Source organism: Achromobacter pestifer (assembly GCF_013267355.1).
In the GTDB taxonomy this organism is placed as follows: domain Bacteria; phylum Pseudomonadota; class Gammaproteobacteria; order Burkholderiales; family Burkholderiaceae_B; genus Achromobacter; species Achromobacter pestifer_A.
The window spans coordinates 1635855-1750864 of sequence record NZ_CP053985.1 but is presented as its reverse complement, the minus strand read 5'-3'; the positions used below and the strand labels follow the sequence as shown (position 1 = coordinate 1750864).

Below are 115010 nucleotides of genomic sequence, written 5' to 3'. Positions count from 1 at the left end.
TTGACGGGGACCCGCACAAGCGGTGGATGATGTGGATTAATTCGATGCAACGCGAAAAACCTTACCTACCCTTGACATGTCTGGAATTCCGAAGAGATTTGGAAGTGCTCGCAAGAGAACCGGAACACAGGTGCTGCATGGCTGTCGTCAGCTCGTGTCGTGAGATGTTGGGTTAAGTCCCGCAACGAGCGCAACCCTTGTCATTAGTTGCTACGAAAGGGCACTCTAATGAGACTGCCGGTGACAAACCGGAGGAAGGTGGGGATGACGTCAAGTCCTCATGGCCCTTATGGGTAGGGCTTCACACGTCATACAATGGTCGGGACAGAGGGTCGCCAACCCGCGAGGGGGAGCCAATCCCAGAAACCCGATCGTAGTCCGGATCGCAGTCTGCAACTCGACTGCGTGAAGTCGGAATCGCTAGTAATCGCGGATCAGCATGTCGCGGTGAATACGTTCCCGGGTCTTGTACACACCGCCCGTCACACCATGGGAGTGGGTTTTACCAGAAGTAGTTAGCCTAACCGTAAGGGGGGCGATTACCACGGTAGGATTCATGACTGGGGTGAAGTCGTAACAAGGTAGCCGTATCGGAAGGTGCGGCTGGATCACCTCCTTTCAGAGCTTAAGTGCTCGTGTTAAGCGTCCACTCTTATCGGTTGTTTGATATAGCTGGGATCAGTTGTAGGCTTGGGTCGAGGGAATCTTCCCTGGGTCTCCAACTACCTGACTACTGATCCGAGAAGGTTTTGGGTCTGTAGCTCAGTCGGTTAGAGCACCGTCTTGATAAGGCGGGGGTCGTTGGTTCGAATCCAACCAGACCCACCAAGTATTCTGCGCATGCGGGATATGGGGGTGTAGCTCAGCTGGGAGAGCGCCTGCTTTGCAAGCAGGATGTCATCGGTTCGATCCCGTTCACCTCCACCATTGATTCTCAAAACTCACCTGGTGGTGATGTAGAGGCTAACTCATAGTGTCGTGCAAACGATGCTATGAGTTAGGTTTTACCTGACAGCTATATTCGTTCTTTAACAATCTGGAAGAAGCACAACGAAATGTACTTATCAAGTACTCGGCGCAAGTCGATGAAGATAAGTACGGGTTGTGATTGCATTAATTTTGTTCCAAGTTCTCAAGACTGGGGTGAATAACCTCAGACTGCTTTGAAACTTATGAACGGCACAAACGCTAATACTCAGGTCCTATAGCCTACAGCGTTATAGGATCAAGCGACTAAGTGCATATGGTGGATGCCTTGGCGATCACAGGCGATGAAGGACGTAGTAGCCTGCGAAAAGCTACGGGGAGCTGGCAAACAAGCTTTGATCCGTAGATGTCCGAATGGGGAAACCCACTGCAGCAATGCAGTATCCCTGGCTGAATACATAGGCCAGTGGAAGCGAACCGGGTGAACTGAAACATCTCAGTAGCTCGAGGAAAAGAAATCAACCGAGATTCCGAAAGTAGTGGCGAGCGAAATCGGAAGAGCCTTTACGTTTTAGCACGCAAGATAGTCGAACGGAATGGAAAGTCCGGCCGTAGCAGGTGATAGCCCTGTAGGCGAAATCTTGTGTGTGGAACTAAGCGTAAGACAAGTAGGGCGGGACACGTGAAATCCTGTTTGAAGATGGGGGGACCATCCTCCAAGGCTAAATACTCGTGATCGACCGATAGTGAACCAGTACCGTGAGGGAAAGGCGAAAAGAACCCCGGAAGGGGAGTGAAATAGATCCTGAAACCGTATGCATACAAACAGTAGGAGCCTCCTTGTGGGGTGACTGCGTACCTTTTGTATAATGGGTCAGCGACTTACATTCAGTGGCAAGGTTAACCGAATAGGGAAGCCGTAGCGAAAGCGAGTCCGAATAGGGCGATTCAGTCGCTGGGTGTAGACCCGAAACCAGATGATCTATCCATGGCCAGGTTGAAGGCACGGTAACACGTGCTGGAGGACCGAACCCACTAATGTTGAAAAATTAGGGGATGAGCTGTGGATAGGGGTGAAAGGCTAAACAAATCTGGAAATAGCTGGTTCTCTCCGAAAACTATTTAGGTAGTGCCTCAAGTATTACTGCGGGGGGTAGAGCACTGTTATAGCTAGGGGGTCATGGCGACTTACCAAACTATGGCAAACTCCGAATACCCGCAAGTACAGCTTGGGAGACAGAGCACCGGGTGCTAACGTCCGGACTCAAGAGGGAAACAACCCAGACCGCCAGCTAAGGTCCCGAATTATCGCTAAGTGGGAAACGAAGTGGGAAGGCATAGACAGTCAGGAGGTTGGCTTAGAAGCAGCCATCCTTTAAAGAAAGCGTAATAGCTCACTGATCGAGTCGTCCTGCGCGGAAGATGTAACGGGGCTAAGCGATAAACCGAAGCTGCGGGTGTGCACTTTTAGTGCACGCGGTAGGAGAGCGTTCTGTAAGCCTGCGAAGGTGGCTTGTAAAGGCTGCTGGAGGTATCAGAAGTGCGAATGCTGACATGAGTAGCGATAAAGGGGGTGAAAAGCCCCCTCGCCGTAAGTCCAAGGTTTCCTGCGCAACGTTCATCGGCGCAGGGTGAGTCGGCCCCTAAGGCGAGGCAGAGATGCGTAGCTGATGGGAAACTGGTTAATATTCCAGTACCGTCGTACAGTGCGATGGGGGGACGGATCGCGGAAGATCATCAGGGTGTTGGATGTCCCTGTTGCTGCATCGAAGATGGCGCTTAGGCAAATCCGGGCGCGTAAATCAAGGGTGTGGCACGAGTGAGCATTGCTCGCGAAGTGATTGGAAGTGGTTCCAAGAAAAGCCTCTAAGCTTCAGCTGTACGAGACCGTACCGCAAACCGACACAGGTGGACGGGATGAATATTCCAAGGCGCTTGAGAGAACTCAGGAGAAGGAACTCGGCAAATTGATACCGTAACTTCGGGAGAAGGTATACCCCGGTAGTGTGAAGCGCCTGCGCGCTTAGCATGATGGGGTCGCAGAGAATCGGTGGCTGCGACTGTTTATTAAAAACACAGCACTCTGCAAAGACGAAAGTCGACGTATAGGGTGTGACGCCTGCCCGGTGCCGGAAGGTTAAGTGATGGGGTGCAAGCTCTTGATCGAAGCCCCGGTAAACGGCGGCCGTAACTATAACGGTCCTAAGGTAGCGAAATTCCTTGTCGGGTAAGTTCCGACCTGCACGAATGGCGTAACGATGGCCACACTGTCTCCTCCTGAGACTCAGCGAAGTTGAAGTGTTTGTGATGATGCAATCTACCCGCGGCTAGACGGAAAGACCCCATGAACCTTTACTGTAGCTTTGCATTGATCTGTGAACCGGCCTGTGTAGGATAGGTGGGAGGCTTTGAAGCGTGGTCGCTAGATCACGTGGAGCCATCCTTGAAATACCACCCTGGTTTGTTTGCGGTTCTAACCTTGGTCCGTTATCCGGATCGGGGACAGTGCATGGTGGGCAGTTTGACTGGGGCGGTCTCCTCCCAAAGTGTAACGGAGGAGTTCGAAGGTACGCTAGGTACGGTCGGAAATCGTGCTGATAGTGCAATGGCATAAGCGTGCTTGACTGTGAGACTGACAAGTCGAACAGGTGCGAAAGCAGGACATAGTGATCCGGTGGTTCTGAATGGAAGGGCCATCGCTCAACGGATAAAAGGTACTCTGGGGATAACAGGCTGATACCGCCCAAGAGTTCATATCGACGGCGGTGTTTGGCACCTCGATGTCGGCTCATCTCATCCTGGGGCTGTAGCCGGTCCCAAGGGTATGGCTGTTCGCCATTTAAAGAGGTACGTGAGCTGGGTTTAAAACGTCGTGAGACAGTTTGGTCCCTATCTGCCGTGGGCGTTGGATACTTGACGGAGCCTGCTCCTAGTACGAGAGGACCGGAGTGGACGTACCTCTGGTGTACCGGTTGTCATGCCAATGGCATTGCCGGGTAGCTAAGTACGGAAGAGATAACCGCTGAAGGCATCTAAGCGGGAAACTCGTCTGAAGATTAGGTATCCCGGGGACTTGATCCCCCTAAAGAGTCGTTCAAGACCAGGACGTTGATAGGTCGGGTGTGGAAGCGCAGTAATGCGTTAAGCTAACCGATACTAATTGCTCGTGAGGCTTGATCCTATAACACTGATGGTTATGACCTGGTGATGTAGCGTTCCAAGTGTCGTTCAATACAAAATCTGGCTGCACCGTCGGCAGCCAGCCAACACCAATTACACCCCCCCGTGCGTGATCATCGAGTCTGACTCTGATCACCACGCGTTGTGTTTCTTCCAAGATTGGAGCCGTTGCCTAACCGCAGCCGCTCAACCAGTTACGCTTGACGACCATAGCGAGTTGGTCCCACTCCTTCCCATCCCGAACAGGACAGTGAAACGACTTTGCGCCGATGATAGTGGACGGACGTCTGTGAAAGTAGGTCATCGTCAAGCTTTTATTCCGCAGAACCCCACAGCTAACCGCTGTGGGGTTTTGTCTTTGTGAGAGCCCATGGCGGGCGCCTGTCGAGATTTTCTCCAGGCGCACTCATCGGCCTCGCGACAGGATTGGAGCGTTTGCCCTGGCAGGGCATGCACTCAAGCAGTTACGCCTGACAACCATAGCAAGGTGGTCCCACTCCTTTCCATCCCGAACAGGACAGTGAAACGCCTTTGCGCCGATGATAGTGGACGGACGTCCGTGAAAGTAGGTCATTGTCAGGCTTTGATTCCAGGAACCCCGCAGCTCGCGCTGCGGGGTTTTTTCTTTTGCGCGGGTGCTGTTGCCAGGCGCGGGCGCTGTCTGACGACGGCTGGTGCGTGAGCCGGTGGCATAGGTTTTTGCCAGGCGCTTGCGGACCGTCAATCAGGCTGCAAGCCGCGCCAGCATTGAATGTGCACAAATAACAACGGCCGTGGGCGGGGTGGCTTTGTGCGGTAAGATTGACCGAGTCAATTCGTTGGAGCGTTATCGTGAGTGATCCCCAGACCCCCGTGCCCGGAACGACGTTAGACCTGCGCACGCTGACCCACGTGGCCTATGGCTTGTACGCCTTGGGCTTCCTGACGAGTGGATTCCTGGGCATCGCCACGCTGGCTGCCGTCGTGCTGATGTATCTGAAGCGCTCGGACGCCGCAGGCACCGTCTATGCCGCTCATTTCGACTGGCTGCTGCGTACCTTCTGGTGGGCCTTGCTGTGGCTGGCCATCAGCGGTATCGCGACGCTGATCTTCATTGGCTGGATCGGCTTGGCCGCGACCGTGATCTGGGTGCTGTATCGCTTGATCAAGGGCTGGCTGTCGCTGCTGGAAGGCACCGCGCCGACCACCTACGCCTGAAGGCGCGCGTTCAAGCAAAGGGCCGGCATATGCCGGCCTTTTTGTTTTGTTGGGCTGGACAACAAGCCAGCGCGCTGCTCGTGGGCGTGCGTGCCTCAGCGGCAAGAGCTGACGCGCGGTCGAGGAGCTTGCGCGAGTCCGCAGACGCAGCAGATTGCCCATGCGGAGTACATGCAGATGCCCATGACGCCGCCGAACCTGGGTTTGTCCGCGCGCTGCTTCCAAGCGGCTTGATGCGAGCCTGCAAGAAGCGCTGCCAACTGCCTGAAGAGGCGCGCCAGGCTTGGCTTTCGGGGAATGCTGGTGTGGGGAATCGAGCCAGGCCGGCGAGGTGGCGGCGTGGCTGTCGCGGTGCTTGAAAGCTGCGCTGGGGAGGCGAGCTCGCCCAGGGATGAACCGGGGCGTCGCGACGATATGCAGGCAGGGACGTACCGGGTACGCCCTTTGCCTGCTTACTTCAGATGTGCGTTGACCAGCTTGGTCAGTTCGAACATCGTGACCTGATCTTTGCCGAAGATCGGGCGCAGCTTGGCATCGGCGTTGATGTTGCGCTTGTTGCTGGCATCTTGCAGGTTGTGCTTCTTGATGTATTCCCAGATCTTTTTGGTGACCTCGGTACGCGGCACGGCTTCCGAGCCGATGACAGCAGCCAGGTCGGCGCTGGGGGTCAGGGGCTTCATGAATGCAGCGTTCGGCTTGCGCGCGGTCGCGGGTTTGGAGGTTGTGGCCATAATGCGGCGCTCCTTCTCTGGCTGTTGGAAAAATTGTCCTGCGGCCGGAGCATAACGTGTCTCTCTCGTAAAGACAAAGGCATTTATCCTCTGTAGCAACTAAAATGCACAGACTGTCTCCCCTACATCGTCATTCTGTAACCTCCTATGTACGCACGATCTCCTTTGGAATCAATTCGCCTCTTTCATGACGAATTGACGGCGCTGCGGCGCGATTTGCATGCGCATCCCGAGTTGGGCTTCGAGGAAGTCCGGACCTCCGGGATCGTGGCGGGCGCGCTGGAGGCGCTGGGGATCGAGGTGCATCGCGGTATCGGCAAGACCGGCGTGGTGGGCGTCATCCGCGGCAAACGCTGCGACAGCGGCCGCATGATAGGCCTGCGCGCCGACATGGACGCATTGCCGATGACCGAAGACAACGACTTCGCGCACAAATCGACCAAGTCCGGCTTGATGCACGGTTGCGGCCACGACGGGCATACCGCGGTGTTGATCGGCGCGGCCAAGTATCTGTCGCAGACACGCAATTTCGACGGCACCGCGGTGCTGATCTTCCAGCCTGCGGAAGAAGGGCGCGGCGGCGCGCGCGCGATGCTGGAGGACGGCCTGTTCGATACCTTTCCGTGCGACGCGATTTACGCACTGCATAACTGGCCGGGCCTGAAGCCGGGCACGATAGGCATCAATCCTGGGCCGATGATGGCCGCGGCGGACCGCTTCGAGATCCTGATCACCGGACGCGGCGGCCATGGCGCGCATCCCTATCAGACCATTGATCCCGTCACGATCGCAGGACAGATCATCACGGCGTTGCAGACCATCGTGTCGCGCAACGTCAATCCGCTGGATTCGGCGGTGGTGTCCATTGGATCGCTGCAGGCCGGGCATCCAGGCGCCATGAGCGTGATTCCGCGCGAAGCCAGGATGGTGGGCACGGTGCGTACCTTCCGCAAATCCGTTCAGGAAATGGTGGAGACCCGCATGCGCGAGCTGGTGTCCGCGATCGCGGGCGCCTTCGGCGGCACCGCCGAAGTGACCTACGAACGGATCTACCCCGCGACCTTGAACACGCCGCAGCATGCCAATCTGGTGGCTGACATCGCCACCGAGATGATAGGCAAGGAGAACGTCGTGCGCGATCTGACTCCGTCGATGGGCTCCGAGGATTTCTCTTTCATGTTGCAGAACAAGCCTGGCGCATACTTCCGGCTTGGTCAGGGCGGAGCCGATTCCGGCTGCGTGCTGCACAACTCGCATTTCGATTTCAACGATGCCGTCATCCCCTTGGGCAGCGCGATGTTCAGTGCGCTGGCCGAACGGGGCATGCCGCTGGCAGATTAAGAAGCCATCCCATGTCTACTCAAAACACGACTCAACTCACCATCACCCGGCCGGACGACTGGCATCTGCACCTGCGCGACGGCGCTGCCCTGGAGGCCGTGGTGGCGGATAGCGCGCGCCAGTTTGCGCGCGCCATCATCATGCCCAACTTGAAGCCGCCGGTTACCACCACCGAACAGGCGCTGGCCTATCGCGGCCGCATTCTGGAGGCCTTGAAGAAGGCGGGCGGCAATCCGGATGCCTTCACGCCCCTGATGACGCTGTACTTGACCGATAACACCACCTCGGAAGAAATCTTCCGCGCCTACGAGTCGGGCCAGGTCTATGCCGTGAAGCTTTATCCGGCGGGCGCCACGACCAACTCCGACGCAGGCGTGACCGACCTGCTGGGCAAGTGCACCAAGGCGTTGGAGGCGCTGGAGAAATGCGGCATGCCGCTGCTGGTGCACGGCGAAGTGACGGACCCGTCGATCGACCTGTTCGACCGCGAGGCGATCTTCGTGGAACGCGTGATGAAGCCGTTGCGCCGTGCATTTCCGGCGTTGAAAGTGGTGTTCGAACACATCACGACCAAAGAGGGCGCGGAATACGTGCGCGATGCCGAAGGCCCCGTCGCTGCCACGATCACGCCGCAGCATCTGCTGTACAACCGCAACGCGATTTTCCAGGGCGGCGTGCGGCCGCACTTCTACTGCCTGCCCGTCCTCAAGCGCGAGACGCACCGTCTTGCGCTGGTCGAGGCGGCCACCAGCGGCAGCCCGCGCTTTTTCCTGGGGACAGACAGCGCGCCGCACGCGCGCGGGCTGAAGGAACATGCCTGCGGCTGCGCCGGCTGCTATACGGCGCTGCATGCCATGGAGCTATACGCCACCGCGTTCGACGCCGTCGGCAAGCTGGACAAGCTGGAAGGCTTCGCCAGTTTCCATGGCCCGGACTTCTACGGCCTGCCGCGCAATACCGGCACGCTGACGCTGGTGCGCGAGACCTACCAGGTACCCGAGGAAGTGGCGTTCGGCAACACGACGCTGGTTCCGCTGGCTGCGGGCGAAGCGCTGGAGTGGCGCGCGCGGAGCTAGGCAACCGCGCCGCCCGGCAGGTCCGAGACAAAGAAATGCCCCCGAATTTCGGGGGCATTTTTCATGCGCCTCTATATGTATATAGAGACAGGCTGATTACAGCGTGCCTTCGCGGCGCGCTTCCAGCAGTTCCCAGCGGGCAAAGCGTTCTTCGAGTTCGCTTTCCAGCTTGGCCAGTTCGCCGTTGATGCGCTCGACTTCGGCGGGCGCGTCGCGGTACAGGCTGCCGTCGGCGAGCTTGCCGGCAAGCTCGGCCTGTTGCGCTTCCAGGGCGGCGATGGCGTCGGGCAGGCCCTCCAGTTCGCGCAGTTCCCAGGAGTTCATCTTGGCGGACTTGGCCGGCTTGGGCTTTGCGGCCTTGGCGCGCGCGGCGGCATCGTCGGCGGGCCGGGCGGCCGGCGTGGCGTCTTCGGCGGCAGCAACCGGAGCGGGCCGCTGGGCGACCCATTCGTCATAGCCGCCCACATAGTCGCGCCAGCGGCCATTGCCTTCGTAGGCGATGGTCTGCGTGACGACGTTGTTCAGGAAGGCGCGGTCATGGCTGACCAGCAGCACCGTGCCCTGGTATTCCTGCAGCAATTCTTCCAGCAGTTCCAGTGTTTCGATGTCGAGGTCGTTGGTGGGCTCGTCCAGCACCAGGATGTTGGCGGGGCGGGCGAACAGGCGCGCCAGCAGCAGGCGGGCGCGTTCGCCGCCGGACAGGCTGCGCACGGGCGAGCCAGCGCGGGCAGGTGAGAACAGGAAGTCGCCCAGGTAGCTCATGACGTGTTTGCGCGTGCCGCCGATTTCGACCCACTCGCTGCCCGGACTGATGATGTCGATGAGCGTGGCGTTTTCGTCCAGCTGTGCGCGCATCTGGTCGAAATACGCGACCGCGACGTTGGTGCCCAGACGGGTGGTACCGCTGTCGGGCTGCATCTCGCCCAGGATCAGTTTGAGCAGGGTGGTCTTGCCGGCGCCGTTGGGGCCGATGATGCCGATGCGGTCGCCGCGCAGGAGGGTGGTGGAGTAGTCGTCCACCACGATCTTGTCGCCGAAGGCTTTGTGCACATGGTCGAGTTCGGCAACCAGTTTGCCGGAGCGCTGGCCTTCGGCAAGCGCCAGCGAGACGTCGCCGACGCGTTCGCGGCGTTCGGCGCGATCGACGCGCAGCTGTTCCAGGCGGCGCACGCGGCCTTCATTGCGGGTGCGGCGGGCTTCGACGCCCTTGCGGATCCAGACTTCTTCCTGCGCCAGCAGCTTGTCGAAGCGGGCTTGCTCCAGGCGCTCGGATTCGAGCCACTGGGCCTTGCGCTCTTGCCACTGCGAGAAGTTGCCGGGGAAGCTCAGCAGGCGCCCGCGGTCGAGTTCGACGATGCGGGTGGCGACGGCGTCCAGGAAGCGGCGGTCGTGGGTGATGATGACGGCGGCGCCTTTCCAGGCGCGCAGCATGTCTTCCAGCCAGGCGATGCCTTCGAAGTCCAGATGGTTGGTGGGTTCGTCCAGCAGCAGCAGATCGGGCTCGTCGACCAGGGCGCGGGCCAGCGCGACCCGCTTGCGCGTGCCGCCGGACAGGCCGGCGATCTGTACGTCGGCGGGCAGGCCAAGCTTTTCGAGCACCGAGCGTACGCGCGACGGGCGCTGCCAGTCTTCGTGATCGCCCTCGACATTGCAGACGACATCGAAGACGGTGGCGTTTTCGTCCAGTTCTGGTTCCTGCTCGACGGTGGCCACACGCAGTCCCGAGCTGCGGGCGATGTCGCCATCGTCGGGCTGGGTCCTGCCGTCCAGCAGTCTCAGCAGCGAGGACTTGCCGGCGCCGTTGCGGCCGATGAGGCCGATGCGCTCGCCGCCCTGGATGGCGAAATCGGCATGATCCAGCAGCGGGTGGTGGCCGTAGGCCAGCTGGATGTCGGTAAGGGTGATGAGAGTAGCAAGGGCCATGTGGTGGGTCGTGTCTGCGGCGTCTGAGCGGATCAAGGCGTATTGTCGCAGGAACCCCGGAACGCCGTTTGGGCGGCCCGTGCGGGGGCGTCTTCGGGGACAGGGCCGCCGGGTGTAATAGAATACGGACCGCAAGGCGGGTCGGGCGATCGCGGTGGATGCGAATCCATCGAGGAAGGTCCGGACTCCATAGGGCAGGGTAACGGCTAACGGCCGTCCGGCCGCGTCTTCGGGCGCGGTTGAGGAATAGGGCCACAGAGACGAGTCTGCGGGGTGGGCGCGCATCGCGCGCACAGATACGGCCATCTCCGTATCGCGTCGTCCGGCAACGGGCGGCGGCATCGCAGGGTGAAACGCGGCAACCTCTATCCGGAGCAACATCAAATAGGCATGCGTGCGGTCTTCGGATCGTGAAGGGCGGCTCCGTCCAAGCATGCGGGTAGATGGCTAGAGCGGCTCAGCAATGATCCGCGCAGAGGAATGATCGTCCGCCAGGGAAACCTGGTGTACAGAATCCGGCCTATAGACCCGTCTTGCAACTCATTCTCAATGCGAGCGAGGTTCGGGCTGGAACCTGGCATCGCGCTGGCGGGGTCTGACCATTTTTTGGGATGCTCAAAGCGGTGGGCCCGGCTGAAAGCCTCGCCAACCGGAGCAATCGACCGATCGTAAAACAATGCAAAGCCATTGTTAGCCGCCACTTCTGAAGAAGGACTTTTAGATAGTGCCGCAACCTCCTGATTTATTGGGAGGTTTTTCTTTTTGCGGATTTACATGTTGATCTAAGTCCTTGTTGTGATTGAAAAAATTGCAACCACGCGCTTGACCGCCCTGATCCCATACCGTAGAGTGGGAAATAGTAGGAAATTGTGCAATTAAGTGGGGTAAAAGTGGTGTTTCAGGGAAGCAGCGCGCTCACGCTGGATGCCAAGGGACGGATCTCGATTCCGACCCGGCATCGTGACGCGCTCATGTCGCAGGCCGATGGCCGGCTGACCCTGACACGCCACCCTGACGGCTGCTTGCTGGTCTACCCGCGGCCGGAGTGGGAAAAGAAGCGCGAGCAGATTGCCGCCTTTCCCATGACGGCGCGCGCGTTGCAGCGGCTGTTGCTGGGCAACGCTCAGGACGTGGAACTGGACAGCTCTGGCCGGGTCCTGATCGCTCCTGAACTGCGCAACGCTTCCGGTATGACGCGCGATGTGATGCTGCTCGGTCTGGGCGCGCACTTCGAGCTGTGGGACGCCGCTACCCTGGCCAGCCGCGAGGCTGAGGACCTGGCCAAGGGTATGCCGGATGTGTTGAATCAGTTTTCGTTCTGAAAAAGTTATGGAATTCGAACATCGGCCCGTACTGCTGGAGCCGACGGTGGACGCGCTATTGCTGCCTGACTTCGGTGGCAAGGGCGCGGCACGGTCGCATCAGCAGGCCGGGCCGGATACGGCTACGCGAGCGGAGGACGGTGTCTTCGTCGACGGCACCTTCGGGCGTGGCGGGCACAGTCGCGAGCTGCTCGGCCGTCTGGGCAAGGGCGCCAGGCTGGTGGTGTTCGACAAGGATCCGGAGGCGATCGCCGTAGCCAGGCAACTGGCGGCAGCGGACCCGAGGGTCACCGTGGTGCATGGGGGCTTTGCCACCATGGCCGAAGAATTGGAGCAGCTCGGCATCGGCAAGGTCGATGGCGTGATGCTGGATCTGGGCGTTTCCTCGCCTCAGATCGACGATGCCGAGCGCGGTTTCTCGTTCATGCGAGATGGCCCGCTCGACATGCGGATGGACACCACTCGTGGTCCCACGGTGGCGGATTGGCTGGCGCAAGCCAGTGTGGATGAGATGCGGGAGGTCATAGCGGATTATGGCGAAGAACGGTTTGCTTTTCAGGTTGCAAAGGCGATTGCTGCTCGCCGCGCAACAAGGCCGCTGCGCACCACGCTCGAACTTGCCGAGTGCGTCGCCAGCGCCGTCCGCACGCGCGAAAAGGGGCAGCATCCGGCCACACGCACCTTTCAAGCTCTACGGATTTACATCAATCGGGAACTCGAAGAGCTCGCGCGCACCCTCGCGGCAGCTCTAGACCTGCTTGCCCCGGGAGGGAGGTTGGCGGTGATCAGCTTTCATTCGCTTGAAGACCGCATGGTCAAGCAGTGCATCGCGGCGGCGGCTCGTCCGGCTGCCGCGCATGCGCGCCTGCCCCTGCGGGAAAGCGAAATGCCCCAGCCGATCCTGCGTTCCCTCGGGCGCGTGCTGGCCGAAGACGATGAAGTCTCGGTCAACGCCCGCGCCCGCTCCGCCGTCCTGCGCGTTGCCGAACGTACCGAGACGCCGCTGCCCGCCGAGGGCGGCTTCGCCTTCGTGAAGATCGGTTCGCTGCCGGGCAGCGACCTGGCACCCCCGCCGCGCCGAGGCAAGGGAGGGCGCCGCTAATGGGTCGCGTCAACCTGATCGTTGCGGCTTTGCTGATGCTGTCGGCCATTTCCCTGGTCACCAGCCGGTATCAGTCGCGCCAGCTCTTTATCGAGCTGGGCCGTGATCAGGCGCAGGCGCGCGACCTTGAAACCAATTGGCGGCGCCTGCAGCTGGACCGCGCCGAACTGGCCCGCAACGCGCGGGTCGACGCCATCGCGCGCGAAGGCCTGAAGATGATCTCCATCGTTCCGGACCGCACGCTGTACATGAATCAGCCGCCCGCCTCCGCCAATGGAGGCGCGCAATGAAACGCGTCCCTTTCTTCGACAACCCTGTGCTGCGCGGGCAATTGCCCACCTGGCGCGCGCGCCTGGTGCTGATCCTGCTGTTCGGCGGGTTCACCGTGCTGGCCGGCCGCGCGCTGTTCCTGCAGGGGTTGTCCACCGAATTCCTGCAGCAGCAGGGCGAACGGCGCTATGAGCGCACGCTGACCCTGGCCGCCACGCGCGGCAAGATCATGGACCGCAATGGCGCGGTGCTGGCTTCCAGCGTGCCGGCGCGCGCCATCTGGGCGATTCCCGAAGACGCCAAGCAGGCCACCCCGGCACAGATGGACACGCTGGCGAAGCTGCTCGAAACGCCCCTGGCCGACCTGCGCCACCGTCTGGTCGACGAAGACAAGAACTTCGTTTACCTGAAGCGCCAGGTCTCCATGGACGTGGCCGACAAGATCAAGCAACTGGGCATGCCTGGCGTGCACCAGCAGCCCGAGACCCGCCGCTACTACCCGGACGGCGACGTGATGGCCCACGTGGTGGGTTTCAACAGCGTCGAGGACCAGGGGCAGGAAGGCGTCGAGCTGACGTTCAACCAACAGTTGTCCGGCCGTCCGGGCAGCCGCCGCGTCATCAAGGACCGGCTGGGCCGCGTGATCGAAGACGTGCAGGCCGTGACCCTGCCGGTGGACGGCCGCGACCTGCGTTTATCCATCGACACGCGCTTGCAGTACCTGGTGTTCAAGGCGTTGAAGGACGCCATGGACAAGCATCAGGCCAAGGGCGCGACCGCCGTGGTCGTGGACGTGCATACGGGCGAGATCCTGGCCCTGGCCAACGTGCCGACCTTCGATCCGAACAAGCGCGAGACCTTCCACGGTTCCAAGCTGCGCAACCAGGCCATCACCGACACCTTCGAGCCCGGCTCGATCATGAAGCCGTTCACCGCCGCATTGGCGTTGGACCTGGGCCGCATCAGCACCAAGACCCTGTTCGAAACCGGCAATGGCCGTTTCCAGTATCAGGGCAGCACGATTAGCGACGTGAGCCGCAACGGCACGCTGGACGTGGCTGGCGTGCTGCGCAAGTCCAGCAACATCGGCATGACGATGATCTCCGAGAAGTTGGAATCCCGCGAGATGTGGGACCGCTTCACGGAACTGGGCCTGGGCCAGGCGCCCCAGGTGGGATTTCCAGGTGCGGCCCCCGGCCGCCTGCGTCCGTGGGACCGCTGGCGCCTGATCGAGAAGGCCACCATGGCCTACGGCTACGGCCTGTCGGTGTCGCTGCTGCAGGTGGCGCGGGCCTATACCGTTTTCGCCCGCAACGGCGACATGGTGTCGCTGACCTTGGTCAAGCGCGACAGCGACCCCACCAGCGTCAAGATCTATACGCCGAAGACCACCCAGATGGTGCGCGCCATGCTCGAGGCCGCAGCCGGCCCCGAAGGAACCAAGGCCGCCCAGGTGCAGGGCTACCGCGTCGCCGGCAAGAGCGGCACGGCGCGCAAGATCGTCGACGGCAAGTACAGCATGCAGCGCTATCGGAGCTCGTATGTGGGCTTCGCTCCGGTGTCCGATCCGAAGATCGTCGTGGCCGTGTCCATCGACGAGCCGACGGTCGGCGGCTACTACGGCGGCGCTATCGCCGCGCCCGTGTTCTCCCAGATCGTGGGGGGGAGCTTGCGGCTGATGGGGGTGCGCCCGGACGCACCCTTCGAATCCACAATTGTTGCTGGTCTTAAGGAGCCAGGCAGATGAGCGCCAAAGGCTTCCTCTCCAACCCTGTCGCCACGGTTGCCGAAACCGTGGCTTGGTTGCATTCGCGCGTGTCGTTGACCGCGCACCTCAAGCTGGACTCGCGCGATATCGAGCCGGGCGATGTTTTCGTCGCCTGCCCGGGCCTGTCCAGCGATGGACGTCTCTATATAGAGAAGGCGCTGGCGCTGGGCGCCAGCGCGGTGTTGTTCGAAGCCCCCGCCAGCGATGCCATCCAGGCCGCCGCGGAGCAGGCCCCGATGCTGCCGGTGACCGGCCTGCGCGCCCTGCTGGGCGAATTGGCCGACACCTGGTACGGCCGGCCCTCGGCTGCGCTGGCCGTCGTGGCGGTGACCGGCACCAACGGCAAGACCTCGTCGGTGCAATGGATTGCCCATGCGCTGAGCCGCAATGACAAGCCCTGCGGCACCATCGGCACCCTGGGCGCCGTGTTGCCCGACGGGCAGACGCTGGGCGGAGACCTGACGACGCCGGACGTGTTGACCGTGCACCGTACGCTGGCCGCCATGCGTGACGCCGGCGCCAAGGCCGTGGCCATGGAGGCATCTTCCATCGGCATCGAGCAGGGCCGGATGGACGGCGTGCGCGTTGCGCTGGCCGCCTTCACCAACCTGACGCGCGACCATCTCGATTACCACGGCACGATGGAGCGGTACGAAGCCGCCAAGGCGCGCCTGTTCCGCTGGCCCGGCCTGACCGCCGCCGTGATCAACGCCGACGATGAAGCCGGACGCCGCCTGATCGCCGATCTGCCTGCCGGCATGGCGATGGGCTACAGCCTGAGCGAAGCGCAGGATATTCCCGCCGGCATGCGCGCGCGCGACCTCCAGGCGACGGCCCAGGGTCAAATATTCACGCTGGTGTCGCCGCATGGCGAGGCCCAGATCGTGACCCGCCTGCTGGGCGCGCACAACGTGTCGAACCTGCTGCTGGTGGCGGGCGTGCTGTATCAGCTAGGTCTGCCGTTTGCGCAGATCGCACGCGAACTGGCCGCGACGGATCCCGTCGATGGCCGACTGCAGACCGTCGAGCCGGTGGCGCACAGCACCCAGGCCAGCACGGGCCGCGGCCCGCTGGTGGTGGTGGACTATGCCCACACCCCCGATGCGCTGTCGCGGGCGCTGGCCGCCCTGCGCGCCGTCGCGACCGCGCGTTCGGGCCGATTGATCTGCCTGTTCGGCTGCGGCGGCGAGCGCGATCCGGGCAAGCGTCCCGTGATGGGCCGCATCGCCGCGGACCTGGCCGACCACGTGGTCGTGTCCAGCGACAACCCACGCACCGAATCGCCTGAAGCCATCGTCGAGCAGATCCTGGCGGGCATTCCCGACAGCGTGAGCCCCGACGTACTGGTGGACCGCGCACGCGCCATCATGCAGACCATCTGGGCGGCTGCGCCCGATGACGTGGTGCTGCTGGCCGGCAAGGGGCATGAAACCTATCAGGACATCGGCGGCGAGAAGCTGCCCTTCGATGACCGTGAATGGGCGCGGCTGGCACTGCTGCTGCCGCAGGTCCAGGGCGTGTCCACCGACACCCGCCGCATCGGCGAAGGCGAACTGTTCGTGGCGCTGGTGGGCGAGAGCTTCGACGCCCACAACTATCTGGATCAGGCCGAAGCGCGCGGCGCGTGCGCGGCCGTGGTGGCGCATGCCGTGCCGAACGCCAAGCTGCCGCAACTGGTGCTGGGCGATACCCGCGTCGCGCTGATGCGCATCGGCGCCGCGTGGCGTGCGCGGTTCACGCTGCCCGTGGTGGCGGTGGCCGGCAGCAACGGCAAGACCACGACCAAGGAAATGATCTCGGCCATGCTGGCCGAGTGGCAGGGCGAGACGGGCCGCCTGGCGACCGCCGGCAACCTGAACAACGACATCGGCGTGCCGCTGACCCTGCTGCGCCTGCGGCCGGAGCATCGCGCGGCCGTGTTCGAGCTGGGTATGAACCACCCCGGCGAGATCGCGCAACTGGCCGCCATCGCCGCGCCCACGGTGGCGCTGGTCACCAATGCCCAGCGCGAGCACCAGGAGTTCATGCACAGCGTGGAGGCGGTGGCGCATGAGAATGGCGCCGCCATCGCGGCGTTGCCCGAGGACGGCGTGGCCGTCTATCCCGGGGATGAACCGTATTCGGCGATCTGGGATGCGCTGGCCGAGCCGCGCCGCGTGCTGCGTTTCGGCCTGCAGCCCGGCCTGGATGTGTATGCCGAGCAGATCCTCGCGGACGTGAACGCCACGCGCTGCCGCGTGGTCACGCCGGTGGGCGTCGCCGACCTGGCGCTGCCGGTGCCGGGCCTGCACAACCTGCGCAACGCCCTGGCCGCCATCGCCAGCGCGATCGCCGCGGGGGCGCCGTTGGACGGCGCGGTGCGCGCCCTGGCTGGTTTCAGCCCGGTCGCGGGCCGCATGCAGCACAAGAGTATGAGTGACGGAACGTTGCTCATCGATGACACTTACAATGCCAACCCCGACTCGGTTCGCGTGGCCGTGGACGTCCTGGCCCGCATGGCCGGCAAGCGCGTCCTGGTGCTGGGCGACATGGGCGAGGTCGGGGACAACGGCCCCGCCATGCATGTCGAGGTGGGCAATTACGCGCGTGAGCAAGGGCTCGACGCGCTCATCACGCTAGGCGAAGCCAGCCGGGCGGCCGCGGCCGCATTCGGTGAGCGCGCGCACGCCTGCGCATCGGTAGACGAAGTGGTTGCCGCCATGCGCGGCTTGCGCCCGTCCTGCGTATTGGTAAAGGGATCGCGCTTTATGCGCATGGAGCGGGTAGTGACGGCTTTTTCGATGAATGAAGGTACGGCGGCCAAGGGGCAGGGAGAGCAGAATGCTGCTTGAAATCGCCCGCATGCTGTCTGACGATGTGCGCGCACTGGGGGTGTTCGAATACATCACCCTGCGCGCCGTTCTGGCATGCGCGACCGCGCTGCTGATCGGCCTGGTGGCCGGCCCGCGCGTGATCCGTAAACTGACCGAGATGAAGATCGGCCAGGCCGTGCGCTCCTACGGTCCGGAAACCCATCTGGTCAAGACCGGCACCCCCACCATGGGTGGTGTGCTGATCCTGATTTCCATCGCCATCAGCACACTGCTGTGGGCGGACTGGACCAACCGCTTCGTGTGGGTGGTGCTGCTGGTGACCTTCGGCTTCGGCTGGATCGGCTGGAGGGACGACTACCGCAAAGTGGTCTATCGCGATCCCGAAGGCATGCCCGCGCGGCAGAAGTTCTTCTGGCAGGCCACCATCGGCATGGTGGCTGCGGTGTATCTGGCGTTTGCCGTGTCGGCGCCCGCCAACACCGAACTGTGGCCCCTTTTCAAGGCCTGGGTGGGCAGCGGCTTCACGATGGCCTTGCCGACGCGCGCCGACCTGATCGTGCCGTTCTTCAAGAGCGTGAGCTACCCCTTGGGCGTGCTGGGCTTCGTGGCGCTGACCTGGGCGGTCATCGTCGGCACCAGCAATGCCGTGAACCTGACCGACGGCCTGGACGGCCTGGCCATCATGCCCACCGTGATGGTGGGCAGCGCGCTGGGCATCTTCGCCTACGTGGTGGGCCGCGTGGACTATTCCAAGTACCTGCTGTTCCCCTACATACCCGGCGCGGCGGAACTGATGGTGCTATGCGCCGCGATAGGCGGCGCGGGACTGGCATTTTTGTGGTTCAACGCGTATCCGGCGCAGGTCTTCATGGGTGACGTCGGCGCGCTGGCGCTGGGCGGCGCGCTGGGCACCATCGCGGTCATCGTGCGCCAGGAAATCGTGCTCTTCATCATGGGCGGCGTGTTCGTGGTCGAAACCCTTTCCGTGATGATGCAAGTGACTTGGTTCAAGTACACCAAGCGACGTTATGGAACAGGTAGACGCATTTTCCGCATGGCCCCGTTGCATCATCACTTTGAAGTGGGCGGCTGGAAAGAAACCCAGGTGGTCGTGCGTTTCTGGATCATCAGCATGATGCTGGTGCTGATTGGCCTCTCTACCCTGAAGTTGCGATGAATACGATGGAAACCTCCCGCGCAGACGCGCCGCTCGTCCTGATCCTCGGATTGGGCGAGACGGGTGTCGCCGCCGCTCGCTGGTGCGCCCGATCGGGCGCCCGCTTGCGCGTGGCCGACACACGCGCCGAACCGGGCGGGCTGGAGGCGTTGCGCGACTCGCTGGCGCAAAGCGAAGTGGAATACCGCCTGGGTTGCGACGAGTCTTTCGACACGGCGCTGCTGGACGGCGTGAATCAGGTGGTGCTGAGCCCCGGCCTGGCGCCGGCGCAGGCGCCCGCGGCCGAACTGCTGCGCGAGGCCGAGGCCCGCGGCATCGAGATCGTCGGCGAGATCGAATTGTTTGCGCGCGCGCTGGCTGATCTGGCCGAGACGCGCGAGTACCGCCCGCGCCTGTTGGCCGTGACCGGCACCAACGGCAAGACCACCGTCACCGCGCTGACGCGCCAACTGGTCGAGGCCAGCGGCCTGTCGGTCGTGGCGGCGGGCAACATCAGCCCGGCCGCGCTGACCGCGCTGATGGAGGCGTTGGACACCGAGTCGCTGCCGCAGGTCTGGGTGCTGGAACTCTCCAGCTTCCAGCTGGAAACCACGCGCACGCTGATGGCCGACGCAGCCGTGGTGCTGAATGTCACTCAGGATCACCTGGACTGGCACGGCAGCATGCAAGCCTACGCGCAGGCCAAGGCCCGCCTGCTGAAGATGGCCCGCGTGGCCATCGTCAACCGCGATGATCCGTACACCGTGGACATGGTCGCCACCCTGAACGCGCTGAACGTGCGCAGCTTCGGCCGCGACGTGCCGGAACTGGTCGGCGACATGGGCCTGGAGCTGGGCCAGGGCGTGGCCTGGCTGGTGGCCTGCGAACCCAACGATTTCGATGAGCCCGCGCCGCCGGTGCGCCGCAAGAAGGACGCGCCCGAGCCGGTGCGCGCCAAGGGCCGCATGAGCCGCCTGATGCCGGTGGACGCCTTGCGCATCCGCGGCATCCACAATGCCCTGAATGCGCTGGCCGCGCTGCAGCTGGCGCGCTGTCTGGACCTGGGCTGGGGCGCCATGCTGCGCGCGCTGCGCGAATACACGGGCGAACCGCATCGCGCCGCCTTCGTGCGCACGATCGGCGGCGTCGACTACATCAATGACAGCAAGGGCACCAACGTGGGCGCCACCGTCGCCGCGCTGGAGGGCCTGGGCCAGCCGGTGGTGCTGATCGCCGGCGGCCAGGGCAAGGGCCAGGATTTTTCGCCGCTGATTCCGGTGGTGGCGCAGCACGCGCGCGCCGTGATGTTGATCGGCCTTGACGGCCCCGAGATCGGCCGCGTGCTGGCGCCGACCGGCGTGAACTGCGTGACGGTTGAAACGCTGCGCGACGCCGTGCGCGGCGCTGCCGAACTGGCTCAGCCGGGCGATGCCGTGCTGCTGTCGCCCGCCTGCGCCAGCCTGGACATGTTCCGCAACTATCCGCATCGCGGGCAGGTGTTCGTGGAAGAGGTCGAAGACCTGGCTCGCGACCGTGGAGAGATCGCATGAGCCTGATCGCCGATCTCACCGCCAGCGTCAACGCCGTACGGCCCGGCCGTACCCGCATGCGCAATTTCGATCTGCCGCTGGTCATCGCGGCGTCGACCTTGCTGCTGCTCGGCTTGCTGATGGTGTATTCGGCGTCGATCGCGCTGGCCGATGGCCCGCGCTACGCATCGTATGGCCGCTACTACTTCGTGATCCGTCATGGCCTGTTTGTCAGCGCCGGGCTGCTTGGCGCCGCCGTGGTGCTGGCGGTGCCGATCCGCGTGTGGCAGCGCCTGGCGGTGCCGCTGTTCGTGGTGGCCATCGTGCTGCTGGTGGCGGTGCTGATCCCCGGCATCGGCCGTGAGGTCAACGGCGCGCACCGCTGGATCCCGCTGGGCCCGCTGAACTTCCAGCCCTCTGAACTGATGAAGCTGGCTGCGCTGCTCTACGCCGCCGATTACACCGTGCGCAAGCAGGAGCACATGCAGGCCTTTGCCCGCGGCTTCCTGCCGATGGCGTTCGCACTGGCCGGCGTCGGCATGCTGTTGCTGCTCGAACCCGACCTGGGCGCCTTCATGGTGATCGTGGCGATCGCCATCGGCATCCTGTTCCTGGGCGGTATCAACGGCAAGTACTTCAGCAGCCTGCTGGCCGTGCTGGTGAGCACCTTCCTGATGCTGATCTGGCTGTCGCCGTGGCGCCGGGCGCGCTTGTTCGCGTATCTGGATCCCTGGAACGAAGACAATGCCTACGGCAGCGCCTACCAGCTGTCGCATTCGCTGATCGCCCTGGGCCGCGGCGAATGGCTGGGCGTGGGGCTGGGCGCCAGCGTCGAAAAACTGCATTACCTGCCCGAAGCGCACACCGACTTCCTGATGGCAGTGGTGGGCGAGGAACTGGGCTTTGCCGGCGTGATGCTGGTCATCACCTTGTTTGCCATCATCGTCTATCGCGGTTTCGACATCGGCCGCCAGGCCATCGCCATGGAACGCACCTTCGCGGGTTTGGTGGCGCATGGCGTGGCGATGTGGTTCGGCGTGCAGTCGTTCATCAATATGGGCGTCTGCCTGGGCCTGCTGCCGACCAAGGGTCTGACCCTGCCGCTGATGAGCTATGGCGGTTCGGGCATTGTGATGAACCTGTGCGCGCTGGCGATGCTGATACGGGTCGACGTGGAAAACCGCGTCATGATGCGTGGAGGACGGGTATGACGGCCTCTCGCACCATCCTGATCATGGCTGGGGGCACCGGCGGGCACATCATGCCGGGGCTGGCCGTGGCCGACGTACTGCGCGAGCGCGGCTGGCGCGTGCTGTGGCTGGGCAACCCCGAAAAGATGGAAGGCCGGCTGGTGCCGCCGCGCGGCATAGAATTGGTGCCGCTGCGCTTCCAGGGCGTGCGCGGCAAGGGCGCTTCGGCGCTGCTGAAGCTGCCGTTCCTGCTGCTGCGCGCATTCGGACAAGCCTGGTCGCGCCTGTCCGACGTGCGGCCCGACGTGGTGCTGGGCATGGGCGGCTACGTGGCCTTCCCGGGCGGCGTGATCGCCGCGCTACGCGGCACGCCGCTGGTCGTGCATGAACAGAATGCCGTGGCAGGTACCGCGAACAAGTGGCTGGCCAGGATGGCCCGCCGCGTGCTCAGCGGCTTTCCCGGCGTGCTGCCCAAGGGCGAGGCCATGGGCAACCCGGTGCGCGCGGACCTGTGCGCGTTGCCGGAACCTGCGGCGCGCTACGCCCGCCGCAGTGGTCCGCTGCGCGTGCTGGTCGTGGGCGGCAGCCTGGGTGCCCAGGCGCTGAATACCACGCTGCCGCAGGCGCTGGCGCTATTGCCGCAGGAAAGCCGGCCGGTGGTGGTGCACCAGGCTGGCGAGCAACATTTGCCCGCGCTGCAGCAGGCCTACGCCCAGGCGGGCGTGGAAGCCGACTGCCGCGCATTCATCGATGACATGGCGGGCGCCATGGGCGAGGCCGATCTGCTGATCTGCCGCGCGGGCGCCATGACGGTGTCCGAAGTGGCCGCGGCGGGTGTCGCGGCCCTGTTCGTGCCGTTCCCGCATGCCATCGACGACCACCAGACCGCCAACGCGCGCTTCCTGAGCGACGCGCAGGCCGCCTGGCTGCAGCCGCAGACTGCCCTGACACCCGAATGGCTGGCGCAGTGGCTGGGCCAGCGCTCCCGACAAGAACTTCAAGCCGTGGCCGAACGGGCCCGCGCGCATGCGCGCCCCGAAGCCGCGGCCCATATCGCCGACGTCTGTGAACAAGCAGCGGGGCGCGCATCATGAAACACAGAATTCAACACATCCATTTCGTAGGCATCGGCGGCTCGGGCATGAGCGGCATTGCCGAGGTGCTGCTCAACCTGGGCTACACCATCAGCGGTTCCGACCTGAACGAGTCGGCGGTGACGCGCCGCCTGGCCGGCCTGGGCATGAAGATCGCCATCGGCCATGTGGCCAGCAACGTCACCGGCGCCGCCGCCATCGTCACGTCCACCGCGGTGGCGGGCGACAACCCCGAGGTGATCGCGGCCCGCGCGGCGCGCATTCCGGTGGTGCCACGCGCCATCATGCTGGCCGAACTGATGCGCCTGAAGCGCGGCATCGCTGTCGCCGGCACGCACGGCAAGACGACCACGACCAGCCTGGTGGCCAGCGTGCTCGCCGCCGGCGACCTGGATCCGACCTTCGTGATCGGCGGCCGCCTGAATTCGGCCGGCGCCAATGCGCGCCTGGGGCAGGGCGACTACATCGTGGTCGAGGCTGACGAATCCGACGCCTCGTTCTTGAATCTGCTGCCGGTGATGGCCATCGTGACCAATATCGATGCCGATCACATGGACACCTACGGGCACGACGTGGCGCGCCTGAAGAGCGCCTTCATCGAGTTCACGCAACGCCTGCCGTTCTACGGCAGCGCCGTGCTGTGCTCGGACGACGCCAATGTGCGCGAGATCATGCCCTTCGTGTCGCGGCCCATCACGACCTACGGCCTGAACGAAGAGGCGCAAGTGCGCGCCTATGAAGTACAGCCGGAAGGCACGCGCATGCGCTTCAACGTACAGCGCACGCATCGCGACACTCTGTTGCCGCCCTTGCAGGTCGAACTGAACCTGCCGGGCCTGCACAACGTGCGCAACGCGCTGGCCGCGATCGCCGTGGCGACCGAGCTGGGCGTGGCCGACGATGCCATCTGCGAGGCGCTGTCCTCGTTCCGGGGCGTGGGCCGCCGCTTCACGCAGACGGGCGAATTCGCGGTGCCGGCCAATCATGGCGGCGGCACCTTCACCGTGATCGACGACTACGGCCATCATCCGGTGGAAATGGCTGCGACGCTGGCGGCCGCACGCGGCGCCTGGCCTGACCGCCGCATCGTGCTGGCCTTCCAGCCGCACCGCTATACGCGTACCCGCGACTGCTTCGAGGATTTCGTGCGCGTGCTGGGCACGGCAGACGCCGTGCTGCTGACCGAGGTCTATGCCGCGGGCGAGCCGCCGCTGGTGGCGGCCGACGGCCGGGCCTTGTCGCGCGCCTTGCGGGTGGCCGGCAAGGTCGAACCGGTGTTCGTCGAGGACGTGGCGGAACTGCCGCAGGCCGTGGTGGATTTCGTGCGCGACGGCGACGTAGTGATTGTTATGGGAGCGGGTTCGATCAGCAAGGTCCCCGCCCAAGTTGGAGAACTGGCATGAACACGCAATTCGGCAAAGTGGGTGTGTTGTACGGCGGCCGTTCCGCCGAGCGCGAAGTGTCCCTGATGTCGGGCGCCGGCGTGCATCAGGCGCTGCTCAGTGCCGGTGTCGATGCACACCTGTTCGATACGGGCGAGCGCAGCCTGTCCGAGCTGGCAGCCCAGGGCTTTGACCGCGTGTTCATCGCCCTGCATGGCCGCTACGGCGAAGACGGCACCATCCAGGGCGCGCTGGAACTGCTGGGCATCCCCTACACCGGCAGCGGCCCGTTGGCGTCCGCGTTGGCCATGGACAAGACCATGACCAAGCGCGTCTGGCTGCAGCACGGCCTGCCCACGCCTGATTTTGAATTGCTGGACGCCGACACCGAGCTGCGTCTGGTGCCGGACCGCCTGAGCCTGCCGCTGATCATCAAGCCGCCGCACGAAGGTTCGACCGTGGGCATCACCAAGGTGGTGGGCTATTCCGACATGAAGGAAGCCTACGCCGCGGCCGCGCGTTTCGACGCCGAGGTGCTGGCCGAGCAGTTCATCACCGGCCGCGAGCTGACCGTGGCGGTGCTGGGCGGCGGCAAGACCGCCCGCGCGCTGCCGGTCATCGAGATCGCCGCGCCCGGCGGCAACTACGACTACGAGCACAAGTACTTCTCTGACGACACGCAGTACTTCTGCCCGGCCACGCTGCCGCCCGAAGTGGCCGCGGAAGTCGCCGAGATCGCGGTCAAGGCTTACCAGGCGCTGGGCTGCGAAGGCTGGGGCCGCGCCGATTTCATCCTCGACCGCGACAACCGGCCGTGGCTGCTGGAAATGAACACCTCGCCTGGCATGACCAGTCATTCACTCGTTCCCATGGCCGCCAAGGCGGTGGGAATCAGCTACGCCGAACTGTGCGTGGCGATCTTGTCCGAGGCTGCGTGCAAAGTGCACAGCCCGGCCCGTAACGCTTGACCCGGATACTCTGTGTGGAACGACGCTCGCACCACCAACCTGATCGCCAACACGCTGGCCGTGCTGGCGGTTTGCGCCATGCTCGTCGCGGGCGTGGTGTGGGTGGCGCAACGCCCGTTCTTCACGCTGCAGGCCATCGAGCTGGAATCGATGCCGGACACCGAGCTGCACTACGTGTCGACGGGGGCGGTGCGATCGGCGATCGCGGGCCGCTTCAAGGGCAACTTCTTCACGGTGGACCTGGACGACGCGCGCGAGATCTTCGAATCGGTGCCGTGGGTCCGGCACGCCACCGTGCGGCGGATCTGGCCCAACGTGCTGCGCGTGCGGATCGAAGAACAGCAGCCCCTGGCGCTGTGGAACGAGAACCAGATGATCAACACCTGGGGCGAGGCGTTCACGGCCAACACGGGCGAGGTGGACGACGAGACCGTGCTGCCGCAGTTCTCCGGTCCGGAGGGCTCCGAGTCGCTGGTCGTGCAGCGCTACGCCGAATTGGCGCGCTGGTTCGCTCCGCTGGACATGCACGTCACGCAGTTGGACCTGAGTCCGCGCTACGCCTGGCGCGTGGTGCTGTCCAACGGCATGTCGCTGGACCTGGGCCGCGATCCGGGCGCCGATGCGCCGGATCCGCATGGCCTGCCGGGTGCCTTGCCGTTCGCGGCCCGTATTCAACGTTTTGTGCAGGCGTGGCCCGCCGTGGCGGGGCGCCTGGAAGGGCGCACCGTAACGCAGGCCGATTTGCGCTATCCCAATGGTTTCGCCCTGGCGCTGGCCCCGTTGCCGCCGTCGGAAACCAAATCCAAATCCATACCGAAACCTCCCAAGAAACGCTAACGCCATGACCCGTGACATCAAGGACCTTATCGTCGCCCTCGATATCGGCACCAGCAAGGTGGTGGCTGTGGTGGCTGAAATTTTGCCTGAAGGGCGATTCGAAGTGCTGGGCCTCGGCCAGCACGAATCGCGCGGCATGCGCAAGGGCGTGGTCGTCAATATCGAGACCACTGTGAATTCCATTCAGCGCGCGCTTGAAGAAGCCGAGCTGATGGCAGATTGCAAGATTCGCGACGTCTACACCGGCATTGCCGGCAGCCATATCCGCAGCTTCAATTCCAGCGGCATGGTCGCCGTGAAGGACAAGGAAGTCACCGCCACCGACGTTGCCCGCGTCATCGAGACCGCCAAGGCGGTGAACATCCCGACCGACCAGCAGGTGTTGCACGTGCTGACGCAGGAGTTCATCGTCGACGGCCAGGAAGACATCCGCGAGCCCATCGGCATGAGCGGCCTGCGCCTGGAAGTGCGCGTGCATATCGTGACGGGCGCGGTCAGCGCGGCCCAGAACATCGTGAAGTGCGTGCGCCGCTGCGGCCTGGAAGTGCAGGACCTGATCCTGCAGCCCCTGGCCTCCAGCCTGGCCGTGCTGACCGCCGATGAAAAAGAGCTCGGCGTCGTGCTGGTCGACATCGGCGGCGGCACCACCGACGTGGCCATCTTCACCGGCGGCGCGATCCGCCACACCGCCGTGCTGCCCATTGCCGGCGACCAGATCACCAACGACATCGCCGCGATGCTGCGCACGCCCACGCCCGATGCCGAGGAAATCAAGCTGCGTTACGGCGTGGCCAAGCAGGTGCTGGCCAGCCCGGACGAGTCCGTGGAAGTGCCGGGCCTGGGCGACCGCGGTCCGCGCCAGGTCAAGCGCCAGGCGCTGGGCGCGGTGATCGAGCCGCGCGTGGAAGAGCTGTTCACGCTGGTGCAGCAGGTCGTGCGCGACTCCGGCTACGAGGATCTGCTGGCTTCCGGCGTGGTCCTGACCGGCGGCTCGGCGCAATTGCCCGGCATGATCGAACTGGCCGAGGACGTGTTCCTCAAGCCGGTGCGCGTGGCGGTGCCCGAATACGAAGGCAGCCTGGCCGATGTGATGCGCAATCCGCGCTTCTCGACGGTGATGGGCTTGTTGCAGGAAGCACGGATGCAGCGCGTGCGCGGCCGCAAGGTCGCCGCCCAGACAGGCAATTTCAAGAGCCTGCTGGCGCGCATGAAGGAATGGTTCATGAACTGAGTTGTAAAGGGCAGGTTGGGGCCTGTCCTTGGTGCGGTTCGCAGCGGTATCGCGGGCCGGGCCAGAAGAGGGGAGGCGCTTCAAACCCGTTGCGGGCCCGTCCGGCGACGAGTTTGAGGCGATTCACAAAACATAGGTTGGTTGGGGAATTTTTGTGATTTGCGAAATCGGACTTGTGAGGGAGTCATCATGATGAACTTTGAGATGCTTGAGAACAACACCAAAGGGACCGTTATCAAGGTCGTTGGTGTGGGCGGTGCGGGCGGCAATGCCGTGGCGCACATGATTCGCAGCGGTGTGCATGGCGTGGATTTCATCTGCGCCAACACCGATGCGCAGGCACTGGCGGCGACCAACGCCCCGGTGCAGATCCGTCTGGGCCGCACTGGCCTGGGCGCGGGCGCCAAGCCCGAGCAGGGACGTGCGTCGGCTGAAACCGCGCGCGAGGAGATCCGTGCCGCGCTGAACGGCGCACACATGGTCTTCATTACCGCCGGCATGGGCGGTGGCACCGGCACCGGCGCAGGTCCGGTCGTGGCCGAAGTCGCCAAGGAACTGGGCATCCTGACCGTGGGCGTGGTCACCAAGCCCTTCACCTTCGAAGGCAACAAGCGCCTGAAGATGGCCGAGGACGGTATCTCGGAATTGGCCAAGCACGTGCATTCGCTCATCGTGGTGCTCAACGAGAACCTCTATGAACTGATGGACGAGGACGCGACGCAGGAAGACTGCTTCCGTTCCGCCGACGATATCCTGCACAACGCTTGCGCAGGCATCGCCGAAATCATCAACGTCGAAGGTAACGTCAACGTCGACTTCGAAGACGTCAAGACGATCATGGGTGAGCAGGGCCAGGCCATGATGGGCACGGCGTCGGCTTCGGGTGCAGACCGCGCCCGCGTGGCCGCCGAGCACGCCATTGCTTGCCCGCTGCTGGAAGGCGTGGACCTGAACGGCGCTCGCGGCGTGCTGGTCAACATCACCGCCAGCCGCTCGCTGAAGATGCGCGAAACGCGCGAAATCATGGAAACGATCCGCAGCTACGCTTCGGACGACGCGACCGTGATCTTCGGCACCGCCTACGACGAAACCATGGGCGAAAACCTGCGCGTGACCGTGGTCGCGACCGGCCTGGGCCGTGCGCAAGCGCGTCCGCAGCTGGTGCAGAACACCGCTGAAGTGCTGCGTACCGGCACCGACAACATGCCCATGGGCACGATGCCGGCTGGCGGTCAAGGCGATTACCGCAATCTGGACATGCCGTCTGTCATGCGCAATCCGCGCAGCCAGGCGTCGGCTCAGGTGCGTGCTCTGGAAAGCTCGGGTATGGATCATTTCGACATCCCGGCATTCCTGCGCAAGCAAGCGGATTGAACCTAAGAGCCGATTTTCGGCTCTAAACGCACTCCCTCATCTCCGGCTTGCCTGTCCCCACAGGCAAGCCGGAGACAGAGCGGTCCGTGTTTCCCTTGCACGGTTTCAATAAGGGACGGAGGTATCGGTCGATCCGGACGCCGCATGGCGCCAGGGATCGGACAGCGTTACAATACGTCAGTTACGCCGGCAATCTGCTTGTCTTCTTGCCGGCTTCCTGGCTCAAAAACACCAAAGTCTCATGTTCCGACAGCGCAGCATTCAGAATCTCGTCCGCACGACAGGCGTCGGCGTCCACTCCGGACGGCGGGTCGAGCTCACCTTGCGCCCGGCACAACCGAATACGGGCATCGTTTTCCACCGCGTCGATCTGCCGCAGGTCGTGGACCTGCCCGCGCAGGCCACTGGCGTCGGCGACACGCGCATGGCATCGGTGCTGCAGCAGGGCAATGTCCGCGTGTCGACGGTGGAACACCTCATGTCGGCCCTGGCCGGCCTGGGCATCGACAACCTGCATATCGACCTCACTGCCGAAGAAGTCCCCATCATGGACGGCAGTGCGGCCACGTTTGTCTATCTGTTGCGCTCGGCGGGCATCGTCGAGCAGAACGCGCCCAAGCAATTCATCCGCGTCCTGAAGCCGGTGGAAGTGCGCGAAGGCGAAGGCCGCAACGAGAAATGGGCGCGCCTGGAACCCCACGAGGGCTACGCGCTGGCGTTCTCGATCGATTTCCGCCACCCCGCCATCGACTCCACGGCCAATTTCGCCGAGATCGATTTCGCCACGCATTCGTATGTACGTGAAATTGCCCGTGCGCGCACCTTTGGTTTCGTCAACGAAGTCGAGGCCCTGCGCTCCATGGGCCTGGCCCGCGGCGGCAGCTTGGACAACGCCATCGTCATGGACGAGTACCGCGTGCTCAACAGTGACGGGCTGCGCTACGACGACGAATTTGTAAAACACAAGATCCTGGACGCCATCGGCGACCTGTATCTGTTGGGCAAGCCCCTGGTGGCGCGCTACGTCGCGTGCAAGTCGGGCCATGGCCTGAACAACCAGTTGGCCCGCGCGCTGCTGGAACAGCGCGACGCCTGGGAACTGATCACCTACGAATCCCAGGCTGAGGCGCCGCAGGCGTTTCGCCACGAGTGGCAACTGGCCTGAGGGCTGGGTAAAGGGTCACGTCCTACCCGCTGACGCGGCCCCATTAAGCGGCGACAAGGGCGGACCGGCAAAGCCGGCTCCGCGACGTCCGCACCCTCATTGTGCGCGGCCAGGCTCCTGGGGGGCTGCCCGAGGAGGGTGACGGCTGTCATCCCCTAGCGCTTAAGGTGCAAACCGGCGGCAAACCATAGGATGGATCCGTCCGACAACTTGGTTTCGCTTCGTTTCCGGACCTCCCGGATCACGGACAACGCTGCCGGCTTCAGCTACTCTTGTGGTGCTTCAGCAGCTTGGCGACCGCGTCGGCCAGAGGTCCGGGCCGCAGGTTGTCGTGCAGTGACTCGAATGCGCCCAGGGCGGTGTCGCCCAGCGGTTGCGCCTCTTTGGGAGGGCGCGGCTGGCGGGCGCCGGGTTTGGGCAAACCCGCTTGTACCTTGACGGCGATTTCGTTAAGGTTCCAGCCTTGGTCTGCCAGGGTCCGCGCTATGCGCGGAGCCAATTGACGCATCTTGGCCGCATGCGCGGCACTAGGCACCACCAGGTGCAGGCACTGGTTTTCCAGTTTGCCCACCTGGCACACGGCGCCCAGCGGGGCGGGCAGAACCGCCGCCACCGCGTACTGGATTTGCAAGTGCTTGCGGGCGGTCGCCAGAACGCCGGCGCCCCGCATGTCATGACCCAGCCATCCCAGGGCGGTATCTTCTTTCCGCCGGCTGGAACTGGAACGTTGACGGTATGAAGTGGGTCTATTCATGCCGGCTCTAAGAATTAGGAAGCAAACCTTGAAAATCGTGATTATGCACGCCCGCGACGGGCGGGACGGGCATTTCACCCTGGGCGGCGCGCGCCTCGCGCTGTTCATGGGGGGCGCCTTGATCACGGCTGCCATCTTTGGCGCCGCCTTACAACGATACCTTACTCCGATCCTGCCGGCCGTACATGCCGTGGGTTGGCCCCTGGCGGGCCAGCCCGGGCGCGACGCCGATTTCCTGCGCGGCAACATGAATCTGCTGGCCGCCAAGGTCGGGGCGTTGCAGGCCAAGCTGGTAAGCATCGACGGATTGGGCCAGCGCGTGGCCAAGGTGGCCGGCGTGGCTTACACCGATCCCGAGCTGGCCAAGCAACTGGCCGTGGCGCAGCCCGAGGCGCTGACTCAGCCCGAAGCCACCCAGGTCATGGACGATCTGTTCACTGACCATCCGCCGCCCAGCGCGGCCTCGGCCGAGGCGCTGGGCCGCCAGCTCGACGAGATCCAGGCCAGGCTGGCCCAGCAGTCGGACAACCTGAAGCTGCTGGACGCGGCGCTGACCAAGCGCTCGGCGGACCAGGCGCGCATGCCGACCGCCATGCCTATCACCGACTACCCCTATCTCAGTTCGTCGTATGGCTGGCGCCGCAACCCCGTGACGGGCCGCAGCGCCATGCACGAAGGCCTGGATTTCGCCGCGCCTCCGGGGACGCCCATCCTGGCGGCTTCCGGCGGCGTCGTGCTGGAATCCAAGTTCCAGCCGGGCTACGGCAATATGGTCGAGATTGATCACGGCGATGGCCTGATCACCCGCTACGCCCACGCGTCTTCCCTGATGGTGAAGCAGGGGCAGTTGGTCGAACGCGGCCAGCAAGTGGCGCGCGTGGGCAGTTCTGGCCGTTCCACCGGCCCGCATTTGCACTTCGAAGTCCGTCTGGCCGGGCAGCCGCTGGACCCGCGCCTGTTCCTGGGACCGCACCAGACCGCGCCGCCCTCCGCGGTGGCGCACGCCGCCCAGTGAACCTGGGCGGTCCGCGCCGGTCAAACAGGCCGGCAGTGCTACCCTGGCCATAGGTTCAGGCTATTGCGCTCCATGTGCGTTAAACTGGTTCGTTTCCCAGCGGACCCCCGCTCAACCAATAACATCAAGTCACGGGTGACGCTGCTCCGGCCTTTCGTGGGCGCGGCGTGGCTCGTGCGGCCGACATACGCATGGTTTCTCTGCTCAAAAAACTCATAGGCAGCCGCAACGACCGGCTGCTTAAGCAGTATCGCAAGCTGGTAACCCAGATCAACGGGTTCGAACCCAAGATCTCCGCGCTCTCCGACGCGGAGCTGGCGGCCAAAACCGAGGAATTCCGTTCCCGTCACGCCCAGGGCACATCCCTGGACGACCTGCTGCCCGAAGCCTTCGCGGTTGTGCGCGAAGCGGGCAAGCGGGTGTTCGGCATGCGCCACTTCGACGTGCAGATGCTGGGCGGGATCGCCCTGCACAGCGGCAAGATCGCCGAAATGCGCACGGGCGAAGGCAAGACCCTGATGGCGACGCTGCCGGTCTACCTGAACGCGATCGCCGGCAAGGGCGTGCACGTGGTCACGGTGAACGACTACCTGGCCCGCCGCGACGCCGAATGGATGGGGCGCCTGTACCACTTCCTGGGCCTGAGCACGGGCGTGGTGGTGCCGCAGCAGCCCAACGAGGAAAAGAAGGCGGCTTATCTCGCCGACATCACCTACGGCACCAACAACGAATTCGGCTTCGACTACCTGCGCGACAACATGGAATACCGTGTTGAAGACCGTCGCCAGCGCGGCCTGTTCTACGCCATCGTCGACGAAGTGGACTCGATCCTGATCGATGAGGCCCGCACGCCGCTGATCATCTCCGGTCAGGCCGAAGACCACACCGAACTCTACGTCCGCATGAACGCGGTGCCGCCGCTGCTCAAGCGCATGGCGCACGAGCCCAAGCCGCAGGAGCCGGAACCCGAAGGCGACTACTGGGTCGACGAAAAGAGCCAGCAGGTCTATCTGTCCGAAGCCGGGCACGAGAACGCCGAAGGCATCCTGTCGCGCCTGGGCATCCTGCCGGAAGGCGAGTCGCTGTACGACCCGCGCCACATCGCGCTGATGCACCACCTGATGGTGGCGCTGCGCGCCAACACGCTGTTCTTCCGCGACCAGCAGTACGTGGTGCAGGACGGCGAAGTGGTGATCGTCGACGAATTCACCGGCCGCCTGATGGTGGGCCGCCGCTGGTCCGACGGCCTGCACCAGGCGGTCGAGGCCAAGGAAGGCGTAAAGATCCAGCACGAGAACCAGACGCTGGCGTCGATCACGTTCCAGAACTACTTCCGCATGTACGAAAAGCTGTCCGGCATGACCGGCACGGCGGATACGGAAGCCTACGAATTCCAGGAAATCTACGGGCTTGAAACGGTCATCATCCCGACCAACAAGCCCATGGTCCGCAAGGACCAGAACGATCAGGTCTTCAAGACCGACGGCGAAAAGTACAACGCCATTCTCGATGACATCCGGGACTGCCACGAACGCGGCCAGCCGGTGTTGGTGGGCACCACCAGCATCGAGAACTCCGAGCTGCTGTCGGGCCTGCTGAAGAAGGCCAAGCTGCCGCACGAAGTGCTGAACGCCAAGCAGCACGCCCGCGAAGCCGAGATCGTCGCCGAAGCCGGCAAGCCGGGCCACATCACCATCGCCACCAACATGGCGGGCCGCGGCACCGACATCGTGCTGGGCGGCAGCGTCGACAAGCAGGTCGACCTGATCCGCGCCGACGAGGCGCTGTCCGACGCCGAAAAGAGCGCCCGCATCGAGAAGGTGCGCGCTGAATGGAAGCCGCTGAACGAGCAGGTCAAGGCCGCTGGCGGCCTGCGCATCATCGGCACCGAGCGCCACGAATCGCGCCGTATCGACAACCAACTGCGTGGCCGTGCCGGCCGCCAGGGCGATCCGGGCTCGTCGCGCTTCTACCTGTCGCTGGAAGACTCGCTGATGCGCATCTTCGCGGGCGACCGCGTGCGCGCCATCATGGAACGCCTGAAGCTGCCCGAGGGCGAGCCCATCGAGGCAGGCATGGTGACGCGTTCGATCGAGACCGCGCAGCGCAAGGTGGAAGGCCGCAACTTCGACATCCGCAAGCAATTGCTGGAGTACGACGACGTCGCCAACGACCAGCGCAAGGTGCTGTATTCGCAGCGCAACGATGTGCTGGAAGCGGCCAGCGTGGGCGCCACCGTGCAGAACCTGCGCGATGCCGCCGTGACCGAGATGTTCAACACCTACGTGCCGCCGGAATCGGTGGAAGAGCAGTGGGACGTGCCGGCGCTGCAGAAGGCGCTGGAGGCGGACTGGCACCTGCAGCTGCCGCTGACGGAAATGCTGGAAAAGGAAACCAACCTTACCGACGACGAGCTGCGCGAACGCGTGGTGGGCGCCGCGCGCGACGCCTATCAGGCCAAGATCGACCAGGTGGGCACGGAATCCTGGTCGCAGTTCGAGCGTTCGATCATGCTGCAGGCGATCGACACCCACTGGCGCGAGCACCTGTCGGCGCTGGATTATCTGCGCCAGGGCATCCATCTGCGCGGCTATGCGCAGAAGAATCCCAAGCAGGAATACAAGCGCGAAGCCTTCGAGCTGTTCTCGGGCATGCTGGACCGCATCCGCGACGACGTGGTCCGGGTGCTGATGACGGTGCGCGTGCAGTCGCAGGAACAGGTCGAACAGGCCGAGGCCGAAGCGGCTCAGCCGCACGTGCAGAACGTGCAGTACCACCATTCCGACTACGACGAAGCGCTGGCCCAGTCCGAGCCGGAAAGCGGCGCCCAGCCCGTGCGCAATGCCTTGCCCAAGGTCGGCCGCAACGACCCGTGCCCTTGCGGCAGCGGCAAGAAGTACAAGCAGTGCCACGGCAAGCTCGTCTGATCCAGGAGCCATCATGCTGCATTCCGTCGGCCGCACTGAATTCGACCATGCCGTGGTCATGGTGCGCGACCGGCTGGATGCGCTGGCCCCGCATTTCGAACGCCAAGGCTTCCAGCTCAGCGACAAGGCGGTGCACAACCTGGGGTCGTGCAACCGGCTGATCGTGCTGGAAGGCACCTATGTCGAACTGCTGGGCTGGCCGCCCGGCGCGCCGCCCGCCCGCAAGGAAATCGCCGACTCGCCGTTCGGGCTGGAGGCGCTGGTGTTCCGCACCTACGACGCCGAAGCCACCCGCGAGCGCCTGCTGGCGGCCGGGTTCGCCGTCAACCCGGTCCAGGAACTGAGCCGTCCCGCCATGCTGGATGGTCAGGAAGTCCAGGCCCGCTTCCACACCGTGCGTTTCGCCGAGCAGCCCTTGCCCGGCATCCGCATGTATTTCTGCCGCCATCTGACGCCCGAATGCGTGTGGTCGCCTGAACTCATGGCGCATCCCAACGGCGCGCGCAGCCTGCTGCGCATCGATGCCCGGGCGCCCGACGCGCGCGCGGTCGCCGAGCGCCTGGCGCTGGTGGCCGGCGTGGGCGCCGAAACCGCAAGCGGCGGCTGGGACGTGCCGCTGGCAAACCTGCGCATCCATGTGAGCCAGGATGCGGCAGCGGCGGGGCCCACGCTTTCGACGCTGACCCTGGAAAACAAGGACGGCGCCCACTACACGCTGGATACCGGCCTGTAAGCGCCAGGCGATACCCGCCGCCGCAAGAACAAACCGCCCGCAACGTTCCGCGTTGCGGGCTTTTTTTCGCCCCGCGTTTGCCGATCCGCGGCGCCTGAGGGTAGGGCCGGCGGCAGTCCGCATTCGGGGAAACCCGGGTTGTTGCTCAAAGTGTATGCACTTTAGTATGCAGTTCATTCCCGACGATTCAACCGAACCCAGGTGATCCGGCATGACGCAATCCTCAATCGCAATCCGGCCCGCGGCGCGCACCAAGGAAGCGCAGGCGGAGCTGTACGGCGCGGTCAAGGCCATGGCCGTGCGTTTCGAATTCAAGCCCGGCGAGCGCATCAACGAGGTGGAGCTGGCGCGCAGGCTGAACGTCAGCCGCACGCCGCTACGCGAGGTGCTGAACCAGCTGATGGTCGAAGGTTTCCTGACCCGGTCAGTCAACCGCGGCTTTATTGCCCGCCTGCTCGACGCCAAGCAGATCCACAGCCTCTACGAGTACCGCGCCGTGCTGGAGGCCGGCATCGTGCGCGCGGCCTGCGAGCGCGCCAGCGACGAAGAGCTGGCCAGCCTGCGCGAATTCGTCGAGCGCTCCCGCGACGTATCCGAGGACAGCGACGCCACCCGCCTGCTGGAACTGGACGAGGCCTTCCATCTGACGCTGGCGCGCTACTCGCGCAACGAGGAATTCGTGCGCGCGCTGGAAAGCGTCAACGCCCGCATCCACTTCGTGCGCTGGATCGACATGCAGCAAGGGCGCCGCCGCCATACCCAGGGCGAACACCTGCGTATCGTCGAGGCGCTGCAGCGGCGTGACGTCGACGCCTTGCCGGGCCTGATGAGCGCGCACATCGGCCGCCGCCTGGACCAGATCACCGACGTCATACGCACGGGTTTTTCCACGATTTACATGCGGGACCAGGCCGAACCCGCCACGGCAGCGCCGGCCAACACCATACAAGCAGGGGAAAAGCTATGAATCACGGGATAAAGCGCGGACTGGCTGCGCTATGCATGCTGTCCGCCACCGCAGGCGCCTTCGTCGCCGCGCCGGCTGCTGCCGCGGAAGAGCGGCCGCTGGTGCTGGTCGTGCCGTATCCGCCAGGAGGCAGCACCGACATCCTGGCGCGCATCCTGCAGCCGCGCCTGTCTCAGCAGTTGGGCGGCCGCGCCGTCGTGGTCGAGAACCGGCCGGGGGCGGCTAGCCAGATCGCCACCGCCTTCGTGGCGCGCGCCGAACCCGACGGCAATACGCTGTTGGTCAGCTTCGACAACCACGGCATCAACCCTGCGGTGAAGCCCAAGCTGCCCTACGACACGTTCAAGGACTTCGTCGCCATTTCGCAGACGGTGCGCTTTCCGCTGGTGCTGGGCGCCAACCCCAGCGTGCCGGGGAACAACCTGAAGGAATTCCTGGCCGCGGCCGCCAAGCAGCCGCCCAACAAGTTCAATTACGCATCCACCGGCGTGGGCTCGCTGAACCATCTGGCGCCCGAAGAACTCAAGCGCCTGTCGAAGGTCGAGTTGCTGCATGTGCCCTACGGCGGCGGCGGACCGGCCATCCAGGCGGTGGTGGGCGGGCAGGCCAGCATGACCTGGCTGAGCTTCGCCGCCCTGCGCGGCCAGATCCAGGCCGGCAAGATCAAGCCGCTGGCGGTGGCGGGCGACAAGCGCCTGCCCGATCTGCCCAACGTGCCGACCGTGGCGGAATCCGGCTTCCCCGGCTTTGTCGCCTATTCCTGGAGCGGCATGTTCGCGCCCAAGGGCACGCCGGAAGCAACGGTGAAAAAGCTGACCGCAGACTTCAAGGCCGTGCTGGCCGACCCGGAAATCCGCAAGAAGGTGACGGACGCGGGCTTCGAAATCGTGGCCTCCGACGGCCCGGCGCTGGACGCCTACGTGAAGTCGGAATACGACCGCTGGAGCGCCTTCATCAAGAGCAGCAACATCAATCTGGACAACTGAACGGCGCGCGGCCTGGCGCAGGAGCGCCCGGCCGCGGCACGTGCAACACAAGTGGAGATGACATGGAAAACATGACCGGCGCCGAAGCCATGGTGCGCATGCTGCAGCACAACGGCGTCAAGCACATATTCGGCCTGTGCGGCGATACCAGCCTGCCGTTCTACGACGCGCTGTACCGGCTGGACCACGGCATGCAGCACATCCTGACGCGCGACGAGCGCAGCGCCGGCTACATGGCGGACGCCTATGCCCGCGTGACCGGCAAGGTCGGCGTGTGCGAAGGCCCCAGCGGCGGCGGCGCGACCTACCTGCTGCCCGGCCTGGTGGAGGCCAACGAATCGTCCATCCCGGTGCTCGGCATCACCTCGGACGTGGCGGTGGGCTCGCGCGGCAAGTACCCGTTGACCGAACTGGACCAGGAAGCGCTGTACCGTCCGCTGACCAAGTGGAACCGCACCATCGACCGCGCCGACCAGATCCCCGGCATGGTGCGCGCGGCCTTCCGCGCCATGACGACCGGCAAGCCCGGCGCCACCCATCTGTGCTTTCCGTACGACGTGATGAAGCAGCAGGTCGATGCGTCCGATGTCTGGGCCCAGCCCGAACATGGGCGTTTCCCGGCGATGCGCTACGCGCCGGATCCCCTGGACGTTGCGCGCGCCGCGCAGCGGCTGGTCAGCGCGTGGGCGCCGGTGATCATCTGCGGCGGCGGCGTGGTCATCGCCGGCGCCAGCGGCGCCTTGCAGGAACTGGCCGAAGCGCTCAAGGCCGCGGTCTGCGTGACCGTGAGCGGGCAGGGCAGCCTGGCCGACAATCATCCCCTGAATGCGGGCGTGGTCGGCTCCAACGGCGGGGTGATGGCGACGCGCGACGTGGTGGCCGCGGCCGACGTGGTGCTGTTTGTCGGCTGCCGCGCGGGCTCCACCTCGACCGAGCACTGGCGCTTCCCCAACCGCAACGTGCCGATTCTGCACATCGACATCGATCCCATGGTGATTGGCGCCAACTACTTGACCGAAGTCGGCATGGTGGGCGATGCCAAGCTGGCGCTGGAAGCCCTGGGAGTCGAGGTGGAGGCGCGCCTGGCGCATCGTCCTTCGGACGCGGCCGATGGCGCGGTGCTGGCCGGCCGCGCCAAAGAGGCGCGCCGGGCGCAGCTGGAACCGTTGGCCAACAGCCTGGACGCGCCCATCCGCCCGGAGCGCGTGGTGCAATCCTTGAACCGCCTGCTGCCCGACGACGCGGTGGTCTGCGCCGACCCCGGCACGCCTTGCCCGTATTTTTCCGCCTACTACGACGTGTCGCGCCCCGGCCGGCACTTCATCACCAACCGCGCGCACGGCGCGTTGGGCTTTTCCATGTCGGCCGCCCTGGGCGCCTGGGTGGGGCGGCCCCAGTCCAAGTGCGTCTCGGTGATGGGCGACGGCAGCTTCGGCTTCACGGTGGGCGAACTGGAAACCATCGTGCGGCACAAGGCGCCGCTGCTGATGGTGGTGTTCTCGAACTCGGTCTATGGCTGGATCAAGGCCAGCCAGAAGGCGGGCTACGACAAGCGCTACTACAGCGTGGACTTCAACCGCACCGACCACGCCCGCATCGCCGAGGCCTATGGCGTGAAGGCCTGGCGCGTGGAGGATCCGTCCAAGCTGGATGCCGCCATCAAGGCAGCGATGGAGCATGATGGCCCGGCGCTGATCGACGTGGTGGCGCAGCCCCTGCAGGATGCGGCCGCGCCGGTCAGCCAGTGGATGGGTTGACGCTGTCGACCAGGTGATTGACGCCGGTGCAGAGGTCGTCCCGGGCCACGCCGTAGATATGCAGCGATACGGCGATGTCCGGGCCGGCATTGCCCAGCCGGTGGATCTGGCGCAGTCCCTGCGTGGCGGTGACGATGTCGCCCGGATGGCGGGCCACCGTGCCGCAGGCCCGGGCGATGGCGGACTCCAGATCCCAGCGGTAGTGGGTTTCGGTGAGTGCGCGCTGCAGCACCTGGTAGGTGCACCAGGTCTTGTGGCCATGCACCGGGCTGAATTGGCCGGGGCGCCAGATCAGGTAGGCCATGGTGAAGGCCCCATGCGGATCGGCGTAGGCGATATGGCGGGCGTAGGACTCGGCCCGTCCGCCGCGCAGCTCCGCGGGCAGGTTGCACAGCATGTCGCCGGCGTTGGCGACGCTGGCGGCCAGGTCGCGCAGCAGCGCGCGCGGCGTTCAGTTGGGCCGCCTGCACTGATGCGCATAGCGCTTGCAGGTCGCCGCCGGCGAGTTGGATGGAAGACATGGCAGGCCTCCAGGCAGAGTTTCCATGGTAGGAGCTTGCGCTGGAATGCCTTTGCCAAATCGGGCGCATCAGGGGCGCGGATTGGAAAAAAATTCCATCCCGCCAGGGAGCCCGGCGCTCCTATACTGGTCTGATTGGGCGCAACGCTGCGCCGGGCAGCGCAATGACAGGAGAGTCAGGCATGGATCTGGGGATCAGCGGCAAGACGGCACTGGTATTCGGCGGCAGCCGCGGCATGGGCCGGGCGTGCGCCCTGCAACTGGCGCGGGAAGGCGTGGCGGTCACGATCGCCGCCCGCAACCCGGCCACGCTGGAGCAGGCCGCGGCCGAGATATCCCATGAAACCGGAATAGGGGTGGGCTGGGTGTCGGCCGACCTGACGCAGGCGCATGGCCGGGACGCGGCCATGGCCGCCTGTCCCCACCCGGACATCCTGATCAACAACGCGGACGGTCCGTTGCCGGGCGACTTCCGCAACTGGAGCCACGACGACTGGATCGCCGCGCTGGACGCCATGATGTTGGGGCCCATCGACATGATCCGGCGGGTCGTGGACGGGATGACGGAGCGGCGCTTCGGGCGCATCGTGAACATCGTGTCGCGCAGCGTGAAGGCGCCGCATGCTGAGCTCGGCTTGTCCAATGGCGCGCGTTCGGGCCTGGTCGGCTTCGTCAGCGGCCTGGCGCGCCAGACCGTGCGCCACAACGTCACCATCAACAATCTGCTGCCCGGCGCCTTCGCCACGGATGCGCAGGTCAGGCACATACAAGGCATGCTGGAACAGTCCGACGGCAAGAGCTTCGAGCAGCTCTGGGACGAGCGCGGACGCGCCAACCCGGCGGGCCGCTATGGCCAGCCCGAGGAACTGGGCGCCCTGTGCGCCTATGTCTGTTCCGCGCAGGCCGGCTACATGACCGCGCAGAACATCCTGATCGATGGCGGCGGCTACCCCGGGACCTACTGAAGTCCGGCGGCGCAGGCTGGACGCGGGCAGGCGGAACAGGCAACATTGGGGCCGATCCAGCCGAGGAAACCCATGGACCAGACGGACATCAAGATACTGGCCTTGCTGCAGAAGGACGCCACCTGTTCGGTCGCCGAGATCGCCGAGCAGGTGCATCTGTCCGTCACGCCGTGCTGGCGCCGCATCCAGAAGCTGAAGGATGACGGCGTCATCGCCCGCAACGCCATCTTGCTGGATCCCCGCGCGCTGGGCCTGAACCTGACGGTGTTCGTGTCCATCAAGACCAGCCAGCACAACGAGAAATGGACCCAAAGCCTGATCAACGCCGTGATGGCCCTGCCCAATGTGGTGGAGTTCCACCGCATGGCGGGCGACGTCGATTATTTGCTCAAGGTCGTGGTCGAGGACATGGCGGCCTATGACCGCTTCTACCGCCGCCTGATCGCCGCCGTGGACCTGCTGGACGTCAGCGCCAGCTTCTCAATGGAAGTCATCAAAAGCACCACCGAATTGCCGCTGAACGCGGTGTAGGCGGGCGCGCGCAATTTTTTTCCCAAGGCAGGGGCCGCCGGGGATGCAAATTCCATTCGGCCCGCCGGCCGGCCTGCATCACGCAATTCTTTTGCGCAGGCTACGGCGTAGGATATCCCCACTCCCATCATGGGATGAATCGGGATATCAGAGGACCCTATGTCGTTGGCAGTACCCGCCGGCTGCGCCGGTACGGCAAATTCGCGGCGCGCGCTTTCGGTGGATGACCTGCTGGTCGGCTGGAACGGCGTCGACGACCTGTGGGTGTTCGCCTACGGCTCCCTGATATGGCATCCCGGTTTCGCCTGGCGCGAACGCCGGCTGGCGACCGTCCGCGGCTACCACCGGTCCCTATGCCTGTGGTCGCACGACCATCGCGGCTCGCCCGACAATCCCGGCTTGGTGTTCGGCCTGGACCGCGGCGGCTGCTGCCGCGGCGTGGCTTTCCAGATTGCCGCGTGTGACGTGCCGGGGGTGTTCCAGGCGCTGTGGCTCCGCGAAATGGTCACCGGCGCCTACTCGCCCCGCTGGCTCACCTGCCATACGGAGGCCGCGCCGGTGCGCGGGCTGGTATTCCTGTTGAACCGGGCCTGCCAGGAGTACGCGGCGGGCATCAGCGACGACCGCCTGCTGGCGTCGGTGCGCAATGCCGTGGGCCATTCGGGGCCTTGCCTGGATTATGTTGTGGAGACCGAGCGCGCGCTGCGCGCGCACGGCATCGACGATTGGCGCCTGGGCGATCTGGTGCGCAAGCTGGGCCAGGCCTTCTGAGGCCTGGGGGCGCGTCAGAAGCGCCAGCGGCCAAACATGAACAGCACATTGCCCGCGCCGGCGGAGCCTGGAATGTAGGTCGCGTATAGCATCGTGTCCTTGTAGCTGGCGCTCACCAGCGGCAGGATGCCGGGAAACGGCACGTAGCTCATGATGTCGTGGCGCGCCGTCAGGAAGACGGTGTAGCCCGCGCCCAGGCGGAAGTTCTCGCTGACTCGTCCGATCTTCAGGAAGCCGTAGCCGGCGATGGGTTCTATCTTGCTGTGCGAATCCAGGAAGGCCATGGCGTACAGGCCCTGCCAGTCGCCATCTTCGTCGTAGATGCTGCGGCCGTAGCCGCCGCCCCAGGCCAGCTCGTTGAAGCTATCGATCTTCTCTTTGCTGTAGGTGGCCCGGTTGTGCCAGGAGTAGCCGGTTATGTAGAGGTCATTGCCGCCCTCGGTCCAGATCTGGTCCAGTCGGTTGCAGGCCGACTGGGCCCAGGAGGGCATGCTGTCACAGGCTTGGGCGGTGGCGGTGAAGGTAGCGAGCAGCAGGCAAAGGAGTGCCGCCCGGAATCTTGCGGTCATTGTGGGCGCTGAAAGGGTGAAGATGACAATCCCATTACTGTAATGGAAGGGGCGTCATCAACCCTGTCAGCTAGCTGTCAAGCAGGCGCCGCCAGAGGGAAGCCGTTTTTTCTTGCTGTTGTATCCGGACTACAGCAGGAAGATCGTCGCCAGGCCCAGAAAGATGAAGAACCCCAGCGAATCGGTGGCGAAGGTCAGCAGCACGGAAGATCCCATCGCCGGATCCTTGCCGAAGCGGGCGCGCACCATCGGCACCAGCACGCCCACCGACGCGCCGACCAGCATGTTGCAGATCATGGCGGCCATCATCACCAGGGCGATCGATAACGAGTGCGAGATCGCCCAGGCGAACAAGGCGGCGACCAGGCTGCCGCAAAGCCCCACCATCAAGGTGACCAAGAGCTCGCGCTTGACCAGCTGCCACAGGTTGCGGCCGGTGATGCGGCCCATGGCCAGGGCCCGGATGATCAGGGTCATGGTCTGGTTGCCGGAGTTGCCGCCGATGCCGGCCACGATGGACATCAGAAACGCCAGGATCACGATCTGGCTGACCGTGCCCTCGAACTGGGAGGCCACGAAGGATGCCGTGGCGGCGGTACAGAGGTTGAACAGCAGCCAGGGGGCGCGGTTGCGCAGGGCCGTGGAGACCGGCGCGAAGATGTCTTCTTCCTGCAGACCGGCGCGCGACAGCGCCTGTTCCTGGGAGTCCTCGCGCATCACGTCCACCACGTCGGCGATGGTCACGCGGCCGATCAGGCGGCCCTGGTCGTCCATGACCGGCGCGGAGACCAGGTCATAGCGTTCGAAGGCGCCGGCGGCGTCGGCGTCGGAGTCTAGCGGGTTGAGCGCCAGGAAATCCGAGTTCATGACGGCGCGCACTTCGGTTTCGGGCTCGCTGACCAGCAGCTTGGACAGGGGCAGGATGCCCTGTAGCTTGTCCTGGCGGTCCACCACGAAGATCTGGTCGGTGTGGTCGGGCAGTTCGTGCAGCCGGCGCAGGTAGCGCAGCACCACTTCCAGCGTCACGTCCTCGCGCACCCGGACCATCTCGAAGTCCATGATCGCGCCCACGCTGTCTTCCGGATAGCCCATGGCCTCCAGCAGCTGCGCGCGTTCCTCTTCGGTCAGGCCCTTCTGGACTTCGGCCACCACGTCGGGCGGCAGGTCGGGCGCCAGGTCGGCCAGCTCGTCGGCGTCCATATTGCCGGTGGCGGCGACCAGGTCCTGGCGGTCCATCGCCTCGATCAGCGATTCCCGCACCCAGTCTTCGACTTCCAGCAGCACGTCCGCGTCATGCTCGGGGCTGACCAGCTTCCAGATGGCTTGCCGTTCGTCCTTGGGCAACGATTCCAGAATGAAGGCGATGTCGGACGGATGCAGGCCGTCCAGCAGGGTCTTGAGTTCGGCTTCGTGCTGGCGGTGCACCAGGTCCTCGACCAGCGAGGCCTTGGAGTCGCCTTCTTCCTGGCGATGCACCAGGTCGGCCACCAGCTGCTGGCGGCGCAGGCGTTCCTGTACTTCCGCCAGGGCGTGTTGGGCGTCTTCCGGGTCGAGGCGGCGAGGCGTCGCGGGCGGTTTCTGCGCGGCGGCGGACTGCGTCATGCGTTACGGCTCAAAGAGTGGGGAGGGGGCGGCGGCGGCGGGCTTCGTCGGTGGCGACGTAGGTCAGCGTGGCCTCGGTGACCTTGACGATTTCGGCGTCCAGCCGCTGGCGCTCCGCGTAGACCTCGACGGACACCGTGACCGACGTCGTGCCGGTCTTGACGATGGCTGCGTAGAAACTGAGCAGGTCGCCCACGAAGACCGGCTCTTTGAACTGGAAGGCGTTGACCGCCACGGTGGCCACGCGCCCGGCGGCGCGGCGCGCGGCGGGGATGGAACCGGCGATGTCGACCTGGGACATGATCCAGCCGCCAAAGACGTCCCCGTGGATATTCGCGTCGGCCGGCATCGGCATGACGCGCAACACCGCGTCGCGATCGGCGGGCAAAGTCGTAAACGGGGTTTTGGTGCTGGAGGTCATGCGGCCGACTCCACTGCTAGGGAACCAGCCGATTATGCAGGAAAAATGCGACAGCGGCGTGCATGCGCGAAGCCCGCCGCGGCGCTGGGCGCGGCGGGCCGGGAATCAGGACGCCAGCTTGACGATGCCGTAGCCGCCGACCAGCAGCCAGAGGTACAGGATCAGGCCCAGCGCCATCACCCGGGGGCCGGCCTTGCGGATCTGGGCAAAACGGGTTTCGATGCCCAGCGCGGTCATGGCCATGGTCAGGGCGAAGATGTCCAGGCGGCGGATGGCGGCCACCGCATCCGCGGGGATGATGTTCAGCGAATTGATGATGGCCAGCACCAGGAAGCCCACCGCGAACCAGGGAATGGGCAGCTTGGCGCCCTTGCCCTGGCCGCCGGCCGCGTGCGAGGCCGCGCTGCGCAGATACAGGCCCAGGATCAGCAGGACCGGCACCAGCAGGGCCACGCGGGTCATCTTCACGATGGTGGCGACTTCGGTGGTGGCGGGGTCGACATTGCTCGCCGCGCCGACGACCTGGGCCACTTCATGGATGGTGCCGCCGATATAGATGCCCAAAGCCTGGGTGTCGAGATTCAGCCAGCCTGCGTGATAGAGCACCGGGTACAGGAACATGGACAGGGTCCCGAACAGCACCACGGTGGCGACGGCCACCGCGCTCTTGTGCGGAGCGGCCCGCAGCGTGGGTTCGAAGGCCAGCACGGCGGCGGCGCCGCAGATGGCGCTGCCGGCGGCGGTGAGCATGGCGGTGTCGCGGTCCAGGCCCAGCAGGCGCTGGCCCACCACGGTGCCCAGCACCAGGGTGCCCACCACCACCGCCACCGAAACCGCCAGCCCCGGCAGGCCCACGGCGGCAATCTGCTGGATGCTGATATTCAGACCGTAGAAAGCCACGGCGATGCGCAGCAGGCGCCGCGCGGTGAAGTTCACGCCGGCGCTCCAGTCGGCCGGCATGGTGCCGCGCAGGAAGTTGCCGTAGAGCATGCCGCAGACGATGCCCACCACCAGCGGCGAGAAACCCAACTGGCGGATCGCGGGCAGGTCCGCCAGCTGCATCACCGCGGCGGCCATCAGACCGACGAACAGCACGCCATTGAGTTTGTCGCGCCACGGCGTGGCAGTGGGAGCGGCGGCCGGGGAGGCAGGGGCGGCGGGCAGGGGAACGGCGGTGCTGGAGGAGGTACTCATGGCTGGCCTTTTGGGGGAGGCATATCTAAATAACTTCACGAAATATTAATTTCCCGCCTAATATTTGAAAAATCTTTATTTCAGATATGTAATATCAGAAATTCTGATAATTTTAGTGATCATGACTCCCGACCAGCTGCTTACCTTCGCCGCCGTGGCCGATGCCGGCAACATCAGCCGCGCGGCGCAACTGCTGAACCTGTCCCAGCCCGCAGTGTCCGGCCAACTGCGGATGCTGCAGGAATGGTTCGGCGAGCCGCTGTACCGCCGTAGTGGGCACGGCATCGCGCTGACCGAGGCCGGCGAGCGCCTGGCCGAGCAGGCCCGCCAGTTGCGCCAGGTGTACCGGCAGGCCCAGGCGGTGCGCGAATCCTGGCGCGGACTGGAAACCGGCGATCTGCGCCTGGGCGCCAGCACCACCCCCGCCAGCTATCTGCTGCCCAGCCTGGTGGCGGATTTCCGCCATGCCTTTCCGGCGGTCAGCCTGCATTTGTCGGATGGCAACACGCGCGAGATCGTCGAACGCCTGCCGGCCTTGGATCTGGCGTTCATCGAAGGTGACGTGCCCGCGGGACTGCCCGCGGACACGGCCGTGCATGCCTGGCGCCAGGACGAAGTGGTGGCGGTGGTGCGCGCGGACCACGCGCTGGCGGGCAAGGGAGCGGTGACGCTGCGCGACCTGGCGGCCTCGGCGTTGGTCATGCGTGAGCCCGGCTCTGGCGTGCGCCGGCTGGTGGAGCGCGCGTTTACGGATGCGGGCCTGGCGCCATCGGTGGGCCTGGAACTGGCCGGCGTGGAAGGCGTGAAGCAGGCCGTGCGGGCCGGCCTGGGCGTGGGTTTCGTGTCCGTCATGTCGATGCGGCACGAAGACGGCGCGCTGGCGGCCTTGCGCCTGTTGCCCAAGCCGCTGACGCGGACCTTGAGCATCCTGGTGCCGCATGCGGACGCGGCCGCTCGCGCCGCCGAACGCTTCCTGGCGATGTGCCTGGCGGTCCGGACGGCGGACGGCGTTTAAGGATCAGGCCTTGGCCAGGCGCTTGAGCGCCAGCTGGACCCAGTACGTGCCGCCCAGCGGCAGCAGCTCGTCGTTGAAGTCGTAGCTGCCGTTGTGCAGCATGCAGGGACCCAGGCCATGGCCGCTGTCGCGGTGGTCGCCGGTGCCGTTGCCGATCCAGACATAACAGCCCGGCAGTTCCTGCAGCATGAAGGCGAAGTCTTCCGCGCCCATGGTCGGCTGCACATGGTCGTTGACGTTGGCCTCGCCCACGATGTCGCGCAGCACGTCGGCGCAGAACGCGGCTTCCTCGGCGTGGTTGATGGTTGGCGGATAGTTGCGCTGGAACGTGAACTGCACTTCGCAGTCCATCGCCGCGCAGGTGTGGCGCGTGATCTCTTCCATACGGCGTTCGATCAGGTCCAGCACGTCCAGCGTGAAGGTGCGCACGGTGCCGCGCAATTCCGCGTGGTTGGGCACGACGTTGTCGGCGCTGCCGGCGTGGATCTGCGTGATGCTGAGCACGGCCGCATCCAGCGGATTGCGGTTGCGCGTGATGATGGTCTGCAGCGATTGCGCCAGCTGCACGGCCGCCATGACGGGATCGACGCCCAGGTTGGGCATGCCGGCGTGCGTGCCCTTGCCCTTCACGATGATGGAGAACTCGTTGCTGGAGGCCATGATGGGGCCGGCCGTCAGGCCGAACTGGCCGGCCTTCATGCCGGGCCAGTTGTGCATGCCGAACACCGCTTCCATGGGGAAGCGCTTGAACAGGCCGTCATCGATCATGCGCTTGGCGCCGCCGCCGCCTTCTTCCGCGGGCTGGAAGATCACGTAGACCGTGCCGGCGAAATCGCGGTGCTGCGACAGATATTGCGCGGCGGCCAGCAGCATCGCGGTGTGGCCGTCGTGGCCGCAGGCGTGCATCTTGCCGGCGTGCGTGCTGGCGTGCTCGAAGGTATTGGCCTCCTGCATGGGCAGCGCGTCCATGTCGGCGCGCAGGCCCACGGCGCGGTCGCCCGGGAGATTGCCGCGGATGATGCCGACCACGCCCGTGCCGCCCAGGCCGCGGTCGATTTCGATGCCCCATCCCTCGAGTTTCGCCGCCACCACGTCGGCGGTGCGGAACTCTTCGAACGCCAGTTCGGGATGCGCGTGGATGTCGCGTCGTATCTTGGAAATGTCGTGATGCCACGCGACGATGGGTTCGAGCAGTTTCATGGGGCTCTCGGGCGAAAAAAGGGAACGCAACAAGGGTATCATCAATCAAAAACCAATTTAATGGAGACAAATACCATGACGCGTCCGTGGCTTGCCCATTATCCGCAGGGGGTTCCGGCGGAGATATCGACAGACGGCTATGCCTCACTGACTGACTTGCTGGACCGGGCCTGCAAGCAGTACGCCTCGCGCATCGCGTGCACCGCCATGGGCAGCGACATCACCTATGCGCAACTCGACGCCCATGCGCAGGCATTCGCCAGCTGGCTGCAAAGCGCGGGCCTGGCCAAGGGCGAACGGGTGGCATTGATGATGCCGAACGTGCCGGCCTATCTGGTCAGCATGCTGGGCACGTTGCGCGCGGGCCTGGTCGTGGTGAACGTGAATCCGCTCTACACCGCCGAAGAGCTGCAACGGCAGTTGCTGGATAGCGGCGCGTCGGCCATCGTCATCCTGGAGAACTTCGCGCACACCCTGCAGCGCGTCGCCGACCGCGGACAGCTCAAGCACATCATTGTGACCGGCCCCGGCGATCTGCTCGGCGGCCTGAAGGCGCCGCTGGTCAACCTGGCCGCGCGCTATGTCAAGAAGATCGTGCCCGCGTGGAAAATCGATGGCGCCCGCATGCTGCCCGATGTGCTGCGCGACGGCTCGCGCCAGCGCTTCACGCCGCCTGCGCTGTCGATGGACGACGTTGCGGTGCTGCAATACACCGGCGGCACCACCGGCGTGCCCAAGGGCGCGATGCTGTCCCACCGCAACCTGGTGGCCAATGTGCTGCAGACGGAAGCGGTGGCGCAGCCCGTGGTGCATGACCTCGCGGACCAGCAGCTCACCATCATCAGCGCGCTGCCGCTCTACCACGTGTTCGCGATGACCGTATGCGGGTTGTACGGCCTGCATGCGGGCATGCGCAATCTGCTCATCATCAACCCGCGCGACCAGCCTGCGCTCATCAACGCGTGGCGCAAGGTGCCGATCAACGTGTTCCCCGGCGTCAATACGCTGTTTAACGCGCTGGCGCACAACGAAGACTTCGCGCGCCTGGATTTCTCCGGCTTGCGGTTGACCCTGGGCGGGGGCATGGCGGTCCAGCAGCAGGTTGCCGAACGCTGGCTGAAGATCACGGGCAGGCCGCTGATCGAAGGCTATGGCCTGTCAGAAACCTCGCCGGTGGCGACCGTGAATCCCACCAACGCCACCGCGTATTCGGGTTCCATCGGCCTGCCGCTGCCTTCCACGGACGTGGCCATCCTCGATGACGAAGGCCGCGAAGTGCCGCTGGGCGAACGCGGCGAAGTCGCCATCCGCGGTCCGCAGGTCATGCTGGGATACTGGCAGAAGCCCGAGGAAACCCGCAACTCCATGACCGCCGACGGCTACTTCCGCACGGGTGACATCGGCATCATGGATGAGCAGGGCTATACCCGCATCGTCGACCGCAAGAAGGACATGATTGCGGTGTCGGGCTTCAAGGTCTATCCGAACGAGGTCGAGGCGGCCGTGGCCCAGCATCCCGGCGTGCTGGAGTGCGCGGCGATCGGCGTGCCGGACGAGCATTCGGGCGAAGCCGTCAAGGTATTCGTGGTGCGGCGGGATCCGACGTTGACCGAGGCGCAGATCCAGGATTGGTGCCGGGAAAAGCTCACGGGCTACAAGCGTCCGCGCTACGTGGAGTTCCGCGAGGAGCTGCCCAAGAGCAACGTAGGCAAGATACTGCGTCGCGAATTGCGTCCCGACGCGGTCGCGGGCGCGCCCGCGGACAAGGCGGCCTAGGGGTCGTCAGTCCTTCTTGTCCAGGTGCGGCGCGATCATCTCGTGCAAGGCGCGCTCGATGGCCTTGTTGCCGGCCACGACGCGCCCGCCGATGGGCCAGGGGTCCTGGCGGTGCATGTCCGAACATGCGCCGCCCGCTTCGCGCAGGATCAGCGTGCCGGCGGCCACGTCCCAGGGCGCCAGGCCCATTTCCCAATAGCCGTCGTAGCGGCCGCAAGCCGTCCACGCCAGGTCCAGCGCGGCGGCGCCCATGCGGCGCACGCCGCGCGCGCGGTTGATGGCGTCATGCAGCATGGGCATATATTGCGCGGCGAATGAAAAGTCGCGGAACGGGAAGCCGGTGGCCAGCACCGCGTCTTCGATGGTCGGCGTGCGCGAACACTTGATGCGCCGGCCGTTGAGCCAGGCGCCCAGGCCGTAGACCGCAGTAAAGAGTTCTTCGCGGCAGGGATCGTAGACCACGCCGACCACGGGCGTGTCCTCGGCCAGTGTTTCGGAAGTCGATATGGCAGTGCCGGCGTGCGCGATCAGCGCGATCGACACCGCGTAATGCGGGATGTCGTGCAGGAAGTTGGTGGTGCCGTCCAGCGGGTCGATATACCAGGTGGCGCTGCCTTGTGGCTTGCCGCCGGTTTCTTCGGCGACGATGCCGCACCTGGGCGTGCGCGCCTGCAGCTCCTGGATAATGGCGGCCTCCGCCTCGCGGTCCGCCTGCGATACGAGATCGTTGCGCGCCTTGCGGTCGATCACGAGATCCGCGCGGTGATGCGCGTAGGATTGCAGTATGGCCGCGCCGGCATGGGCCGCCGTGACTGCCGCGTCGATCGCGGCGCACAGGTCGATGGGCGAGGTCTGCGAACGGGGCTGATCATAGGTATCCATGAAACCAGTGTAAGCCCATGTATGCGTCAAATCCGTGGCTGAGCCCCGAAACCGCCGTGCCGCGTGGCATCCGCCCAACGCGGTCGCATCAGATAATCCGCGCTGATTTTCATTCTCCATTTCGTCTGCTGCCGCCGTTTCCATGTCCTTCTCCTATGCCCCTCTGATCCCCGCCAAGGCTGAATTCGACGCCGACGGCCGGCTCTACAGTCCCGCTTATGGCGATGTCTACCATTCGCCATCGGGCGCGCTGGGCCAGGCGGAACACGTGTTCCTGCGGGGCAACGGCCTGCCCGGGCGCTGGCGCGGGCGCCGCGCGTTCACCGTCTGCGAAACGGGTTTCGGGCTGGGGCTCAACTTCCTGGCCCTCTGGAAAGCATGGCGCGATGATCCCCAGCGCAGCGCCGCGCTGCATGTGGTGTCGCTGGAAGGGCATCCCTTTGAACGCGACGACCTGGCGGCCCTGCTGAGGCGTTACGCGCCCGAGCCGTTGGCCGACCTGGGGCGGCAATTGGCGGCAGCGTGGCCGGTCTTGTTGCCCGGACTGCATCGCCTGGAGTTCGAGGGTGGAGCCGTCACACTGACGCTGGGCTTTGGTGATGCGCAGGTCCTGGCGTCCCGCCTGAGCGTAGGCGTGGACGCATTCTTCCTGGACGGCTTTGCTCCCGAGCGCAATCCGCGCATGTGGGAGCTGCCTCTGCTGCGCCATCTGGCCAGGCTGGCGGCGCCCGGCGCCACGCTGGCCACCTGGGCCTGCACCGGTGAATTGCGCCAAGCTTTGCGGGCGGCGGGTTTCGAGGCCCGGCGCGAGCCCGGCCATGGCGGCAAATGGCATATGACGGTAGCGGCCGCAGTCGTGCCGGGCAGCGCGGTTCCCTGCGTGCCAGACGGGGAGGCCCGCCACGCGGTGGTGGTCGGGGCGGGGCTGGCGGGTTCGGGCATCGCCCAGGCGCTGGCCGTGCGCGGGTGGCGCGTGACCGTGATCGACGCGGGCCGGGCGCAGGGGGCGCCGGCGCATACCGGACACGTGGCGGCGGCCTTGACGCCCGTGGTGGCGCGCGACGACAACGCGCGGGCGCGCCTGTCGCGCGCCGGCAGCCTGCGGGCGCTGGCGCGTTGGCAAGGCTTGCCGGCAGGCGCGGCGCCCCTGGTCTGCGGCACCGTCCAGCTGGAGCGCGACGAAGGCCGGTCCGCGGCCTTGGCCGGCACCCTGGAGACCTTGGCGTTTCCCGCGGACTGGGTGCGCCAGGTCAGCCGCGACGAAGCCAGCGCCCTGGCCGGCCTGCCGCTGGCGCGGGGCGGCGTGTATTTCGGGCAGGGCATGCTGTTGCGGCCGGACCTGCTGATAGAAGCCCTGCTGACGACGGAGGGCGTGACGCTCCTGCCGGGCAAGGCGGCCAGGGTCGAGCGCGCCGGCGCGGGCTGGAGCGTGCGTGATGCGGCCGGCGCTGAACTGGCGCGCGCCGATACCATCGTCCTGGCCAATGCGTTCGGCGCACGCGCCGTGCTGGCCGATAGCGGCTTGCTGGATCCCTTGCCGCGCGTGGGTCAGATGCACGCGCTTGCGGGAGAGGTGACGCTGGTGCCCGCGCAGGCGCTGCGCGGCGGCCCCCGCTGCATCGTGGGCGGCGAGGGCTATCTGCTGCCCGACGTGGGCTCGGGCTGCGTGGCCGGCAGCACCTATGTGCATGGCGCAGTCGAAGCGCGGATCGGCGCCGAGGGCCAGCGCGTCACCTTGGACAAGGCGGCCGGCCTGCTGGGCGGCGGCTTCCCGGAATTCGGCGCCCTGGAGCCCGGCAGCCTGCCGGGCTGGGCGGGTTGGCGGGCCGTGCTGCCGGGGCGCCTGCCGGCGGTGGGCGAATTGCCTCAGGCCCCCGGCCTGTGGCTGGCCATCGGTTACGCATCGCGGGGGCTGTCGTGGGCGGCGCTCATGGGCGACCTGATCGCCGCGCGCCTGGCCGGCGAGCCGTCCCCCTTGGAAACAGACCTGGCGCAACTTATTTTGCCACGATGAAAAAAAGCCGCGCGGGGGTGCCGGAGGCGTGTTCCGGGTGGCGTAGAATGGCGGGAATTGCCGGGATTTGGCGCTAAATAGGCCTGAGTTGGCCGCGAACCTGGCATTTTGGCGGCTCGACGGCCGCTCCTTTCGGGGGGCGCTGGCCGAAGGCTTTAGACCCCTTTTATGGATGAGATCGCAGTCCAAATGAGGGACCGAGTTTATTTCAAAGCCCAAATCCGTCAAAATAGCGTCTTTTGATGGTTTTTGGCTTAAGCCGGGGGATGCTCTGTGCCGCCCAAGTTCGACTTTGCCCATACTACTCAGCTCGAAAATGTCGAGCTGCTGACGTCCCGCCCCAGTCGCATCGATTTCGACGCGGGCGATGGGTTGCACCTGGTAGTCGAGGCGCATGCGCCTGGCGTTTTTCGCCTGCGCTGCGGCGAGGCTAATCACCTTACCGATGACAAGCCCGGTGCGCGTGCTCGCGCCGTGGCGGAAATGTTGCTCGCGCGCCAAGAGGCCGTGGGCGAAGCCGTTATCGCTCCGCGCGACGACGGGGAAGGCTGGCGGATCACACAGGGCGACGTCTCCCTGGAAGTCCTGTCCAACCCCGTGCGCGTCGCGGTCTACCGCAACGACGAACGGGTGTTCGAGTCCGAGGTATCCGCGCATACGCCCGCATTCGGGCACAACGCGCTGGACCAGGCCGACGACGCCGTCTGGACGACGGGCTTCACGCTCCAGTCCGACGAGCGCGTGTACGGCTTGGGCGAAACCCCGGGCGACTTGAACCGCCGCGAAGAATCCGTGGTTTCCGACGATCCCGAACACCGCGCCCTGCCTTTGGCATGGAGCCCGCGTGGCTGGGGCGTCTACGTCAATACCATGCGCCGCGTCGAGCATTCGGTGGGCGTGGCCCCCGCGGATTCCGCCTATGTGCTGACCGTGGACGACGTCGTGCTGGACATGTTCCTGTTCGCCGGCGAGCCCGCTGAAATTCTCAACCAGTACACCGCCTTGACCGGCCGCGCCGGCCAGCCCTCGCTGTGGGCGATGGGCGCATGGCTGCAACAGGCCCCGGGCGAAATGCCCACGGACACCGTGGCTCTGGTGGCCCGCATGCGCGAGAACCAGATTCCGGTGGATGCCGTGACGCTGGCGCAGCCGGCGGCCTGGGGCTTCCAGTCGGACAAGACGGTTTTCGAATGGAACGCCCAGCGCTTCCCGGACGCCAAGCAGATGCTGGCGCTGTTCCACAAGCACCATGTGCATGTCGCTGCCTCCGGTTTCCCCGGCGTGCTGAAGACCAGCCCATTGTTCGAGGAACTCGAAGACCGCGGCTGGCTGTTGGCCAAGGACGACGGCTCGGCCCAGGTGTTCGACGGCAACGCCGCCACCTCGGGGCAGCCCTATGGCTTGCTGGACCTGACCTACCGCGACATCTACAACCTGTGGGTGGAGCGCCATCGCCAATTGGTCGAAGACGGCCTGGACGCGCCCGCGTGCGACGCCCAGATCGCCATCCCCGACGGCGTCACGGCCCGCAACGGCGAAACCGGCCCCGCGCTGCGCAGCATGTATCCGCTGCTGGTGCGCCGCGCGCTGTTCGATGCGGTCGCTGGCCTGAAGGTGCCGCCGGAAGGCGTGGTGCCCAGCTCCGATCTGTTCCCTGCTGCCCAGCGCCTGCCGTGGCAGGTGGGGCCGCAGGCCGAGAACACCTGGGACGGGCTGCGCCACACCCTGCGTACCGCCTTGTCGATCGGCGCCAGCGGCTTGCCGGTCCAGGTGCATGGCATCGGCTCGGCCGCGCGCGACCGCGCCGGCATGACGCCCGAACTGTACTTGCGCTGGCTGACCGCGGGCGTGTTCTCGTCGAACTTCGCCTTCCAGGGTGTGGAAGGCCTGATGCCCTGGGACTTCGGCGAAGAAACCCTGGCGCATGCCAAGACCTGGATGCAGTGGCGCTACCGCCTGGTGCCCTATGTGCTGGGCGCCATCGAGGACTCGGCGCGCACCGGCCTGCCGGTGCAGCGTTCCATGGCCATGTCGTTCCCGAACGATCCACACGCGCATGACTGGGACCTGCAATACCTGCTGGGCCCGGCCCTGCTGGTGGCGCCCGTGACCGAACCCGGCAAGCAGGTGCGCGTGTACCTGCCCAAGGGCGAAGCCTGGTGGGACCTGAACACGGGGCATCGCTACGAAGGCGGCACCACCTGGACCATCGATTGCGAACTGGGCCAGTTCCCGGTGTTCGGCCGCGAAGGGCATATGCTCTGTCTTGGACCGGCGGCTCAGCATACGGGCGAGTTCAACTCGGCCCGCATCCTGGACGAGGTCTGGATGTTCGGCATGCCTGTGCACAACCCGGTCGTCATGCGCAACAAGATCCGCGTGATGCAGATGCAGGGCTCCAGCTACATCAAGGGGCTGGAAGGCCTGCGCATCTCCCCGTCCGAGGGCCTGGAGGTCAAGCGCCGCGGCGCGGAAGTCCGCATCTCGCGCGCACGCTGAAAAAGCCGGCTGCGGCCGGTCCGGCACAAACTGGGCAGTCAGGAAGGCTTTCCTTCCTGACTGCCCTTTCCGCGTTATGGCATGTGCTCCTTGGGGACACAACAGGGCGCGGGTACGGGTCTTTATATTACTTGTAGTTATAAAAAATGAAAGAAACAGTCGTTCTCTGTAGAAGAGAAAAGATACAAAATCGCTTGCCATGATTCAGATCGAGAACCTATCCAAGACCTACGCGACGCCGCACGGACAATTCCAGGCGCTGCGCGGCATCAACCTGCACATCAAGCAGGGCGAGGTCTTCGGCATCATCGGCCCCAGCGGGGCCGGCAAAAGCACGCTGGTCCAGTGCATCAACCTGCTGGAGCGGCCCAACGAAGGCTCGATCACCATCGGCGGCCAGTCTCTGACCGGACTGAACGAAGCGCAACTGCGCGAGCAGCGCCGCCGCATCGGCATGGTGTTCCAGGGGTTCAACCTGCTGTCGCGCCGCACGGTGTACGGCAACGTTGCCCTGCCGCTGGAAATCGCCGGCGTGGCCAAGGCCGAGATTCCAGCCCGCGTCGAGCGCCTGCTGGCGCTGGTGGGCCTGGAGCATCTGCGCGACCGCTACCCCAGCCAGATCAGCGGCGGCCAGAAGCAGCGCGTCGGCATTGCCCGCGCCCTGGCCAACAAGCCGGACGTGCTGCTCAGCGACGAAGCCACGTCCGCGCTGGATCCGGAAACCACCCACAACATCCTGGCCTTGCTGCGCGACATCAACCGCAAGACCGGCGTGACCGTGGTCATGATCACGCACCAGATGGAAGTGGTGCGCGAGGTCTGCGACCGCGTCGCCGTGCTGTCGCAGGGCGAAGTGGTTGAAATGGGCAGCACGCGCGAAGTGTTCGCGCAGCCGCGCCACGAAGTCACCCGCGCCATGGTGTCGGCGGCCACCGCGTCCGACCTGACCGACGCCACGCTGGCGGCAGTCAAGGAGCGCATCCAGGCATTGGTCGCCGGCAAGCCGGGCCAGGCCGTGCGGCTGCTGCGCCTGTCGCTGACCGGCACCGAAGCATCGGGTTCCTTCCTGTCCGATCTGTACAAGCAATATTCGCTGGACGTGAACCTGATCCAGGCGCGCGTTGAAGACATTCAGGGCGTGGCCGTGGGCACGATGTTCGTGCTGGCCCAAGGCGCGCCCGCCGCGGTCAAGGACGCGATTGCCGCGTTGGCCGCCCGTGACATTACCGTTGAAGAAATAGCTCATGAGTCCGCAACTGATCGACCTGCTTATTACGTCGCTGCTTGACACCCTGCTGATGGTGGGCGTGGCCAGCGCCATCGCGGTGGTGATCGGCATTCCGCTGGGCGTGATCCTGACGGTGACGGCGCGCGGCAACATGCTCGAGAACCACTCCGTCAACCATGTGCTGGGCGCGGTGATCAACGCCACGCGTTCGGTGCCGTTCGTCATCCTGATGGTTGCGATCATTCCGTTCACGCGCCTGGTGGCCCAGACCTCCATCGGCACCACCGCCGCCATCGTGCCGCTGTCCGTCGCTGCGATCCCGTTCATGGCGCGCATCGCCGAAAACGCCATGCGCGAAGTCGACCCGGGACTGATCACCGCCGCACGCGCCATGGGCGCATCGCCGATGCAGATCATCATGAAGGTGCTGCTGCCCGAGTCCTTGCCCGGCCTCATCGCCGCCACCGTCGTCACCGTCGTCAGCCTGATCGGCTACTCGGCCATGGCCGGCGCCATCGGCGGAGGCGGCCTGGGCGACCTGGCCATCCGCTACGGCTACCAGCGTTTCCAATCCGACGTGATGGCCGCCGTGGTCATCGTGCTGATCGTCCTGGTGCAGGTGATCCAGAGCCTGGGCGACCGCTACGTGCGTCGCATCTCGCATCGTTGATCCTGCCGGCGCCTTACCAATTTCTCCTCACTTCCGACATTCGGGATATCGCAACATGAGCATCAAGGTTTTGAAGTCGCTGGCCGCGTTCGCACTCGGCGCCGCCGTATTCGCCCAGCCCGCGCTGGCCCAGGACAAGCCGCTGAAGATCGGCGTGACCGCCGGTCCGCACGCCCAGATCTTTGATGTGGTGAAGCAGGAAGCGGCCAAGCAGGGCCTGAACATCCAGGTCATCGAATTCACCGACTACGTGCAGCCCAACGTCGCGCTGTCCGCGGGCGACCTGGACGCCAACAGCTACCAGCACCAGCCCTACCTGGACAATGCCAACGCGGACCGTGGCTACAAGCTCGTCAGCATCGCCAAGACGGTGATCTTCCCCATCGGCATCTACAGCAAGAAGATCAAGTCGTTGTCCGAGCTGAAGGAAGGCGCCCGCATCGCGCTGCCCAACGACCCGACCAACGGCGGCCGAGCCCTGTTGCTGCTGCAGGCCAACGGCCTGATCAAGCTGCGTCCCGGCGTCGGCCTGAAGGCGACCCCGATCGACGTGGTCGAGAATCCCAAGAAGCTGCGTTTCATCGAACTGGACGCCGCCCAGCTGCCGCGCTCGCTGGATGACACCGACGCGTCGGCCGTGAACACCAACTTCGCGCTGGAAGCAGGCCTGAACCCCGCCAAGGACGCCATCGCCCAGGAATCGCCCGACTCGCCCTATGCCAACGTGCTGGTCGTGCGTGAAAAGGACAAGGATCGCCCCGAGTTCGCCAAGCTGATCGCGATCTACCACAGCCCGGCCGTGAAGCAGTTCATCGAGACCAAGTACAAGGGCGCCGTGGTGGCCGCCTGGTAAGTCCAGCGCCGCTTGTCCCCGGAACGGCCGCCGCGAGCGGCCGTTTTCATTTCCGGGACGGAGTCTGGTTCAGGGCTGTTGCATCGAATTTTGACAAACGACGCCAAATCGGCCATAATTTCTGGCTTCGGTCGGGTTGTTAGCTCAGTCGGTAGAGCAGCGGACTTTTAATCCGTTGGTCGCGAGTTCGAGTCTCGCACAACCCACCACCCCAATTCCCGTGGTACGCCGCAGTGCTCTTTCGAGTATTGCCCTACCAGACAAGACGCAAGAAAAACGCCGCTATCTAGCGGCGTTTTTCATTGGTGTCTGATTCGTGAACGCAAATACGTTGACGCAAATTTGTTGACCCAAATACGTTGACCCAATTGGCGCCGGCCGGGCCGACGGTGAAACGTGTCGCGGCCGGCCTCTCCCAGTGATGTTCCTACGACGCCGCGTACGCGATGAGCGCCGGCTCTGTCATGGGGGCATGCCGTGAGCTTATGGATGATGCCGTCTTGAACACTTCCACTGCTTGCAGCAGCTCTCGTGCCTGTTCCGCCATTGAGAGCGCCGCCGCTGCGGATTCCTCGACCAACGCCGCGTTCTGCTGCGTCACGGAGTCCAGTTGGGCGATGGCGACGTTTACCTGTTCGATGCCGATGGCCTGTTCGCGCGACGCGGTCGCGATCTCACCCGTTACGATCTTCATGCGCATGACGGACGTGACTACGTCCTCCATGTTCTGGCCCGCCCGCACGGCCAGGTCCTTGCCGGTCTGGACCACGGAAGTGGAGGTTTCGATCAGATCCTTGATTTCCCGTGCGGAGGTGGCGCTGCGTTGCGCCAGCGCGCGGACCTCGCCGGCCACCACGGCGAAGCCCCGGCCCTGATCTCCGGCCCTGGCGGCTTCCACCGCTGCGTTCAGCGCAAGTATGTTCGTCTGGAATGCGATGCTCTCGATCAGCGATACGATATGCCCGACCTTTTCGGAGTTGGCGGAGATCTCCGTCATGGCCGCCAGCATCTCGGATACGACGCCGCCCGCCTTTTCCGCGGCTTTGGCGCCCTCGGAGGCCATTTCGTCGCCGCTTGCCGCGTTGTCTTGGTTCAGCTTCACGGTGGACGTCAGTTGTTCGATGGCGGCTGCAGTCTCTTCCAGCGAGGCCGCCTGTTCTTCGGTGCGCTGCGACAGATCCGTATTGCCCTGGGCAATTTGGCTTGCTGCCGTCGAGATGGATGCCGTCGAAGACTTTATTGCCTCCACGATTCTGGAAAGCCGTGATCGCATGGTTTCCAGGCCATGCATCAGGCTGTGGTCATAGCGGGAGTCGAGCTGCAAGCGGTTGCTCAGGTCGCCATCTGCGATGGTCACCGCCAGGCGTTGCGCGTCGCCGGGGTCGCCGCCCAACTGGCGCAGGATGCCGCGCGCGGTGACATAGGCCGCGAGCACAGCGAGCAGCAATGCAATAGCGATGGTTGTTCCCATCGCCCATTGCAGTTGATTCGCCAAGGAGCGCGCGGCGGCTGCCCGCTCTTCGTTAAGCTGGGACTCAAGCGAGGCGAGCGCGGACAGCGTTTCCTGTAAAACGCGCTGTTTGGGACGCAGGTCTTCTTCGAGCATATGTTGCGCATCCTGGCGGTTTCCATACATGCCTTCCGCCAGCACCTTTTCGAACACCGAGCGCAGGGACTGCTGGGCGGCGCCCGCTGCACTGAACAGACGCTTTTCATCATCGATCGCGGTTGGACTGCTGGCAAACATGTTGCCCAGACGATCACGCGCGTCGTTGTATAGCCTTTCCGCCTCCGTCGCCCGACTCACCTCGGTTTTCAACACGTTCGGATCAGTAAGAAGCAGGATGTTGCGGATGGCGATGGCCTGTTCCTGGACCTCGTAACGCATCTCGATCGCCAGACGACGTTGCTCATTGTTGATCGCGGTGATCTGGTAGACCTCATGTTCCAAGGTGCGAATCCCATACACGCCTAGCGCGCCACAGACCAGCAGTGCCATCATGATCAATGCAAAGCCCATGGCGAGGCGAGTACGCATTTTCAAGTTCGACGGTTTCATTTCTTCTTCGCTTTCAAAATGGAATCTCTGAATTCGGCTTGCTCTGGTCGGACTATACGGACGCGTCGCGCGCAGAAAAAGACAGAAATTTTTTTCCACCAAGTACATTTTTCTATCTTGTGGGCGACCGCAGATTGCATGGGCGTCAGCAACGCGCATGCGCGGCCTTGCGCAGAAATCAGGCGTTGTCGGGCTGCGTGACGACGCAGTTGCGGCCGGAGGCCTTGGCGCGATAGAGCAGTTCGTCTGCTTGCTTGAGCAGGGCGTCGACGTTGTCGATTTCATCCGCGTGCGCGCAGACCACGCCAAAGCTGCTGGTGATCGACTCAATGGTCCTGCCGTCTGCCGGCACAACCAGGCGTTCGATGCGGCGGCGCATGCTCTGCGCCATTGCGCTGGCCTGCATCAGGCTGCGGACCGTGCATAGCACGGCGAATTCTTCACCGCCGATGCGCGCTACGATGTCGGAGCGGCGCCACGTCTGGTGGCATGCCTGCGCCACGGCCACCAGAACGTTGTCGCCGCCAGCGTGCCCGTAAGAGTCGTTGATCCGCTTGAAATGATCGATGTCAAAGACGATCAGGGTCAGCATCTGTCCAGGCTCATCCAGGCTGGCGCAAAGGGCTGCGGCACGGGCGTGGAACGCGCGGCGGTTGAGCAATCCAGTGAGGAAGTCCGTTTCCGCCAATGCCGCGAGATCGGCAATAAGGCGTTCGCGCTCGTGCTCCGTGCGAGACTTGGCGATGGCGTTGTCCTTGAGTTTCTGGATGGCGTCGAACAGGCCGCGGACTTCCTTGCGGTAGCCGGTTCCAGAAATCGGCGTGGGGGCATCGTCGTTGATGGAATTGACGATTTCTGTGGCCACGACGAAAGGGCGTATCAGGCGCCAGCGGAACTTGGTGAATCCCCAGGTGGCGGCCAGCAGCAGCACGATGGCGACCGAGGTCGTCGTAATCAGTTCCGTCAGCGCATTGATGCGTTGCCGCTCCAGCAATTTTTCCAGCACGCTCAGTACTTCATCGCGGAAATCGACGATGGATTGCATCAACGGGACATAGCGCTCTTGCAGGCCCGCCGTTGGCGTCATCGAGTGGAGACCTGAAGAGGCGGCGTGGCGCAACTCTTCGATGTACTCCAGGCCCGCGCCAAAGTACTCATACTGCACCCGAGGATACGCTCGAGTTTCGAGTTCCGCATGGGTGGAAAGCTGCACTTCGAGCAGCGCGCGCAATTGTGTGACGCGGCCCAGTTGCTGCTCGATGCGCTGTGTTTCCACCTCGCTGAGCGGGCGGCGTTGAACCTGTGCCGGCATGAAGGCAGAACCCAGCAGACCGGCTTGTTCGCGCAGGCCCGCTGCCAGCATGGCAATGGTCATCAGGCCGGGGCTTTCCACTTCATGGCGGATCACGACAGCAGAGTTGTCGAGCGCGGTTTCTTCCAGCGCAGGGATAATCCCGGCCATGATCACCACCACATCGTTCAGTTCCTGAGCGCTGATCTGCGCACGTCGTCTGGCGATGAGTCGATCCGCCGTGGCGCGGTGCTGGGCCAGGGCGCGCGCGATGTGCTGAATGGAGGCCTGGGCGTCCCGGCAGCCGTCGCAGTTGCGAGTCCTGTGCAGCTCCAGCAGCTCGGCGATCCCGCTTTCGCTGGCCTTGCGCGCAAGCTGCAATTCCTGCTGCCTGGGCTCGGATACAGGATGCCCTTCTATCAACGCGGCATTCATCGAGCCGCGCTCCATCAGAACGGCAGCCATCGCGTCCAGCGTGCCTTGGACGACGCTCAGGCTCGATCTCGCGTCGCGCGCCGCGGTATGGGCGCGCCAGCTATGGATAAGTTGAATGCCGATCAGCGCACTGACCGGGATCAGTACGCCGATGACATATGCCACCGTGTAGCGGTTCAGAGATTTCAAAAGAACGGTGCAGACGTAGAGATTTCAACATGCTGAAGGCGTGGCGGTGAATGCGCTGCGCCGCGTATGCCTTATTCCTTGGCCCCAAGCGTGTCCTGCAAGATCACTTTATTCAGCGCCAGGATGGCGATCAGGCGCTCGAGACGGTTGCACTCGTTCTCGAGCCTGTTCAGTAACTTCAGTTCGTAGGACGCCAGCCCGTCGTAATGCACTTTCCAGGAATGGAAGGTTGCTTCGCTTACGCCCATGCGCATGCAGATGTCAGATATCGGCGAGCCCAGCGTTGCCTGCTTCAGCGCGTGCCTGATCTGTTCTTCCGTAAAGCCCGACCGTTCCATATGATGCACCTCCATATCTTGAGATGAAGCCAACTCCTTCCGAGCTGCGAGGATGGAAAGTGCCGGCGCTATCCTTGCGGCTGCCTGCGTCAAGCTGCCTGTAAGCCGCGCAGTGCTTGCAGCACTGCCACCCGGGTTTGCCCGAGCACCATGCCGTGCCAATTCGACTCGTTGCAATAGAACGCGTCCAGTGTGGTCTGCAGGATGCTGCGCCGCAATTCCGCGGGCGCCTCGGGATGCGCATGCAGCCAGTTCCGGCCGCATAAGGCATGCACCATGGCGTCGAAACGCACGGCGCCGAAGACGATCGCCATCGAGGTCGGCAAGGACAATGGGCACGCCTGGTAAATCAGATCGGCGAGCTGACCGGAGACATCGACCGATACCGAATTTCCCTGGTAGGGAACCGTGACATCGCTACCCCACCACTGGCGCGCGCGAGCGACTTCGGCATCGTCGCGGCGGCCGGCATAGAGCTTTTCGCCATGGCCGCGCGGCCCCCAGCCGGTATGCACGTCGATCCAGCCGACATGGGTGCGCGTACGCACATGCTCGTGCAGAATGCGGCGCAGGTTCTGCAGCGATGCCGCCGGACGGTCGCCGCCGTAGAACAGGCCGTCGGCATGTGTGTACTGGCCGCGCGAGACTGCCTGCGCGAAGGTGGATTGGCCGTGTTCGGCGATGTACTGGGCGATCAGTTGCTGGTTGGAAGGCGTGGGAGGCCATTCCTCGGGCAGCAGCAGGTCATGTATCCGCGCGTAGTCCGGGTTCATGGGCAACGGCCGCCCGTCGAACGGCAGGCCGTTGCGGTTCAGGTCTATGTTGCATTCATCGGTGCGGGCGATCCACGAATAACCATATGGGTTGACCGCGTGCACCAGCAGCAAGGCCACGCGGGCTTCGCGCGCACGGGCCAGCATGACGGTATCGTCGAGCAGCGCCAGCTGACACCCCGAGCCGCAGAATCCTTCCACACCCAGCACGGCAGAGGTCATGATGAGGACGCGATCGGCGTCTGGATCGCCGATGTAAGCGACATCGGTGGCCAGCGCTTCGCCTTCGCTTCCCGTATGGTCGATGCCGTAGGAGTGGAATGAATCGGCGAGCGGCCTGGCCGCCTGCGCAAAGCGCTCGCGCGCCTGGGCGTAGCTGTGGGAGAAGTAGCTGGCGCTGGTTCGCATCACGCCTCCTGTAAACCGGCCAATGCTTGCAACACGGCGACCCGGCTCTGGCCCAAGATCATGCCGTGCCAATCGGAGGCGTCGCAATAGAACGCATCCAGGGTGGCGTTCAGAATTGCGTCGCGCTTGGCATCATCCGCCTCGGGATGCGCAAGCAGCCAGTTGCGGCCGCGCAGCGCTTCGATCATGGCTTCAAAGGGCAGGGTGCCGAACTCCAGCGCCATCAGCGTGTGTTGGGCGTCCGGGCTCGTTTGGTAGATCAATCCCGCCAACTGGCCGGTAATGTCCGCGGATGCGGAGCTGCCTTCGTAGGGAACCGCGATATCGCTACCCCACCATAGTCGCGCGCGCGCGACCGCGGCGGCGTCGCGGCGGCCCGCGTATATTTTTTCGCCGTGCCCGCGCGGCCCCAAGCCTGTGTGCACATCGATCCAGCCGATATGCTTGCTGCGGCTGCCGTGCTGCTGCAGGATATGCCGCAGATTCAGCAGCGACGCCGTGAGGTGGGTGCCGCCATAGAACAGGCCATCGGCGTGTGTGTACTGTCCGCGGGTCACGACTTGCGCAAAGGCCGCCCGGCCGTGTTCGGCGACATAGGCATCGATGCGCGCGGCGTTCGAGGCCGTGGGCGGCCATTCCGCGGGCAGCAGCAGATCATGGACCCCGGCGTATCCGGGGTTCTGCGGCAGGGGACGTCCGTCGAAGGACTGGTCATTGCGGTTCAGGTCGACATTGTCTTCGTTCGTGCGCGCCAGCCAGGAAAACCCGTAAGGGTTGATTGCGTGCACGAGCAGCAAGGCCACGCCGGCCCTGCGGGCGCGTTCCAGCATGGGGGCATCGTCCAACAGGGCCAATTGACAGCCCGAGCCGCAGAAACCCTCAACGCCATGGGTGGCGGAGGTCATGATCAACAGCCGTTCCGCATCCGCCGGCCCGATCAGCGCGACATCGGTCGCCAGGGCTTCGCCCGCGCGGCCGGCGGGTTCAATGACATAGGATTGAAACTGCGTGGCGAGCGGTTTGGCTGCCAGCACGAAACGATGGCGCGCTTCTTCGTAGCTGCGGGAAAAGTAACTGGAACCGTGCTGCATTCAAGCCTCCTGGCCGTCGATGTCGTCATGCGTGCGGTCGTCGATCCAGAACAGCACCACCGTTGAAAGCGCGATGGCCACCATCAGGAACCACGCCGGGGCCATGGAGTTGCCGGTCACGTGCAGCAGCCAGGTCACGAAGAATTGCGCAAAGCCGCCGAACACGGAGATACCCAATCCATACACCACCGACATGCCGGTCGTGCGCACGGCCTTGGGGAAGAGTTCGGGCAGCATTGTGAATGCCGGCGCCGACTGCAGTGCCACCAGGAGCGCGAACAGGGCGACGAGCAGCATCAGCCGTTCGGTGCTGGGAGCGGCCATGAGCCACTGGAAGCAAGGCAGCAGGACGATCAGGGTTGCCAGGCGCGACCAGAAGATCACGCGTTTGCGGCCGTAGCGGTCGGCCAGCATGCCGACGAAAGGAGCGATAAGGAAGCCAACTGCGCCGAACACGACACTGGCCGACAGCGTCGAAGTTGCCGGCAAGCCCAGTTCCCGGTTGGCATACGCCGGCATGTAGAAGCTGAGGATCTGCGTGCTGACCATGCCGCCGATCAGCAGCAGGATGCCCTTGAGTATGGTGAGCTTGTATTCCGAGAAGATGCGGCGCAAAGGCTGATGGGCGATGGTGCGATGAGCGGTCACGGCCTGCGGCGCGCCGGTGTTCGCGGGCGGGCTGGTCAGCGTTTCTTCGAGGTTGCGGCGGATGTAGGCGCCCACGGGCACGGTCAGGATGCCGATCACGAAGGGCACGCGCCAGCCCCAGGCCTGCATCTGTGCCGTGCTCAGCCCCATGGTGAGCAGCGTTACGACCAAGGCTCCAAGCATCACGCCCAGCGATTGGCTGCCGAATTGCCAGCTGGAATAGAAGGCGCGCTTGCCGCGTGGAGCGTGTTCGACCAGCAGGGTGGTCGAGGCGCCGACTTCGCCGCCGGCGGCGAAGCCCTGGATCAGGCGGGCCAGCACCATCATGACCGGGCCGGCCATGCCCATTTGCGCATAGGTGGGGGCCACCGCGATCAAGGCGCAGCCCAGGCCCATCAGCCACAGGGTCAGTGTCATGGCCGCGCGGCGGCCGTGGCGGTCGGCATAGGAGCCGATGAGCATGCCGCCCACGGGGCGCATGAGGAAACCCACGCCGAAGGTGGCGGTGGTCAACAGCAATTGGCCGTAGCCCGAGGCCGCCGGGAAAAACAGAGGCCCGAGCACCAGCATCAGGAAAGTGAAAACGGTGAAGTCGAAGAATTCGAGTGCGTTGCCGATGGTGGTGCCGGCGATGACGCGCCGGCGCATGGATGGTGTGTGCAGCGCGTTGGGCGCGGCCGCTGCGATGGTGATAGACATGGGTTCCCCTTGTGTCTGTTTTAGAGGGTTGCCGGTCCGTGGCTCCGAGCCTTGGGCTCCCCCCGAAGGGCACTATACGGATGCCCTGGGATAAGAAAAAGAAAGAAAATATGTTTTAGTGAACACTTTTTTGTATAGATCAGTCCCCCTTTCGTTTCACCTTTCGTTAGGCGGCCTTGGGTTGCGCAGGCCGTGGCGGGTTCTCCAGGCGTGGTGGCCTATTTATGGCCATCTGGCGTCGATTCCCGCTGCAACTTGTCGTCGCGCAGATGATCGAGCGGCCGGGTCTCAGGCAGGGCCATGAAGGTGTCGGAGGTCACGGCGCCGATGCCTTGCAGCGCTCTATACGCCGTTGACGCTTGCCAGGTGATGGCTGCCTGGGGGGTGGGCCAACGGGTGATCAGCAAATAGAAGACGCCGTCGGTTTCCGGCGAGGAATCGTTGGGACCGATAAGCTGGTAGGGGCGTGCTTCGTATTCACCGGTCAGGGTGTCCAACGGGGAGGCGCCAATATCCGACAGACATGCCAGAATTTGCTTGATGGCATGGAGCTGCGCGTCGGAAAGAGGGGTAGGGACGGCCAGGCGAGTTTCGGCCATGACTTTTCCGCTCATGACTTCATCAGGCGGAGGTTCGCGCCATTTGCGCAGATAGACCGCCCCATCAGCCATAGCGTCAGCGTCATGGCGCATGGATGGTGTGTGCAGCGCGTTGGGCGCGGCCACGGCGATGGCGATAGACATGGTTTCCCCTCGTGTCTGTTGAGAGGGTTGCCGGTCCGTGGCTGCGGGCACCGGCCTCCCTTTTCGAAGGGACTATAAGGATGCCTTGAAATAAGAAAAAGACAGAATTTACGTTCTAATGAATACTTTTTCTTATAGGGTGAAATAACTGGGAAATTCTGCGCATATGCCAGGACGACCCGCGATCTTGCTTGAAGGCAAGCCGCAATCCTCTGGCTTCCAGCGGCGTGTCCGCGGTGGCTGCCCCTGAGCCCGGATCCAGAGTTTCCGCTCGCGGCCGCTACAGGGTTGCCATAGAATAAAAAAGACAGAAATCGTCCGTTGTGATCTGTTTTTTTTATATCTGGAAGAATCCGCCGGAGCCGAACGTATGAACCTACGTCAATTGCGCGCCTTTGCGCTGATCGCCGAGCATGGCAGCATCCGGGCCGCGGCGCGTGCGCTCGCCGTGACGCAGCCTGCGGCCACACGCAGCTTGCGCGAACTTGAGCAGAGCGTGGGCGTCGATCTGGTGCGCCGCAGCGTCAAGGGCGTGGAACTGACTACCTACGGCGAAGCGTTGTACAAGCGGGCCATCGTCATTCTGCAGGAGACCCGCCGGGCGCGCGAGGAAATCGGACAGATGCGCGACGGCGAAGGCGGCACATTGAACCTGGCTGTGAGTTCGGCGGCGCTGGTCGTCGTGCCGGAAGCGCTGGTCGCTTTCCGCGCACGCATGCCGCGCGTGGCGGTTTCGTTCAATGAAGTGGCGCCGCCCTTCAGCCACGAGCAACTGGAGTCGGGCCGCTACGATTTTCTGGTGCAAACCGAGTATGACGGAGAGATCAGCGACGGTTTTGCGCACCGTCCTTTGTTCACGCTGCCGCTTGCGGTCGGCGCGCGTCTTGGCCATCCGCTGCGCAAGGCCCGCAGCCTGACTGAACTGCACGACGCGCCTTGGCTGGTGCCCGGCAACACGGAAGCTCCCGCAAATCTGTTGCGGATGGCCTTCGCCGCGCACGGCCTGTCCATGCCGCGTGACACCATCGCCTGTCATTCGGTGGCCGTTGCGCTGGCGATCATGGCAAAAAGCGATGCGCTGGGCATCTTCGTGCGCCCCTTGTTCGAGCACGATCTTCTGCCGTCGCACATGCGCATGATGCCGTTGGCGCATGAGCTTCCCTCTGCCCGCATCTCAATTCTGGCGAAGAAGGAATCGCCGCCCACGCCGGCCGCCGAGTGTTTTATCGACTGCCTGATCGCCACCCGCGACAGCCTGGTTTACTCCAGCAAGTAGAGCGGCGAGGAGCCGGTTACATGGCGTTCGCGGGACTGACGTCTCCATGACTGCAGCGGTCGCGCGGCATGCCAGTCAGCGCGCTTGCCTGCCGCGTTTGGGTGCGCTCGCGCCCAGCAGCACCATGAGTTCCCGATGGTTGCGCACGCCCAGGTGCTGGAAAGCCCGGTAGCGGTACGTCAGCGCGGTGGTCTCGGACACGCCCATTTCGCGCGCGGCCTTCTTGGTTGTCAGCCCGTCCAACACATGGGTGATCAACTGCCGTTCCCGTCCGGATAGCTTGGTCATGAGCTGAACCTGCAGCGGCTGGTCCGCGGGTGCGCGGCGGGTCACCTGGACATGGCGCATGACCGCCGCCGCAATCAGGGGCGCGTGTTGCGACATGCGCTCGAAATCCTTGGGGCCGTAGTCCGGATACGAAAAATTCCGGTGCAGGCTGACCGCGACCCGGTAGCCGTCGGGGAAGACGGCAAGCAGCGACATGCGTTCGCGTATGCCCGGGTCGTCGTAGCAGACGCGGCGGTAGTGGGCATCGGCGACTTCTTTGGCGAACTGGTGTCCGATCCAGAGCTGGCGCGCTTTGGCGGGCTTGCGCCGGGATAGCCAGTTCATGTTGGAGTCCTGTTTGTCGAAGCCCAGGCGCATGTACTCGAGGGCGGTCAGCGTCGCCACTTCGCCGATGGCGCTGGCGCTCGAAACGGCTTCGACGCGCCCGCTGCTGCGCAGCGCAAACACCGTGCAATGGCTGGCGGGCAGTGTGGCGCCCAGTGCGCCCAGCACCTCGGCGGCAAAGTTGTCGGCGCCGATCGCATTCATCAGCGCGATGCTCAGCGCCTGGCCGGGAGGAGGGGGGCGCGGCGGCAGGGGCAGCAGTTTCATCGCGGGTTAGCCTGTCCTGATTAATTAGGACATATTAACCAGTCCGGCCCAGCAGAATATGACGCAAGCCAATACGGCCGTTTGATGACACGATCAGGACTTGCGCATGCCCCTAGAAAGAATCGGACCCTTCGAGTACCGGCGTTTCCCGCCTTCGCTTCCCAGGCTGGCCCCGCAAGGCGATGAAGCGCTGCATCATCGCGTGCTGATCGCGGGCGGCGGTCCAGTGGGGTTGGCGGCGGCGCTGGGCCTGGCCCGGCAGGGCATAGGCAGCGTCGTGATCGAGGCTGACGATTCGGTCTGCGAGGGCAGCCGGGCGGCCTGTATTTCGCGCCGCAGCCTGGAAATCCTGGACCGCCTGGGCGTGGCGCCGGCATTCATGGAGAAGGGCCTGGCCTGGACCCGGGGTCGCAGCTACTACGGCACCGAGGAAGTGCTGGTGTTCGACATGCCGTCGGCGTCGGGCGACAAGTATCCGCCGATGATCAATCTGCAGCAGTACTACATCGAACAGTTCCTGCTGGACGCCATCGACGAGATCAATAGCCTTTTCCCGGGGCGGGTGGATATCCGCTGGGCCAGCAAGGTGGCCGCATGCCGGCCCGACGCGGCGGGCGTGAGCGTGCGGATCGAGAATCCGCTGGGTAGCTACGAGACTCGCGCCGATTGGCTGCTGGCCTGCGATGGCGGCCAGAGTTTCATACGCTCCAGCCTGGGGCTGGAACTGAAGGGAACGGGCTATCAAGGTCGCTATGCGATCGTCGATATCGAACTGGCCAGCGAGCATCCCGCGGAGCGCCGCGCCTGGTTCGATCCGCCCTGGGCGCGCGGTACCACCATCCTGATGCACCGGCAGCCGGACAACATCTGGCGCGTGGACTATCAACTGGCGGCCGGCGTGGATGCCGCGCAAGCCTTGCTGCCGGATCAGGTGCAAGCGTTCGTGCAGACGCATCTGGACGCCATCGGCGAAGGGCATCTGCCATGGATGCCGGTGTGGACCTCGGTGTACCGCGCTGGCGCGATGACCTTGGATGCCTATCGTCATGGCCGCATCCTGTTTGCGGGCAACGCTGCGCATGCCATGCCGATTTTCGGCGTGCGCGGGTTGAACTCGGGCTTCGACGACGCCGACAACCTGGTCTGGAAACTGGCGGCCGTGCTGCAAGGCAAGGGCGCGGATGCCCTGCTGGACAGCTATTGCCGCGAGCGACGGCAGGCCTTCCACATCAATGCGGAGAACGCCATGCGCAGCACTGAGTTCATGTCGCCGCCGCATCGAGGTTTCGATCTGATGCGCGAGGCCAGCCTGTCGCTGGCGGGCCGGCATCCCGGCATCGCGCGCCTGGTCAATCCACGGCAGACGCGAGCCATCGCTTATGCGGGATCGCCCTTGTCGACGGACGATGAGAGCGGCGGCGATTGGGCGCCGGGTGCGCCGCTGATGGATTGCGGCACGGAGGATGGCGGACACCTGACCGATCTGCTGACGCCCGGCGGCTTTACCTTGCTGGCGTTCGGCGGCTGGCCGGAGCAAGAGGCGCTGGAAGCGATGACGGCCTCGGCCGGGTGGCGATTCCTGCCCGGCCGTTGTGTCGTGCCTGCGATGCCGGCAGGGAGTCCGGCGCCCGGGGATACGCCGCAGGCCGGCATGGCCTATCTCTTGCGGCCTGACGGCCATGTTTGCGGCCGGTGGCGCTCGCCATCGCTGGATACGGTGCTGGCCGCCATTGAACGCGCCTGTGGCGCGCAAGGAGCCTCCAATGATTGAAGACGCCGCGGTTCAGGACCGCATCTATGCCCGCTGCAGCAATGCCATTGCTATCGCCGGGCGCGGACGCGAGTCGCTGTTTCTGGCGCGCTTGGCCCTGCTGCTGTTCGAGCAGGTACAGGATGAGCAGCGCTGCCTGGATGCCATCGAGCAAGCCTTGTGCGATTTGCCCAACCCATCGCTTTCAGCCGATTGACGGGCGGCGAGCATGACAAAGGAGACGGACGTGGACCGACGCCATTTTCTCGAAGCGCTGGCGGCCGTGGCGCTGGTTGCCGTTGCGCCACTGGCTCGCGCGCAAGACCGCTATCCCCTGCAGCTCATCAAGTGGGTGGTGCCGTATTCCGCCGGCGGCGGCACCGACATTCTGGCGCGTGCGCTGGCCGACGCCATGCGCGCGGAACTGGGCCAGCAGATCATCATCGACAACCGGCCGGGCGCCGCGACCAACATCGGCGCGGAGTATGTCGCGCGGGCCAAGCCGGACGGCTATACGGTCCTGTCGGCCGGAAGCGGCGTGCTGGCTTTCAACGAGCATCTGTTCAGGAAGCTGCCGTTCAGCCCGGAAAATGACTTTTCCTACATCGGCGCCATCGGCAGGTTTCCACTGGTGCTGGTGGCGAATCCCGCGTTTCCCGCCGCGGACTTCCAGGCTTTCCTGGCTCGCGTGCAAGCGGAGCCGGGACAGGTGAACTACGCCTCGCCCGGCAATGGATCGTCGCATCATCTGGCCATGGAGCTGTTCCAGAGCCGCACCGACACCCGCTTGACGCACGTGCCTTATCGCGGCGCCGCGCAGGCCATGCAGGACGTGATGGGAGGGCAGGTGCCGGTGATGTTTCTGGACCTGGCTTCAGGGGCCGGCATCATCAAGGCGGGCAAGGTCAGGCCGCTGGCCATCGGCTCGCAAGCCCGTTCACCGCTGTTGCCGGAAGTGCCGACCCTGGCCGAGCTGGGGGTTGCCGATGCCGAGGTGTTTGCGTTCCAGGGATTGCTGGGCCCGGCTGGATTGCCGGCGCCGGTCGTTGCGCGCTTGAACCAGGCCTTGAACGCGGCCTTGTCCAAGCCGGAGGTGTTCAAGCTGTTCACCGAGTTTGGCTTCGAGCCGTTGCCCGGATCGCCCGAAGCATTCAAGGCGCTGGCTCGCGCCGAATCGGCTCGCTGGGGCGAGGTCATACGCGCCAACAAGATCGCGCTTGATTGAGTAATTCCATGATCCACGCCAATTCAGCCGGCTGACCGGCGACGACCATTACAAAGGAGACAGACTTGAACCGACGCCATTTCCTCGAAGCCATGGGGGCCGCGGCCTTGGCCGCCGCCGCGCCGCTGGCCAGCGCCCAGGGCAAGTATCCCGACCAACTGATCAAGTGGGTGGTGCCGTACCCCGCGGGCGGCGGCACCGACAATCTGGCGCGCACGCTGGCCGAGTCCATGCGCGCCGCGCTGGGTCAGCAGATCATCATCGATAACCGGCCGGGCGCCGCGACCAATATCGGCGCGGAGCAGGTCGCGAACGCCAAGCCCGACGGCTATACCGTCATGTCGGCGGACAACGGCGTGCTGGCCTTCAATGAACATCTGTTCCGCAAGCTGGCCTTCAGTCCGGAAAAGGATTTCACCTATATCGGCGCCATCGGCAAGTTTCCGCTGGTGCTGGTGGTGCATCCGTCGTTTCCCGCCGCGGACTTCAAGGCCTTCATGGCGCGGGTGCAGGCGGAACCGGGCAAGGTGGACTACGCCTCGGTCGGCAATGGCTCGCCACATCATCTGGCCATGGAGCTGTTCCAGAGCCGCACCGGCGTGCGCCTGACGCACGTGCCTTACCGCGGCGCCGCTCCTGCCATGCAGGACGTGATGGGAGGGCAGGTGCCGGTGATGTTCCTGGACCTGGCCTCTGGGGCCGGCATCATCAAGGCCGGCAAGGTGCGGCCGCTGGCCATCGGCTCGCAGACCCGTTCGCCGCTGCTGCCGGATGTGCCGACGCTGGCCGAGCTGGGCGTGCCGGACGCCGAGGTGTTCGCGTTCCAAGGCATGCTTGGCCCCAAGGGCATACCGGCGCCAGCGGTTGTGCGCCTGAACCAGGAATTGAACGCGGCCCTGGCCAATCCCGCCGTGGTGAAGCGCTTTGCCGAGTTCGGCTTCGAGCCGCTGCCCGGAACGCCCGATGCGTTCAGGACCCTGGCGCGCGCCGAATCGGCCCGCTGGGGCGAAGTCATCCGCGCCAACAAGATCTCGCTCGATTGAGGAATCGCATGGACCATACCGCCGCCCGTCCCGTGCAGGGACTGCACCATTTCGCCTGGCGCTGCCGGGATGCCGAGGAAACCCGGCGCTTCTACGAGGACCTGCTGGGCTTGCCGCTGGTGCACGTCATCAAGAAGGACTCCGTGCCCAGCACCGGGGAATTCTGCCCTTACGTGCATATCTTCTTCCGCATGCGCGACGGCTCCTGCATCGCGTTCTTCGACCTGGGCGACCAGACCGCGGCGCTGCCTTCGCCGAACACGCCGGGCTGGGTCAATCACATCGCCCTGCGGGTGCCGCAGCGCGACGATCTGCTGGCCATGAAAGCGAGGCTTGAAGCCCATGGCGTGGAGGTGGTCGGCGTCACGGACCACGACAGCTACATCGAATCGATCTATTTCTTCGATCCCAATGGCTTGCGGCTGGAGCTGACGGTCGAAGTGGCGGCGCCCGACGTCGTTGAGGGCTATGTGCACGAGGCCCGCGCGGCGCTGGACCGCTGGACCGAAGACAAGCGCGGTGTCGCGGCCACGCCGGGGAGGCTGGCATGACGAAGCTTGCTTTGCCATTGCGCGTGGCGACGCGCAGGAACGGCACGCGTGACGGCGAGTTGATGCTGGTGAGTCCCTCGGGTTTGCGGTGGGCATCCGCCGGGGCCGGCGCGGCAACGCTGCAGGCCCTGCTGGACGATTGGGATGCGGTGGCGCCGCGGCTCGTCCGCCGCAGCCAGGAGTTCGACGCCGCCGAGTGGGCCGCCGCGGATGCGTTCGACGCCGGCCAGTGCATGGCCCCGCTGCCCCGGGCCTACCAGTGGGCGGATGCCTCCGTCTACCGCAATCATGCGCGGCTGATCTACCAGTGGCGCCGGGAGCCCATTCCGCCGCGCTATGAGGACGAACCGCTGGTGTATCAGGGCGGGTCGGACGTGATGCTCGGCCCGGAGGATCCCGTCGTGGCGGTCGACGAGGCCCATCAGATCGACCTGGAAGCCGAGGTCGCCGTGATCACCAAGGACGTACCCATGGGCACCGATGCCGCGCAGGCCGCCGAGCTGATCGCCCTGGTCGTCCTGCTCAACGACGTTTCCCTGCGCGGGCTGATTCCTGGAGAACTCTCCAAGGGCTTCGGCTTCTACCAGAGCAAGCCCGCGACCAGCTTCGCGCCTATCGCGCTGACGCCCGACGCGCTGGGCCACGCCTGGAAGGACAGCATGCTGGACCTGCCCGTGCGCATCGAGATCAATGGCGAGCGCTTCGGCGAGCCTCATGCCAATAGTGAGGTGGTCTTCAATTTTGGCCAGATCATCGCGCATCTGGCCAGGACGCGCAGTCTGGCGGCGGGCAGCATCGTCGGCGCGGGGACCATCAGCAATGCAGACCCGGCCGCGGGCAGCGCCTGCATCACCGAAGCGCGGGTTCGCGCCCAGCTCGATGGCATGGCCGAAGAGCGGCTGCCGCCCTACTTGCGGCATGGCGACCGCGTCCGAATCTACGCGCGTGGACGGGACGGCGATACGCCATTCGGCGCCATCGACCAGCGCGTGGAAATCGCTGGAGGAGGGCGCTGACGGCAGGTCAGAGGGGGATTTCAGGACAGGGTGCGCGCCGGCACGGCCGACAGATCGTGCAGGTTCAGACCGCAGCTGCGGGCGCGCTCCGACATCAGTTCGCTGTGCGCGAGTGCGCGCTGGCTTTCCTCCAGCAGCACGTCCAGCTGTTCCTGCAGGGTGGCCGCCATGGTCCAGGCGCGTTCAGCGAACAGGGCCGAGAAACTATCGGCACAAGCCCTGCAAATGGCCGCGCCGTTTTTTTCGAGCAGCGGCGCGCCCTGCGCAAGCGTCGATTGGCAAAACATGCAGGCGAGTGCGCGGTTCATGCGGGGCGGCCGGTCCTGGGGGTGGAGGGGGCGCTACCCTGCGGGTGCCAGCGCCATGACATCATGGACAACGGCGCTGGCGGCCAAGTCTTAAATCGGCGGGCCTCAGTCCACGACGAAGCCCCCGGGCCCCGACTGCCCCAGCAGTTCGCGGGCGCATTGCGCCGCCTGGCCGACGGTGGCCACGGCCAGGAACGGCACGCCGAAGGCGTGGGTCATCTTTTCGCCGCGCTTGCGGATCTTGTCCAGCGCCTCGGCATTGCCCTCCACGGCGATGAAGGCCCGGCAACGGGCCTTCAGGCGCGGCATGTTGGCGGTCTGCCATTCGATCATGGCCTTGCGGTCCGCCTGGCCGGCTTCCTGCCGCATGTCGGGCACGACCATGACGAAGCTCTGGGGGTTGTCCACCAGCATCTCCATTTCGCGTATCCAGCTGGCGGAATAGCCGTCGGGCGCGCCGCCATGCCTGGAAGTGACGATGGGAAATTGGGACAGGTCGTGGAAGAAAAACTGTTCGTGGTTCATTCGAATTCTCCGTGAGGAAGGGCTGCCGCGTTCTTGCCGCAGCCGCAGTGGCCGTAAAGCACCAGGCTGTAGGCGTCCAGCAGGAAGCCGCTGCGCTTGGCGATCTTCCTGACCAGCTGGCCCATGGCCGGGTCGCTGGACTCCAGGATCCGTCCGCAATCGGTGCAGACCAGATGGTCGTGGTGTCCCTTGTCATTGAGCTCGTACACGGTGGTGTGGGCGTCGAGCTGAGTACGTTTGAGCAGGCCGGCGCCTTCAAGTTGCGTGATGACGCGATAAACCGTGGCCAGGCCGATATTGCTGCTGTCCGAGAGCAGGTTGCGGTAGATGTCGGCCGGGCTCATGTGCAGGCCGGCGTGCTGATAGAAGAGATCCAGGATCTTCATGCGCGGGAAGGTGGCCTTGATGCCGGCATGGCGCAATCTTGAGTGGTCCATGGGGGGTTCTCCTTGCGGGGCTGATATCCAGGTGAGAATGATGTACATTTCCAACTAGATCCGCTCGCCGGAAACCGTCAACCTGTAGCTCAAACCTGCCAACCATGCTTCACGTGGCCGTTGCGCCCCCCCTGCCGGATGTATTGCTGACGCCGTTCAGCGTCCACGGACGGCGCGAATCCAAAGGCATCGCCGTGCCCTCTCATGTCCATGACGAGGGCATGCTGGTGCTGGTGCACGAGGGGTTGGTGCTGGTGCAGGCGGGCGCCCAGGTCTGGACGGTGATGCCGGGCAGCCTGGGCTGGATTCCGCCGGGCGTGCAGCACGGCGCGCGCTGGTTCGGCGAGGCGCGCGGGTCGTTCCTGTACGTGCGCCGCGACGCCTGCGGGCGCCTGCCGGACCACTGCCGGTCCTGGCCTGCGTCCCGGCTGATCGAAGCCCTGATGGACCGCTTTACCTCGGTCCAGCCGAACACTGTTTTGTCTCCCGCCTACCAGGAGCAGCTGTTCGACGTGCTGCTGGAAGAACTCAAGCAGCGCGAGCATGAGCCCGTGCCGTTGCCGATGCCCGTCGATCCACGCCTGCAGGATCTGGCCAATACGCTGCTGGACCGGCCCGACGATACGGCCGGCATCGATGAGTGGGCGCAGCGCCTGAACATGTCCTCGCGCACGCTGATGCGCCGTTTCCGCCAGGAAACCGGCGTGACGCTGGGACAGTGGCGCCAGCAGGCCCGCCTGCTGCGCGCGCTGGAGCTGCTCTGCCGCGGCGGCTCGGTCACCGAGGCCGGCCTATCGGTGGGCTACGAGAGCACCAGCGCCTTCATCGGCAGCTTCCGCGCGGTTTTCGGCGTGACGCCCACGCGCTACCTGGCCGAACGCGAGTAGCGCGGCCCCGGCGGCGGGCTTTACGCATTTTCACGGTTCTCCGACAGTTTTGCCGATCTTCCCAGACACCCCCTGCCTAGTATGACGCCAGGGTCGGATAGGACTTTTTGTCCTGCCCGCCATGCTTCAGGGGTGTTTCATGAATGACTTGTTTTTCTTGGCGTTGCCGCCGGCCAGGAGTGCGCCGTGAGCCAGCAACGCGTCGGCGCGCTGCTCATCCACGGGCTGGGCGGCACCGAATTCGACATGGGCGCCATGCACAAGGTGCTGGCGCGCGCCGGGATCGAACCCCACGGCGTGACCTTGCCCGGCCATGCCGGTTGTCCGGAAGACCTGCTCGATGTGAAGGTCGAGGACTGGATGGCGGTGGTGACGCAGCGCTATCGCGAGCTTTGCGCGCAATACGAGGTGCTGCACGTCATCGGCATGTGCCTGGGCGCACTGCTGGCGGTGGAGCTGTGCAAGCGTGAATCGCACACGCGCGGCGCGCTGGTGTCGCTGTCCGCGCCGGTCTTCCTGGATGGGTGGAGCACGCCCTGGTACCGGGCCGTGCGCTACCTGGTGTATCGCCTGCCGGGCTTGCGGCGGTGGATTCGGGTGCGCGAGGAAGATCCCTATGGCGTCAAGAGCGAATTGGTGCGCGCCTTCATCAAGGCGGGCTTCGCGCGCGGCGACGGTTTCCATTACCAATGGGTGCCGCTGGCCTGCGTGCGGCAGGTGGACCGGCTGCGCGGCATGGTCCGGCAGGGGCTGGAGCGCATGCGCTGCCCGACCTTGATCATGCACGCGGAAGAAGACGAGCTGACCAGTCCGCGCTCAGCCCGCTTCCTGGAGCGGCGCATACCCCAGTCGACGGTGGTGATGCTGCAGGACAGCTATCACATGATCTGCGTGGACCAGGAGCGCGAGCGGGTGATGCGCAACGTGCTGGGCTTTCTGGGCAAGGATCCGGACATCGTCCGGATGCGCAAACGGGCACGGGCGCCTGCGCCCGATGTCCTCCCCGCGCCGGCCATGCTGGCGCACGCCAGCCATTCCTGCGCGGGCTGAAGCCCGTCGCTTCAGGCGGCGGCGGGCTGGTTGGGGTGCAAGGGGCCTTGCGGGTCGTTCTCGGCGTCCGGCCGGGGCGGCACCGCGGCCAGCCCCAGCGCCAGCCGCAGGCGCTGGCAATCGGGGTTGGGCGAGCCGTCCGGCATCCATATGTCGAATTCGCGGCAGGGCGTGGGGCGGTTCTCGTAGATGGCGCAATGGATGCCGGGCTGGCCGAGTTCGCCGCGCAGCGAGATACAGCGGCCGCCGCCGGTTTCCGTGCCTTTCATGCAGGCGCGCAGCGGGCTCATCTGGGTGACCAGTTCCACCGGTACATGGCCGCCGTTCTCGCCGGCCAGCTCGCCGCAATAGAACGACACCCTGAAATGCGCACAGCATGCCCCGCAGTCCAGACAGGGGGTGGCGGCCGGATCGTCGCCTGCCAGGACGGCGGGCGAGACGAAGGAAATGAGAGACGACTCTAGCAGGGACATGGGGCGCGGAAGGCTGAAAACCTGTCCAGGCCCCGGCTGACTCGCAAAACGGGCCGCATGATGCAGACCCCCCGTACAGCGCCGGGACGCGCGCGGACAGGGCCGGCGCGGGATCAGGGCTGCAAATATTAGCGGGATATGATCGGCGGCCGCCATGATTTTTTTGCCTTGGCATGGCCTTTTATCGGGGACGTTGCTGCGGTAGCATCGGTAGCCCCGATAGCGGCCAGGAGCCTGCCTTGAATGCCAACACCGAATCCCCCGACGGCCTGATCCGTTGCGGCTGGGTGGACACGTCCGCCGAGTACATGGCCTACCACGACACCGAATGGGGCTACCCCGAGGGCGATGACCGGGCGCTGTTCGAGCAGCTCTGCCTGGAGGGGTTTCAGGCGGGGCTGAGCTGGCGCACCATTCTGTCCAAGCGTGACGCGTTCCGCCGCGGTTTCGCCAACTTCGAGCCCGCCAAGGTGGCGCGCTTCGGCGAAAAAGAGGTGCTGAGGCTGCTGGACGATGCCGGCATCGTGCGCCATCGCGGCAAGATCGAAGCCGTGATCAACAATGCCGCCCGCGCGCTGGAGATGATCGAGCGCGAAGGCTCGTTGGGCGCCTACCTGTGGCGCTTCGAAGCCCCCAAGGCGGCGCCGTCGACCCGCGGCGCCTCGACCTCGGCGCAATCCGAGGCCCTGTCCAAGGCCTTGAAGAAACTGGGCTGGAAGTTCGTCGGGCCCACCACGGTCTACGCCTTCATGCAGTCGGTGGGCATGGTGAACGACCACAGCCCCGATTGCCATTGCCATGCCGCCAGCGAAAAGGCCCGCAAGGCGTTCAAGCGGCCAGCGTAGCCGCCGCCGAACAGCGGATCAGGCGGCAGGCTTTTCGCTGGAGGCGGACGATTCGGCTGCTTGCCCCGGCAGGCTGTAGCGGCCTTCGCGATAGGCCCAGCTGGGCCACAGCGCATGCGCCAGCGCCTCTGCGGCCAGATCCGGATTCAGCGGCATGGGCGCGTATTCCTCGGGCGCCGTGTAGCGGTATTGCAGCGGCGTCTTGTTGGGCGCCATCACCAGCAGCTCGTCTTCCTTCAGGTAGCCATAGGTGTTGTCGTACTGCATGATGGCCCGGCCCGGGGTGCTGCGGGTCAGGTCATGGCCGATCATCGGATGTTCGGTGTCCACGCCTATCAGCGACAGCAGGGTCGGCGCCAGGTCGACCTGGCTGATCAGGCGGTCGTCGCGCCGCGGCTCGATGCCGGCGCCCAGGATCACGGCAGGAATATGGAAGTGGCGCACGGGCACCAGACTGGCGCCGAAGACGCGGGAATCGTGGTCCGCCGCTATCAGGAACACGGTGTTTTCCCAGTACGGAGAGGCCTTGGCGCGTTCGAAGAAGCGGCCCAGCGCCCAGTCGGCGTAGCGCACGGTGTTTTCCACGGTGGCGGGGTTGCCGTCGGTCTGGATGCGGCCGGCCGGGTACTCCCAGGGCGAATGGTTGGACACACTGAAAGCCAGCGTGAAGGTGGGCTGGTCGCCGTCTTCGCGCAGCAGCCGGTCCAGCTGGTTGAACATGTCTTCATCCGACGCGCCCCAGGTTCCCACGAAGGCCGGGTCCACGAAATCGGGGCGGTCCACGATCTGCTTGAAGCCGTTGCCCAGGAAGAAGCCCTTCATATTGTCGAAGTGCGATTCGCCGCCGTAGATGAAGCGCGAATGGTAGCCATGGCGTCCGAGCAGGTCGGCCAGCGAGAAGAAACCGCGCTGCGAGCGCGGCAGCTTCAGCACCGCCTGGGCGGGAGTGGGCAGAAAACCCGTGACCACTGCTTCCAGCCCGCGCACCGAGCGGGTGCCGGTGGCATAGGCACGGGTGAAGGTCCAGGCCTCACGCGCCAGGGCGTCCAGTTCGGGCGTCAGGTCGGCGCCGCCCAGGCCGGCGCAATACTGCGCGCCCAGGCTTTCCTCCAGGATGATCACCAGGTTCAGCGGCCGCGCCGTCTTGCGGGTGGCCATTTGGCGGTGCAGGCTGGGGTAGTCCGGGTTGGCGGGCGGGTTGGGCAGGCCGGCCTGCGCCAGGACCAGTCCGTGCATCTTGTCGTCGTCCATGCCGCCATACACGTCCGAGGCGGACTTTTCGTTCTTCATGCTGTAGACGGCGTAGAAGACGTTGTAGAGCGAATTCAGCGCCAGTGTGTTCAGCATGCCGTCCGAACTGTAGGCGACCGAGGACGGATTGATCGGGCGGTGGCCCAGCGTGCCGCGTATGGCCAGAACGGCGATTGCGATGATCGCCAGGCTGGCGAGCGGCATCTGCCACCAGCTCAGTTGCGCATCAGGCTGGGCGTGGCCGAACAGGCCGTAGGCGCCCCAACCGATGAGCCCCACCACGGCCAGGCCGCCCACCAGCGCGCCCTTGTAGCCGCGCCAGAGCATGCCGGAGACTTCGCGCGGGTGCTTCAGGTATTCGACGAACAGGCGGTTGGGGCGGGAGTCGTATTCCAGGATGAAGGGCGGGGTGGCCACTTCCAGGAAGGCCAGCAGGATGAACGCGACCAGATACCAGTAGCCGGCCAGCGTGGCGGCCAGGGGGATGTGGCCGAACCAGGGCGACAGCACGGCCGGCAGCGCTGCCAGTACGGCGATCTGGTGCGCATCGATGCGCAGCCCGCCCAGCAGCAGGGGGATCAACCCCCCGGCGTCGCGCACGCGCTTGGACTGCCAGGCGGCCAGCGCCAGGCGGCTCAGCGTCAGCAGCGCAAATGCCGCCACCACGAAAATCAAGGTCGAATGCCGCATCGGGCCTCCAGGTTGTTCTGCCAGCCGGTCCGATAGGGCCGGGGTCTGTCGTTTGAGCATTTGAGCGGCGCCGGCGTCGAAAATTCGATGGATACCGGCGTTCGCGTCACATTTCGCGGCGCGGAGCCATTTCGTTTTGTAACCGGCCACTGCGGGGCCGGGCATGGGTCATGCTGCGCAAACCCCGGGCAACGCGTGCCGCGCGGCTTCGCAGGGGGCGCCGAGCCTGGAAAAATCCGCACACATTATGGGGCCGGCCGGTCCGGACAGGGCTGCGGGCCGCGATACCCTTGGAGGTAACAGGAGCCGGCAGCGGTACGCCGGCCGCAATGCCAAGGATAATAACCATGACGCGCTCAAGAAAAATAGCGATCGGGATTGTAGGGGGAGCAGCGCTCCTCGTGGCGATACTGGTGGTCGTGATCGCCACCTTTGACTGGAATCGCGCCAAACCCTTCATCAACGAGCGGGCCAGCGCAGCGATCGGTCGGCCGTTCGCCATCAACGGCGACCTGAGCATCGAATGGGCGCGCGAGCCCGACGAGGGCGGCTGGCGCGCCTGGGTGCCATGGCCGCACGTCATCGCCAACGATATATCAGTGGGCAATACGCCCTGGGCCAAGGCGCCGCAGTTCGCGACGCTCAAGCGCGGGGAATTCAGCCTGGCGCCCCTGCCGCTGCTGCGTCAGCGCGTCGTCATCCGCCGCATCCAGCTGACCGAACCCGCCGCCGACCTGGAGCGCCTGGCCGACGGCAGCGCCAACTGGGAGTTCACGCTGCCCGAAACCGGCGAGCCTTCGCCCTGGGTGCTGGACATCAACGAGATCGGCTTCGACAAGGGCCGCGTGGGGCTGGTGGACGAGGTCCTCAAGGCGGATCTGACCGTGCTGGTGGATCCGCTGGGCAAGCCGGTGCCGTTCGCGGACGTGGCCGGCGCGGCCTTCGCTGCGGAAGAGGGCGGCGCCGCGCCGTCGCCGCGCGATTATGTGTTCGGCTGGAAGGTGGACGGCAAGTACAAGGGCCTGCCCACCAAGGGCGAAGGCAAGGTCGGCGGCATGCTGGCCCTGCAGGACCCCAGGCAGCCCTTTCCGGTGCAGGCCGACGTGGCCATAGGCGGCACCCGGGCCTCGATCGCGGGCACCTTGACCGATCCGGTCAATCTCGGTTCGCTGGACCTGCGCCTGAAGCTGTCGGGCGCGTCCATGGCGCAGCTGTACCCGCTGACCGGCGTCACCTTGCCGGACACGCCGCCGTACTCCACCGACGGCCATCTGTTGGCCAAGCTGCGCAATCCGGGCGGGGCAGTGTTCGACTACAAGGACTTCAACGGCAAGGTGGGCAACAGCGATCTGCATGGCGACATTTCCTTCGCGCTGGGCCAGCCCCGGCCCAAGCTGACCGGCAAGCTTTCCTCGAAGCAATTGCGCATGGCGGACCTGGGGCCGCTGATCGGCGTGCCGTCGGGCAAGGTCGCGGGCGCCGAAACGGACAAGGCCAAGGACGCGCCGGCCAAGCCCAAGGGCGGCAAGGTGCTGCCCACGCAGGCGTTCCGCACCGACCGCTGGCGCGACATGGACGCCAACGTCTCGCTGGACGCGGGCCGCATCGTGCATGACAGCAAGCTGCCGCTGTCGGACCTGTCCGTGCACCTGGCGCTGCAGGACGGCAAGCTGGCGCTCGAGCCCCTGCGCTTCGGGATGGCCGGGGGCAACATCAACTCCACCATACGCCTGGACGGCTCTGGCTCGACCTTGACCGGGCGCGTTGACGTCAGCGCGCGCCGTCTGCGGCTCAAGCAGTTGTTTCCTTCCACTGCCGCCATGCAGAAAACGCTGGGCGAGCTGAATGGCGACATGGCGGTGAGCGGCGCGGGGAATTCGGTCGCCGCCTTGCTGGGAACGGCGAGCGGCGATGTGAAGATGCTGGTCAACGACGGCGTCATCAGCCGCAGCCTGATGGAGATTGCCGGGCTCAACGTCGGCAACTACGTCGTTTCCAAGCTGTTCGGCGACGACGAGGTGAAGATCAATTGCGGCGCGGCCGACCTGGAAATGAAGAGCGGCGTCATGACACCGCGCGTGTTCGTGTTCGATACCGAGAACGCGCTGATCAGCATCACCGGCACGGCCGATTTCAAGAACGAGAAGCTGGACATGGACATTACCCCGAGCAGCAAGGGGTTCCGTATCTTTTCGCTGCGTTCCCCCTTGTATGTCCGGGGCACCTTCGGTTCGCCGGACGTGGGCGTGCATGTGCTGCCCCTGGCGGCGCGCGGCGTGGGCATGGTGGCCTTGGGGGTGTTGCTGACGCCGGCCGCCGGTCTGCTGGCGCTGGTGGCGCCCAGCACCACGGACGAGAATGCCTGCGGTCCTTTGCTCGAGCAGATGCGCAAGCCGCCCAAGGCGCCCGCGCCCGTCTCGGCCAAGGGCAAGTAGGGGTTCAGCCCGGCAAGGCCATCCGCGCGCCGGCCTGGGTATTGTCGTCCGCGACGCAGACCGCGTTGCGGCCGTGGTTCTTGGCGTAATAGAGCGCCTGGTCGGCGCGTTGCAGGGCGGCGTCCAGCGTCGCGCCATGTTCCGGGTAGGCTGCCACGCCGGCCGAAACGGTGATCGGCGCGGCGACGGCGCCGGGTTCGGCGGCTAAGCGCTGGCGCAGCCGCTCCACCAGGCCGATGGCGGCCTCCAGCGGCGCGCCGGGCAGCAGCATGATGAATTCCTCGCCGCCAGCCCGCGCCAGGGTGTCGCCGCTGCGCGACCCTTCGCTCATCAATTGCGCCAGCGCCTGCAGTGCGCGGTCGCCCGCCGCGTGGCCGTAGCGGTCATTGATGTTTTTGAAATGGTCGACATCGATGGCCACGATCGCCACCGGCTGTTCCTCGGCCTGCAGCAGCGCCAGCGCCTCGTCCAGGCCGCGCCGGTTCAAGAGGCCGGTCAAGGTGTCCGTGGTGGTTTCGCGGCGCAGGTCGCGGATCTTGTGGTGGATCGAGGCCAGTCCCATCAGCAGCGCGCGCTTGAGCTGCGCGGCTTCGAAGTACCACGAGCGCACATGGCGGATGCGCTCCGCCGAGTCCGGGTTCTGCATGTGCTTGGCGATGCTGGCCAGCTCGCCCAGCGGCCGGGCGATCCAGCGCGACAGCAGCCAGATGGACGCCACCGAAAGCAGCAACAGGGGCAAGGTATGGCGGGCCGTGGCCAGCAGCAGATCGCTCAAAGGCTGCAAGGTGGCATCCACGGGGCGTTGCGCGATGACGCTCCAGCCCATGCTGGGCACGGGCGCATAACCCGCCAGCATATCGCGGCCATGTTCGTCGGCGAAGCGCATTTCGCCGGTCTCGCCGCGCAGAGCCGAGGCGAAGGCGCCGGCGTCGGGGACGATCTGTCCCAGGCGACCGCGGTCGGGGTGATAGATCAGCTCGCCCTTGCGATCCACGACGTACAGGGAAGACTCGCCCACGTAGAAGTGCTGGCCCAGCAAATGGTCCAGCACGTTGTGTTCATGCAGGTAGAGCGTGCCGCCGAGAAAGCCCAGATAGCGATCGTCGGCCGAGAAAATCGGATGTGTGTACAGAATCATCCAACGATTGTTGCTGCCCACAAAAGGGGCGCTCACGGTCGGGCGCTGGGTGGCCAGGGCATTCCTGGCGGCCTCGCTGCGCGCCTGTTGGCCCAGCAAGGCATGGTCCGATGTCGATGCGGCAAGCACCTTGCCTTGCGGCGACACCACAAAGGTGGAGTTGAAGTGGCCGAGCTGACGTTCCTGCCGCAGCGTCTCGGCCGCCATGTGTTCTGGATGGGTTTCCATGTCGGCCAGCGCTTCGGCGCTGTACGACAGGTAGCGCCGCAGATCCGTCAGGAAAACGTCGGTGGCGGATGCCAGCTTGGAGGCATAGGCCCGGTTGAGTTCCAGCGCGTTGTGCAGCAGCAGGTCGCGCTGCACCAGATAGCTGGCATGCAGGCTGCCTGCCAGCGCGAGGATGACCGAAAAGAGGCTGATCCACAGGATGAGACGCCGCAGATCGATCCGGAACATGACGCTATCCGTCAGGCGCGGGCCCGGCCCGGCGGCAGGCCGGAGGGAGGCGCGCTCCCGGTCAGCGCATCCCAGGCGCACATCGCCTGTCTGGCCACGGCTTGCAAGGTCTTGCGGCTGGCGCCATCGCGCGCCTGGATCGACATGCCGTGCAGCACGGTGGTGTAGAAGGCGGCCAGGCTCTTGAGGTCGGCGCCGGCCGGTAGCTCGCCATGCAAGGCGCCGGCATTGAGGCGGACCAGGATGCGGTTTTGCATGTCGCGGCGGTTGTCGCCCAGGAAGTCGCCCACGCCGGCCTGATTCACGCAGCCTGCCGGCGCGCTCAGCACGATCATGCAGCCCGACGGCGTGCCGGAAGCGGTGAAGCGTTCGGCGGATGCCAACAGCATGGATTGGATAGCCTCGCGGGCGGTGGGCGCATCCTGCAGCGCGCGCCGCGCCGAACCGCCCTCGGTTTCGCGGTAGAGCTCCACCGCTTCGCGGAACAGCCCTTCCTTTGAGCCGAATGCGCCATAGAGGCTGGGCGAATTGATGCCCATCGCCGCCGTGAGGTCGGTCAGCGATGCTCCGTCATATCCCTTCGACCAGAAGACATCCATGGCCTTGCGCAAGGCCTGGGCTCGGTCGAAGTTCCGGGGGCGCCCACGTTCTGCCATGGGCATGATTTTACCCGTCAGCGATTTTTGTGGTGATTGATAAAAAATTAGTTGACGGACGGGGATGGGCTCGGCGAATATATTTGTATTGATCACTACAAATATGGATGTCGCAATGTCGAACCTGACTGGAAAAATTGCCTTCGTCACCGGCGGAAGCCGGGGTATCGGGGCCGCCATCGTGCGCCGCCTTGCGGCCGATGGCGCCGACGTGGCTTTCACTTACGTGAGCGCTTCCTCGGCCGCCGGCGCGCAGGCGCTGGCGCGTGAACTGTCGGTGGACGGGCGCCGCGCGCTCGCCATCCAGGCGGATGCGGCAGACGCGTCCGCGGTCCGCGGCGCGGTCGACCGCGCCATCGCCGAGCTGGGCCCCGTCGACGTGCTGGTCAATAACGCCGGCATCTTCCTGTCCGGCGCGATCGGCGAGGCCAGCCTCGACGACTACGAACGCACCATGGACGTCAACGTGCGCGCGCCCTTCGTCGCCATCCAGGCAGCGCAGGCGTCCATGCCGGACGGCGGACGCATCATCAACATCGGCAGCTGCCTGGCAGGGCGCGCGGGCCGCGCCGGCGTCGCGCTGTATGCCGCCAGCAAGTCCGCGCTGGTCGGCCTGACCCAGGGCCTGGCGCGCGACCTGGGCGCACGCGGCATCACCGCCAATGTGGTGCACCCTGGCCCGATCGACACCGACATGAATCCGGCCGACGGCGCGCATGCTGCGGACCTGGTGGCGGTGCTGTCCCTGCCGCACTACGGCGAAGCCCGCGACATCGCCGGCATGGTGGCATTCCTGGCCGGGCCGGAAGGGCGCTACGTCACGGGCGCAAGCCTGTCGGTGGACGGCGGATTTGCGGCTTGAGACAGGCCTGGAAAAAGTTTTTCCCAGGTGACTTGCACAAACCAAAAAAGCTACATATAATCTTGCTTCTTCGCACTACACACATAACGAAACGCAGCGGCAGCGGACTAAAAAACGCGCAGCAAAGCGGACGGGACTGAGTGAAGTTGCAGGGCTGTTAGCTCAGTTGGTAGAGCAGCGGACTCTTAATCCGTAGGTCGAGTGTTCGAGCCACTCACAGCCCACCAATAAATTCAAGCACTTAGGCCAGTTCTACGGAACTGGCCTTTTTGCTTTCCGGGTTCATGTAGGCACTGCGCAGGCATTTAGAGTCAGCGCCGATCTACTCAGGTCCGGTAGGCTACAGGCTTCGCAGTAGCCCCAGACCGCCTACAGGATGAGCAGCGACGTTTTCAAAAACTCCATTTCGACACAACGCAAGTTGCGCTAGCGCCTCTTAGAACTTATGAGACAGCGTCACCATGAAATTGCGGGGATCGCCGTAGTTTCGGGTGCTGTAAAAGTTCACCTGAGAGTAGTACTTCTTGTCGAACAGATTGTTGATGTTGAGCTGCAAGGCGGTCTTCGGAGTGAACGCGTAGCGCGCCATCAGATTAACGAGCGCGTAGCTGGGAACCTCCGCGCGGCGCTGCACGAACGGACCGCTGCCGTCCGCGCCCCACACCGTGGCCCATGAAGCGTTCTGCCACCGCACGCCGCCGCCCACCGTGAGGTTGCGCAACGCGCCGGAAAAGGCATATGTCGTAAACAGATTGAAGGTGTTCCGAGGCAAGGCGGTATTCAGCTTTGCGCCATCCGGTCCCACCAGGTTGAAGTGCGCGTAGCCCGCCTGGATGTTCCAGCCGGGCAATACCTCGCCCGACAGCTCGATTTCGAACCCATTGCTTTGCGTGCCATTCACCGCGCGATACGCCTGCGCCGCCGAACCCGGGACGAGGTTGTCCAGATCGGCCTCTGCGACGTTATCCTGCTTGGTGTGAAAGACCGACAGCGAGGCGTTCAGGCGGTTCTCGAAAAACGCGCCTTTGATACCTGCCTCATAGTTCTTGCCGCGCACGGGGTCCAGGTAGGCGCCGCTGCTGTCCTGGTAATCCTGTGGCTGGAAAATATCCGTATAGCTTGCATACAGCGAAACGTCGCGCGACACATCCAGCACGATTCCCGCGTAGGGCGAGACAACGCTGAATGTGCGCGTGAGGCTGTTATTCCAGTTGGTGTAGCGAGCGCCCACGATGAGCTTCAGCGGGTCCGCGATGGAAAACCGGCCGGCCGCATACAGGCCGATCTGTCGCGTCTGGCTGTTCTGCTCGGACTCGCGCGGCCCCCAGATCGGTTCCGGATAATTGCCGTTCCAGTCCAGAATGCTGCCGCTGTATTTCTCTTGCGCGATGGGCACCCTCACCGTGCCCTTGTTGCGCTGCCACGTGCCCGAGCTGCCCGCCATGAATTCGTGCTTGCGGCCAAACCAGTCAAAATCCCCGTCCAGTTTCGCGTTGACCGAATCCTGGCTGCGGTTGCCCTCGAACCAGTTCGAATAGATCGTGCCCGGCGGCGATGTCCACGTATTCTTGTCGATCTGTCCGCCCTTGCTCATACCGAGCTTGGCATCGTATTCCTGCTTGCTGCGGGCATATCCCACCTGGCCTTTCCAACCATTCTCGAAGCGGTGGTCCAGGCTGATGAACTGCGATTGCGTGGTGCTGTTCCATTGCGACCACTTCGGCGCGCCGTTAAAGGAGCGCGGCCAATCGATTTCGTCGCCGTTGCTGAACCAACCGGTGCCCAGCGCGCCACCCCAGGTGGACGCCTTCGGCCGGTTCACCTGGTAGTCCGCGCCGGCGCGCAGCAAGGTCCTATCGCTCAGATCTGCCTCCACCGTGCCAAAGAGCACGCCCTTTTTCTTCTCGTGGTTGTCCAGGAAGGAATTGCCCATCTGGCCGGCGGCGACAAAGCGGCCGCGCACCGAGGCTTCCTGGTTGAACGGGGTGGAAACGTCGATGGTTGTGCGATAGTTGTCCCACGATCCCCCGGAAGCCGTGACCTCCGCCTCCACCTTGTCGCTCAAGGCCCGTTTGCGCACCAGGTTGATGGCGGCCGACGGGTTCCCCGCTCCGGTCATCAGCCCCGTCGCGCCGCGCACCACTTCGATCCGGTCATAGATGACGGAATCGAGATCCGATTCTCCCGCCGCGTAGGGCGAGGAGAAGGTGGTCGGCACGCCGTCGTACATATAGTTCTCGACCGAAAACCCCCGGTAGCTGAACGAAGACCTCTCGGTGTCGTAGGCACTTTCAGCCATGCCGGTGGTAGTGCGCAGCGCTTCCGCCAGCGACTTGATGTTGCGGTCATCGATCTGCTGCCGGGTCACGACCGACACGGACTGCGGCGTTTCCCGAGGCGACAGCGCAAGGCCGGTGGCCGTGCCCATTGTGCGTGTCGTGTACGAGCCCGAGCCTTCGGTCAGTCCGGGGTCGGCGTCCGCCGCGCCCTGAACCGTGACCGTCGGCAGCGTGACGGCCTGCGGGTCGGCAGTCCGCGTCAACGCGTAGCTGCCGTTGGCGGTGCGCGCCGCCTGCAAGCCATGCCCCTCCAGCAGCGCGGCAAAGCCGGCCTGCACGGTGTAATCGCCTCGCAGCCCTGGGGTGTTGCGGCCGCTGAGCAGACCCGAGTCTATCGACAATTCCACGCCAGCCGCGCTGGCGAAGGCGTTGAGCGCCGGGCCCAGCGGCCCGGCGGGAATGTTCACGTTGTAGCGGGCAACGGCCTGCGCCTGAACCTGGGCTGGCGCAAAGGCCAGGATTAACGGGCTGGCCGCCAGGCCGAGGCACAGCGCCGTGCGCGCCGCCGCGCCCGCTGCTCCGCCGACCGGCCTGACCGCAGGAAGAACAGGGGCGCGCTGGCCTGCGCGGCGCGGCCGTGGCGTCGGGAAATGTCGCATGGAGGAACCTTTGATGTCGGAAGTCTGGTGTTGCTTCACCAGGTATCCCGAACGGGAAACCCCCAACCCTCAATGCCCATCAAGAAATATTTTTGACCGGCATCGCCCTGCCTTGCACTGTCACCCAGAAGCGGCTCCGGTAGACCACCTCCACGGGCGGTCCCAAGGTCAGGTTATGCAGGGCCCGATCTGTATCCAGCAAAGAGAAGATGCCGCTGACTTTCAGGTTGGCCACCTCGGGATCGCAGCGCAGCCAGCCGCGCCGGTAACGCGCCAGCTCGGCGACGAAATCGCCCACGCGCATGCCGTCCGCCACCAGCACGCCGCGAGTCCAGGCCTCTGCGTTGACGGACGCGGCCTCGGCGGCGTACACCTCATCAGCCGAAAACGCGGCTTCCTGGCCGGCGTCGATCCGGACCTTCGCGGCAGGCGCGAGGCGCGGCCGCAATTCCACCGCGCCCTCGAACACTGACACGCGCGACGTTTCGCCGTTTTGCCGCAGCGTGAAACGCGTGCCCAACGCCTGCACCGTGCCATCGCGGCCCTGCACCAGAAACGGCCGATGCCGCCCCGAAGGATCGGGCGCAGTCGTCACCCGGATGGCCCCCGCGCGCAGGATGACCCGCCGCTCTTCGGCCGTGAACCGCAGATCGATAGCCGATGCATTGTCCATCACCACCTGCGTACCGTCCGGCAACGCCAGCGACCGGATGTCACCCGTGCCCGTGCTGTGATCGGCCACGGCGATCCACCACGCCTCAACTCCGCTAGCCCGGTAGGCTATCCCCCCGGCCACCAGCCCGGCTCCCAACAGTTTCAAGGCCTGGCGCCGGCCGGTCCGGGCCCGGGCCACGGGCTCATGCAGCGCGGCGCGCGCCATCGCCGGCGGCACGCCTTGCAGCTTGCGCTCGAAAAATTGAAGTTCGCCCCAGGCGCGCTCGTGGTCCGGATGCTGCGCGCGCCACTCTGCATAGGCGCGCCGGTCGTCCTCGCTGACGTCTGGCGCCCACATGCGCGCCATCCATACGCTGGCCTGCCGCAGGATCTCGGCGTCCAAAGGTCTTTGCGCGGCATCCTGGCCGGAGGCGGGCATGGCTTGGGGCTGCATCAACGTGCTACGCCGAGCATGGCCTGATGGCATGACAGCAAGCCGGCGGCAATATACTTCTCCACCGACGACACCGACACCTTCAGCCGCGCGGCGATATCCCGATAGGTCATGCCGTCTATCTTGCACAACAGCAGCGCCGTGCGGACATTGGGATGCAGGCCGCGCAAGATGGTGTCGATCTCGAGCAAGGCTTCGACCGCCAGCGCTCGCGCCTCTTCGGAGAACTCCTGATGCAGGGGCCCCTGGGCCAGCACTTCCATGCACGCGGCCTCGATCTGGCGGCGCCGGTACAAATCGATGACGAGCCCGTTGGCGATCTGGGTCAGGTGGCGGCGCGATTCGTCCACGGGCGGAATGCGGCCCGAACGCATGACGCGCAGATAGGTATCGTGCGCCAGATCCGCCGCATCGAACGCATCGCCCAGGCGCCGGCGCAGCCAATTGCGCAGCCAGCCATGATGGCTGGCATACAGCGTCTCGATCTCTTGTTGTTGCGTGAACTCCGAGGCGGCCACGTTCTTCGTCCTGTGTCTGGCGGCCCCGACTGGAACCTCATTTGTAAAATAAGAATTATTCTCAATTTTATAGCATAAGCGTGACAGCGCCGACCGCTACCGGCGTCCAGCGGGCGCCTCGCTTTCCAGCTCGCGTAGCCGCTGCAATTCGGGCACCTGAACACTCGGGTACTTGTTCTTCCACGGGTAGCACATGGCGTTGCTACGCATTCAAGAGGGCGCATACCCGGACTAGGCACCGTGTGCTGACGCGTTTTGATCCCGTCGCCCATCAGGCGCGGGTCAAGGACCTGTTGCTTGTGCCTAGGGAAAAGACCTTCGCCCCAGCGGCTTCGTTCCGCTATTCGCCCGATTACAAGGTGCCCACTCGATCAGCAGTACAAGCACTGAGTCCCTCGGTTGCGATGGGCTGTTTGCTTGCCTGTTTTTAAACCGCCGCAATGGGTAACCTGTTCATATGCGGCCGGATGCCATCGCTGCCGTGACGATATGGCGAGATCGGCGCTCGCCGAATGCCTCAATCTCTTCGACAAGCGCTTCGTGCATGCGTGCGGCAGCCGTGTCCAACGGCCTGCGCGGCGAGGATCGCCAAGAGCGGACCATTATCGCGGGGTAGGCTGATCGCGGATGGACATGGTTAAGTTTGGTCTTAATTCTGGGTAAACGCAGGCTGAATCACAGCGGGCTCGCGGCTCTATATAGTGGGTTCGTTGCCGCCCGAGAGAGCCACGCATGTCCAGTCCCTCCCTTATTTCCGCCTATCCCAGGGCAGTGCTGTTCGATCTGCTCACCGCCTTGCTCGATTCCTGGGCCATTTGGAACCGCGCCGCGGGTTCCGAGGCCGCCGGACGGGCCTGGCGCGCGGAATACCTGCGCCGCACCTATGGTTGCGGCGCTTATCAACCTTATGAGCATCTGGTGCAGGAGGCCGCGTCCGCGGTCGGCCTGCCGGCGGCGGCGCCCGCCGCGCTGGAGGCGGGCTGGGACGAGCTGCCCGCCTGGGATGGCGCCCGTGAACTGCTGCAGGCGTTGCGGCCGCATTGCCGTCTGGCCGTGGTCACCAACTGTTCCGTCCGCCTGGGGCGGCGCGCCGCCAGCTTGCTGGGCGTGGACTGGGACGTGGTGGTGACGTCGGAGGAAGCGGGTTACTACAAGCCCGATCCGCGCCCCTATGAACTGGCATTGGCCCGATTGCAGGTGCAGCCATCCGAGGCCGCGTTCATCGCCGGTTCGGGTTACGACATGTTCGGCACCAGCAAGGTGGGCCTGCGCACGTATTGGCATAACCGGGTGGGACTGACGCTGCCCGAAGGCGCGGCGCGGCCGGAGCGGGAGTCCACGCGGCTGGAAGCGGCGCTGCCGTGGCTGGAACGGTTCAACGCGGCCTGAAGGCTGACCGCCGCCGACACGCAGGACCTTGCATCAGTCCGCGGGCAACGAAATCGCATCCCCCAGTCCCTTGACCTCCTTCAGCACGAAGGAGGTGTAGACCTCCTTCACGCCGGGCAGGGCGCCCAGCACGTAGCGCGCCAGATCGCCGAAAGCGTCCAGGTCGCGGGCGATGACCGTCAACTGGTGATCGTAGCGGCCCGACACGCAATGGCAGGTCAGCACCTCCGGCACGTCCTTGATGGCGTCCTCGAACGCTTTGACGTGTTCGGCGTCTTTTTTATCCAGCGAAACCCAGACGAACGCGGTCACGCCGAAGCCGAGCTTCTTGACGTCGACCTCGGCCCGGTAGCCGCGGATCACGCCTTCGTCCTCCAGCCGCTTGACGCGCCGCCAGCAGGGCGAGGGCGTGAGCGAAACGCGCTCGGCCAGATCGGCGCTGGACAGGCGTCCGTCGACCTGCAAGGCGGCCAGGATCCGCAGGTCCGTGGGGTCGAAATTCTTGCTTTGCACGATTTTTCCAAGAAATTGAAGGTTTCGCTAATTTCAATCCAAAATATTACACATTTGCGTCAAAAATTCGGAAATATTCGCGATTCTGCTCCGGTATCTTTGTTCGGTTGTTGGAGGGGGCGTCGACGTCATGAATGCTCCCCGTTTGAACACTATGGAGCAGACATGAAAGATCCGAATCCGATCCGCAAGGCGCTGCTGGCGCTGCTGCCGTCCGAGGGCTGCTGGCTGACGCTGGCGAGCCCGGCGGCGGCCGAGGCGATAGCGCATTGCGGCTTCGACTGGCTGGTCGTCGACATGGAGCATGCGCCCAACGACGTGGCGGGCCTGACGGCGCAATTGCAGGCCATCGACGCGGCGCGCGCGCATGGCGCCGCCGCGCATCCGATCGTGCGCGTGACGGTGAACGATGCGGCGCTGGTCAAGCGCGCGATGGATTGCGGCGCCCAGACCATCATTTTCCCGAACATCGACACGGCCGAGGACGCGCGCCGCGCCATCGCGGCCATGCGTTTTCCCTTTGAGGGCAATGGCGGCGTGCGCGGCGTGGCGGGGCTGGTGCGGGCAGGCATGTACGGGCAAGACCCTTCCTACGTCGGGCTGGCCAATGAGCAGGCCTGCGCGATCCTGCAGATCGAATCGGCGCAGGCGGTGCGCAACGTGGCAGCCATCGCCGCCTTGCCGGGAGCGGACTGCCTATTCGTCGGCACGGCCGATCTGGCGGCCAGTCTGGGACGGCTGGGCGACATGGCCCATGCCGAGGTGCGCGAGGCCGTCGGGCGCGTGATCGAAGCCGGCCGCGCGGCGGGCAAGGCGGTCGGCATCTTCGCCAACGATCCCGACGAGGCGGCGCGTTACCGCAAGCTGGGTGTGCAGTTCATCGCCCTGCATTCCGACGTGGCCTGGCTGGCCCGGGGCGCCCGTCAGGCGCGCGCGCAGTTCAGCGAGGCTTGCCGCTGAAGCGGCGGCGCGATCTCTTTCTTCTGGCAAGACAGGAACAGGCATGAATAACGCAGTATCTTCCGGCGGCCTCGGCGCGACCGCGCGCGCAGGCGTGCAGACCTTGCGTTCGTCGCAAATCCGCGAAGTCGCCAATGCAGGCATGGGCCGCGCCGATGTGCTGCCCTTCTGGTTCGGCGAGCCCGATGAGCAGACGCCGCCCGCGTTCCGCGAGGCGGCCATCGCCCATATCGCTTCCGGGCAGACCTTCTATGTACAGACCCTGGGCGTGCCCGCTTTGCGCGAACGCCTGGCCGGATATGTGAGCGGGCTGCACGGCCAGCGCGATGTGGACAACATCGCGGTGACCAGCTCGGGCACCTCGGCACTGATGACGGCCGTGCAGGCCATCGTGGGCGCGGGCGACCACGTGGTCGCCGTGACGCCGCTGTGGCCCAATCTGGTGGAAATGCCCAAGGTGCTGGGGGCGCGCGTGACGACGGTTGCGCTGTCGTTCTCCGAGAGCGGCTGGCGCCTGGACCTGGACGCCTTGCTTGGCGCGCTGACGCCGGACGTGCGGGCGTTGCTGGTGAATTCGCCGAACAATCCGACGGGCTGGGTGATGACCGCCGAGCAGCAGCGCGCGGTGCTGGAACACTGCCGCAAGCACGGCATCTGGATCATTTCCGACGACGTCTACGAACGCTACTACTACGAAGGCGCGGTGGCGCCTACCTTCCTGGACATCGCCGCGCCGGACGACCGCGTGGTCAGCTGCAACTCGTTTTCGAAAGCCTGGCTGATGACGGGCTGGCGCGTGGGTTGGGTCGTGGTGCCGCGCGGGCTGCTGCCGGAGATCGGCAAGCTGATCGAGTACAGCAACACCTGCACGCCCGGCTTCGTGCAAACCGCCGCGCTGTGCGCGCTTGAACAGGGCGAGCCCGTCATCGCGCGCACGGTGCAGCGCCTGCGATTGGCGCGCGACCACCTGGCGTCGAAACTGTCGCAGGTGCCGGGGGTCGAGCTGGCCGGCGCGGCGCCGGGGGCGATGTACACCTTCTTCCGCATCCGCGGCGTCTCGGACAGCCTGGCGTTCTGCAAGGACCTGGTCGTGCGCGGCGGGCTGGGCCTGGCGCCGGGCATGGCTTTCGGTCCCGAGGGCGAGGGCTATCTGCGCTGGTGCTACGCCAGCGCGCATGAGCGCCTGGATGAAGGCGTGGCTAGACTAGCGCGCTTTCTGGATGCGGCGCGGGGCGAGACAGCCTGAGCGCCGGCGCCAGACCTCAACCTTAGGGTGCGACCCATGAATATTGCAGAGCTTCCGCGTTCCCTGGAATGGATAGAACGGCTGGTGCGCTTCGACACGACCAGCCGCCTGTCCAATCTGGGCCTGATCGAAACCGTGCGCGACCATCTGGCTTCGGCCGGCCTGGCGCCCAGGCTGATTTACAACGCCGACGGCAAGAAGGCGAATCTCTTCGTGACCGTGCCCGCCGGCGACGGCGGCACGCAGGGCGGGGTGGTGCTGTCCGGCCATACTGACGTGGTGCCGGTGGACGGCCAGGCCTGGAGCAGCGATCCGTTCGCGCCCGAGGTGCGCGATGGCCGCCTGTATGGCCGCGGCACTTGCGACATGAAGGGCTTCATCGGAACGGCGCTGGCCATGCTGCCGTCGTTCACGTCGCGGCGCCTGCGCGTGCCGCTGCATCTGGCCCTGAGCTACGACGAGGAGGTCGGCTGCCTGGGGGCGGACGCGATGCTGCGCGAACTGGCGAAGCTGGAGATCCGGCCCGACAGCTGCATCGTTGGCGAGCCCACGGACATGCGCGTCATCTCGGCGCACAAGAGCAGCAATCTGTACCGCTGCACCGTGCACGGGCAGGCCGCGCATTCATCCCTGACGCCGCGCGGCGTCAATGCGATCGAGTACGCGGCGCGCGCCATCTGCCACATCCGCGACATGGCCGATGGCCATCGCCAGAACGGCCCCTTCGATCAGGATTTCGAGGTGCCGTACACCACCGCCAACACCGGCACGATTTCGGGCGGCCTGTCCGTCAACACGATCCCGGACCGCTGCCAGTTCGAATTCGAATTCCGCACCATCCCTGGCGTGCTGGCGCCAGACGTGATCGGCGGCCTGCGCCGCTACATCACCGGCGAGCTGCGCGACCGCATCAAGGCGGAGAACCCGCAGGCCGACATCGAGCTGGAAGCGCTGGCCGAGGTGCCCGGTTTCGATACCGCCGCGACCGCCGAGATCGCGCGGCTGGCGCAGGCGCTGACCGGCGCGCGCGGCACCGAGAAGGTGGCGTATTGCACGGAGGCCGGCCTGTTCCAGCGGGCCGGCATGACGGCGGTCATCTGTGGCCCCGGCAACCTGCAGCAGGCGCACCGGCCGGACGAGTATGTCGCGCTGTCGCAGATCAGCCTGTGCGAACAGTTCATGGAAAAGCTGGCGGGCCATCTTGCGATGGCCGGGCGATGAGTTGAATCGATAGTTACTCTTCAAAAAAAACAGAGGGAAAAATGGCTTATTCGGAGAAGACAACGTGGAACGCGGCCGCCGCCGGCCGCGGCAACGCGGCGCCAGCAGGCGACCGGCGCGCCCAGGCGCGGCGCGCGGTGATCGCCGCGTCCATAGGCAATGCGCTGGAATGGTTCGACATGATCGCGTACGGCACTTTCGCGCTGATCATCGCCAAGCTTTATTTTCCGTCGGCCAGCGAGAGTTCCTCGCTGCTGCTGGCGTTGGCCACCTTTGGCGTGTCGTTCCTGATGCGGCCGCTGGGCGCCATCGTGCTGGGCAGTTATGCCGACCGGGCCGGCCGCAAGGCGGCGCTGACGGCATCCATTTTCCTGATGATGATAGGCACGCTGATCATCGTGGTGGTGCCCACGCATGCACAGATCGGGGTAGCCGCATCGATCATCATCTTGGTCGCCCGGCTGATCCAGGGCTTTTCGGCGGGCGGTGAATTCGGCAGCGCCACGGCCTTCCTTATTGAATATGCGCCGGACCGGCGGGCCTATTACGCCAGTTGGCAGGTCGCCAGCCAGGGCGCGGCGATCCTGCTGGCCGCCTTGTTCGGCGCGGTGCTCAATGCGACGCTGACCCAGGCCCAGCTGGAAAGCTGGGGGTGGCGAATTCCGTTCGTCTTCGGCCTGTTGATCGCGCCGGTGGGCTACTACATCCGCCACCACATGGATGAAACGCCGGAGTTCAGCGCGGCAGAGGCCTCGGCTTCGCCGCTGAGTGACATGTTCGCGGGCCAGAAGCTGCGCCTGCTGGTCACCGTCGGCTTCGTGGCGCTGGGCTCGGTGGGCAATTACCTGGCCCTGTACATGCCCACGTACTCGATCCGGCAACTGGGCCTGCCGCCCACCATCGGCTTTCTGGCGACGTTGGTCACGGGCGTCATCATGACGGTCGGCGCGCCATTCGTGGGCGCGCTGGCTGACCGGATCGGACCCGCGCGCATCATGATGGCCGCGGCCCTGTCGACCGCGCTGTTGTGCTATCCCTTGTTCTATCTACTGGTGTCGTATCCGACGGTGGGCGTGCTGATGATCGTCCAGGTCATCCTGGGCGTCCTGGCGACGGCGTACTTCGCGCCCATGCCGGCGCTGATGTCCGCCATCTTCCCCGTGCAGGTGCGCACCACCGGCCTGTCCCTGGGCTACAACATCGCGGTGACGATCTTTGGCGGCTTTGCGCCGTTCATCCTGACCTGGCTGATCGCGACCACCGATTCCAAGCTGTCGCCGAGCTACTACCTGCTGGCCATCGCGCTCATGGCCATGGTGTCGCTGAACGTGGCGCGCCGGACGTTCCAGCAGCGTTAGACAGCCAAAGCCGGCCTTCCCATCGGAGGCCGGCGGTGCGCGGCGGGCGGAATGTAGCCTATTGTTGCGCGACGCGGCCTGCGCGGCCCGGCCGTTATCCGTTCCGGGAAGCGGCCGCGCAATCCTCATGGCAGTACAAAATGTTGCTGGTCTTGCGTCCCGCGCTTGCTAGCATGGTCAGGCCGGAATGATCCGGCACACCGACGGGATAAGTGGAGGTTGCCATGAGCTCAAGAACAATATTCAACCGGATTGCGGTCGTTGCGGCGGCGGGTGCCTTGCTGGCAGGATGCGCCACGCAGCAGCAGACCAATACCGCCGTGGGTACGGGCGCGGGCGCCGCGATCGGCGCCGGCATAGGCGCCTTGATTGGCCACGGCAAGGGCGCGGCCATTGGCGCCGGCATCGGCGCGGTGGCGGGCGGCCTGGTCGGCTACAACTGGAAGGTCGTCAAGGACGACGTGCAGAAGTCGGGCGCGTCGTCGCTGGGCATCGACGTGGTCGAAATGCCCGACGGCAGCCTCAAGGTCAACATTCCCAGCGGCGTGTCGTTCGATACCGACAAGACGCAGCTCAAGCCCGCGCTGCTGCCGGTGCTGGACAGCGTGGCGCGCTCGCTCAACCAACATCCTGAACTGCGGGCCAAGGTCGTCGGCCACACGGATAGCACGGGCGCCCTGGCGCATAACCAGACGCTGTCGGTCAATCGAGCCAAGAGCGTGACGGACTACCTCAGCAAGCAGGGCGTGGCCGCGGGCCGCCTGGCGGTCGAGGGCCGCGGGCCGAACGACCCGATCGGCGACAATGCGACCGCCGAAGGCCGTGCGCTGAACCGCCGGGTGGAAATCTACCTGTACGCGGTCCAGCAGTAGGCCTGGGCCAGCCCAGTGTCCAAGGCGGCTGGCGCAACGCGCCGCCGCCTGTTTTTTTTGGAGACCGTCATGAGCATGTTCCCTCCCGCCCGCATCGGCACCGATACCGCCGTGGCCGCCTTGTCCGGCTGGCAGCCCGTGGCGACGCGCGACGCCATCGAAAAGCGCTTCCGTTTTCCCAATTTCAATACGGCATTCGGCTTCATGGCGCGCGTCGCCATGTTCGCGGAGAAGCTGAACCATCACCCCGAATGGACCAACGTCTACAACCGCGTCGACGTGACTTTGACCACGCATGATGCCGGCGGCGTGACCGAGCTGGACGTGCGCATGGCGCAGTTCATGGACGAGGCCGCGGCGCAACTGGGTGCAATCGCGCCCAAGGCTTAGGGCGCGTTCTTTTGCGGCGCGGGCGGGAACAGGTCTTGCGCGCCGTCCGCGTCCGGCTGCAGATGGCCGATGACGCGGTCCAGCATGTCGCCCAGCTGTCGCTGTTCGTCGGCGCTGAGGCAGCCAAAGATTTCCTCGTTGCGCTGGGCGATCAGGTCGATGACGCGCTGGTATTGCGCCAGGCCGGCCTGGGTCGGCGCCAGCACCACGCCGCGGCCGTCGGAGGCAGACATGGTTTTTTCCACCAGGCCGCGGTCCACCAGCGCCTGCGCCGAGCGGCTGGCCTGGCCCTTGTTCAGATTGGCCGCGCGCGCCAGGTCGTTGACCGAGAGCGGCGCGTAGCGGCCGATGGCCGCCAGGCAGCGCGCCTCGCCTAGCGGAATGCCGCAGTCTTCCAGATAGGCGCGATTCGTGTCCCTGTCCGTGATCTTGTTGAGCACGTGCAGGCGGTAGGTCAGGAATCGTTCGAGGGCGGGCGGGTTCACGTTGGGCGGGCTGGGGCGGAGGCGGGATAGTGTGCCACAGGGCCGTTGGCCAGGCAGGCGGCTTCCGCCTGCGCCAGCAGCGTGGCGGCGTCGCGCGCATCGCTCAATCGGGCCAGCAGCGACAGGCTCAGGATCGACAGGAAGAGCGGCGCCTGCTCCTCGCCGACACGCGTCAGGGCCTGCGCCATGGCGGTATAGACCTGGTCCAGTTCTTCGTTGTTCATGCTTGCTGTTCCTTGGGCGTATCCAGGGCGATCGAGGGGTAGTAGGGCTTGAGCGCGGCGCGCAGGGCCGCGGCCGCGGGGGCGATCCAGCGGCCCAGCACGTAGCCGTCCGGCCGCAGCAGGTAGACGCTGCCGGCTTGCGCGCCGTAGTGCTGGCGCAGTTGCCCGTGCGGGTCCTGCAGGGCGTCCTTGCCCGTTTTCAGCACGCGCAGCGGCCGGATCGCATCGCGGGTGGCGGTGGCCAGCGCGTCCAGTTCGGCTGCCAACCGGGCGTCCGGGTCCAGCGCCAGCGCCACGAAGCCGGCCCCGAAGCAGGCGCTGAGATGCAGCGGCGCGCCGCCATCCTGCAGCAGTGCTTCGGGCGCGGGCTGGCCGGGCGCGGCGGCGGCGCCGGCTTGCGGCGCGCCGTCATCCAGGTTCAGCGGCGAGGCGTCGTAGGAAATGGGCGCGGACTGCCGCGGGTTGATGAGCTGGCGCACGCGCTCGTCCGTCAGCGCCAGGCGCAGTGCGGCCTCGCGCATCAGGCGAAAGCCAAAGTCTGGCGGGGCCATGAATTCGGTGCTCTTGGCGCCATAGGCCAGGTTCTGGCGGGTGGCGTGCACGCGCTCCACGCTGTAACTGTCCAGCAGGCTGTCGGGCGCTTGGCCTTGCAGCACCCAGGCCAGCTTCCAGGCCAGGTTGCCGGCGTCGTCCAGTCCCGAGTTCAGGCCCCGCACGCCGAAGATCGGCACCAGGTGGGCGGCATCGCCGGCGAACAGCACGCGTCCATGGCGGTAGCTGTCCAAAGTCAGGCACTTGGCGTTGTAGATGGAGATCCACAACGGCTTCCAGGGCGCGGTCTCGCCGATCATGTCCAGATGGCTCTGCACGCGCGGCAGCACGTTTTCCGGCTTGACCGCCTCTTCGGGGTCCTCGTCGTCCCGGATCTGGTAGTCCACCCGCCAGACATTGCCGGGTTGGCGGTGCATGAGCAGGGTGGAACCGGGGTTGGACGGCGGATCGAACCAGGCCAGGCGTTCCACGGGGCGGCTGGACTCCTGTTCGATGTCGACGATGACGTAACGTCCTTCGTACTGCATGCCTTCCAACTTCAGGCCCAGGGCTTCACGCACGGTGCTGCGGCCGCCGTCGCAGGCGATCAGCCAATCGGCGCGCACGGTCTGGCGGCCGCCTTCGGCGTCCACTTCGGCGGTGACGCCGTCCGCGTCCGTGCGCAGGCCGGCAAGCCGCGCGGACCAGCGCAGCGCGGCCAGTGCCGGATGGCGCTGCATGGCCTGGTGGGCGTATTCCTCGACCGCATACTGCTGGATGTTGACCATGGGCGCGTAGCGCTGCAGCGGATCGTGCGGCATCTCGAAATGCAGCACCTCGTTGTTGCGGTAGTAGCTGCGGCCTCCGGTCCAGGCCAGGCCGGTAGCCATCAGGGGGCGGTCGGCGCCGACCCAGCCCATGATTTCCTGCGATCGCCGCGAGATGCAGATGGCGCGGCTGCCACTGCAATAGTCGTCGTCGGCCTCCAGCGTCAGCGAGGCGATGCCGTATTCGGCCAGCAGGGCGGCCAGCGTCAGGCCGACGGGGCCGCCGCCGGCGATCAGGACGGGAACGTGTGCGGGTAGCGGCATGCTGTCTCCAGATATTGGTTGTTCACGCAACTATATTCGCAAGAAGTTGTGTGCGCAACTACTTTGGCAAGACAAAAAAAACCCGCCAGATCAGGGCGGGTCTTCGGGATGGCGCGGCGTATCAGTTGCGCACGTAATAGATACGCATCGCCTGTTGTTTCTGGGCGCCGTCCAGCACGCGCAGCACCACGACCTTGGCCGTGAAGCCGTCGGGCAGCTTCAACTGGCCCAGCGAATAGTCGTAACGGTCGACGTTCAGGGCGGGGCCTTCCGGCGTGACGGTGGCGGCACGGCCGTTGGGGTAGGTGCCGTCGATGGAGAAGGTCAGCGTGCCCTTGAACGGCGCGCCCTGACGGTCTTCGCGCATGACCAGCACCTGGTAATCCAGCAGGCCGGGCGCGCGTTTGAAGGTAGCCGAGCGGATGCCGAGGTTGCCGCCGCGAGGATCGGCCGGCATGGCGTCCTGGAACAGCACCAGTTCCTTGTTCAGCGTGTCGATCTTGCTGCGGGCCTCGGACAGGTCGGACGTCAGTTTCTCGTGGCCGGACTTGTTGGCGTCGCGCTGCTGGGTGGCTTCCTCGAGCTGGCTTTGCAGACGCTGGCGTTCCAGGTTGGCGGTGCTCAGTTCGCTGTGCAGCTGCTCGGACTGCTCCACCGTCAGGCGTTGCGGGCCGTAGTTGGTCTGCAGGAAGAGCACGCCGCCGGCGCCCAGGGCGATGCCCACCAGCAGCAGGACCAGCCAGCGCGGCATGCGGCGCGTGCGTTGGCCGGGCTGGTACACGGAGGGCTTGAATACAGCCCGTTGCGATCTTCCAAACATCCCCATTCCTAGAAAACTTCCTGTGTATTTGCTTGCCGGCGCGCTGCGCGCGCAGGCCAAAGCGCTAGAGAATACCCCGTTAGCCGGGACCGTTGGGTGCGCGGACAAGCCTGGTTGCGCACCTTGATATTGTGAAATATGTGGACATCAGCGGGTCTGTCCGTTGAGTTCCGCATCCAGGTCCGCCAGCCGCTGCGGCGTGCCGACATCCGTCCATTTGCCTTCGTGGCGCGCGCCGCGCACCAGGTCGCGGGCCATGGCCTGCCGCAGCAAGGGCGCCAGGGGCGCCGCCGCGCCCCGGAGGACGTCGGCGAACAACGAGGGATGGTAGACGCCGATGCCCGCAAAGGTCAAACGAGGTTCGCCCTGGGCATGGACGCTGCCGTCGGTATCCAGGCGGAAATCGCCGGCGGGATGCTGGGGCGGGTTGTCCACCAGCAGCAGCCAGGCGCCGCCTGCGGGGACGCCGCGCGCCAGATCCGCCGCTGCGGCGGGATCCCAGTCGCACCAAACGTCGCCGTTGACGACCAGGAAGGGTTCGTCGCCCAGCAGCGGCAGTGCCTGGACGATGCCGCCGGCGGTTTCCAGCGCGACGGCTTCGGCCGAATAGCGGATCCGTACGCCCTGCGCGCTGCCGTCGCCCAGCGCCCGTTCGATTTCGTGGCCGAGCCAGGCGTGGTTGATGACGACGTCGCGGATGCCGGCCGCCGCCAGCCGCCGCAGATGCCAGACGATGAGCGGCTGGCCGCCCACGGCAAGCAGGGGCTTGGGCAGGCGGTCGGTCAGCGGGCGCATGCGTTCGCCGCGGCCCGCCGCAAGGATCATGGCCCGCATCAGAAGGTGTACCCGACGCTGACCTGGCGATTCTCCAACTGGTCCAGCAGGCGCAGCAGCGGCGTGAAGACGCCGTAGCGCTGGGCGACCTGACGCACGTAGCCGTTCATGCGCGGAATGTGGGCCAGGTAATGCGCCTTGCCATCGCGGTGATTCAGGCGGGCAAAGACCCCCAGGATACGCAGGTTGCGTTGCAGGCCCATCCATTCGTAGGCGCGGTGGAATTCGGCGAAATCCGAGTCCACCGGCAATCCCGCCGCCCGCGCCATTTCCCAGTAACGGATGGCCCAGTCCAGCTGCTGGGGTTCTTCCCAGGTGGTGCGGGCGTCGGTCACCAGCGAGGCCAGGTCGTAGGTGATGGGGCCGACCAGCGCATCCTGGAAGTCGATGATGCCCGGATTGGGGCCGTACTGCGGCTGGTCGCAGACCATCAGGTTGGGCGAGTGGTAATCGCGGTGCACCAACACCTGGGCCTGCCCGCCATTGCTGGTGGACAGCAGCGCGAAGATCTTGTCCAGCGCGTTCGCGGTCTTGTCGTCCAGCGTCACCCCGTGATGCTTCTGCACGTACCACTCGGGGAAGAGTTTGAGTTCGTCGGCCAGGCGGGCCGTGTCGTAGGTGCCCAGGCCGGCGGTGGACGCCTGCTGCAGGCGGACCAGCGCGGCCAGGGCCTCGCGGTACAAGGTCTGCAGCTCGCTGTCCGGCAGTCCCGCCTGGATGCGCTGGTAATAGGTCTGCTCGCCCAGGTCGGACAGCAGCAGCAGGCCCTGGTCCAGATCCTGTTCCAGCACGGCGGGCACGTTCAGGCCCACGTCCGCCAGCAAGCGGTCCACATGCAGGAAGGGACGGCAATCCTCGTGGGCGGGCGGGGCGTCCATGACGATCAGGGTGCGCTCGCCGGCGTCCAGCCTGAAATACCGGCGGAAGCTGGCGTCGGCCGACGCCGGGCGCAGCGTGTCAATGGCCAGGTTCAGGCTGGCGGGCAGGCTGCCCAGCCAGTTGCGGATCTGCTCCAGGCGGGGGTCGTAATCGTTTTTCAAGGAAGATCCGTGTCAGAAAGGCAATATTGCTGAGAATTGTGTCCCGAGCACATAAGTCTGGGCCTATGGCGCGGCTTCTCTATAATACCGGCTCGTTTCCGTTAGCATTGGCCCTCCGTGGGTGCCGGTGTCGCGTTCCCACCATCGTCAAAAAGGGCTGTTTTCACTCGTGCGCAAGGTTCGATGGTTGATCCTCTCTGCTGTCAGTGTCGCCGCCGGAGCCGTCCAGGCCCAAGGCAGCCAGGGCAGCGTTCCCGCCGCGTCGTCGACCTCGGCGACTCCTGTGTTGCGCACTTCGCCGGGCCTGCGGATGCACCGCTTGCCGGACGACAGCATTCCCGCCTTCATGGAGGCGGACAGCATTGATGGCGATCCGGATTCCGACCTGACCCTGACCGGCAATGCCCAGGTGCGCCGCATCGACAGCGTGATCAAGGGCGACCGCATCAACTACCGCAAGGACACGGGCGAAGTCGACGTACAGGGCAGCGCGCGCATGATGCGCGACGGCACCTTGGTGATCGGGCCGAGCGCCAAGTTCAACGTCGACAAGTCCTCGGGCGAAATCGAAAAACCCAATTTCTGGATGGGCGCCAACGGCGGCTTTGCCGTCGCCGACCATGCGGACATCTTCAGCCGGTCGCAGATGCGGTTGCAAACGGTGACGTATAGCGGCTGCGCATGCGAAACACCGTCCTGGTACATCAAGGCCAAGACCGTCGACATCGACTTCGACGAGAACGAAGGCGTGGCGCGCAGCGGCGTGCTGTATTTCAAGGACGTGCCCATCCTGGCATCGCCCTACATGACCTTCCCGGTCAAGAAGGAGCGCAAGTCGGGTTTCCTGATGCCGACCTACGGCACGACCAGCCAGGGCGGCTTGGATTTTTCGATTCCGTATTACCTGAATCTGGCGCCGAACTACGATCTGACCGTACAGCCGCGCTACTTCTCCAAGCGCGGCGTACAGCTGGGCGGGGAGTTCCGCTATCTTGGGCCAGGTTATACGGGCACAGTGGTAGGCACCTATCTGCCCAATGACAAGCTCACTGACAGCGACCGCTGGATGTACTTGTGGCGTCACCAGCAGACGTTTTCGCATGGATTCTATGCAGATTGGGATGTCGCCAAAGTTTCGGACGATAACTATTTCCGCGATATCTCCCAGCTGGGTCTGAACCAGGCGTCCACTACTTACTTGCCGCAACGCGGCCGCGTGGGTTGGGCTTCGGACTACTGGAGCACCTACGTCCAGGTCTACAAGTACCAGACGCTGCAGGACCCCGATGCGCCGTTGGTTCCTCCGTACGACAAGGTACCCGAGCTGTATTTGCGTGGCGCACGCTACGACTGGGGCGGTTTTGACGTCGATTGGACTTCCACCGCCGTACGCTTCAGCATTCCTAATGTGGGTGGCGTACGCCAGGGACCTCAGGGCGATCGCCTGCAAACGTACCCGACGGTTTCATATCCGATCGTGAAACCGGGCTGGTTTATCGTGCCAAAGGTAGGCGTGAACTACACGCAATACCAGACCAGCTGGTACGGTAAGGATTGGCTGCGCTTGAACAGCGGGACTGCGGATGCGGGTACTTCGTTTGGGTATCCACGGTCTCAATCTCGGACGGTGCCGATCATGTCGGTGGACTCCGGCTTGGTTTTCGAGCGCGATACCTCGCTCTTCGGCAAGGCGTCCATCCAAACCCTGGAACCGCGCCTGTACTACCTGTATGTGCCGTACCGCGACCAGTCGAAGATACCTGTATATGACACATCGCTGGCGGATTTCAGCTTTTCGCAGGCGTTCGAAGAGAATATTTATTCTGGCGGCTGGGACCGCATCGCGAATGCGAACCAGCTGACCGCGGCGTTGACGACGCGCTGGCTGGATGCCAACACCGGTTTTGAGCGGATGTCGCTCGCTGTTGCGCAACGGCTGTACTTTGCAGACCAGAAGGTGACGCTGCCCGGCGAGATTCCCCGCGAAAACGTACGCTCGGACTTCCTCGTGGGCGCCAGCGCGGCCCTGACCGACACGCTCAGCACCGATGTCGCCGCGCAATACAATCCCTACGACAACAACTGGTCGCGCGGATTGATCAGCGCGCGCTGGACGCCGCAACGTTTGACGACGGTGGCGGTGTCGTACCGCTACCAGCGCGATCCTCAACCCGGCGTTCAGTATCAGGCGCAGGGGCAGAACCAGGTGAGCCTTGCGGTGCAATGGCCGTTCTCCAAGCGTTGGTATGGCGTGGGACGGGTGGATTATTCGCTGCGTAGTGGTCCCTCCAGCACGCTGGCCGACACGACGGATTCGCCCCGCGTCACGCAGGCGATCGCCGGCCTGGAGTACAAGGGAGATTGCTGCTGGGTGGGCCGCGTGGTCTACCAGCGATACGCGGTCTCCGCCACGGACGCCAACTCGGCACTGTTCTTCCAGCTTGAGCTGACGGGCCTGGGTTCCCTGGGAACCGACCCGATGAACCTGCTGAACAGAAGTATCCCCGGCTACTCGCGCGTTACGCCGCCAGTGCCCACCGGGACCACATTTGAAAGGTATGAATGATGCGTAGGTTGCACTCTTTGCGCCGCCTCTCCGGCAATGCGCTGCTGCTGGCCGTGTGCGCCGGCTTGCCCGTGGCCCATGCGGCCGAACAGGGTGGCAAGGCGCCGACCAATGGCGCCAAGCCGAATTCCACCGCGCAGAAGAGCGCCGCGCCCGCGCCGCAGCGCGAGCAGTTCGTCGACGGGATTGCCGCCGTGGTGGACAAGGACGTGATCACGCTGCGCGAGCTGCGTGACGCGTCCTTGCGTATTTCGGGTGAGTTGAAGACTCGCGGCATCCAGGTGCCGGACGACCAGACCCTGCAGCACCAGGTGCTGCAACGCCTCATCATGGAACGCGTGCAGCGCCATGAGGCTGATCGCCTGGGCATACGCGTGGACGACGCGCAAATCGATCAGGCGATTCAGACCATCGCCAGCCGCAACAAGATCACCGTGGCCCAGTTGCGCCAGGAGATCGAAAAATCCGGCACGAACTGGGATGGCTACCGCAAGGCGCTGCGCGACGAGATCCGCACGGATCGCCTGCGCCAGCGCGCGGTGGATTCCACCATTGTGATTTCGGATGCCGAAGTCGATGCTTTCCTGAAGGATCAGCGCCGCAATCCGGCGTTCGGCGCGGCCCCGCAAGCGGCCCCGCAACCGCAGGCCCAACCGCAGGCCCAGCAACAGCCCGAACCCCAGCAGGCGGCAGCGCCTTCGGGGCCGATGCTCTACGCCCTGGCCCAGATCCTGGTGCGCGTGCCCGAGGGTTCGTCGCCCGAGCAATTGGCGGCGCTGCGCAAGAAGGCCGAAGGCCTGCTGGCGCAAGCCAAGCGTGGCGACGACTTCGCCAGCCTGGCCGCCGCGGCCTCGGACGGCCCGGAAGCCCTGCAGGGCGGCGTCATGGGCGTGCGTCCGCTGGACGGCTGGCCCGACCTGTTCGTGAAGGCTGTCGGCAACTTGCAGAAAGGCCAGGTCAGCAGCCTGATCCAGAGCGGCAATGGTTTCCACATCATCAAGGTGATGGACCGGGGCACCGCCCAGCCGGCGCCCGCCCGCACCGCCCGCGCCCCGGCGCCGGCCCAGGCGCCGCAGCCCGCCGCCGCGCCCGCGCAGGCACCTGCGCACCAAGGTCCGGTGGAAGTGATGCAGACCCGCGCGCGCCACATCCTGATCAAGACCTCCACCGTCATGAGCGACGAATTGGCGCGCCAGCGCCTGGAGCAGGTGCGCCAGCGCCTGGTGAGCGGCGGTGCCAAGTTCGAGGACATGGCGCGGCAGTATTCGCAGGACGCGACCGCTCCGCAAGGCGGCGAATTGGGCTGGCTGAACCCAGGCGAAACCGTGCCGCCGTTCGAGGCCGCCATGAACGCTTTGAAGCCGGGCGAAATCAGCCAACCGGTTCAATCGCCTTTCGGCTGGCACCTGATCGAAGTGGAAGAACGCCGCCAGCATGACGCCACCGACGACATGGCCCGCATGAAGGCCCGTCAGATCCTGTTCGAACGCCGCGCCCAGCCGGCTTTCGAAGATTGGCTCGAGCAGCTGCGAGCTCAGGCGTATATCGACAATCGCCTGGAAAAGCAGCAGAAGATCCAGCAGAACAACCGCTAAACGCACTACAGGCTTTACATGTCCCAGCACCAGGCGCGCAAGCGCTTTGGCCAGAACTTCCTGACCGACGAGAGCGTCGTCGAGTCCATCGTCCGGGCGGTTTCGCCCGCCCGCGACGATACCGTGGTCGAAATCGGCCCAGGCTTGTCCGCGCTTACCCGGCCGTTGCTCGAACGCCTGGATCACCTGACGGCGGTCGAGATCGACCGCGACCTGGCGGCGCGCCTGCGCAAGCAGTTCGACGCCAGCCGCCTGACCGTGGTCGAGGCCGATGCCTTGACCGTGGATTTTTCCCAATTCGGACCGGCGCTGCGTGTGGTGGGCAACCTGCCCTACAACATTTCCAGCCCGCTGCTGTTCCACCTGATGGGCTGGGCCGACCACGTCCGCGACCAGCATTTCATGCTGCAGCGGGAAGTGATCGACCGCATGGTCGCGCAACCGGGGTCGGGCGACTTCAGCCGCCTCTCGGTAATGCTGCAATCGCGCTACCGCATGCACAAGTTGTTCGACGTGCCGCCGGAAGCCTTCGATCCGCCGCCCAAGGTGGTGTCGGCGATCGTGCGCATGGTGCCCTTGCCGGCTGATCGCCTGCGTCCGGTCAGCGAGCGCGCCTTCGAAACGGTGGTTGCGCGCGCGTTTTCGCAGCGCCGCAAGATGCTGCGCCGGGTGCTGGCGGACTGGGCCGCGCAGGTGCCCTGGGAAGCGCTGGACATCGCGCCCACGGCGCGCGCCGAGGATATTTCGGTGGACCGGTACATGCGCCTCGCGGATGCGCTGGTGGCGGCCGGAGTGCTGCAAGCCCAGTGAAGCTGGACCCGCAAAATGAAAGAAGCCCGCGCAAGCGGGCTTCTTTCATTTAGGTTCCTACAACATGCGTTTCTGCGCGGTCATCCAGAGTTGCATGACGTCGCGGGCACGGTCGGCCAGCAGTTTTTCTGCGTCGGTGAGCGCCTGCTGCAGCGTGATGGGGCCGGGCGCCAGACTGAACGCGGCGCTGATGCCGCAGCCGTGCAGCGCTTCGTAGCCTTCGCCGAGCGAGCCGGCCAGCGCCACCACGGGCACGCCGGCGCGCTGCGCGATTTTCGCCACGCCGGCTGGGGTCTTGCCGCGCAGGGTCTGCGCGTCCATGCGCCCTTCGCCGGTGAACACCAGGGCCGCGCCCTCGACCGCCTGGGCCAGGCCGCCCAGTTCCGCCACGATCTCCACGCCGGGCCGGAATTGCGCGTTGAGGAAGGCCTTGGCCGCGAATCCCAAGCCGCCTGCCGCGCCCGCGCCGGGGTGATCGCGGTGGTCGGCCCCCAGGTGCCTGGCGCACACATCGGCGAAATTCGTCAGCATCTGGTCCAGCGCCAGCACTTGTTCGGGCGTTGCGCCTTTTTGCGGGCCGAACACGTGCGAAGCGCCCTGTGGGCCGCACAGGGGGTTGTCCACGTCGGAGGCGATGTCGATGCGGATCTCGGCCAGGCGCGGATCCAGGCCGTGGGTATCGATGCTGACCAGCTTGCCCAGCGCGCCGCCGCCAGGCGGCAGGCTGCGGCCGTCCGCGTCCAGCAGACGCACGCCCAGGGCCGTCAGCATGCCGGCGCCCGCGTCGTTGGTGGCCGATCCGCCGAGGCCCAGGATGATGCGTTTGGCGCCCGCGTTCAGGGCGGCCAGCATCAGTTCGCCCACGCCGTGGCTGCTGGCGCGCATCGGATCGCGCTTGGCAGGGGCGATCAGTTCCAGGCCCGCCGCCGCGGCCATTTCGATCACCGCCGTGCCGTCTTCCAGCAGCCCCCACACGGCGTCGACCTTGTAGCCCAACGCATCGTTCACCGTGAGCTGGCATTCCTTGCCGCCGGTCGCCGCGAGCACGGCTTCGACCGTGCCTTCGCCGCCGTCGGCCATCGGAATGCATACCGTGTGGGCGCCGGGAACCACGGCTTTCACGCCGCGCGCAATGGCTGCCGCGGCATCGGGCGCGGACACGCTTTCTTTGAAAGAGTCGGGGGCGATGACGATTTTCACGGGTTCAGTCGAGCTCGTTTTTTGGTTGAGGTGATGCCCATGATACCTGCGCGGGCGCGGCCGGCGTACCATAGCGTTTTTGTTGTTTTAGCGAGAGTGGATCGCCATGCCCGTATTGCGCCGCACCAAAATTGTCGCCACCCTGGGACCTTCGACTTCGACGCCTGAACGCATTGAAGCGCTGATCCGCGCGGGCCTGGACGTGGCCCGCCTGAACTTCTCGCATGGCAGTGCGGACGACCATCGCGAACGCGCCCGCATGGTGCGCGAGATCGCCGCCAGGCAGGGGCGTTTCGTCGCCATCATGGGCGATCTGCAAGGCCCCAAGATCCGCATCGCGCGCTTCACCGACAAGCTGGTGCAGTTGCAGGTCGGCCAGCCGTTCACGCTGTCGCGCGTGCACCCCAAGGAGGCCGGCACGGCCAGCATCGTCGGCATCGATTACCCCGAGCTGGTGCAGGACTGCCGCGTCGGCGACGAGCTGCTGCTGGATGATGGCCGCGTGGTGCTGGTGGTGGACCGCGTCGAAGGCGACGAAGTCCACACCACCGTGACCGTGGGCGGTCCGCTGTCGAACAACAAGGGCATCAACCGCCGCGGCGGCGGCCTGTCCGCGCCCAGCCTGACCGACAAGGACCGCGTCGACATCAAGCTGGCCGCGGAAATGAATCTGGAGTACGTGGCGGTGTCGTTTCCGCGTTACGGCAGCGACATCGACGAGGCGCGCACGCTGCTGGCGGCCGCCGGCAGCCAGGCCTGGATCATCGCCAAGATCGAGCGCGCCGAAGCCGTGGCCGACGACGAGGCGCTGGACGCGCTGATCCGCGCCAGCGATGGCGTGATGGTGGCGCGCGGCGACCTGGGCGTGGAAGTGGGCGATGCCGAACTGGTGGGCATCCAGAAGCGCATCATCCAGCACGCGCGCACCCTGAACAAGGTCGTCATCACCGCGACGCAGATGATGGAGTCCATGATCTCCAGCCCCATGCCCACGCGCGCCGAAGTGTCCGATGTGGCCAACGCGGTGCTGGACTACACCGACGCCGTCATGCTGTCCGCGGAAAGCGCATCGGGGCAATATCCCGTGGAAACCGTGCAGGCCATGGCCCGCGTCTGCCTGGGCGCGGAAAAGCATCCCACGTCCACCAAGTCGCATCACCGCCTGGGCGAGACCTTCACGCGCTGCGACGAGACCATCGCGCTGGCGGCCATGTATGCGGCCAACCATTTCCCCGGCGTCAAGGCCATCATCTCGCTGACCGAAAGCGGCCATACGCCGCTGATCATGTCGCGCATCCGCTCGGGCGTGCCGATCTACTGCTACAGCCCGCACAGCGCCACGCAGAACCGGGTGGCCATGTTCCGCGGCGTCTACACGATTCCGTTCGCGCCGTCGGACTACGAGCCGGCCGACCTGAGCAACGCCGCCATCGATGAACTGCGCAAGCGCAACCTGGTGCAGACCGGCGATTGGGTGATCCTGACCAAGGGTGACTTCTACCGCGACAGCGGCGGCACCAACGGCATGAAGATCCTGCTGGTGGATTGATGCGGCGGGGCGGGGGCGCCATGCCGGCGCTCCCTGCCAGCCCCGGCGGGTCTCAGCCGAAGAACCAGTAGCACACGCCGATGGCCGCCAGCACGCCGGCCAGATCGGCGATCAGGGCGCAGCCCACCGCGTGGCGCGCCCGCAGTATGCCTACCGATCCGAAGTACACCGCCAGCACGTAGAAGGTGGTTTCGGTGCTGCCCTGGACCACCGCGGCCAGCAGCGCGGGGAAGCTGTCCACGCCGAAATGCGTCATGGTTTCCAGCATCATGGCGCGCGCCGCGCTGCCCGAGAAGGGCTTGACCAGGGCGGTGGGCAGGGCGTCCACGAAACGCGTGTCCCAGCCCGCCTGCACCGCCAGCCAGCGGATGCCGTCGAGCAGAAAATCCAGCGCGCCCGATGCGCGCAGCACCCCCACCGCGCACAGCATCGCGACCAGATAGGGCAGCAGGCTCTTGGCGATGTCGAAGCCTTCCTTGGCGCCTTCGATGAAGGTCTCGTAGACAGGAACCTTCTTCCAGGCGCCTACGATCAGGAAGGCCAGGAGGATGCCGAACAGGGCCAAGTTGCCCATCAGCGACGACAGCGAGGCGATGGCGGCGGCCGACATGCTGGCCAGCAGCGCCATGAATCCGCCCATCAGCAGCGCCGCGCCGCCCAGCCACAACATCACGACCGGATCGATCAGGCGCAGGCGCTGGCAGGCCGCCACGGCCAGGAAACCGGCCAGGGTCGAGGCGCTGGTGGCCAGCAAAATGGGCAGGAACACCAGCGTAGGATCTGGAGCGCCCTGCTGCGCGCGGAACATGAATAGCGTGACCGGCAGCAAGGTCAGCGACGACGCGTTCAGCACCAGGAACAGGATCTGCGCATTGCTGGCGGTTTCGGGGGTGGGATTCAGCGACTGCAATTCGCGCATGGCGCGCAGCCCGATGGGAGTGGCGGCATTGTCCAGCCCCAGGCCGTTGGCGGCGAAGTTCAGCGTGATCAAGCCGATGGCCGGATGGTTGCGCGGCACCCCGGGCATCAGGCGCGCGAACAGCGGACCCAGCAGGCGCGCCAGCTTTTCCACCAGCCCGGCGCCCTCGGCGATGCGCAGAAAGCCCAGCCACAGCGTCAGCGTGCCGAACAGCAGCACCATCACTTCCACCGACACGCGGGCCATGTCGAACAGGCTGGCCACCATCAGGCGGAAGACTTCGGGGTCGCCGATGACCAGCCAGCGGTACAGCGCCGCCGCGGCCGCGGTAAGGAAAAAGCCCAGCCAGAGTTTGTTCAGCATGCGGAGACTGCCCGGATAGCGATGGATTGCGCGCTGCGCGCCGAGGCCCATTGTCGCAGAGTCGGCAGGCCGCAGCTTGGCCCGGCGCCGCCAATTCTGGTACTTTGACCTGATACGCCCTGGGGCCTGGGGCCATAACAGTGAGGAAAACTCATGGACTTCAATGCATGGCGCCGGCGCCGCATCTCGGAACCCGCTTACCGCTGGGCGCGCAATGCGCTGCCGGCCATGTCGGCGACGGAGCGCGAGGCCATCGAGGCCGGAGACACCTGGTGGGACGCGGACCTGTTCACCGGCAATCCCGACTGGCGCAAGCTGCTGGACGTGCCGGCGGCCACGCTGACGGCGGACGAGCAGCGCTTCATCGACGGTCCGCTGGCCCGGCTCTGCGCCATGCTGGACGAATGGGACATCACCTGGAACCGCCGCGATCTGCCGCCGGAAGTATGGGATTTCCTGAAGGCCGAACGCTTCTTCGGCATGATCATTCCGCGGCGCTACGGCGGCCTGGGCTTTTCGCCCTATGCGCACTCCGAAGTCGTGCGGCGCATCTCGGCCTATTCCATTACCGCGGGCGTCACCGTCATGGTGCCCAACTCGCTGGGCCCCGGCGAATTGCTGATGCAGTTCGGCACGCCGGCGCAGCGCGACTATTGGCTGCCGCGGCTGGCGGACGGGCGCGAAGTGCCATGCTTCGGCCTGACCAGCCCCGAGGCCGGCTCGGACGCCGCGTCCATGGTGGATACCGGCGTGGTCTGCCGCCAGGTGGTGGACGGGCGCGAATTGATCGGCATCCGGCTGAACTGGCACAAGCGCTACATCACGCTGGGGCCGGTGGCGACGGTGCTGGGCCTGGCTTTCAAGCTGTCTGATCCCGACGGCATCCTGGGCGGCCCCAAGGACATCGGCATATCGGTCGCCCTGGTGCCGACCGAAGCGCCCGGCGTGGAGATCGGGCGCCGCCACCTGCCCGCCATGCAGGTCTTCCAGAACGGCCCTAACCGCGGACGCGACGTGTTCGTGCCGCTGGACGCGCTGATCGGCGGCGCCGAGCGCGCCGGACACGGCTGGCAGATGCTGATGAGCGCGCTGGCGGCAGGGCGGGGCATCTCCCTGCCGTCGCTGTCGGCCGCAGCCGCCGCGATGTGCGCGCATACCACGGGTATGTATGCCCGCGTGCGCGAACAGTTCGGCATTCCCATCGGCAAGTTCGAAGGCGTGCAGGAAGGGCTGGCGCGGCTGGCAGGCAATGCCTATCTGGTGGAGGCCGCCAGGCGGCTGACCTGCGCGGCGCTGAACCTGGGCGTCAAGCCAGCGGTCGTCTCCGGCATCATGAAGTACCACGCCACCGAGCGCATGCGCGGCTCGGTCAACGACGCGATGGACATCCATGCCGGCCGCGCCGTCATCGACGGCCCCAGCAATTATCTGGGCGCGCTGTACCGCGCCGTGCCCATCGCCATCACGGTCGAGGGCGCCAACATCCTGACGCGCAACCTGATCATCTTCGGCCAGGGCGCGATCCGCGCCCATCCTTACCTGATGCCGGAAATCCTGGCGCTGGGCAATCCCGACGAAGACCGCGGCATGGAGGTCTTCCACGACGTGTTCTGGCGCCATCTGCGCCACACGGGTATCAACGCGCTGCGCGCCATCGGCCGCGCCTGGACCGGCGGGATGCTGGCGCCCGCGCCGTCGTCCGGGCCCGTGGCCGGGCACTACCGGCGGCTGGGCCGCTACGCCTCGGGTTTCGCGCTGCTGGCCGACGCCACGCTGGCGCAGCTGGGCGGCGGCCTGAAACGGCGCGAAATGATCTCCGCGCGCCTGGGCGACATCCTGTCCGAGCTGTACCTGCTGTCGGCGGTGCTCAAGCGCTGGGAAGACGAGGGCCGCAAGCACGACGACCTGCCGCTGGTGCATTGGTGCATGGAGCAGGGCTGCGCCAGCATCGAGAAAAGCATGGACCAGGTCTTGCGCAACCTGCCGGGCCGCGTGCTGTCATGGGGGCTGCGCGCCGCCATCCTGCCGCTGCGGCTGGCCAAGGGGCCAGGGGATGCCCTGACCCGGGAATGCGCGGAACTGCTGCTCAAGCCTTCGCCCACCCATGTACGCCTGGCGGCCGACCTGCATCGCGAGGCCGGCGCCGCAGGCGACGATCCGGTGGGTCTTCTGACCCGCGCCTTCGCGCTGGCGGACGCGGTGCAGCCGCTGCGCGACCGTCTGCGCCAGTCCGGCGTGCGCGATTGGCGCGAAGCCCACCTGCGCGGCGCCATCACCGACGCGCAGGCGGCCGAGTTGGAAGAGGCCGAAGCCCTGGTGTCGCGGGTGTTGCAGGTGGACGACTTCGCGCCCGAGGAACTGTCGCCGCAGGCCGCCAAGGCGGCCGCGGCGGACTCGGGGGATGCCTAGAAAAAAGGCGCAAGCTCCCGCAAGGCGGGAGCGAGGCCCTAGTCGTCCTGATTCGGATCCATGTCCGGGAACAGGATTTCCGTGAACCCGAACTTGCTGAAGTCCTGGATGCGCGACGGGTAGAGCCGGCCTATCAGGTGATCGCATTCATGCTGCACCACCCGGGCGTGAAAGCCCTCGGCCTCGCGCTCGATGAGCTGGCCGTAGGG

General features: G+C 65.3%; 95 protein-coding genes, 4 tRNA genes, 4 rRNA genes, 1 other RNA gene and 1 pseudogene (2 of these 105 cut by a window edge). 67 read left to right on the top strand and 38 right to left on the bottom strand.

The features are described from left to right. From FOC84_RS08520 to FOC84_RS08490, 7 genes are all read left to right on the top strand, one after another. A 16S ribosomal RNA gene (locus FOC84_RS08520) occupies nt 1-619 on the top strand; it begins 912 nt to the left of the window's first position. 132 nt (nt 620-751) lie between these two features. After that, nucleotides 752-828 (top strand) — tRNA-Ile (locus FOC84_RS08515). Nucleotides 829-851: 23 nt separating this feature from the next. Then, nucleotides 852-927, top strand: a tRNA-Ala gene (locus FOC84_RS08510). A gap of 296 nt (nt 928-1223) precedes the next feature. Next, a 23S ribosomal RNA gene (locus FOC84_RS08505) occupies nt 1224-4108 on the top strand. A 198-nt stretch (nt 4109-4306) separates the two neighbouring features. Continuing rightward, nucleotides 4307-4419 (top strand): 5S ribosomal RNA (gene rrf, locus FOC84_RS08500). A gap of 157 nt (nt 4420-4576) precedes the next feature. Next, a 5S ribosomal RNA gene (gene rrf / locus FOC84_RS08495) occupies nt 4577-4689 on the top strand. The 16S, 23S and 5S rRNA genes sit together here with 2 tRNA genes alongside, the layout of an rRNA operon. 249 nt (nt 4690-4938) lie before the next feature. Then, nucleotides 4939-5304: a DUF4870 family protein gene (locus FOC84_RS08490; protein ID WP_173144044.1), complete on the top strand. Its 366-nt coding sequence runs from the start codon at nt 4939-4941 to the stop codon at nt 5302-5304. 452 nt (nt 5305-5756) lie between these two features. Here the strand turns inward: FOC84_RS08490 and FOC84_RS08485 are convergent, their stop codons facing one another. After that, nucleotides 5757-6035 (bottom strand): SWIB/MDM2 domain-containing protein, encoded by a 279-nt coding sequence (locus tag FOC84_RS08485; RefSeq protein ID WP_059373735.1) that lies wholly within the window; start codon nt 6033-6035, stop codon nt 5757-5759. Nucleotides 6036-6182: 147 nt separating this feature from the next. On the opposite strand from FOC84_RS08485, the gene FOC84_RS08480 reads away from it, so the two are divergent. After that, nucleotides 6183-7376 carry a M20 aminoacylase family protein gene (locus FOC84_RS08480; protein WP_173144043.1) on the top strand — a complete coding sequence of 398 codons (1194 nt, stop codon included), beginning with the start codon at nt 6183-6185 and terminating at the stop codon, nt 7374-7376. An 11-nt stretch (nt 7377-7387) separates the two neighbouring features. Then, complete coding sequence (gene pyrC / locus FOC84_RS08475) at nt 7388-8452, top strand: dihydroorotase (RefSeq protein WP_173144042.1); 1065 nt, start codon at nt 7388-7390, stop codon at nt 8450-8452. A gap of 96 nt (nt 8453-8548) precedes the next feature. On the opposite strand, the gene FOC84_RS08470 is transcribed toward pyrC, so the two are convergent. Further along, nucleotides 8549-10375, bottom strand: a complete 1827-nt coding sequence (locus tag FOC84_RS08470; RefSeq protein ID WP_173144041.1) for an ATP-binding cassette domain-containing protein — start codon at nt 10373-10375, stop codon at nt 8549-8551. A 133-nt stretch (nt 10376-10508) separates the two neighbouring features. Here FOC84_RS08470 and rnpB point away from each other — a divergent pair. The 16 genes from rnpB (at nt 10509) to lpxC (ending at nt 29576) form a co-directional block, all read left to right on the top strand. After that, nucleotides 10509-10914: RNase P RNA component class A (gene rnpB / locus FOC84_RS08465), an RNA gene on the top strand. 354 nt (nt 10915-11268) lie between these two features. Then, nucleotides 11269-11697: a division/cell wall cluster transcriptional repressor MraZ gene (gene mraZ / locus FOC84_RS08460; protein ID WP_088138632.1), complete on the top strand. Its 429-nt coding sequence runs from the start codon at nt 11269-11271 to the stop codon at nt 11695-11697. A 7-nt stretch (nt 11698-11704) separates the two neighbouring features. Beyond that, entirely contained in the window at nt 11705-12799 is a 1095-nt protein-coding gene (rsmH, locus tag FOC84_RS08455) for a 16S rRNA (cytosine(1402)-N(4))-methyltransferase RsmH (RefSeq protein ID WP_173144040.1), read from the top strand. Further along, nucleotides 12799-13089 (top strand): cell division protein FtsL, encoded by a 291-nt coding sequence (ftsL, locus tag FOC84_RS08450; RefSeq protein ID WP_173144039.1) that lies wholly within the window; start codon nt 12799-12801, stop codon nt 13087-13089. Before rsmH ends, ftsL begins: the two co-directional genes overlap by 1 nt. Continuing rightward, nucleotides 13086-14816 carry a peptidoglycan D,D-transpeptidase FtsI family protein gene (locus tag FOC84_RS08445; protein WP_173144038.1) on the top strand — a complete coding sequence of 577 codons (1731 nt, stop codon included), beginning with the start codon at nt 13086-13088 and terminating at the stop codon, nt 14814-14816. The genes ftsL and FOC84_RS08445 overlap by 4 nt, the downstream gene beginning before the upstream one ends. After that, nucleotides 14813-17668, top strand: coding sequence for a bifunctional UDP-N-acetylmuramoyl-L-alanyl-D-glutamate--2,6-diaminopimelate ligase MurE/UDP-N-acetylmuramoyl-tripeptide--D-alanyl-D-alanine ligase MurF (murF, locus tag FOC84_RS08440; protein WP_173144037.1), 2856 nt, complete (start codon nt 14813-14815; stop codon nt 17666-17668). Before FOC84_RS08445 ends, murF begins: the two co-directional genes overlap by 4 nt. After that, nucleotides 17658-18827, top strand: coding sequence for a phospho-N-acetylmuramoyl-pentapeptide-transferase (mraY, locus tag FOC84_RS08435; RefSeq protein ID WP_173144036.1), 1170 nt, complete (start codon nt 17658-17660; stop codon nt 18825-18827). The genes murF and mraY overlap by 11 nt, the downstream gene beginning before the upstream one ends. Next, nucleotides 18824-20356 (top strand): UDP-N-acetylmuramoyl-L-alanine--D-glutamate ligase, encoded by a 1533-nt coding sequence (gene murD / locus FOC84_RS08430; RefSeq protein ID WP_173144035.1) that lies wholly within the window; start codon nt 18824-18826, stop codon nt 20354-20356. The genes mraY and murD overlap by 4 nt, the downstream gene beginning before the upstream one ends. Next, nucleotides 20353-21546, top strand: a complete 1194-nt coding sequence (ftsW, locus tag FOC84_RS08425) for a putative lipid II flippase FtsW (protein ID WP_173144034.1) — start codon at nt 20353-20355, stop codon at nt 21544-21546. Before murD ends, ftsW begins: the two co-directional genes overlap by 4 nt. Further along, entirely contained in the window at nt 21543-22619 is a 1077-nt protein-coding gene (gene murG / locus FOC84_RS08420; RefSeq protein WP_173144033.1) for an undecaprenyldiphospho-muramoylpentapeptide beta-N-acetylglucosaminyltransferase, read from the top strand. The genes ftsW and murG overlap by 4 nt, the downstream gene beginning before the upstream one ends. Further along, nucleotides 22616-24022: a UDP-N-acetylmuramate--L-alanine ligase gene (gene murC / locus FOC84_RS08415; protein ID WP_173144032.1), complete on the top strand. Its 1407-nt coding sequence runs from the start codon at nt 22616-22618 to the stop codon at nt 24020-24022. The genes murG and murC overlap by 4 nt, the downstream gene beginning before the upstream one ends. Then, nucleotides 24019-24969, top strand: coding sequence for a D-alanine--D-alanine ligase (locus FOC84_RS08410; RefSeq protein WP_173144031.1), 951 nt, complete (start codon nt 24019-24021; stop codon nt 24967-24969). Before murC ends, FOC84_RS08410 begins: the two co-directional genes overlap by 4 nt. A 12-nt stretch (nt 24970-24981) precedes the next feature. After that, nucleotides 24982-25806 carry a cell division protein FtsQ/DivIB gene (locus FOC84_RS08405; RefSeq protein ID WP_088138601.1) on the top strand — a complete coding sequence of 275 codons (825 nt, stop codon included), beginning with the start codon at nt 24982-24984 and terminating at the stop codon, nt 25804-25806. Between the two features lie 4 nt (nt 25807-25810). Beyond that, complete coding sequence (gene ftsA / locus FOC84_RS08400) at nt 25811-27037, top strand: cell division protein FtsA (RefSeq protein ID WP_006217473.1); 1227 nt, start codon at nt 25811-25813, stop codon at nt 27035-27037. A 189-nt stretch (nt 27038-27226) separates the two neighbouring features. Continuing rightward, complete coding sequence (gene ftsZ / locus FOC84_RS08395; protein ID WP_173144030.1) at nt 27227-28411, top strand: cell division protein FtsZ; 1185 nt, start codon at nt 27227-27229, stop codon at nt 28409-28411. Between the two features lie 241 nt (nt 28412-28652). After that, nucleotides 28653-29576, top strand: a complete 924-nt coding sequence (gene lpxC / locus FOC84_RS08390; RefSeq protein ID WP_059373723.1) for a UDP-3-O-acyl-N-acetylglucosamine deacetylase — start codon at nt 28653-28655, stop codon at nt 29574-29576. A gap of 262 nt (nt 29577-29838) precedes the next feature. Here lpxC and FOC84_RS08385 read toward each other — a convergent pair whose 3' ends face one another. Continuing rightward, nucleotides 29839-30246 carry a DciA family protein gene (locus tag FOC84_RS08385; protein ID WP_173144029.1) on the bottom strand — a complete coding sequence of 136 codons (408 nt, stop codon included), beginning with the start codon at nt 30244-30246 and terminating at the stop codon, nt 29839-29841. 127 nt (nt 30247-30373) lie between these two features. On the opposite strand from FOC84_RS08385, the gene FOC84_RS08380 reads away from it, so the two are divergent. The 6 genes from FOC84_RS08380 (at nt 30374) to FOC84_RS08355 (ending at nt 38715) form a co-directional block, all read left to right on the top strand. Further along, nucleotides 30374-31345, top strand: coding sequence for a M23 family metallopeptidase (locus tag FOC84_RS08380; protein ID WP_173150016.1), 972 nt, complete (start codon nt 30374-30376; stop codon nt 31343-31345). Nucleotides 31346-31536: 191 nt separating this feature from the next. Next, nucleotides 31537-34272, top strand: coding sequence for a preprotein translocase subunit SecA (gene secA / locus FOC84_RS08375; protein WP_173144028.1), 2736 nt, complete (start codon nt 31537-31539; stop codon nt 34270-34272). A gap of 13 nt (nt 34273-34285) precedes the next feature. Further along, nucleotides 34286-35005, top strand: a complete 720-nt coding sequence (locus tag FOC84_RS08370; protein ID WP_173144027.1) for a VOC family protein — start codon at nt 34286-34288, stop codon at nt 35003-35005. 211 nt (nt 35006-35216) lie between these two features. Beyond that, nucleotides 35217-35972 carry a GntR family transcriptional regulator gene (locus FOC84_RS08365; protein WP_173144026.1) on the top strand — a complete coding sequence of 252 codons (756 nt, stop codon included), beginning with the start codon at nt 35217-35219 and terminating at the stop codon, nt 35970-35972. Then, nucleotides 35969-36958 carry a tripartite tricarboxylate transporter substrate binding protein gene (locus FOC84_RS08360; protein ID WP_173144025.1) on the top strand — a complete coding sequence of 330 codons (990 nt, stop codon included), beginning with the start codon at nt 35969-35971 and terminating at the stop codon, nt 36956-36958. The genes FOC84_RS08365 and FOC84_RS08360 overlap by 4 nt, the downstream gene beginning before the upstream one ends. A gap of 62 nt (nt 36959-37020) precedes the next feature. Beyond that, entirely contained in the window at nt 37021-38715 is a 1695-nt protein-coding gene (locus FOC84_RS08355) for a thiamine pyrophosphate-binding protein (RefSeq protein WP_173144024.1), read from the top strand. Here the strand turns inward: FOC84_RS08355 and FOC84_RS08350 are convergent. Further along, a pseudogene (locus FOC84_RS08350) lies at nt 38696-39236 on the bottom strand (cysteine dioxygenase). The gene FOC84_RS08355 and the pseudogene FOC84_RS08350 overlap by 20 nt on opposite strands. Before the next feature lie 181 nt (nt 39237-39417). On the opposite strand from FOC84_RS08350, the gene FOC84_RS08345 reads away from it, so the two are divergent. From FOC84_RS08345 to FOC84_RS08335, 3 genes are all read left to right on the top strand, one after another. Further along, complete coding sequence (locus tag FOC84_RS08345) at nt 39418-40200, top strand: SDR family NAD(P)-dependent oxidoreductase (RefSeq protein ID WP_173144023.1); 783 nt, start codon at nt 39418-39420, stop codon at nt 40198-40200. A gap of 72 nt (nt 40201-40272) precedes the next feature. Then, nucleotides 40273-40731, top strand: coding sequence for an Lrp/AsnC family transcriptional regulator (locus FOC84_RS08340; protein ID WP_173144022.1), 459 nt, complete (start codon nt 40273-40275; stop codon nt 40729-40731). A 159-nt stretch (nt 40732-40890) separates the two neighbouring features. Then, nucleotides 40891-41502, top strand: coding sequence for a gamma-glutamylcyclotransferase (locus tag FOC84_RS08335; RefSeq protein ID WP_173144021.1), 612 nt, complete (start codon nt 40891-40893; stop codon nt 41500-41502). A gap of 14 nt (nt 41503-41516) precedes the next feature. Here FOC84_RS08335 and pagP read toward each other — a convergent pair whose 3' ends face one another. The 4 genes from pagP to FOC84_RS08315 all read right to left on the bottom strand — a co-directional run bounded on the left by pagP (nt 41517) and on the right by FOC84_RS08315 (nt 45288). After that, a complete protein-coding gene (gene pagP / locus FOC84_RS08330; protein WP_173144020.1) occupies nt 41517-42071 on the bottom strand; it encodes a lipid IV(A) palmitoyltransferase PagP in 555 nt (184 codons plus the stop codon). Between the two features lie 129 nt (nt 42072-42200). Then, nucleotides 42201-43673, bottom strand: coding sequence for a magnesium transporter (gene mgtE, locus FOC84_RS08325; RefSeq protein ID WP_173144019.1), 1473 nt, complete (start codon nt 43671-43673; stop codon nt 42201-42203). A gap of 10 nt (nt 43674-43683) precedes the next feature. Beyond that, nucleotides 43684-44094, bottom strand: coding sequence for an acyl-CoA thioesterase (locus tag FOC84_RS08320; RefSeq protein ID WP_173144018.1), 411 nt, complete (start codon nt 44092-44094; stop codon nt 43684-43686). Nucleotides 44095-44199: 105 nt separating this feature from the next. Then, nucleotides 44200-45288, bottom strand: a complete 1089-nt coding sequence (locus tag FOC84_RS08315) for a YeiH family protein (protein ID WP_173144017.1) — start codon at nt 45286-45288, stop codon at nt 44200-44202. A gap of 121 nt (nt 45289-45409) precedes the next feature. Between FOC84_RS08315 and FOC84_RS08310 the strand changes: the two genes are divergently transcribed. Next, nucleotides 45410-46303: a LysR family transcriptional regulator gene (locus FOC84_RS08310; protein ID WP_173144016.1), complete on the top strand. Its 894-nt coding sequence runs from the start codon at nt 45410-45412 to the stop codon at nt 46301-46303. Nucleotides 46304-46306: 3 nt separating this feature from the next. On the opposite strand, the gene FOC84_RS08305 is transcribed toward FOC84_RS08310, so the two are convergent. Further along, nucleotides 46307-47503 (bottom strand): M20 aminoacylase family protein, encoded by a 1197-nt coding sequence (locus tag FOC84_RS08305; protein ID WP_173144015.1) that lies wholly within the window; start codon nt 47501-47503, stop codon nt 46307-46309. Nucleotides 47504-47578: 75 nt separating this feature from the next. Between FOC84_RS08305 and FOC84_RS08300 the strand changes: the two genes are divergently transcribed. Then, nucleotides 47579-49279, top strand: coding sequence for an AMP-binding protein (locus FOC84_RS08300; protein WP_173144014.1), 1701 nt, complete (start codon nt 47579-47581; stop codon nt 49277-49279). A gap of 6 nt (nt 49280-49285) precedes the next feature. On the opposite strand, the gene FOC84_RS08295 is transcribed toward FOC84_RS08300, so the two are convergent. Next, nucleotides 49286-50161, bottom strand: coding sequence for an inositol monophosphatase family protein (locus FOC84_RS08295; RefSeq protein WP_173144013.1), 876 nt, complete (start codon nt 50159-50161; stop codon nt 49286-49288). Between the two features lie 142 nt (nt 50162-50303). On the opposite strand from FOC84_RS08295, the gene mnmD reads away from it, so the two are divergent. The 6 genes from mnmD (at nt 50304) to FOC84_RS08265 (ending at nt 57634) form a co-directional block, all read left to right on the top strand. After that, on the top strand, nt 50304-52175 hold the full coding sequence (mnmD, locus tag FOC84_RS08290; RefSeq protein WP_173144012.1) for a tRNA (5-methylaminomethyl-2-thiouridine)(34)-methyltransferase MnmD: 1872 nt from the start codon (nt 50304-50306) through the stop codon (nt 52173-52175). 273 nt (nt 52176-52448) lie between these two features. Then, nucleotides 52449-54674 carry a glycoside hydrolase family 31 protein gene (locus FOC84_RS08285; protein ID WP_173144011.1) on the top strand — a complete coding sequence of 742 codons (2226 nt, stop codon included), beginning with the start codon at nt 52449-52451 and terminating at the stop codon, nt 54672-54674. Nucleotides 54675-54873: 199 nt separating this feature from the next. Continuing rightward, entirely contained in the window at nt 54874-55962 is a 1089-nt protein-coding gene (locus FOC84_RS08280; protein WP_173144010.1) for a methionine ABC transporter ATP-binding protein, read from the top strand. Beyond that, nucleotides 55919-56572, top strand: coding sequence for a methionine ABC transporter permease (locus tag FOC84_RS08275; protein ID WP_173144009.1), 654 nt, complete (start codon nt 55919-55921; stop codon nt 56570-56572). Before FOC84_RS08280 ends, FOC84_RS08275 begins: the two co-directional genes overlap by 44 nt. A 55-nt stretch (nt 56573-56627) precedes the next feature. After that, nucleotides 56628-57425 (top strand): MetQ/NlpA family ABC transporter substrate-binding protein, encoded by a 798-nt coding sequence (locus FOC84_RS08270; protein WP_173144008.1) that lies wholly within the window; start codon nt 56628-56630, stop codon nt 57423-57425. 133 nt (nt 57426-57558) lie between these two features. Continuing rightward, nucleotides 57559-57634 (top strand) — tRNA-Lys (locus FOC84_RS08265). Between the two features lie 218 nt (nt 57635-57852). Here FOC84_RS08265 and FOC84_RS08260 read toward each other — a convergent pair. The 7 genes from FOC84_RS08260 to FOC84_RS08230 form a co-directional block, all read right to left on the bottom strand. Next, a complete protein-coding gene (locus tag FOC84_RS08260) occupies nt 57853-59484 on the bottom strand; it encodes a methyl-accepting chemotaxis protein (RefSeq protein WP_173144007.1) in 1632 nt (543 codons plus the stop codon). Nucleotides 59485-59662: 178 nt separating this feature from the next. Then, nucleotides 59663-61399, bottom strand: coding sequence for a GGDEF domain-containing protein (locus FOC84_RS08255; protein WP_173144006.1), 1737 nt, complete (start codon nt 61397-61399; stop codon nt 59663-59665). Nucleotides 61400-61470: 71 nt separating this feature from the next. Beyond that, entirely contained in the window at nt 61471-61830 is a 360-nt protein-coding gene (locus FOC84_RS08250; RefSeq protein WP_173144005.1) for a transposase, read from the bottom strand. Next, entirely contained in the window at nt 61827-62918 is a 1092-nt protein-coding gene (locus FOC84_RS08245; protein ID WP_173144004.1) for a M14 family metallopeptidase, read from the bottom strand. The genes FOC84_RS08250 and FOC84_RS08245 overlap by 4 nt, the downstream gene beginning before the upstream one ends. Further along, a complete protein-coding gene (locus FOC84_RS08240) occupies nt 62918-64009 on the bottom strand; it encodes a M14 family metallopeptidase (protein ID WP_173144003.1) in 1092 nt (363 codons plus the stop codon). Before FOC84_RS08240 ends, FOC84_RS08245 begins: the two co-directional genes overlap by 1 nt. Next, entirely contained in the window at nt 64010-65356 is a 1347-nt protein-coding gene (locus tag FOC84_RS08235) for an MFS transporter (protein WP_173144002.1), read from the bottom strand. It abuts the gene before it with no gap. Between the two features lie 218 nt (nt 65357-65574). After that, nucleotides 65575-66099: a hypothetical protein gene (locus FOC84_RS08230; protein ID WP_173144001.1), complete on the bottom strand. Its 525-nt coding sequence runs from the start codon at nt 66097-66099 to the stop codon at nt 65575-65577. Between the two features lie 370 nt (nt 66100-66469). Between FOC84_RS08230 and FOC84_RS08225 the strand changes: the two genes are divergently transcribed. Beyond that, on the top strand, nt 66470-67375 hold the full coding sequence (locus FOC84_RS08225; protein ID WP_173144000.1) for a LysR substrate-binding domain-containing protein: 906 nt from the start codon (nt 66470-66472) through the stop codon (nt 67373-67375). 75 nt (nt 67376-67450) lie between these two features. On the opposite strand, the gene FOC84_RS08220 is transcribed toward FOC84_RS08225, so the two are convergent. After that, nucleotides 67451-68254 (bottom strand): helix-turn-helix transcriptional regulator, encoded by an 804-nt coding sequence (locus tag FOC84_RS08220; protein ID WP_173143999.1) that lies wholly within the window; start codon nt 68252-68254, stop codon nt 67451-67453. 106 nt (nt 68255-68360) lie between these two features. Here FOC84_RS08220 and FOC84_RS08215 point away from each other — a divergent pair, with 106 nt between their 5' ends. The 6 genes from FOC84_RS08215 to FOC84_RS08190 all read left to right on the top strand — a co-directional run bounded on the left by FOC84_RS08215 (nt 68361) and on the right by FOC84_RS08190 (nt 73839). Further along, entirely contained in the window at nt 68361-70025 is a 1665-nt protein-coding gene (locus tag FOC84_RS08215; RefSeq protein WP_173143998.1) for an FAD-dependent monooxygenase, read from the top strand. After that, complete coding sequence (locus tag FOC84_RS08210) at nt 70018-70221, top strand: hypothetical protein (protein ID WP_173143997.1); 204 nt, start codon at nt 70018-70020, stop codon at nt 70219-70221. Before FOC84_RS08215 ends, FOC84_RS08210 begins: the two co-directional genes overlap by 8 nt. Nucleotides 70222-70251: 30 nt before the next feature. Further along, the gene (locus FOC84_RS08205; protein ID WP_173143996.1) at nt 70252-71229 is read left to right on the top strand and encodes a Bug family tripartite tricarboxylate transporter substrate binding protein; all 978 of its coding nucleotides are present in this window, start codon (nt 70252-70254) and stop codon (nt 71227-71229) included. Nucleotides 71230-71294: 65 nt separating this feature from the next. Beyond that, a complete protein-coding gene (locus FOC84_RS08200; RefSeq protein ID WP_173143995.1) occupies nt 71295-72272 on the top strand; it encodes a Bug family tripartite tricarboxylate transporter substrate binding protein in 978 nt (325 codons plus the stop codon). An 8-nt stretch (nt 72273-72280) separates the two neighbouring features. After that, nucleotides 72281-72823 carry a VOC family protein gene (locus FOC84_RS08195; protein WP_173143994.1) on the top strand — a complete coding sequence of 181 codons (543 nt, stop codon included), beginning with the start codon at nt 72281-72283 and terminating at the stop codon, nt 72821-72823. Beyond that, the gene (locus FOC84_RS08190) at nt 72820-73839 is read left to right on the top strand and encodes a fumarylacetoacetate hydrolase family protein (protein WP_173143993.1); all 1020 of its coding nucleotides are present in this window, start codon (nt 72820-72822) and stop codon (nt 73837-73839) included. Before FOC84_RS08195 ends, FOC84_RS08190 begins: the two co-directional genes overlap by 4 nt. 20 nt (nt 73840-73859) lie before the next feature. Here the strand turns inward: FOC84_RS08190 and FOC84_RS08185 are convergent, their stop codons facing one another. The 3 genes from FOC84_RS08185 to FOC84_RS08175 all read right to left on the bottom strand — a co-directional run bounded on the left by FOC84_RS08185 (nt 73860) and on the right by FOC84_RS08175 (nt 75109). After that, entirely contained in the window at nt 73860-74147 is a 288-nt protein-coding gene (locus FOC84_RS08185; protein WP_173143992.1) for an MSHA biogenesis protein MshH, read from the bottom strand. Nucleotides 74148-74252: 105 nt separating this feature from the next. Further along, entirely contained in the window at nt 74253-74672 is a 420-nt protein-coding gene (locus FOC84_RS08180) for a hypothetical protein (protein ID WP_173143991.1), read from the bottom strand. Next, a complete protein-coding gene (locus tag FOC84_RS08175; RefSeq protein ID WP_173143990.1) occupies nt 74669-75109 on the bottom strand; it encodes a Fur family transcriptional regulator in 441 nt (146 codons plus the stop codon). The genes FOC84_RS08180 and FOC84_RS08175 overlap by 4 nt, the downstream gene beginning before the upstream one ends. 104 nt (nt 75110-75213) lie before the next feature. On the opposite strand from FOC84_RS08175, the gene FOC84_RS08170 reads away from it, so the two are divergent. Both FOC84_RS08170 and FOC84_RS08165 read left to right on the top strand, forming a co-directional pair. Beyond that, on the top strand, nt 75214-75996 hold the full coding sequence (locus FOC84_RS08170; RefSeq protein ID WP_173143989.1) for a helix-turn-helix domain-containing protein: 783 nt from the start codon (nt 75214-75216) through the stop codon (nt 75994-75996). A 186-nt stretch (nt 75997-76182) separates the two neighbouring features. Beyond that, nucleotides 76183-77046 (top strand): alpha/beta hydrolase, encoded by an 864-nt coding sequence (locus tag FOC84_RS08165; protein WP_173143988.1) that lies wholly within the window; start codon nt 76183-76185, stop codon nt 77044-77046. Between the two features lie 11 nt (nt 77047-77057). Here FOC84_RS08165 and FOC84_RS08160 read toward each other — a convergent pair whose 3' ends face one another. Then, the gene (locus tag FOC84_RS08160; protein WP_173143987.1) at nt 77058-77519 is read right to left on the bottom strand and encodes a YkgJ family cysteine cluster protein; all 462 of its coding nucleotides are present in this window, start codon (nt 77517-77519) and stop codon (nt 77058-77060) included. A 239-nt stretch (nt 77520-77758) separates the two neighbouring features. On the opposite strand from FOC84_RS08160, the gene FOC84_RS08155 reads away from it, so the two are divergent. After that, nucleotides 77759-78364, top strand: coding sequence for a DNA-3-methyladenine glycosylase I (locus tag FOC84_RS08155; RefSeq protein WP_173143986.1), 606 nt, complete (start codon nt 77759-77761; stop codon nt 78362-78364). Nucleotides 78365-78382: 18 nt separating this feature from the next. On the opposite strand, the gene FOC84_RS08150 is transcribed toward FOC84_RS08155, so the two are convergent. Continuing rightward, entirely contained in the window at nt 78383-80305 is a 1923-nt protein-coding gene (locus tag FOC84_RS08150; protein WP_173143985.1) for an LTA synthase family protein, read from the bottom strand. Between the two features lie 347 nt (nt 80306-80652). Between FOC84_RS08150 and FOC84_RS08145 the strand changes: the two genes are divergently transcribed. Then, nucleotides 80653-82740 (top strand): AsmA family protein, encoded by a 2088-nt coding sequence (locus FOC84_RS08145; protein WP_173143984.1) that lies wholly within the window; start codon nt 80653-80655, stop codon nt 82738-82740. A gap of 4 nt (nt 82741-82744) precedes the next feature. Here FOC84_RS08145 and FOC84_RS08140 read toward each other — a convergent pair whose 3' ends face one another. Both FOC84_RS08140 and FOC84_RS08135 read right to left on the bottom strand, forming a co-directional pair. Next, the gene (locus FOC84_RS08140) at nt 82745-84334 is read right to left on the bottom strand and encodes a GGDEF domain-containing protein (protein WP_173143983.1); all 1590 of its coding nucleotides are present in this window, start codon (nt 84332-84334) and stop codon (nt 82745-82747) included. 11 nt (nt 84335-84345) lie between these two features. Continuing rightward, nucleotides 84346-84990, bottom strand: coding sequence for a TetR/AcrR family transcriptional regulator (locus FOC84_RS08135; protein WP_173150014.1), 645 nt, complete (start codon nt 84988-84990; stop codon nt 84346-84348). Between the two features lie 115 nt (nt 84991-85105). On the opposite strand from FOC84_RS08135, the gene FOC84_RS08130 reads away from it, so the two are divergent. Together FOC84_RS08130 and FOC84_RS08125 are read left to right on the top strand one after the other, a co-directional pair. After that, nucleotides 85106-85852, top strand: a complete 747-nt coding sequence (locus tag FOC84_RS08130; protein WP_173143982.1) for an SDR family oxidoreductase — start codon at nt 85106-85108, stop codon at nt 85850-85852. 151 nt (nt 85853-86003) lie between these two features. Further along, nucleotides 86004-86079: transfer RNA gene (locus FOC84_RS08125), tRNA-Lys, on the top strand. Nucleotides 86080-86288: 209 nt separating this feature from the next. On the opposite strand, the gene FOC84_RS08120 is transcribed toward FOC84_RS08125, so the two are convergent. From FOC84_RS08120 to FOC84_RS08110, 3 genes are all read right to left on the bottom strand, one after another. Then, nucleotides 86289-88790 carry a TonB-dependent siderophore receptor gene (locus FOC84_RS08120; protein ID WP_173143981.1) on the bottom strand — a complete coding sequence of 834 codons (2502 nt, stop codon included), beginning with the start codon at nt 88788-88790 and terminating at the stop codon, nt 86289-86291. Between the two features lie 79 nt (nt 88791-88869). Beyond that, complete coding sequence (locus tag FOC84_RS08115) at nt 88870-89883, bottom strand: FecR domain-containing protein (protein WP_254241935.1); 1014 nt, start codon at nt 89881-89883, stop codon at nt 88870-88872. Between the two features lie 14 nt (nt 89884-89897). Further along, on the bottom strand, nt 89898-90416 hold the full coding sequence (locus FOC84_RS08110) for a sigma-70 family RNA polymerase sigma factor (RefSeq protein ID WP_173143979.1): 519 nt from the start codon (nt 90414-90416) through the stop codon (nt 89898-89900). A 732-nt stretch (nt 90417-91148) separates the two neighbouring features. On the opposite strand from FOC84_RS08110, the gene FOC84_RS08105 reads away from it, so the two are divergent. Then, the gene (locus tag FOC84_RS08105) at nt 91149-91805 is read left to right on the top strand and encodes an HAD family hydrolase (protein ID WP_173143978.1); all 657 of its coding nucleotides are present in this window, start codon (nt 91149-91151) and stop codon (nt 91803-91805) included. 33 nt (nt 91806-91838) lie between these two features. Here the strand turns inward: FOC84_RS08105 and FOC84_RS08100 are convergent, their stop codons facing one another. Beyond that, on the bottom strand, nt 91839-92318 hold the full coding sequence (locus tag FOC84_RS08100) for an Lrp/AsnC family transcriptional regulator (protein ID WP_173143977.1): 480 nt from the start codon (nt 92316-92318) through the stop codon (nt 91839-91841). A 165-nt stretch (nt 92319-92483) separates the two neighbouring features. Between FOC84_RS08100 and FOC84_RS08095 the strand changes: the two genes are divergently transcribed. From FOC84_RS08095 to FOC84_RS08070, 6 genes are all read left to right on the top strand, one after another. Next, nucleotides 92484-93278, top strand: coding sequence for an HpcH/HpaI aldolase family protein (locus tag FOC84_RS08095; protein ID WP_173143976.1), 795 nt, complete (start codon nt 92484-92486; stop codon nt 93276-93278). Nucleotides 93279-93321: 43 nt separating this feature from the next. Further along, complete coding sequence (locus FOC84_RS08090) at nt 93322-94524, top strand: pyridoxal phosphate-dependent aminotransferase (protein WP_173143975.1); 1203 nt, start codon at nt 93322-93324, stop codon at nt 94522-94524. 36 nt (nt 94525-94560) lie between these two features. After that, nucleotides 94561-95745 carry an acetylornithine deacetylase gene (gene argE / locus FOC84_RS08085; RefSeq protein ID WP_173143974.1) on the top strand — a complete coding sequence of 395 codons (1185 nt, stop codon included), beginning with the start codon at nt 94561-94563 and terminating at the stop codon, nt 95743-95745. A 41-nt stretch (nt 95746-95786) separates the two neighbouring features. Then, nucleotides 95787-97103, top strand: coding sequence for an MFS transporter (locus FOC84_RS08080; RefSeq protein WP_367949486.1), 1317 nt, complete (start codon nt 95787-95789; stop codon nt 97101-97103). Between the two features lie 224 nt (nt 97104-97327). Then, on the top strand, nt 97328-97975 hold the full coding sequence (locus FOC84_RS08075; RefSeq protein ID WP_173143973.1) for an OmpA family protein: 648 nt from the start codon (nt 97328-97330) through the stop codon (nt 97973-97975). 69 nt (nt 97976-98044) lie between these two features. Beyond that, nucleotides 98045-98365 carry a 4a-hydroxytetrahydrobiopterin dehydratase gene (locus FOC84_RS08070; RefSeq protein WP_173143972.1) on the top strand — a complete coding sequence of 107 codons (321 nt, stop codon included), beginning with the start codon at nt 98045-98047 and terminating at the stop codon, nt 98363-98365. On the opposite strand, the gene FOC84_RS08065 is transcribed toward FOC84_RS08070, so the two are convergent. The 6 genes from FOC84_RS08065 to FOC84_RS08040 all read right to left on the bottom strand — a co-directional run bounded on the left by FOC84_RS08065 (nt 98362) and on the right by FOC84_RS08040 (nt 103390). Continuing rightward, a complete protein-coding gene (locus FOC84_RS08065) occupies nt 98362-98850 on the bottom strand; it encodes a MarR family winged helix-turn-helix transcriptional regulator (protein ID WP_173143971.1) in 489 nt (162 codons plus the stop codon). The genes FOC84_RS08070 and FOC84_RS08065 overlap by 4 nt on opposite strands. Continuing rightward, nucleotides 98847-99074: a hypothetical protein gene (locus FOC84_RS08060; protein ID WP_173143970.1), complete on the bottom strand. Its 228-nt coding sequence runs from the start codon at nt 99072-99074 to the stop codon at nt 98847-98849. The genes FOC84_RS08065 and FOC84_RS08060 overlap by 4 nt, the downstream gene beginning before the upstream one ends. Continuing rightward, entirely contained in the window at nt 99071-100696 is a 1626-nt protein-coding gene (locus FOC84_RS08055) for an FAD-dependent monooxygenase (RefSeq protein WP_173143969.1), read from the bottom strand. The genes FOC84_RS08060 and FOC84_RS08055 overlap by 4 nt, the downstream gene beginning before the upstream one ends. A gap of 121 nt (nt 100697-100817) precedes the next feature. After that, complete coding sequence (locus tag FOC84_RS08050; protein WP_173143968.1) at nt 100818-101516, bottom strand: DUF6776 family protein; 699 nt, start codon at nt 101514-101516, stop codon at nt 100818-100820. A gap of 147 nt (nt 101517-101663) precedes the next feature. Then, on the bottom strand, nt 101664-102350 hold the full coding sequence (murU, locus tag FOC84_RS08045) for an N-acetylmuramate alpha-1-phosphate uridylyltransferase MurU (RefSeq protein WP_173143967.1): 687 nt from the start codon (nt 102348-102350) through the stop codon (nt 101664-101666). After that, complete coding sequence (locus FOC84_RS08040) at nt 102350-103390, bottom strand: aminoglycoside phosphotransferase family protein (protein WP_173143966.1); 1041 nt, start codon at nt 103388-103390, stop codon at nt 102350-102352. The genes murU and FOC84_RS08040 overlap by 1 nt, the downstream gene beginning before the upstream one ends. A 169-nt stretch (nt 103391-103559) precedes the next feature. Here FOC84_RS08040 and FOC84_RS08035 point away from each other — a divergent pair, with 169 nt between their 5' ends. Genes FOC84_RS08035 through rsmA form a run of 3 tightly spaced genes read left to right on the top strand, consistent with a single transcriptional unit; the run spans nt 103560 to nt 108361 of the window. Continuing rightward, nucleotides 103560-105956: an LPS-assembly protein LptD gene (locus FOC84_RS08035; protein ID WP_173150010.1), complete on the top strand. Its 2397-nt coding sequence runs from the start codon at nt 103560-103562 to the stop codon at nt 105954-105956. Continuing rightward, nucleotides 105953-107551 carry a peptidylprolyl isomerase gene (locus FOC84_RS08030; protein ID WP_173143965.1) on the top strand — a complete coding sequence of 533 codons (1599 nt, stop codon included), beginning with the start codon at nt 105953-105955 and terminating at the stop codon, nt 107549-107551. Before FOC84_RS08035 ends, FOC84_RS08030 begins: the two co-directional genes overlap by 4 nt. Before the next feature lie 18 nt (nt 107552-107569). Beyond that, the gene (gene rsmA / locus FOC84_RS08025; protein WP_173143964.1) at nt 107570-108361 is read left to right on the top strand and encodes a 16S rRNA (adenine(1518)-N(6)/adenine(1519)-N(6))-dimethyltransferase RsmA; all 792 of its coding nucleotides are present in this window, start codon (nt 107570-107572) and stop codon (nt 108359-108361) included. 57 nt (nt 108362-108418) lie between these two features. Here the strand turns inward: rsmA and FOC84_RS08020 are convergent, their stop codons facing one another. Further along, nucleotides 108419-109561 (bottom strand): glycerate kinase, encoded by a 1143-nt coding sequence (locus tag FOC84_RS08020; protein ID WP_173143963.1) that lies wholly within the window; start codon nt 109559-109561, stop codon nt 108419-108421. Between the two features lie 106 nt (nt 109562-109667). Here FOC84_RS08020 and pyk point away from each other — a divergent pair, with 106 nt between their 5' ends. After that, on the top strand, nt 109668-111110 hold the full coding sequence (gene pyk, locus FOC84_RS08015; protein WP_173143962.1) for a pyruvate kinase: 1443 nt from the start codon (nt 109668-109670) through the stop codon (nt 111108-111110). Nucleotides 111111-111162: 52 nt separating this feature from the next. Here the strand turns inward: pyk and FOC84_RS08010 are convergent, their stop codons facing one another. Continuing rightward, entirely contained in the window at nt 111163-112392 is a 1230-nt protein-coding gene (locus FOC84_RS08010) for a nucleoside recognition domain-containing protein (RefSeq protein ID WP_173143961.1), read from the bottom strand. Nucleotides 112393-112545: 153 nt separating this feature from the next. Here FOC84_RS08010 and FOC84_RS08005 point away from each other — a divergent pair, with 153 nt between their 5' ends. Next, on the top strand, nt 112546-114801 hold the full coding sequence (locus FOC84_RS08005) for an acyl-CoA dehydrogenase (protein ID WP_173143960.1): 2256 nt from the start codon (nt 112546-112548) through the stop codon (nt 114799-114801). Between the two features lie 38 nt (nt 114802-114839). Here the strand turns inward: FOC84_RS08005 and def are convergent, their stop codons facing one another. Further along, nucleotides 114840-115010, bottom strand: the 3' portion of a protein-coding gene (gene def / locus FOC84_RS08000) for a peptide deformylase (RefSeq protein ID WP_173143959.1). 363 nt of this gene lie beyond the right edge of the window; only the last 171 of its 534 coding nucleotides appear in the window; its start codon lies off the right edge, out of view; its stop codon occupies nt 114840-114842.

Excerpts from the sequence above, each read along its gene's own strand:
- FOC84_RS08485 (WP_059373735.1), bottom strand. The coding sequence starts at position 6,035 with ATGGCCACAACCTCCAAACCCGCGACCGCGCGCAAGCCGAACGCTGCA.
- FOC84_RS08480 (WP_173144043.1), top strand. The coding sequence starts at position 6,183 with ATGTACGCACGATCTCCTTTGGAATCAATTCGCCTCTTTCATGACGAA.
- pyrC (WP_173144042.1), top strand. The coding sequence starts at position 7,388 with ATGTCTACTCAAAACACGACTCAACTCACCATCACCCGGCCGGACGAC.
- FOC84_RS08470 (WP_173144041.1), bottom strand. The coding sequence starts at position 10,375 with ATGGCCCTTGCTACTCTCATCACCCTTACCGACATCCAGCTGGCCTAC.
- rsmH (WP_173144040.1), top strand. The coding sequence starts at position 11,705 with ATGGAATTCGAACATCGGCCCGTACTGCTGGAGCCGACGGTGGACGCG.
- ftsL (WP_173144039.1), top strand. The coding sequence starts at position 12,799 with ATGGGTCGCGTCAACCTGATCGTTGCGGCTTTGCTGATGCTGTCGGCC.
- FOC84_RS08445 (WP_173144038.1), top strand. The coding sequence starts at position 13,086 with ATGAAACGCGTCCCTTTCTTCGACAACCCTGTGCTGCGCGGGCAATTG.
- murF (WP_173144037.1), top strand. The coding sequence starts at position 14,813 with ATGAGCGCCAAAGGCTTCCTCTCCAACCCTGTCGCCACGGTTGCCGAA.
- mraY (WP_173144036.1), top strand. The coding sequence starts at position 17,658 with ATGCTGCTTGAAATCGCCCGCATGCTGTCTGACGATGTGCGCGCACTG.
- murD (WP_173144035.1), top strand. The coding sequence starts at position 18,824 with ATGAATACGATGGAAACCTCCCGCGCAGACGCGCCGCTCGTCCTGATC.
- ftsW (WP_173144034.1), top strand. The coding sequence starts at position 20,353 with ATGAGCCTGATCGCCGATCTCACCGCCAGCGTCAACGCCGTACGGCCC.
- murG (WP_173144033.1), top strand. The coding sequence starts at position 21,543 with ATGACGGCCTCTCGCACCATCCTGATCATGGCTGGGGGCACCGGCGGG.
- murC (WP_173144032.1), top strand. The coding sequence starts at position 22,616 with ATGAAACACAGAATTCAACACATCCATTTCGTAGGCATCGGCGGCTCG.
- FOC84_RS08410 (WP_173144031.1), top strand. The coding sequence starts at position 24,019 with ATGAACACGCAATTCGGCAAAGTGGGTGTGTTGTACGGCGGCCGTTCC.
- ftsA (WP_006217473.1), top strand. The coding sequence starts at position 25,811 with ATGACCCGTGACATCAAGGACCTTATCGTCGCCCTCGATATCGGCACC.
- ftsZ (WP_173144030.1), top strand. The coding sequence starts at position 27,227 with ATGATGAACTTTGAGATGCTTGAGAACAACACCAAAGGGACCGTTATC.
- lpxC (WP_059373723.1), top strand. The coding sequence starts at position 28,653 with ATGTTCCGACAGCGCAGCATTCAGAATCTCGTCCGCACGACAGGCGTC.
- FOC84_RS08385 (WP_173144029.1), bottom strand. The coding sequence starts at position 30,246 with ATGCGGGGCGCCGGCGTTCTGGCGACCGCCCGCAAGCACTTGCAAATC.
- FOC84_RS08380 (WP_173150016.1), top strand. The coding sequence starts at position 30,374 with ATGCACGCCCGCGACGGGCGGGACGGGCATTTCACCCTGGGCGGCGCG.
- secA (WP_173144028.1), top strand. The coding sequence starts at position 31,537 with ATGGTTTCTCTGCTCAAAAAACTCATAGGCAGCCGCAACGACCGGCTG.
- FOC84_RS08370 (WP_173144027.1), top strand. The coding sequence starts at position 34,286 with ATGCTGCATTCCGTCGGCCGCACTGAATTCGACCATGCCGTGGTCATG.
- FOC84_RS08365 (WP_173144026.1), top strand. The coding sequence starts at position 35,217 with ATGACGCAATCCTCAATCGCAATCCGGCCCGCGGCGCGCACCAAGGAA.
- FOC84_RS08360 (WP_173144025.1), top strand. The coding sequence starts at position 35,969 with ATGAATCACGGGATAAAGCGCGGACTGGCTGCGCTATGCATGCTGTCC.
- FOC84_RS08355 (WP_173144024.1), top strand. The coding sequence starts at position 37,021 with ATGGAAAACATGACCGGCGCCGAAGCCATGGTGCGCATGCTGCAGCAC.
- FOC84_RS08345 (WP_173144023.1), top strand. The coding sequence starts at position 39,418 with ATGGATCTGGGGATCAGCGGCAAGACGGCACTGGTATTCGGCGGCAGC.
- FOC84_RS08340 (WP_173144022.1), top strand. The coding sequence starts at position 40,273 with ATGGACCAGACGGACATCAAGATACTGGCCTTGCTGCAGAAGGACGCC.
- FOC84_RS08335 (WP_173144021.1), top strand. The coding sequence starts at position 40,891 with ATGTCGTTGGCAGTACCCGCCGGCTGCGCCGGTACGGCAAATTCGCGG.
- pagP (WP_173144020.1), bottom strand. The coding sequence starts at position 42,071 with ATGACCGCAAGATTCCGGGCGGCACTCCTTTGCCTGCTGCTCGCTACC.
- mgtE (WP_173144019.1), bottom strand. The coding sequence starts at position 43,673 with ATGACGCAGTCCGCCGCCGCGCAGAAACCGCCCGCGACGCCTCGCCGC.
- FOC84_RS08320 (WP_173144018.1), bottom strand. The coding sequence starts at position 44,094 with ATGACCTCCAGCACCAAAACCCCGTTTACGACTTTGCCCGCCGATCGC.
- FOC84_RS08315 (WP_173144017.1), bottom strand. The coding sequence starts at position 45,288 with ATGAGTACCTCCTCCAGCACCGCCGTTCCCCTGCCCGCCGCCCCTGCC.
- FOC84_RS08310 (WP_173144016.1), top strand. The coding sequence starts at position 45,410 with ATGACTCCCGACCAGCTGCTTACCTTCGCCGCCGTGGCCGATGCCGGC.
- FOC84_RS08305 (WP_173144015.1), bottom strand. The coding sequence starts at position 47,503 with ATGAAACTGCTCGAACCCATCGTCGCGTGGCATCACGACATTTCCAAG.
- FOC84_RS08300 (WP_173144014.1), top strand. The coding sequence starts at position 47,579 with ATGACGCGTCCGTGGCTTGCCCATTATCCGCAGGGGGTTCCGGCGGAG.
- FOC84_RS08295 (WP_173144013.1), bottom strand. The coding sequence starts at position 50,161 with ATGGATACCTATGATCAGCCCCGTTCGCAGACCTCGCCCATCGACCTG.
- mnmD (WP_173144012.1), top strand. The coding sequence starts at position 50,304 with ATGTCCTTCTCCTATGCCCCTCTGATCCCCGCCAAGGCTGAATTCGAC.
- FOC84_RS08280 (WP_173144010.1), top strand. The coding sequence starts at position 54,874 with ATGATTCAGATCGAGAACCTATCCAAGACCTACGCGACGCCGCACGGA.
- FOC84_RS08275 (WP_173144009.1), top strand. The coding sequence starts at position 55,919 with ATGAGTCCGCAACTGATCGACCTGCTTATTACGTCGCTGCTTGACACC.
- FOC84_RS08270 (WP_173144008.1), top strand. The coding sequence starts at position 56,628 with ATGAGCATCAAGGTTTTGAAGTCGCTGGCCGCGTTCGCACTCGGCGCC.
- FOC84_RS08260 (WP_173144007.1), bottom strand. The coding sequence starts at position 59,484 with ATGAAACCGTCGAACTTGAAAATGCGTACTCGCCTCGCCATGGGCTTT.
- FOC84_RS08245 (WP_173144004.1), bottom strand. The coding sequence starts at position 62,918 with ATGCGAACCAGCGCCAGCTACTTCTCCCACAGCTACGCCCAGGCGCGC.
- FOC84_RS08240 (WP_173144003.1), bottom strand. The coding sequence starts at position 64,009 with ATGCAGCACGGTTCCAGTTACTTTTCCCGCAGCTACGAAGAAGCGCGC.
- FOC84_RS08235 (WP_173144002.1), bottom strand. The coding sequence starts at position 65,356 with ATGTCTATCACCATCGCAGCGGCCGCGCCCAACGCGCTGCACACACCA.
- FOC84_RS08230 (WP_173144001.1), bottom strand. The coding sequence starts at position 66,099 with ATGTCTATCGCCATCGCCGTGGCCGCGCCCAACGCGCTGCACACACCA.
- FOC84_RS08225 (WP_173144000.1), top strand. The coding sequence starts at position 66,470 with ATGAACCTACGTCAATTGCGCGCCTTTGCGCTGATCGCCGAGCATGGC.
- FOC84_RS08220 (WP_173143999.1), bottom strand. The coding sequence starts at position 68,254 with ATGAAACTGCTGCCCCTGCCGCCGCGCCCCCCTCCTCCCGGCCAGGCG.
- FOC84_RS08215 (WP_173143998.1), top strand. The coding sequence starts at position 68,361 with ATGCCCCTAGAAAGAATCGGACCCTTCGAGTACCGGCGTTTCCCGCCT.
- FOC84_RS08210 (WP_173143997.1), top strand. The coding sequence starts at position 70,018 with ATGATTGAAGACGCCGCGGTTCAGGACCGCATCTATGCCCGCTGCAGC.
- FOC84_RS08195 (WP_173143994.1), top strand. The coding sequence starts at position 72,281 with ATGGACCATACCGCCGCCCGTCCCGTGCAGGGACTGCACCATTTCGCC.
- FOC84_RS08190 (WP_173143993.1), top strand. The coding sequence starts at position 72,820 with ATGACGAAGCTTGCTTTGCCATTGCGCGTGGCGACGCGCAGGAACGGC.
- FOC84_RS08185 (WP_173143992.1), bottom strand. The coding sequence starts at position 74,147 with ATGAACCGCGCACTCGCCTGCATGTTTTGCCAATCGACGCTTGCGCAG.
- FOC84_RS08180 (WP_173143991.1), bottom strand. The coding sequence starts at position 74,672 with ATGAACCACGAACAGTTTTTCTTCCACGACCTGTCCCAATTTCCCATC.
- FOC84_RS08175 (WP_173143990.1), bottom strand. The coding sequence starts at position 75,109 with ATGGACCACTCAAGATTGCGCCATGCCGGCATCAAGGCCACCTTCCCG.
- FOC84_RS08170 (WP_173143989.1), top strand. The coding sequence starts at position 75,214 with ATGCTTCACGTGGCCGTTGCGCCCCCCCTGCCGGATGTATTGCTGACG.
- FOC84_RS08160 (WP_173143987.1), bottom strand. The coding sequence starts at position 77,519 with ATGTCCCTGCTAGAGTCGTCTCTCATTTCCTTCGTCTCGCCCGCCGTC.
- FOC84_RS08150 (WP_173143985.1), bottom strand. The coding sequence starts at position 80,305 with ATGCGGCATTCGACCTTGATTTTCGTGGTGGCGGCATTTGCGCTGCTG.
- FOC84_RS08145 (WP_173143984.1), top strand. The coding sequence starts at position 80,653 with ATGACGCGCTCAAGAAAAATAGCGATCGGGATTGTAGGGGGAGCAGCG.
- FOC84_RS08140 (WP_173143983.1), bottom strand. The coding sequence starts at position 84,334 with ATGTTCCGGATCGATCTGCGGCGTCTCATCCTGTGGATCAGCCTCTTT.
- FOC84_RS08135 (WP_173150014.1), bottom strand. The coding sequence starts at position 84,990 with ATGGCAGAACGTGGGCGCCCCCGGAACTTCGACCGAGCCCAGGCCTTG.
- FOC84_RS08130 (WP_173143982.1), top strand. The coding sequence starts at position 85,106 with ATGTCGAACCTGACTGGAAAAATTGCCTTCGTCACCGGCGGAAGCCGG.
- FOC84_RS08120 (WP_173143981.1), bottom strand. The coding sequence starts at position 88,790 with ATGCGACATTTCCCGACGCCACGGCCGCGCCGCGCAGGCCAGCGCGCC.
- FOC84_RS08115 (WP_254241935.1), bottom strand. The coding sequence starts at position 89,883 with ATGCCCGCCTCCGGCCAGGATGCCGCGCAAAGACCTTTGGACGCCGAG.
- FOC84_RS08105 (WP_173143978.1), top strand. The coding sequence starts at position 91,149 with ATGTCCAGTCCCTCCCTTATTTCCGCCTATCCCAGGGCAGTGCTGTTC.
- FOC84_RS08095 (WP_173143976.1), top strand. The coding sequence starts at position 92,484 with ATGAAAGATCCGAATCCGATCCGCAAGGCGCTGCTGGCGCTGCTGCCG.
- FOC84_RS08090 (WP_173143975.1), top strand. The coding sequence starts at position 93,322 with ATGAATAACGCAGTATCTTCCGGCGGCCTCGGCGCGACCGCGCGCGCA.
- argE (WP_173143974.1), top strand. The coding sequence starts at position 94,561 with ATGAATATTGCAGAGCTTCCGCGTTCCCTGGAATGGATAGAACGGCTG.
- FOC84_RS08080 (WP_367949486.1), top strand. The coding sequence starts at position 95,787 with ATGGCTTATTCGGAGAAGACAACGTGGAACGCGGCCGCCGCCGGCCGC.
- FOC84_RS08075 (WP_173143973.1), top strand. The coding sequence starts at position 97,328 with ATGAGCTCAAGAACAATATTCAACCGGATTGCGGTCGTTGCGGCGGCG.
- FOC84_RS08070 (WP_173143972.1), top strand. The coding sequence starts at position 98,045 with ATGAGCATGTTCCCTCCCGCCCGCATCGGCACCGATACCGCCGTGGCC.
- FOC84_RS08060 (WP_173143970.1), bottom strand. The coding sequence starts at position 99,074 with ATGAACAACGAAGAACTGGACCAGGTCTATACCGCCATGGCGCAGGCC.
- FOC84_RS08055 (WP_173143969.1), bottom strand. The coding sequence starts at position 100,696 with ATGCCGCTACCCGCACACGTTCCCGTCCTGATCGCCGGCGGCGGCCCC.
- FOC84_RS08050 (WP_173143968.1), bottom strand. The coding sequence starts at position 101,516 with ATGTTTGGAAGATCGCAACGGGCTGTATTCAAGCCCTCCGTGTACCAG.
- murU (WP_173143967.1), bottom strand. The coding sequence starts at position 102,350 with ATGCGGGCCATGATCCTTGCGGCGGGCCGCGGCGAACGCATGCGCCCG.
- FOC84_RS08030 (WP_173143965.1), top strand. The coding sequence starts at position 105,953 with ATGATGCGTAGGTTGCACTCTTTGCGCCGCCTCTCCGGCAATGCGCTG.
- rsmA (WP_173143964.1), top strand. The coding sequence starts at position 107,570 with ATGTCCCAGCACCAGGCGCGCAAGCGCTTTGGCCAGAACTTCCTGACC.
- pyk (WP_173143962.1), top strand. The coding sequence starts at position 109,668 with ATGCCCGTATTGCGCCGCACCAAAATTGTCGCCACCCTGGGACCTTCG.
- FOC84_RS08010 (WP_173143961.1), bottom strand. The coding sequence starts at position 112,392 with ATGCTGAACAAACTCTGGCTGGGCTTTTTCCTTACCGCGGCCGCGGCG.
- FOC84_RS08005 (WP_173143960.1), top strand. The coding sequence starts at position 112,546 with ATGGACTTCAATGCATGGCGCCGGCGCCGCATCTCGGAACCCGCTTAC.